Below are 113,008 nucleotides of genomic sequence, written 5' to 3'. Positions count from 1 at the left end.
ATAGGACACGAACGCCGGACCGCCAGTCTGTTCCAACGATGCGTTGATGCCTTCCTCATTGAGCGGATCGAATTTCTGCCCGGTCATTTCCTCGAAGGCTGCAACGGCCTTGTCGACATTGCCGCCCTTATGCCCGTCAATGACGCCAGGCGATACGCCGATTCGATCAAGCAAAACCTGTATGGCTGCAATCTTGGCTTTCGCGCCCTGCCCCTTGGGCAATTCTACGGTCGGCGCTGGATTTGGATGAACAGGTATCTGCTCCTGTTGCGGAGCATCGGTGAAACCGTCCGTTGGCGCCCCGGGCTCGATGAAGTTCGGATCGGACGGCATCAAGTCGGATTCGCCGTTGGCAGGCGGCAAAGGTTGACGATCGACACTGCCATAGTCGCGTTCGGAAGGCAGCGCCGACTGCTGCTCATAGGAGTCGCTCGGGCCGCCATAGGGATCTTGCGGAATCACGCCGGTGTCATAGGGATCCTGTGGCGCATCGGGAAAATAATCGCTCGACTGATCGTTTTGCGGCTCTTCCACCGAAACGATGCGCCCACGGCGGTCCACGGTGACTTTTCGGCCATACTCGTCGAAATAAGCCCGATAGGCTTCACGGCGCGGGCGGCGCTCGCGCGGTTCGAAGAGTTGCGCAACGTCATAAGACGCCTGATCGCTCACGGCCGGCGTGGCAATTTCAGCTGCTTGTCCGCTCACGGGGACTAGGGCACCTGCGGAAGCAACGAGCAACATTCCAAACAATGAATAATGATAAGACGCCATGCGGATCGCTTCCGGTTTTCGCTACTAACGCAACATTAAGCATAATTGACCGATTTTCCTGTCTTTATGGTTAATGCGCACACGCTTTTATCGTTGCATCTATCGGATGAACGAGACGTGAAAATGGCCGCCCTGTGGCGGCCATTTTCTTATTTTTCAGATTGGTTGGGGACCTTATGCCGCTTCGTCCTTCTCCCGATCGGGTGCGGACTTCACTGACTTGAAGTTCAGCCTGTCCGAGCCGGCCGTGATCTTGACGGTCGAGCCGTCCAGAATTTCGCCAAGCAGAATCTTCTCCGCCAGCGGGTCCTGAACCTGCTTCTGGATCACCCGCTTCAGCGGGCGCGCGCCATAGGCCGGATCATAGCCCTTTTCGGCAAGCCAGTTCGTCGCATCTTCGTCGATCTTGAGGACGATCTTGCGATCGGCCAAAAGCTTCTGCAGGTGCTCGAGCTGAATTGCCACGATCTTGCCCATCTCCTTGCGCTGCAGACGATGGAACAGAATGATCTCATCAACGCGGTTGAGGAATTCCGGCCTGAAAGACGCCCTGACGACGTTCATCACCTCATCGCGAACTTCCTCGACATCGTGACCTTCGGGCAAGCCGACAAGATATTCCGCGCCGAGATTCGACGTCATGATGATCAGAGTGTTGCGGAAATCGACCGTACGCCCCTGACCGTCGGTCAAGCGCCCGTCATCGAGTACCTGCAACAGCACGTTGAACACATCAGGATGGGCCTTTTCGATTTCGTCGAAGAGAACCACCTGATAGGGTCGACGCCGGACTGCCTCGGTCAAAGCACCGCCTTCTTCATAACCGACATAGCCGGGAGGCGCTCCGATAAGACGTGAAACCGAGTGCTTCTCCATATATTCCGACATGTCGAGGCGAACCATTGCCGTCTCGTCGGCGAACAGGAACGATGCGAGCGTTTTGGTCAGCTCGGTTTTACCGACACCCGTCGGGCCGAGGAAAATGAACGAGCCAATTGGCCTGTTCGGATCCTGCAAACCCGCACGCGCCCGGCGAATGGCCTTCGAGACGGCCTGTACCGCTTCGCCCTGACCGACGACACGCTTGGCGAGTTCGTCTTCCATGCGCAGCAGCTTTTCGCGCTCGCCCTCCAGCATCCGGTCAACCGGAATACCGGTCCATCGCGAAACGACCTGGGCGATATGATCCGGCGTGACGATTTCCTCTACCATCGAGGCCGAACCGTCATGCTGCTCGGCCTGTGCGAGCTCCTTCTCCAGTTGAGGGATCGTGCCATAGGCGAGCTCGCCTGCCTTCTGGAATTCACCGTTACGCTGAGCCGATGCAAGGGCATTGCGCGCATCGTCGAGCTGGCGTTTGAGGTCCGCTGCATGACCGAGTTTTTGCTTTTCCGCCTGCCAGGTATTGGTTATCGCCGTTGACTGCTCCTCGAGATCTGCGAGCTCCTTTTCCAGCCGATCGAGACGGTCGCGGGACGCGTCGTCTTTCTCGACCTTCAGGGCCTCGCGCTCGATCTTCAGCTGCATGATGCGACGGTCGATTTCATCCAGTTCTTCCGGCTTGGAATCAACCTGCATGCGAAGCCGCGCAGCCCCTTCGTCAATAAGATCGATTGCTTTGTCCGGCAGGAAGCGGTCAGTGATGTAGCGATTTGACAGGGTAGCCGCGGCGACAAGCGCCGAATCGGAAATACGAACCTTGTGGTGCTGTTCGTACTTTTCCTTCAGGCCGCGCAGGATCGAAATCGTATCCTCGACTGTCGGCTCGTCGACAAATACCGGCTGGAACCGGCGGGCAAGAGCCGCGTCCTTTTCAACGTGCTTGCGATATTCATCCAGCGTCGTCGCGCCAACGCAGTGCAACTCGCCGCGTGCAAGCGCAGGCTTCAACAGGTTCGAAGCATCCATGGCGCCTTCGCTCTTGCCGGCGCCGACAAGGGTGTGCATCTCGTCGATGAACAGGATGATGTCGCCATTGGCCGACGTGACCTCGGAAAGCACGCCTTTCAGCCGCTCCTCGAACTCGCCGCGATATTTGGCACCAGCAATGAGTGCACCCATATCGAGCGCCATCAATTGCTTGTCCTTCAGTGATTCCGGCACATCACCATTGACAATGCGCAGTGCAAGGCCTTCGGCAATCGCCGTCTTGCCCACGCCCGGCTCACCGATCAGCACCGGATTGTTCTTGGTACGCCGCGAAAGGACCTGGATAGTCCGGCGAATTTCGTCATCGCGGCCAATGACCGGGTCGAGCTTGCCCGACCGCGCATCAGCGGTCAGGTCGCGCGCATATTTCTTCAGGGCGTCATAGGTGTTCTCGGCAGAAGCTGAGTCAGCCGTCCGGCCCTTGCGGATATCATTGATAACAGCGTTCAGACCCGCGGGGGTAACCCCGGCGCGACTGAGGATTTCGGAAGTCTTTGCCGACTTTTCGATCGCCATTGCCGTCAAAAGACGTTCGACCGTGACAAAGCTGTCGCCGGCCTTCTTTGCGACTTCCTCGGCGGTCGTGAAAACCTTGGCCAAGGGCTGGGCAAGGTAAAGCTGGCCATTGCCGCCGGTCACTTTTGGCAGCGCATCCAGCGCGGCCTGCAATCCAAGGCGTACGTCTTCTACGCGCCCGCCTGCCCGTTCGATCAGGGATGCGGCAAGACCTTCCTCGTCATCGACCAGAACTTTCAGCAAGTGCTCCGGTGCAAATTGCTGATGATTGGAGGAGAGGGCAAAGGTCTGCGCCGACTGGATGAAACCGCGAACGCGCTCGGTGTATTTTTCAATGTTCATATGTGTCTCCTTTTCCCGAACGACCCTTAAGCGGCATCGTGCGGTGCGTTGGTGACGGGCCCCCTGCATGAGGCAGGCCCATTCATTATGGGCCGAATATGGGAATGTACTCTCAAGCACGCAAGATGGAAATTTCTGCTTTTATTATGCCTCATTGTGCTCTTCGTCTGGCCATCGATGAAGACCGGCGGTCACCGGAAGCGAGCCATTGGCAAGATCAGTATTGCGCGGTTCACCAAGCGCATGACGGAGCTGGTGGCGGATTTTCGAACGCCTACGTGAATTCGATCAAAAACCGCACCATCGGCAGCCTTCGCTCTAGCTTTCCCGCTTCATCTTCTCGCGGCGTGCCTGGGTCGGCTCCTTAAGGGCGAATGATCCGGTGCTGACAGATCCAGAACGCAGATAGGTGCTCATCGTGACCCCGGTCGTCGATGCTTTCGTATCGACAAGTTTCAACCCGGCAGGTATGGCGCCTTCGCCAAACATGCGTTTGCCGCGACCCAGTACGAGCGGAAAGACAAATAGATTGAATTGATCGATCAGGTCGTTTGCAAGCAGCGTCTGGATCAGTTGGCTGCTGCCCTGAATGAGCAGATCAGATCCATCCTGCTGCTTCAGCCGGGCGATTGCAGCCGCCACGTCACCGCCAATCGCCACCGAGTTTTTCCATGTGAGCGGCTCGGTCGACGAGGTTGCCACGTATTTGGTTACGGCATTGAACTTATCCGCGATAAAGTCACCCTCAATATAGGGCCAGTGCGCGGCAAAGATTTCGTAAGTCTTGCGGCCAAGCAGCAGATCAAAGGGCGCTGCCATGATCTCGCCCATGACCTTGCCCATTGGCTCGTCCCAATAATTGAACGTCCACCCGCCATGGGTAAAGCCGCCGGTTGGATCTTCGTCCGGCCCGCCCGGAGCCTGCATAACGCCGTCCAGACTCAAGAATGTTGTAGCAACGACTTTTCGCATTTTGCTTCTCCTTTTCGTTCCCCAGCCGGCAACTATTGGCCGAGGACTGTCGAAGGACGGTTGAGCGGACGTCAACCCGACACCTCAATCCAATTTTTCACAAGCTGCGGAGATGAGATAGCAACGCACGTGCGTAGTCATACGAAGAAGCGGGAGGGCGAGGAAGATCGTGTCGACCCTCGGCGCAGTGCACGAACCGGTGCGGGCTTCTATTCAAAGCATTACGCCACCCGCGGGTTCCCGCGGATGGCGCGAATTTCAGTTCGGTCCGATCAAACGTCGGATTCTACCGCCGCCCGGCGCTTCTTCACCTCAGCGACAATGCTAGCCGGTGAAAGATCGTTGGCGGTGTCCGGAGCAGCTGCAGCAGCAACGTTTTCTTCCGTAACCCGCGGTTCACGCGGACGAGCAGGACGACGGCCGCGCGGTGCGCGACGTGCCGGCTTTGCCTCGGCAGCTTCTTCGGATGCTTCAGGAGCGCTTTCGACAGATTGAACCTGCGGCTGGCGCTGGCTTACCGTGTCGTCGTCATAGGCGACTTCTGCGGGTGTACCCTCAATGATAGGCTGTGGGCCGCTGCCATTGATTGGCTGATGCATCACACGTTCTGGGCGCTCATGTCGCTCGGAACGTTCCTGCCTCTCCTGGCGCTCTGGACGTTCCTGACGCTCTTGGCGCTGGGGACGTTCTTGACGTTGGGAGAACTCCTGCTGGCGTTCCGGCAGCTCTTGACGATCGGAATCATTGCCGTTGCCGTTATTGCCCTCATCGTCAAAGCCGATATCATCATCCTGATCATCGCGATCATCACGATCGTCGCGCTGATACTGGACAGGCGCCTGAGCCTGCGCAGCGAGAATGATTCGATTATAGTGCTCTGCGTGCTGGAGATAGTTTTCAGCTATCACACGATCGCCTGCGCTCTGTGCATCCCGTGCAAGAGTAGTGTATTTTTCAGCGATGTGCTGAGCGTTCCCCCGGATTTTAACGTCGGGGCCGTTGCTCTCATAGTTGCGGGAAAGTGGGTTGGGACCTTTGCTGCGGTTATTGTTGTTACCGCGTCCGCGCATGCGCCTATTCTGCTGTACTGGCCTCATACTTATCTCTTTTCAGAAAATCAGGGGCGCTAATTTGCTCACCATTTGAGTCAAAAAGCTTCGCTTCTCAAGTGCCGACCTGAAGCGCGCCCCGCGCTTCAATCGCATCCAAAGTTCATAAAACTTTTGTGCTGCCGCAAAAACCATTTCTCCAAAGCTATTTCCGAAGAGAAATCAAACACCCAGAAATTTCCGTATCAATCGCTTGATAGGCAGAACCAGATTTGTTCGGTTTAGAGCGGTAAGCGGAAACTAGCTGTCTTCGCAGCAAATTCCAAGCCTTTTTTCAATCTTTTTACACTGGCGAGAACAATAATGCTCTTTCGTGCCCGCCAATATCCTTCTGGACGCCCATTAGCGCGAAATATTCTCCGGCGAAAATCGCCTCGACATCACGGCGTTGCCCAAAACCGATTTCCAGCGCAACGGCACCGCCTTGCCTGAGATATTGCCGGGAGTGTTCGGCAATGATTCGGTAGGGGGTGAGACCATCTTGCCCGCCGTCCAGCGCCCTGACCGGATCATGCAATACGACCTCACGTTGCAAGCCGGCTATCTCGAGCGACGGTATATAGGGCGGATTGGAAATTATCAGATCAAATGAACCGGTTACTTCGGAAAACCAGTCCGAACAAAGGGTCGCAAAACGATCCGATACACCGGCAAGATGGGCATTGGCGCGCGCCGTATCAAGGGCACCTTTCGAAATATCAACGCCCACCGCCCGCAATTGCCTGAACTGATCGAGCAGCGCCAGGGCGATGGCTCCCGTTCCCGTTCCAAGGTCGATTAGGTCGGCTACGCCGTGCTCTGCGATGCGTTGGCGCAGGAACGGGATCGCCAGTTCCACCAGTGCTTCGGTGTCCGGCCGAGGCTCCAGCGTGTCGGCGGACAGGGTGAGCTCGACTCCGAAAAAAGCGCGCTTGCCGATGATGCGATGCACCGATTCGCCATTGATTCGCCGGGTAAGGACTGTGCCTAGCTGCGCGAGAACCGCCTCGTCGATCGGGTGATTCGGGTTTCGGATCATTTCAAGCCGATCGCAGCCGGTGACCCACTCAACCAGAAGACGCGCATCGAGATCAGCGGTTTCGATGCCGGCGGTCGTGAGGCGAGCCCGGGCTTCTCGATGTACATCGCCGAGACGCGAACGGTCCCTGTTCATTGCCGTCAGAACCCTTCGTTCATCTGGGCAAGCAAGGCGGTCTGGTAGTCCGAAATCAGCGCGCCGATCAGCTCATCCAGGTCACCTTCCATGATGCGGTCGAGCTTGTAGAGCGTCAGGTTGATGCGATGATCGGTCACACGCCCCTGCGGGAAATTATAAGTGCGGATGCGCTCGGAACGATCGCCAGAACCGACCTGGCTGCGCCGCGCTTCGGATCGCTCGCTATCGGCCTTCTGCCGCTGCATGTCGAACAGGCGCGAACGCAGGACCTGCATGGCGCGGGCGCGGTTCTGGTGCTGCGATTTTTCGGCCTGCACAACGACGATGCCGGATGGAATATGCGTAATGCGAACGGCGGAGTCGGTCGTGTTAACGTGCTGCCCGCCCGAGCCCGACGCACGCATCGTATCGATGCGGATATCGTCGGGGCGGATATCGATGTCGATCTCCTCGGCTTCCGGCAAAACGGCAACCGTGGCAGCCGACGTGTGAATGCGGCCGCTTGCTTCCGTATCGGGAACGCGCTGCACCCGGTGCACGCCCGATTCGAACTTCAGCTTGGCGAAGACTCCCTTGCCTGAAACCATGGCGATGACTTCCTTGTAGCCGCCGGCTTCGCCGTCGCTCGCCGATATCAGCTCGACGCGCCAGCCGTTGGAAGCCGCATAGCGCTCATACATGCGGAACAGATCGCCGCCGAATAGTGCCGCTTCCGAACCGCCGGTACCGGCGCGGATTTCGAGGATCGCGTTGCGCTCGTCGGCCACATCCTTCGGCAGCAGCAGAACCTGGATATCCTTCTCCAGTTCCTCGATGCGCTCGTTGATTTCCGGCAGCTCCGCTTCCGCCAGTTCGCGCATGTCCTTGTCAGTCGATGCGTCGTTGAGCATGGATCTGAGATCGCTTGCTTCGTCGCGCGCACTGGTCAGGTCGCGGATTTTGGTGACGACCGGCTCAAGCTCGGAATATTCCGAGGCGAGCTTCACATAGGTGTCGGAATCGGGATTGCTCGCCATCTGCGTCTCCATCATGGAGAAACGCTTCAGCAGCTGATCCATACGATCCTGCGGAATGGACATTGTCTAAGCCTCTAAAGTGGAACGCCTGCTCGCTCTGCAAACTTGGTGAGAACGTGACGCAACGAACCCGTTTCGCCGTGATTATCGATCGCGTCATTCAGTTGCGCAGTGATCTCACTCACGTCAAGCGTGCCGAGCATGGCCTTGATTGGCCCAATCGAGGCCGGCGACATCGAGATCGACCGGAACCCAAGCCCGATCAGCGCCATGGCCGAAATGGGCTTGCCGGCCATTTCACCACAAAGCGTCACATCCGTGTGGTTGCGCTCACCTGCCTCGGCGATCTGGCGCAATACCCGCAGGAACGGCACCGAGAGATTGTCGAACCGGTTGGTGATGATGGAATTGCCGCGATCGACGGCCATGACGAACTGGAACAGATCGTTCGAGCCGACGGAAACAAAATCCACGTGCGCCATCAGTTCATCGAGCTGCCAGAGCAGCGACGGCACTTCGACCATGGCCCCGATCTTGACGCGCGTCGGCAGATCATAGGCGAAGCGGGACAGGTGCTGGACCTCGCGGTTGATCAGCTCGCTCGCCTTGCGCACTTCCGCCACTTCCGTGACCATCGGCAGCATCAGCCGGAGTTCGCGCCCGCCCGCAGCCTTGAGCAAAGCACGAACCTGTGTGCGCAGCAATCCCGGCCGGTCGAGCGTCAGGCGGATAGCCCGCCAGCCCATGGCCGGGTTTTCCTCGTTCACATTGCTGCGGAAATAAGGGAGCACCTTGTCTCCGCCAATATCGAGCGTGCGGAATGTGACAGGCCGGTCACCGGCTGCCTCAAGCACCGAGCGATACAACCGCTCCTGCTGTTCGGCACGCGGGAAGGTCGACGCCACCATGAACTGCAATTCGGTGCGGAACAGGCCAATGCCGGCCGCTCCCGCTTCCGCCAGTTGCGGCAGGTCGACCAGCAGGCCGGCATTCATCAACAGCGAAATATGTACGCCATCCTTGGTCAGCGAAGGCTGGTCGCGCAATTCCCTGTACAAAGCCTGGCGCTTGGCACGGAACTTGACCTTCTCCGAGTATGCCGCTTCGACGTCAGCCTGCGGGCGAAGGTGGACGCGGCCATCATCGCCATCGATGATCACGGCATCGTTGTTTTCCGCCATGGACACGACGCCTTTGACCTGACCGGCAACGGGAATGCCCATCGCGCGGGCGACGATCACCACATGGCTGGTCGCAGCGCCATCTTCGAGCACCAGGCCACGCAGGCGTTCGCGCGGATAGTCCAGCAACTCCGCCGCGCCCATGGAGCGGGCAATGATGATGGCATCCTTGGCCAGAGACCCGGCCATGGTCTTCACGTCGCGCCCCATCAACTGGCGCAGCAAACGGTTCGCCAGATCGTCGAAATCGCTCAGGCGTTCCCGCATATAGGGGTCGGTCAGGTGCATCATGCGAGCGCGTGTGTCGCTCTGCACTTTCTCGACAGCCGCTTCCGCTGTCAGGCCGTTGCGGATCGCCTCTTCGAGACGCCGCACCCAACCTGTGTCGTGCGCGAACATCCGGTAGGCTTCCAGCACCTCGCGGTGTTCGCCCTCGAATGCCACATCGCGGCGCGACAGCATGTCGTCGATCGAAATGCGCAAGGAACCGAGCGAATTTTCGAGCCGGTCGATTTCCGTATCGATGTTCTCGTTGAAAAGGTTGGTGACGACGATGCGCGGCTCGTGCAGAACCACATGGCCCAGGCCGACGCCATCATTGAACGCGCTGCCACTGAAGCTCATCGGCTTGCCGAGGTCGAGCTCCACGCCCGGACGGGCGAGCCGCGGGATCTCGCCAGCGGCAACCATTTCCGCCAGAACCATCGCCGTTGTCTCGAGCGCCTCGACTTCGTCCTCACGATAAACGCGCTTGGTCTTGTTCTGCACGACGAGAACGCCGAGCGTGCGCCCTGCCCGCAGGATCGGCACGCCGAGGAAGGAATTATAGATCTCTTCGCCCGTTTCCGGCAGATAGGCGAAGGCCGGATGGGTCTGCGCATCGGTGAGATTGAGCGGCCGCGCGCTGGCAGCAATGGTACCGACAAGGCCCTGCCCCAGACGCAATTGCGCCAAATGGACGGCGGACGGGTTCAAACCCTCGGTAGCATAGAGTTCGAGCACACCGTCGGAGCGCAGCACATAAAACGAGCACACTTCCGCGACCATGTTCTGCGCGATTTCGCGAACAATGCGGTCAAGCCTCTCCTGTGGCTCAAGAGCCTCCGCCATCAGTTCGCGGAGGCGCTTCAGCATGACACGGGGGCCGCTTATCTGCTCGCGCGTGGGCACTTGGAGCCTTTCTCCATAACAATATTGGCAAGGCCGGAATGGCCTCACCAAATCAGTCGATCCATCATGTCAGCCAGCGAAGATGCCGACAAACAGAATCTCGATTTCTAATGCTTATCCAGACCGTAGACGGAATGCAAAGTGCGCACGGCAAGTTCCGCATAGGGACCATCAATTAGAATGGAAATCTTGATTTCCGAAGTGGTGATGGCGCGGATGTTGATGCCCTTGTCGGCGAGCGCACGGAAAGCCGTCGCAGCAACGCCCGCATGACTGCGCATGCCGATACCGATGACCGAGACTTTGACCATGCCGGCTTCCGACTGGATGATGTCGCAGCCGATCTCGGCCTTGACCTTTTCCAGGACGACCAGCGCCTTGTCGAGATCGCCCGACGGTACGGTGAACGTCATGTCGGTCTTGGTGCCATCTTCCGAGACATTCTGGACGATCATATCGACGTTGATATGCGACTCGGCGAGCGGGCCAAAAATAGCGGCGGATATGCCGGGGCGATCAGCAACGCGACGCAGCGAAATCTGCGCTTCGTCCTTGGCGTAGGCAATTCCTGTGACAACCTGCTGTTCCACGATTTCTTCCTCGTCGCAAATAAGTGTTCCGGGCGGATTGATCAGATCACCCATGCCCGGCGCATCGGGGTCTTCGAAACTGGATCTGACAAATGTGCGCACTTTGTGCACCATGGCAAGCTCGACGGACCGCACTTGCAACACTTTGGCGCCAAGCGAGGCCATTTCAAGCATTTCTTCAAACGAGATGCGCGACAGACGCCGTGCCTTCGGCTCCACCCGAGGATCGGTCGTGTAGACACCGTCCACATCCGTATAGATATCGCATCGATCGGCCTTCACCGCAGCCGCGATGGCGACCGCGCTGGTATCGGAGCCGCCGCGACCAAGCGTCGAGATGCGGTTGTCCGGCCCGATGCCCTGGAATCCGGAAATGACAGCCACCTGCCCCTCTTGAAACCGTTCGATCAGGAAGGAGCCATCGATCTCAAGGATTCGTGCTGCGCCATGCGCATTGTCGGTCTTGATCGGTATCTGCCAGCCCTGCCACGAGCGCGCGTGCACGCCCATCGCCTGCAAGGCGATCGCAAGCAGACCGGCAGTCACCTGCTCGCCGGAGGCGACGATGGCATCGTATTCGCGCGCATCATGCATCGGCGATGTCTGGCGGGTCCAGGCCACGAGCTCATTGGTCTTCCCGGCCATGGCGGAAACGACGACGGCAACCTCGTGGCCTGCGTCGACTTCACGTTTGACGTGACGGGCCACATTACGGATGCGGTCGATATCGGCCACCGAAGTGCCACCGAATTTCATCACAATGCGTGCCATGGGAAGGTACCGTTCTGGAATGCCTGAAATTGGATTGGCAACGAACCGCTCAAAAGAAGCAGCCCGTTGCCAAATGAATGCGGCCTCCCATAACGAAATAATGACGTAACTGCAAGAACGCGGGACGATTCGCGCCTTGACATTTTTTGCCGGAAGAGGCCTCTCGGAAACAATAGTGAGGATAGGCGATGGCGACAACAGAGCGCAGTACAATCGATGCCGCAGAAGTCGAGCGCTTTTCGCGCATGGCGGCCGAGTGGTGGAACCCGCAAGGCAAGTTCCGTCCCCTGCACAAGTTCAATCCGACGCGGCTTGCCTATATCAAGGAAAAGGTCTGCGCCCATTACGGCATCGATCCGAACAAACCGACGCCGTTTTCGGGCTTGCGGATTCTGGATATCGGCTGCGGTGGTGGTCTTCTTTGCGAGCCCATGGCACGTCTCGGCGCAACGGTCGTAGGCGCCGATGCCGGCGAAACCAACATCGAAGTGGCCAGGATCCACGCGGCGCAAAGCGGCCTCTCGATCGATTACCGGGCCACGACCGCGGAAGCCCTCGCGGAAGCCGGAGAGCAGTTCGACATTGTCCTCAACATGGAAGTCGTCGAGCACGTCGCCGATGTTGATCTCTATATGTCGGCCTGTTCGCAGATGGTGAAGCCCGGCGGCATGACCTTTGTCGCCACCATCAACCGGACATTGAAGGCACTCGGTCTTGCCATTTTCGGCGCCGAATATGTCCTGCGCTGGTTGCCGCGCGGCACACACCAATACGAAAAGCTCGTCCGTCCTGAAGAGCTCGAAACCGCCTTGGTGCGTGCCGGCCTTGAGATCGTCGAAAAGGTCGGCGTGACCTACAATCCCTTTGCCGACAGCTGGAATCGCTCGAACGACACCGATGTCAACTATATGGTTCTTGCAATAAGGCCCTAAGCGGCCTTGGCTGCCATGCGCTGGGCTTTCGTGGTCATCAGAACGCCGATCGTGATGATGACCGCCCCTACCCAGGTCGCGAGCTGGTACACTTCCCCGAGGAACAGCGTTCCGGCAAGCAGGGCGACCGCTGCTCCCACATATCCGATCTGGCTGAGATAAACCGGTCCACCGACCGCCTGAAGCCGAAAATAAAGCGCAAACATGCAGGCAGAGGCCAGGACCTGGAAGAACACCAGCCATGGCACATCGCCGAGTGGTGCTACCGGGAACGCGCCAGTCATGTAGAAAATCACCGGGATAAGCAGCAGCGCCGTCGTCAAATGACTACCCGCCGCAAGCTCGGTCGGATCGGCGCCATCCGGCCAGTCGATGGTGCGATAGACATTACCCAGTGCAAGCAGCACGGGGATGAGCAGGCCGATACCCACCCAGAGAGGATCGGCAGGCTGGCCGACCTGGCCACGCGTAAAACCAACGAGAACGGCCCCCGCAAACCCCACAAATATGCCAAGCAGGCCGAGAAGATTGGGCCTGCGCATCTTGAACAGAATCGACAGCAGCAGCGTGAACACCGGCGACAGCGTGTACATGATCCCGGTATAGCCGGATCCAAGATGCGGAATTGCCGACAGGGTCATGAAGTTGGGTATCGCGTAAGAGATAAGCGCGGTGATGACGTAGTAGCGCAGCATACGCGAACTGACACGTGGGCGTTTTCCCATAACGAGGAATGCCGTCAGAAGCACGGTTCCCGCACCGGTCGAGATGACGAATGCCCAGAGCGACGGTGTTATACCCGCCGCGAATGCCAGTTTGCCGAACGGCAGCGTCAATCCGAGAAACGTGCCCGTCAAGACAAGCAACACCGCGGCGGAATTCAGAAATGACATGGGGGAATCATCCGATGGGGTTCAGTTCGAGCTGAGCACCATAGAGATCGGATTTAACCGGGCAAGATCAATTGTGGTCTTCCGGAAAGACGGGAAGCGGCATGACATCGACACCATCCTCGAGCAGGGATTTGACCTCCTCACCGGTAGCTTCGCCATAAATGCCGCGTTTTTCGACCTCGCCGAAATGAATCTTGCGGGCTTCCTCGGCAAAGTCACTGCCGACATAATCGGCATTCTCGCGGACTTTCTGTGCCATTTCCTTGAGCTCCGTGACCATTTTGCTCATGGCGACGGCGATCTTTTCCTTTTGCCGGCCGGTCGTGACAGAGGGTGCCATCAACGCCTTCTCGACCTTGTGCGAATTGCAAACCGGACACGTTACGAGGTGCTTTTCGGCCTGCGTATCAAAATCATCATTGCTTCGAAACCAGCCTTCAAAGTCATGGTCATGGTCGCAATGAAGGGAAAAACGGATCATGACGCTACCGAATGTCTTTCGCTCTGGCCGTCATTCTCAACGACCAGTCCAAACGGGCGCGCATTCTTGAGATTCGGGACCTTCGAGCGGGCGGCGGCGCTCAATGCCGGATCGATATCCGCAACAATGACCGCGGGCTCCGCATGATCGGCTTCCGCAAGAATTTCGCCCCAGGGTGCGACGATCATCGAATGACCATAGGTTTCGCGGCCGTCCTCATGGACACCACCCTGCGCGGCCGAGACCATGAACGCACCGTTTTCGATTGCGCGAGCGCGCTGCAGCACATGCCAATGCGCCTCACCGGTCTGGCGGGTAAAGGCGGCGGGCGCGGTAATCACCGACGCACCGGCCAAAGCCTGTGCGCGGAACAATTGCGGGAAGCGCACATCGTAGCAGATCGCAAAACCAAGGCGTGCGAAGGGTAGATCGATCACCACAGTGTCGGCACCCGGCGCGTAGACGGCCGATTCCCGCCAGCTCTCGCCATTGTCCAGATCGACGTCGAACATATGGATCTTGTCATAGCGGGTAAGGATATTGCCATCCGGGCCGAACAGAAAAGCCCGGTTGGCGATCTTGCCGTCGTCGCGGGCGATAGCCGTTGAGCCGATATGAAGATGAATTCCATGCTTGGCTGCGAGTTCTGAAGCGGTGCGAACGATGACATCGTCGTTCTCAGCCTTCAAGACACTCGCGAGCGCCTTGCGATCCCGTTGCAGAGCGCCGGTCATTTCGGGCGTCTGGACATAAACCGCGCCTTTTGCCACCGCCTCCGCAACGTAGCGGGCGAGATCGGCGGCGTTGCGCTGCGGGTCCACGCCCGAGCGCATCTGGATGGCGGCTGCACGAAATGAACTCATATCATCATCCTTGTGCCAGTTCGCCCGTCTTCAACAGGATGTCGAGACGGCCCTGATTTTCCAGCGCATAAAGGTCGTCGCAGCCTCCAACATGGGTTTTGCCGACGAATATCTGCGGAAAGGTTGAGCGGCCATTGGCGCGCGCCAGCATTTCCTGCCGCGCTGTAGGCTCGATCGTCGCATTATACTCAACGAAGGTCACGCCTTTTTCCGAAAGAAGACCCTTGGCGGCTGTACAATAGCCGCAACCGTTACGCGTATAGATTGTTACATCAACCATCCAAATACTCCATATTCTCTCCCTATATAGGCATCAAAACTTCAGGCGAAAAGACCCGTTCTTTCTGCCGAAACCGGGTCAAACAGACAATTCTTTCGACATGACCCGGCCAAAAGTCAGAACATCGACATTCGCTGCGCCGCTTCTGAGCAAGGCGCGTGAAGCCGCTTTTACGGTTGCTCCCGTTGTATAGACATCATCTATCAGCAGGACATCGCGCCCGCGCACCTTGATTTCCTGTGCATCAGGCACTCTGAATGCGCCGCGAACGTTGGCGACGCGCTCATTTGCACCGAGCCCCACCTGCTGCCGGGTTTGCCTGACGCGCCTCAGTGCGTCCGGATCAAACGGTTTGCCGCTCATCTCGCCAGATGACGGGCAAGTTCTGCCGATTGATTGAACCGGCGGAACCAGAACCGCCGCGCATGCAGAGGCACGGGCACCATGATATCGCAATCGCTGAGCAATTCACTGCCTGCCCGCATCATCCAGCCCGCCATCCAGGGACCAAGATCGGTGCGGTCATTATATTTGAGGCGGTGTACCATATCGCGGATAACACCCTCGTGCACCGCGACGGACCTCGCGCGGCGAAACGGTGGCGGATCGGCAATGGCCTCGGCGGAAAGAATTTCGGCGCCGAGGTCATGGCTGAAAGGGATGCCGAGCACGGGGCAATAGGGCTTTTCGATAAAGCGGACCCTCGACCAGCAGGCGCCGCACAGGTTCCGGGTTCAGCGACGTGCCTGTCGCATCCTGCACAAACCGGCGGAAACAACAGCCCGAAAAGCTGATTTGTCACGGCGCGTGTGAAAAGACGTGCAGTTGTTCCAACAGTTTTCATTGCAATTCCACCCGGGGCGACGCATCTACCCAATCAACTATACAGTTATCAGAGAAGTTCGGAATGGATCGGCATCAGGTCTTCGATCGAAATCTATTGCTTCAAAGACGCCTGCGCGCCCTAAAGCAACACGGAAACTCTGCGGATTTCCTGCTTTCCCGCGCTGCCGACGATCTCGAGGAGCGCCTTTCGGCGGTTGAGCGCAATTTCGACGTTGCCGTCGATCTGGCAAGCCATACGGGGCTCGTCGCACAGGCATTGCAACGATCGGGCAAAGCCGCAACAATCGTGCGTGTCGAGCAGGATGCACAGTTTCTTGGCGGTGGATTTCCGGCGGTCGTCGCCGATGAGGAGGTGCTTCCGCTCAAATCTGCGAGCATTGACCTGATCGTCTCGCTGCTCTCCCTGCACCTGACCAACGATACCCCGGGCACGCTTTTGCAAATCCGCCGTGTGCTGAAACCAGACGGCTTGTTCCTCGGCGCCATGGTTGGCGAAAACACGCTGACGGAACTGCGCGAATGCCTGATCGCGGCAGAAAGCGAAATCCTGGGCGGTGCCTCGCCGCGCGTGGCACCCTTTGCCGATGTCCGGGATGCCGGCGGCCTGTTGCAGCGGGCCGGGTTCACCCTGCCTGTCACTGACATCGAAACCTATACGGTGCGCTATGATTCTGCCTTCGCCCTGATGCGCGACCTGCGCGCCATGGGCATGCAAAATATTCTGCTCGGCCGGTCGCGGCGGCCCCTGACGCGGCATTTCTTCCTGCGTGTCGCTGAAATCTATGCGGAACGCTTCAGCGATCCCGATGGCCGGATCAGGGCGACATTCTCTTTCATCTGGATGTCCGGGTGGGCGGCGCATGAATCGCAGCAGAAGCCGCTGAAGCCGGGCTCGGCAAAAGCCTCGCTCGCCGATTTCCTCAAGGACGTGGACTCGCTCGAAAAGAAGTGAAGAGATCGAAAGATCTTTCAGCAGTCGCCGGTTTTCGACCCGTCACTGTTGAGGATGCAGACCGCATTGGGTGACCGCTGCAGCACGCTGCGGCGAACCGTGTAGGTCGAAGCCGTTGGCTCGGCCTTTTTGATCGATCCCGTCGATATCTCGTCGATCGAGCGCCCAGTCGAATAGTCTACGACGGCCTGGGTACCGCGATCGGCGAGCGGTGCTATGATCAACGCCAGCGCAATGGCTGCGGAACCGAACAACAGCGTGATCCGCAACAGACCCATCCCTGCGCCTGCGAGAGTTCTCGACAGCAACAGATCGTCATCGCGATAATCGTTCTTGCGCCCCATGCCCCACCTGAAAATGCGTCTTCGGAATTATCTAAAAGTCGCTCAATCAAGTGAAGGAGTCATTAATGATTGGCAAAGAATGCAGTTTCAGGTTGTGAACCAGGGAAAATTCACAGGAGATCTATCAGGAAGGGAATGAGCGGGATGTCGGCAGGCGGCATGGGATAATCGCGCATTTCCTTCGGTTTCACCCACTTCAGCACCTGCCCTTCCACCCCAAGCGGGATGCCTTCATAGCGCCGGCAGATGAAGAGCGGCATCAGCAGATGGAACGTCTCGTATGTATGACTGGCAAATGTCAGCGGCGCGAGGCAGTCCGGTTTGACCGTAATGCCGAGTTCCTCGTGCAATTCGCGGATCAGGCTTTCTTCCGGCGTTTCGCCCGGATCGACCTTGCCGCCCGGGAATTCCCACAGGCCGGCAAGCGACTTGCCTTCCGGACGTTGCGTCAGCAGCACCCTGCCGTCGGCATCAACCAGCGCGCAGGCCGTGACCAGTAGAATCGGATGCGACACGTTTTTACTCATTTCTCCGGCGCCTGCCTGTAGGCGTACCGGTAGGCTTCGTGGAAGCCCATTTGCTCATACAGCGCAATGGCACCCGTATTGGCTACTTCCACCTGCAGCCAGGCCTTTTTGGCACCGTGTTGCATGGCCCACTTCAACGCTGATTGAATGATCGTGCGACCGAGCCCGACGCGGCGCCGGTTTGCTGCCGTTCCGATGTTGAACAATCCGGCCAATGCACCATCATGCACGCAGATCGCCGTCGAAACCGGCACAGCACCCTCTTCGATGACAAACAGGCCCTTCGATGGCCGAATGGCATTGATGACCTCGAACAGGCCCGGTTTCAGAGCGGAATTCTCACCCTGAACCTGCAATGAAGCGTCGATGAACCGGCCGATATCCTTCAGCGGGATCTGGTCGATCGCATCGGAGAGATCGACATTTGCCAGATCGACGGTCATGACCATTGATTCATCGAAGCGTGCCCAACCCAGATCGTCGAGATACTGGTCAAGTTCCTTGGGTGCGAGCGGCGACAGGCGGAAAACGGGGGGCCTGCCATAGGCGCGAAACCGCTGCGCAGCCCGTGTCACTCGCTGCTGCATATTGTCGATGTCGCCGGGATCGAGCGGATTGACGGAGTTCAGGCGCTTGGACGGATGGCTCGCCGTCATGCGGATGGCCCAGCTTCCGTCATAATGGACGGAGGAAGCAGGCCAGGCCCGGAATCCAACCGCCTCAATCTGCCTGATCTGCGCCAATTGCATGCATTATCCTCAGAAAGTGTCTCAGCTACGGTAATCGCCGTTGATCGCCACATATTCCTTGGTCAGGTCGCAGGTCCAGACAGTCGCCTTGCCTTTGCCCAGACCGATATCGACACGGATACTGATATCCTGGTTCTTCATATAGGCGGATGTCGCTTCTTCCGAATAGTCGGGATCGCGCTCGCCTTCGCGGGCAACGCGAATATCGCCGAACCAGATCGCAAGGCGGTCCCGGTCTGCCGGTTCGCCGGCCTTGCCAACGGCCATGACGATACGGCCCCAATTGGCGTCCTCGCCAGCCGCAGCCGTCTTGACCAGCGGCGAATTGGCAATCGATAGCGCAATACGCTTGGCCGAGCGCGCCGAGGTCGCGCCGGTCACCGTGATTTCCAGCATCTTGCGCGCGCCCTCGCCGTCACGCACGACCTGCAGGGCCAGATTCTTCAACACACGGTCGAGCGCCTTGCTGAAACCCTTCAGCCGCTTGTCCTTGACCTTTGTTACGCGTTCCGCGCCGCGCTCGGCAGCAGAACCCGTGGCAAAGAGCAGCAAGGTGTCGGATGTCGATGTATCGCTGTCGACGGTCACGGAATTGAAGCTCTTGCCCACTGACTTCGATAGCAGCTCTTGCAGAACATCCGATTCGATCGGCGCGTCGGTCGCAACAAAGGACAGCATCGTCGCCATGTCCGGCGCGATCATGCCGGCGCCCTTGGCAATGCCGTTGATTGTCACCGGAACCCCGCCGAGCAGAACCGTTTCCGTTGCAACCTTCGGAAACGTATCGGTCGTCATGATGGCGCTGGCCGCATCCTGCCAGCGCTCGGCGGCGGCATTCTTCGTCATGTCACCGAGAAGATGGCTAAACTTTCCAGCATCAAGCGGCTCGCCAATCACCCCGGTCGAGGCGAGGAAGACTTCGCCAGGCTTGCACCCGACGGCCTTTGATGCAGCCGCGGCGGTCAGCTTGGTCGATTCCCGTCCTTTTTTTCCCGTAAATGCATTGGCATTGCCGGAATTGACGACCACGGCGCGCGCTTTGCCGCCAACCAGGCTGTCACGGCAAAAATCCACGGCTGCCGACGGGCATTTTGACCGGGTAAATACTCCCGCAACCGCAGCAGGCTTGTCAAAAACAATCATCAGAACATCGGTCCGGCCCTTGTACTTGATGCCGGCTTCAGCGGTAGCGATCCTTGCTCCGCGAATTTCCGGCATGGCGGGATAATGTTTCGGAGCCAGCGGAGAGACAGATGTAGACATTGATTACCTCGAAGAGCGGCTTTGACAAGGTTGGGACATGGACTGGAAGAAAGGGCCCAGCAAAGCCGGGCCCCTGATCTATTACTGCTGTCCTTCGGTCGCGGCCTTGATCGCCTTTTCCATTTCCGGATCGGTGTATACAATCTTCAGGTCCGCCCGTTCCTTCTTGACCACCTCCATGTAGCGCTCACGGATGAGGATGGATTTGACCTGGTCCTTGACCGTGTCGAATGCGGGCGGCTGCTGCACGCGCTTGTCTTCCAGCTTGATCACGTGGAAGCCGAACTGTGTCTGGACCGGCTCTTTGGTGTATTTGCCGATTTCAAGCGAATTGGCCGCCTTTTCGAATTCCGGCACCATCTGGCCGGGCCCGAAATAACCGAGATCGCCACCCTGCGCGGCCGAACCGTCAGTCGATTTTTCCTTGGCAACCTCCTCGAAGGAAGCGCCGCCATCAAGCTGCTTGATGATCGCTTCGGCTTCTTCCTTGGTCTTCACCAGAATGTGACGAGCGCGCACTTCATTCTGCGGCGGCATTGCTGCCATTTCCTTGTCGTATCGGGCACGCACGTCGGCATCGGTGATCTTGTCGACAACCTGCTGCCTGAAAAAGTCATTATGCAGGGCGCGATCCTTCAGGAATTCCATACGGGCCTTGAACTCGGGCGTCTGATCAAGCTTCTCAGCTTCGGCCTTGGCTGCCAGCGACTTGATGTCGATGATTGCAGCCAGAGCGGCCAAACGCCGCTGGTCGTCCGGCAGGCGCGCGAATTGGGGATCGAGATCTGCGGAAATCTGATCGACCTCCTTCGCGGTGATCTTGGTTCCATTGATTGTTGCGAGCACCTTGTTCGGATCGGTCTTGGCAGCATCTGCCTGGGTAGCATCGGCTTTGGGCGCTTCCGTCTTGCCGGCATCCTGGGCCATAGCCACGGAGGAAACACCGGTCAAAAATACAGCAGCAGTCATGAATGAAAGGGTTTTACGCAATTGGTTCATAGGTCAATTTCTCCTTGGGAGGACCGGTACGGGCTATGATTACGGCAGAATTTTGCCACGACGAAGCGATTAACAGCTTGCTGCTTCAACATTGACATCATTCGAGCCTCCTCTTATCTGTCCATCGGCTTTGCGTCCAGATAGCTTGGCAACAGATACGACTACTGCGCCGTGCGTCCTTTTGGACCCACAATGGCCGCAGCAGCACTTTTGAATGGTGCATGATCCCGCTTCCGGTTTTGGGGTTATGCGCTACATTTGGCTTGATGTCCCTACTCTATCAGGCATTTCAATGCCGGGTGTCGGGCGTCTCAAATGCCGGGTCCACCTGGCAGAACGAATTAGAGAGGACCAGGGATGGTCAGTTTCGGCGGCCTCGCCCGCAAGATTTTCGGCTCTTCAAATGAGCGCCGTGTCAGGAGCTTCAAACCCCGCGTTGAGGAGATCAATGCGCTTGAAGCGGAAATTTCGTCACTTACCGATGAGCAGCTGAAAGCGAAGACCGCGGAATTCCGCGCCAGCCTCGCTAATGGGACGAAGCTCGACGATCTGCTCGTTCCGGCTTTTGCTGTGGTGCGCGAAGCGGCCAAGCGTGTCCTCGGCATGCGTCCCTTCGACGTACAGCTGATCGGCGGCATGGTCCTGCACAATGGCGGCATTTCGGAAATGCGTACCGGTGAAGGCAAGACGCTTGTCGCGACCCTGCCCGTCTACCTCAATGCGCTCGAAGGCAAGGGCGTGCATGTCGTCACCGTGAACGACTACCTCGCCACCCGCGATGCGCACTGGATGGGCCAGATCTATAATTTCTTGGGCCTTACCTATGGCATCATCGTGCACGGTCTCGACGACGAAGAGCGCGCCGCCGCCTACAATTCCGACATCACCTATGCCACCAACAACGAGCTCGGCTTCGATTATCTGCGCGATAATATGAAGTATGAACGCGCGCAAATGGTGCAGCGGCCGCATAATTACGCGATCGTCGACGAAGTGGATTCGATTCTGGTCGACGAGGCCCGTACACCACTGATCATTTCCGGTCCGCTCGATGATCGCTCGGACTTCTACAACCTCATCGATACGTTCATCCTGCCCTTGAAGCCGGAAGATTACGAAATCGACGAAAAGCAGAAGACCGCGATCTTCACCGAGGAAGGCACCGAGAAGCTCGAGAACCTCCTGAAAGAGGCTGGGCATCTCAAGGGCGAAGGCCTTTACGATATCGAGAACGTTGCTGTCGTGCACCACGTCAACAACGCGCTGCGTGCTCACAAGCTCTTCCAGAAGGACAAGGACTACATCGTCCGCAATGACGAGATCGTCATCATCGATGAGTTCACGGGCCGCATGATGCCGGGCCGCCGCTTCTCCGAAGGCCTGCATCAGGCGCTTGAAGCCAAGGAACATGTGACGATCCAGCCGGAAAACCAGACGCTGGCCTCGATCACCTTCCAGAACTACTTCCGCATGTACAAGAAGCTGGCCGGCATGACCGGCACGGCTTCGACCGAAGCGGAAGAATTCGGCAATATTTACGGCCTCGAAGTCACGGAAATTCCGACCAACAATCCTGTCATGCGTACCGATGAGGATGACGAGGTCTACCGGACCGTCGAGGAAAAATACAAGGCCATTGTTCGCGATATCCGCGAGGCAACCGCCAAGGGTCAGCCTATTCTCGTCGGCACCACGTCGATCGAAAAGTCCGAACAGCTCGCCGAACGTCTGCGCAAGGAAGGCTTCAAGGACTTCCAGGTGCTTAACGCGCGCTACCACGAGCAGGAAGCCTACATCGTTGCCCAGGCCGGTGTTCCGGGCGCAATCACCATCGCCACGAACATGGCCGGCCGCGGTACCGATATTCAGCTCGGCGGCAATGTGGAAATGCGTATCGCGCGCGAACTCGACGACATGCCGCATGGTGAAGAGCGCAAGGCCAAGGAAGCCTCCATTCGCGAGGACATTGCCCGCTTGAAGGAGAAGGCGCTTGCCGCCGGCGGTCTCTACGTTCTTGCTACGGAACGCCATGAAAGCCGCCGCATCGATAACCAGCTGCGTGGCCGTTCGGGCCGTCAGGGTGACCCAGGCCGGTCGAAATTCTTCCTGTCGCTCCAGGACGACCTGATGCGCATTTTCGGATCCGAGCGCATGGACGGCATGCTGCAGAAGCTGGGTCTCAAGGAAGACGAGGCCATCGTCCATCCCTGGATCAACAAGGCGCTGGAGAAGGCACAGAAGAAGGTTGAGGCTCGAAACTTCGATATCCGCAAGAACCTTCTGAAGTATGACGACGTCATGAACGATCAGCGCAAGGTGATCTTCGAACAGCGCATCGAGCTGATGGACGGCACGGATCTCAGCGAAACCACCAAGGAAATGCGCGAAGATGTGGTCGACGACCTGATCTCGCGGCATACACCTCAAGGCGCTTATGCCGAGCAGTGGAATATCAAGCAGCTCGACGAGGATGTGCGTAACATTCTCAACCTCGATCTTCCGATCACCGAATGGGCGCTCGAAGACGGCATAACCCCGGATGATATCAGGGAACGCCTGATGGAGACCGTAGAGAAAGCGGCCGCTGATCGTGCCGAGCGCTTCGGTCCGGAGATCATGGCCTATGTCGAGAAGTCGGTCATTCTTCAGACCCTGGATGCGCTGTGGCGCGAACATCTGGTCAATCTGGACCATTTGCGTTCCGTCGTCGGTTTCCGTGGCTACGCTCAGCGCGATCCGCTGAACGAGTACAAGACCGAAGGTTTCGAGCTCTTCCAGACGATGCTGGTCAACCTGCGCCAGAACGTGACGACACAGCTGATGCGTGTCGAGATCGTACGTGAGGCCGCAAGTGCTCCGGAACCGGCCTTGCCGGTGATGGAAGGCCATCATATCGATGGCTTTACCGGCGAAGACGATTTCGGCGAAGGCAGCGTTCTTGCGGTGCAGGAGGATCTGCGCGTCGTTGACCCGGCAGACCGCGATCCCAACAATCCGCAGACCTGGGGCAAGATTGGCCGCAACGAAGCCTGCCCCTGCGGCTCCGGCAAGAAATACAAGCATTGCCACGGTGCCTTCGTCTGATAATAAAACAAAAAAGGCCGCGTCCCAGACGCGGCCTTTTGCATTGTTTCCAAAGCAGAACCCGTTGACTTTTCGAACCGTTTCTAAAGGTTTACGGATTATAGGGTCTGGTATTGGAAACGAGTGGAGCTGCCCTTGCGAATTTCTGCGGTAAGAACTGCAGACCGGTTTTTGCCGGAAAGACTGTCACGGCAGCTTAATCCATGGCTCCTGCGCCTGGATCAGATGCTTGACGGGTCAACGGAACATGCCGTCGCGCAGCGGGTCTCACTGATCGCATTTCTCGTGCGCATCATCAGCGCCGCGATTGCCCTTGTCTCCCAGGTCATCTTTGCACGCTGGATGGGGCAGTTCGAATACGGCATCTTTGTCCTCGTATGGGTAACGGTCGTTATTCTTGGCAATCTCTCCTGTCTCGGCTTCCAGACGACTGTCATCCGGTTTGTGCCGGAATATCTTGAACGTCAGCAACTCGATCACTTGCGCGGCATCCTGTTTACCAGCAAGGCCTTCGCACTGGGTCTGACGACCTGCATCGCCCTGATCGGTGCCGGCGGTGTCTACTTTTTCAGGGAAGCGATCGAATCCTATTACGTCGTACCTTTCCTGATCGGTTTCATCTGCCTGCCGATGATCGCGCTTGGCGACACGCTCGATGGAACGGCAAGGTCGCGCTCCTGGGTACTTGTCGCCCTGACGCCCACCTATATCATCCGTCCGGTCCTCACCCTTGTGGTGATGAGCATCGCCCATGCAGCCGGCTTTGCTCCAACCGCTACGGCAGCGGTAACCTCGGCGATCATTGCCACCTACACGACAACGCTATTTCAACTGCTTGTGGTCAACCACCGATTCCAGGCGGTCGTGGTACCGGGCACGAAAACAATTCGCTTCGGCGAGTGGTTTGCAGTCTCGCTGCCGATCTTTCTGGTCGAGGGGTTTTTCTTCCTGCTCACCAATGCCGATGTCCTGATGGTCGGGCGCTACATGGAGCCTGACAAGGTCGCGACCTATTTCGCCACGGTCAAACTGCTTGCACTCGTGCATTTCGTCTATTTCTCGGTGAAAGCCGGGGCGGCCCAGCGTTATTCCGAACTGATGCACACCCATGACCACGCCCAACTGAGCCAATTTGCCCGCGATACGGCGCGCTGGACTTTCTGGCCATCGCTGATGATGGCAATCGTCCTCCTGCTGCTGGGCAAACCCTTGCTCTACCTCTTCGGCGCCCAGTTCACCGATGGCTATCCATTGCTGTTCGTTCTGGTGGTCGGCGTCGTTGCCCGCGCCTCTGTTGGCCCGGCGGAGAGCCTCCTCAACATGGCCGGAAAGCAAAAAATCTGCGCTATGGTCTATGCCGTCACACTGATTGTTAATATCTGCCTCAGCATTGTACTGATACCAGTCTATGGCCTCGCTGGCGCCGCGTGCGCCACGGCATTCTCGATGGTGTTTGAGGCGGTGACACTGGCGCTGACTGTATACAATCGTCTGAACATCACCATGTTTGTGTTTGCCGGCAGGACGAATGCAAGACCTGTCAAGGAAGAAATCTGATGGCAGCCATACCGCTTCTCGAAGAACTGGCCGGAGGCCCTTCCGCGCAGATCATTGCGCAGCTTTCGGGATTCGACCCTTCACCCGATGCGGCCAAGCAGATCGAGGAGTCGCTTGGCAATCGCGGCGTCCCGCGCAAGCTGTCGGTCTACTCCGCGTCCGCCGGCTTCGAACTGCTGCAGGAACTCGAATATCTGACCTACCGGACGATCGAGCCGAATATCTTCTTCAATCCACGCTTCCTAGCGCCGGCCATGCCGCGCCTCGACGACCGGCAAGTCCGCTTCATGGTCATGCGTGACGAGAATGACGTGAAAAGCCGTCTGCGCTTCCTCATGCCCTATACGATCGAGCGGCCAGGCTTCACCGTATCTGCTTCCATTATCCGTGCCTGGGCGACGCCGTTCGGGCCACAGGGAACGCCGCTCATCGACAGGGACGATCCTGTGGGCGTGCTCAACGATCTCTTCGACATGCTGGCGCGCAAGCATCTCAAACTTCCGGAAATACTGGTCCTGCCGGACATGCGGCTGAACCGCTCGGTGGCGCAGCTGATCCGCTCTGTCGCCATTGACCGCAATCTTCCGCTGGTGACAGTCAACCAGGTTGAACGGCCCTTTCTCGATACCACGAAGGAAGGCGAAGAATATTTGCGCGAGGCGATCGGCACGCGCCACGCCAAGGAATATCGCCGGCTTTGGCGCCGCCTTTCCGACAAAGGCAAGCTGACCTACACCGTTAGCCGCAGCGAAGAGGATATCCGCCTGCGGCTCGAGGATTTCCTTGCCCTCGAAGCCAGCGGCTGGAAGGGCCAGCGTGGCTCGGCGATGGCTGTCGACCGCTTCCGCGCTGCCTTTGCCCGCGAGGCGGTCAACAACCTTGCCGCCCGTGATCTGGCACGCATCCACACGCTCGAACTCGACGGCAAGGTGATCGCCGTGCTGGTCGTCTTCGTTGAAGCCGGCGAGGCATGGACCTGGAAGACTGCTTACGACGAGAGCCTTGCCGCCTACTCGCCCGGCGTTCTTCTGATGATCGAGATGCTCAAGAACCATCGTGATGATCCGAACATCGAGCGCACCGACTCCTGCGCCGTGCCGGACCACCCGGTCGCCTCGCGTCTCTTTCAGGAGCGCGAGTCCATCGGAACATTGGTGATCGGTTTGACGCCGACCGCGGACCGCGCCACGCGGCAAGCCGCATCGCAGCTGCATCTCTATCGCCGGACACAGAATTTCGCCCGTCTCGTCCGCGAACGCCTGCGCGATCTGACACGGCGAAAGTAGGAGTATCTCCAGCAGGTTTTTCTGAAAATTTCGCCGAAGCGTCGCGGTGTGATAGGCTATCCTGCGTCTATCGTCATTGACGACCCGGCGTCATCGCTGAACCGGAGGGCGAATACATGATGCGTATCGCGCTGCTTATGGCAACGGTTTTGATGATTTTCACTGGCTGTGCTTCTTCAGGCAACGTCAGTCCGCTGGTGTTCTGCGACACCCCCGGCTCCTTCAAATCCACAGTCACCACCCACTGCACCCCGCGGCTCGGTCACAAATACTGACGACCTCAGCCGTTGCGAATCCTGTCTGAAAGGGTTGAACACATGACACGTATTGCGATGCTTTTGGCAGCCCTGTTGACGATTTTGCCCGGCTGCACTTCATCTGGCAACGTTAGCCCGCTGGTATTCTGTGATCGGCCAAGCGACTTTGGCGCCAAGGTGTTCACCAACTGCACGCCACGCGTCAACGACTACTGAACTTCCGCGAACAACGAGAAATATGGGGTTTTGCCCTGCTAGTGGTGCCCCTACCGGAGCCGCATTATCGGACTAACATATTGTTTTTCCTTAATATTATTAGCATAAGACCTGACAGATACCAACAAAAGCACCAACATTCGGAGCGCCACCCACGCCGAATAATTTAGGCTGTGAAGTAGGGCGGTAACGAGCGATTTTCGCTTAACCAATTGAAAACACAAAGAATTATTTTCCTTTTGTCTAGTATGCGAGATAAAAGCTTTCGACCCCCTTCCCGTAAGTCTTTGAATTTTAACGAGATACTACATTTCGTATCTCGTTTGGTTAAAAAGCACAAAATGTAGATTTTTCGACAGTGGGTGAGGTAAATTGATTGTCATTGGAGGGGCGAAAAACCTCCTACCCGACAACTCAAAGGACACTCAAACATGGCAAATATTGACACCCTCCCCCGCTTGCTCCGCGTCCGCGACGTGCTCGCGTTTTCTGGTCTGACAGAGCCAACGCTTTGGCGGCTTGTAAAGAGCGGCAAATTCCCAGCTCCGGTGAAGATTGGACCTCGCTCTTCAGCTTGGCCGGAAGAGAAGCTTATGCATTGGCGCGCAAACCTCCCGGCTACGGCAGGCCCGGACGCATAATAACACTCCCCTCAACTCAACGCATTCTTAGGAGCAAAAAAGCAATGCAAACCGCACTGATCATTCTGGGTCTCGCGCCGCTCGCCCTCGCCGTTGCCAACTTCGTCCTCGGCCAAACTGACTAAAGGAAAATAAGCATTATGAGCATTTTGGACCTCTTTAAAAATACGGCTGACAGGATGCAGGGCGGTGCCGCCAATCTCGGCAGCTCGAACCTTCCCCAGCGCGTCGGCGCGCTGTTCGAACAGCCGCAGACTGATCCAAACGCAATCGACCCAGCCAACCCCCAGTAGACGGCGCGGTCGCAAGTATTCTCGCCGTAGTATATCAAGCATTAGCAGAAGAAATCTTTGAACAGGAGTGAAGTAATGGTTAAGTATATCGACGTGACACCCGCACAAAAGCGTAAGGCGGCTTGGGCGGCAGAAAACATCGCCGCCGGGAAGGTGTTCAAAGCCGAACACATCGACTACCTGCACGACTACCCCACGGGGCTTGTGCGGCAGCAAGGCTTGCCGGAAGGGTGGGACCCGGAGTGCATTACAAGCGATCAGCTCATGAAATATGCGCTGGCTTCTCTTCAAGCCCGCATGGAACGGGACCTGAACTATGCGGCGCACGTCTTACTCGACCTGTACCACAACCGCAAGGATTTGGGGGTCGTCGAATGGCAGGAGGCCGCCACCGCCGAAGATTACCTCAACCCCAAGCCGGAGGGGTGGTGGTACGGCAACGATCTGCCGGACCATATTCGCTTTGGCCGTCGCGACGACGACTAAAAAAGAAAATGCCCCCCAAATGAACCGGGGGCAATCAATCTCAACTCACCAATGATCAACGTTCAGGAGCAGTAAGGCGAAGTCCAATGATTGATAGGAATAATATCACAAATAGGACCGAAATCAAGCTTGACGCCCCTGTCAGCAATGTTGCTGACAAGCTGACAATCTTGACAGAACGTGACGGCAAGCGGCAGCGCAAAATCTACCGTTTTGTCGATGGGGCTTGGGAAAAAGACGATGCCAAATTTGGCTTTCGCTGGTCTTTTGAACAGCATGAAATCAACTCGCTTGATGACCTCGAACGCGTGGTCAAAGTTGCGTCGCAAAGCAGCACGAAAACCGTTATTCGGGGCGAACCGTCCGCTGTTGCCCGTATTGCTCAGAACGAACAGGGTTTCGTCCTGCGCCGGAAAGAAATGTGCTTCGACCCCGCGCCCCGGCGTTGGGCGATGATCGATATCGATGACTTCTCTATGCCCGGATATAACGTTGCCCGCGAGCCGGAAAAAGCCATTGCGGCGCTTGTCAGGGAACACTTCCCAGCTGAATTCCAAGACACGAAAATCGCTTGGCAGCTCTCAAGCTCGGCTGGTTTGAAAGACCCCGATATGGTCAAGGTTCATCTTTGGGTTTGGTTGTCACGCCCCATGCACGATGACGAAATGAAGGCTTGGTGCCGGATGCGGGGCTTCCCCGCTGACATGAAGGTCTTTGACAGCATTCAGCTCCACTACATCGCTGATCCCCAGCTCATCGGTGCTCCCGATCCAGTAGCCCAGCGGTGGGGCAGGCTGGAAGGTAGCAACGATGAGGTCAAAGTTCCGCATATCGACGTTGAACAGATCAAAGCGGATTTGCATGCTCGCGGTGAAAACCTCGGCGACGTGGTGCCGGGAAAGGATGTCGCGGAAATCTTGTCAAAGGCTGGCGACGGTGAAAACGGCTACGGGTATCACGCCCCTATCCGTGACGCGATTATGCTCGCAATCCGCACAACGCATCCGGCGAAATATGAACAGATGCGGGGCAACCTCAAAACCCAAATCCGTGAAGCAGTGCTGGTCGCTCCCCGTGGCGGACACCACACCCTCGACTACGTGAAACAGGCGATATCCGATCGGTCGCTCGATAGCAGCATCGACGGCGCAATCCGCCGCGAAAACGCACAGATTATGGAAGTCAGCCCGCTCCCCATTCTTATGCCCTTCGAAAATGCACAGGCGGTCTTTGCGGCGGCTTTTGCCGACTTTGAAAGGTTTCTGTAATGACGCTGCCAATCCCAATGGCTGAACTCGTACCGCAGCCAAAATTCAAAATGCGGCACATTCCCGCACCCGAACAGCGCGCTTTGCTTGTGCCCCCGGGCAGCGGCAAGACGGAGGCGGCGCTTGTGTTTATCGGGCGTTATCTCGAAAACAATCCCGAAAACCGCGTGTACTTTTTCGTGCCCGATCACGCCCTCTCCGGCGAACTTCTCGCCCGCGCAAGGCGGCTCATCCCGGAAGCAAATCCTCGCGTCTATCGCGGACAGCGGGACACGAATTTCGGCGATCCGCTCTGTCATCCTGACATGCACGGACAGGTAGACCTTGTGCATGAACTCGGCGCGAGTGTCGTGGACATGGTCTGCAAGAAATGCCCGTTCCGGGAAGATTGCGGTTGGCTCGCACAGACCGCTGACAAGGGGCCAGGACTTGTCATCCTCCCGCACTCATACCTGACACTCCCCCAAGGCGGAAGCTGCGATCTTGCGTTTATCGATGAGGAATTCGTGACAGGGCTTGAAGATTTCGCCCGTGTCAGGGTGGAAAGGTTCAAGCCGGATTATAACATCGAGTTCCCGACCATTTGGGAGCGGGAATGGTTTCCCGGCGCTTTCAGGCTCGGCGAGGATCGACAGGCTTTGAACGAGGCCCAGGAAAAGCTTTGGAAAGCCACGGAATGCGGCACATTCGTTCCTACGCTGCCATCGTTGCGCCGTGCCGGTCTGACGCCGGAGCTTTGCAAGCGGGCAATGGGGATCGAATATGACCGCTATCGCGGCGTGACAATCCAGCTCGAACGGGAAATCGAGCAGGGCGGAACGCCGGATGAAATCAAAGCCCGCTTGGCGGGAGTAAGGGCAACGTTCGGCGACGCCAAGAAGAAGGCGAAAATCTGGAAATCGCTCGGCGCACAACTCCGGATCAAGGAAGGCGCGCGGGAGAAGCTGAACGGCTTTGCACTCTATCCGGTATCAAACCAAAACGGCGGCGAGGATTGGGTTTTCTCGGCGGGGCTCAGGAAGCGCTTGCGTGTCGAGGATAAGCCGGTTTACGCGCTCGACGCGACCGGCGACATGAAAATGCTCGGCCTCGCCTTGCCGCACCTCAGCCAATTGAAGGTGCTCCACTTTGAGACGCCGAATATGCGGATTGTTCAGGCGGTGGACCGCAAGAACGGCAAGACGGCGCTGGTTGACGAGCCCGGAAAGGACAACTCCCGGCGGAAGGCGCGGCGCGAGAAGCTTGTGCAGATCGCGGCGACTTTGACGCAAGTCGGGAGTGTCGGGTTTGTTTCGTACAAAGGAGTGACAGACAGCCCCGAGTTTGCGCAGGGAGTTTTGCCCGAAGGCATCGCGGACCCGCTTTATTTCGGCAAGCTCCGTGGACAGAACAAGCTTGAAAACGTTGACATGCTGGTAGTCGTGGGGCGGAATTTGCCGGACGCGAGGGATGTAACGCGGATTGCCGGGGCTTTGTTTTACGATCAACCGGAAGCCGTCACGGCAGCGAGCATGGGCAAGGGCTGGGGGACCCGGCTTATGCGGGGTGCCGATGGGCAACTGAAATATGAAGACGCGACGGACGTAGAAATCCACTTGGACCCTGTTTCGGAGCGTGTACGTTTTCAGATCACGGAAGGCGAGCTTGTGCAGGCGATCGGGCGCGCGCGCGGTGTCCGGCGTGATGCTGTAAAGCCTGTCACGATTTTGGTTCTGACATCGACGCCAATCCCCAATGTGCCGGTGGGCGAGGCTATCGCTTTTGACGATATCGTGCCGACCAAGCTGGATTTGAATTTCGCGCGAACCGGTTGGGACTTGGACAACGCATATCACACGTTCAGGGCTTTCCCCGGATTATTCAATGCCCTAGGGGCCGCGCGCGATGCATATCGGCGGGGAGGAAAGCGTGTTTCCTCTATTAGTAGTATCTATAGGGGAAACACGCCAACCTTCGAAGTCGAATACAGGCTCGAAGGTGCGGGACAGAGGCTCGCGACAGGCCGGTATGACCCACGGCGCGTTCGCGACCCCCACGCCGAATTGGAGCGGGCGCTCGGACCACTGTCGTATTTCAAAATCAAAAACTCACCCGACACAAATAGCCACCAGCCTTCGTCAGCCGAAACCGGCCCGCGCGCCGACAACACAGGAGAGACCAAATGACAAAAGCAACTGGTCGCCCGCGTGGGCGTCCTCGCACGAAACTATACTGGCGCTATGAACTTGAAACAGCGTCTCTTGCGCAAGACATGCTGACAAAGCCTGACATGCTGACACCTGACAAACTGATCGAACACGCCCACGACGCCGGGATTATCAACGCCGGACAAAAGCAAATCTGGGACCGGGTGCTCAAAAATTGCGCCCGCGCCGGACACCCACCCGAAGAAATCGCCGCCTCCTTTGTTCGCAAGTACCACGTTATGTCCGAAATGTCATAACGCTTGCTAAACATGACCAAACTAGTAGACTTTAAGAGGAACAGCATGGAACATACCGAACAGCCAAAACGCGACGAACGGGGGCGCTTGCTCCCCGGCCAACGCTCAATCAACCCGAAAGGACGCCCTCCGGCGCTCCCGAAAGAGGTTAAAAAGGTGCTCGACAACCTCGCCGAAGAGGCGGTGCAAGTCGTGCATGAAACCTTGCGGTGTGACGACCCGAAGCTCCGCTTCGCTGCCGCGCAAGAAATCTTGAACCGTGCTTTCGGCAAGCCAGTGACAATGGCACTGGTTGACTTGAAAACAGACGGTCCCGGCTCACACGCCGCCGCGCTGGTCGCTCTTGCCCAAATGGCTGCGCCCGTGCTCGAAGCCACGCCAAAACTGATTGACGTAACGTGGATCGAGGAAACGTCCTAAAACACACTTGAAAACGGCCATAGGCGGTCACGCAGCGCGTTTCTCGAAAATTCCGATAGCACACCGCCCAAAAATACAAAACGCGCCTCCACGGCGCGTTTTTCTTTGCCTCTAAAAACTTCATTCAAGCAATGTCTGTAAGCACCCGATAAACGCTCGCCCTGCCGATTTTCAACACGCGCGCTATCTCTGTCGCGCCTTTACCGCTGTCCCGCAAAGCCCCGACCTGATCAACGTCAATCGAAGTCTTGCGCCCCTGATAGACGCCTTTGACCTTTGCTTTCTGGATGCCCTCCATTTGGCGCTCGCGGCGCAAATTGGTCTCGAACTCCGCGAACACGCCGAGCATATCGAGGAAGGCTTTCCCTGCTGCGGTCGAGGTATCAATCGGCTGCTCGGTTGCCAGCACGACCAAAGGTATGTTCTGCTCACAAGGGGCGTTTGTTACAGTAACGTACTTGTGTTTTCGCTGACTGATCAATCTTGTTCGGTAGCACCGCGCTCTGTGACACATTATTGCGTTGCTTTGCTGATATTCTTAGAAGCCAGACTGACCCTCGATGGATTCCTTCAATGGAAGTCCGTTGCACGATTTATGAATACGACCGCTAGGTCGAACGTGACGTTAATTGCCGATTTTTTGTTTTAGGCGGTTACGAGCCGTATCCGCCCTGCCACCGACAAGGAGCCAGCGACGACTGCGCCGATGACGCCAAAAGCAATCTGGGTCGCAAACAGGAGGACGACATGAACAGGATGGCGACTGCACTATGCTTGGGTCTTCTTTTAGGCCCAACACTAACGCAAGGGGCGATAGCTCAAAGCTCACAGCCAGCAATCACCGAGGAGGAGGCACACGCGATTGCAGTGGACGCCTATATTTATTTCTATCCGCTCTTGTCGATGGACATTTCCCGAACGACATTCACCAATGTCGAACCGGGCAAGGTGTTTGGCAAAGGCCCGATGAACATGTTCACCAACGTTCCCGCCTACCCGCCAGCGGATTTCAAGGGTGTTGTCCGCTCCAACTTTGATACCCTGTATTCCATTGCATGGCTCGACATGACGAAGGAGCCTGTCGTCATCACTGCCCCGGATACCGATGGACGTTATTATCTTCTGCCGATGCTGGACATGTGGACTGATGCGTTTGCATCGCCGGGTTGGCGAACGACGGGTACGCAAGCGGGCAATTTTCTGGTGACGCCGCCGGGCTGGAGGCCGGATTTGCGGGACAAGTTTATCGACGAGTTCAAGCTTCCGGAAGGCACTCAGCGCATTGATGCGCCAACGCCACATGTCTGGGTAATCGGCCGCACCAAGACCGACGGCCCGCCGGACTACGATGCGGTTCATAAAATTCAAGACGGGTATAAGGTCACGTTGCTCTCGGAGTGGGGGAAGACCCCTAAGCCTGTCGAGGTTAAAATCGACCCGAACATCGATATGAAGACCCCGCCAAAGACCCAAGTTGACACCATGGCAGCCGATAAATACTTCACCTACGCGGCCGAATTGCTCAAGGTTGAGCCTCCGCACATTACCGACGAACCCATCCTCGCACAGATGAAGAAGATCGGAATTGAGCCAGGCAAAAGCTTTGACATGAGCAAGCTCGATCCGGCCGTTCAGAAGGCGCTGGAGAGTGCACCGCAAGATGCCCAGAGGCTGATGATATGGAAGCTGCCGACGCTGGCTCGGGTGGCGAACGGCTGGGCGATGAACACCGATACTGTGGGTGTATACGGCACCTATTATTTGAAGCGAGCTATTCTTGCTCAGCAGGGACTTGGAGCGAATGTGCCCGAGGACGCCATTTACCCGATGAATCTCGCCGATGAATCCGGGAAGCCGCTTGATGGCGCAAACAAATACACCTTAACTTTTGAAAAAAACGCCATGCCTCCGGTGAGCGCTTTCTGGTCAATTACCCTTTACGATACAGAGGGATTTCAGGTTGGAAACAGCCTGAACCGCTTTGCGGTCAGCAGCTGGATGCCGTTCGAATACAATGCAGATGGCTCCCTTGATCTTTATATCCAGAATGAGAGCCCGGGGAAGGACAAGGAAGCCAACTGGCTTCCTGCGCCCAAGACGCCATTTAATTTGTTGATGCGCATGTACGCTCCGAAATCCGAGGTGCTCATTGGCAAATGGAACCCGCCGCCGGTCACGAAGGCGGTGCAGGTTCCAAGTTTGGTGGCTCAGTGAGTTTTCAAGCAGAAATGCTGGCGTGGATTAGGTTCAAGTTCCGCGCCAGCGACCGCTTTAGAGCGGAACGTCGGAAAACTGTGATTTGCTAGTGCACAAGCATCTTCGTGGCGTGATGCGGAAATGGGGTGACCCTGATGAGGTTCGCCCGTCATTCAATCCCCTCGCTGCCTATGACCCTGTATACGCTGGCGCGCCCTATACCGAGCCTCTTCGCAATATCGGTGGCCCCGAGCCCCTCCCCAAGAAGAGCTTTGACCGTCATAGGATCGATGGACGGCTTTCGGCCCTTGTAAACTCCTGCCTCTTTGGCCTTTGCGATCCCCTCCATTTGTCGTTCTTTTCGGAGATTCGTTTCGAATTCCGCAAACACGCCGAGCATGTCGAGGAAGGCCTTTCCGGCCGCCGTGCTCGTGTCGATGGGTTGCTCAGTTGCTTTGACAGCTACGCCCTTGGCCTTCAACGCGCGTACGATGTCTTGGAGGTCGCCGATGCTCCTCGCCAGACGATCAACACGCGTGACGATCAGAGTATCTCCGGGACGAAGGAAAGCGAGGAGAGTATCCAGCTCTTGCCTACCCTCTCGCGTTGTTCCTGAGCGCTTCTCTTCGCGTATGATCTCGCAGCCAGCATTACGAAGAGCTTCGCGCTGAATAGTCAAATCCTGTTCGGTGGTACTGACGCGGGCATATCCATAGGTAGGCATAGAAGTGGGTCTCCTGTCTCATTTGGCTCTAGACCCTTAGTGATTAGTGTCTTGCAATATTGTAGTCAACCCTATTGAGACATAAAAACCGTCTCATCGCACCGCCTCGCTGGAGTATACCCAAACGAGACCACACGAAGGCGCGAAGCTGCAAAAGCAAACGCGCTTGGGGACAGCCTTCGCGTTAGATGGCGCAATCGATTAGTCACCATTATATTGCGAACATAGTAGGAGGGACGTGCATGGAATTTGATCTGATGACGGAAGAGGATTACCACAATCTTCCCGAAGAACCGGAACTGAAGTTTGTCATTATCGAAGCAACGTGCAGACGCAACATGAACAGCGTTATCTCACACGAAACGCCCGCCTCCTTCGATGCATTAATACGCTCCCAATACATGACCTTGGTAGCGACAGCAGCGACCGAACTCGGCATCCAAGGTGTAGAGTATCCTTCTCATTTGAGTGACCCATCGGAAGGCCTAAATCGGTTCATGCTCGACGCCAGCGCAGCATCAACGCGTATACGGTTGAGGCGCACGCCCAATCAGGCCGGTTCTGTACGCCTCTCCGCGCGCACGAGGGGGCGCATAGAGTTACAAATGCGAAAGTTGAGGGATGTTATAGAGAACGCTGACATGCCCGACGCGCGACGACGCTCCTTAATCGACAAGCTGAATGCGCTCGCGGCTGAGATTAATGAACCTCGTGTAAGCTTCGCGAAGACGATGGCAATTATCGCGTTCATAAGCGTTGGCATTACAACGGGGGCGAGCTTCTTAGCCGACGCCCCGGAGGCGATTACCACCATCGCTAGCCTTATCGGGCAGGACAAGGAAGCAGAAGACGCGGAGAACGCGCGGCTAGGAGCACCACCCGTTCCCAAAGCTTTGCCTGCCCCCGCACCACCGAGCACCAAAAAGGACGGCGCGTTCTCCCGACCATTACAGGACGACGACGAGATACCCTTTTGAATAGGCCCCATCCTACGGAAGGTAACCTGCTGAATATCGACGTGCTCCCTCGAGCTATGCCAACAACCCATCGTACAAGCGGCGGTCTATGAAGACAGTCTCACGCAGTTCCCTCATTATCATACGTTCCACCACAGAGGCCGATCTTTTGTTGGACGAAGTTCGTGCTTCGGCGGCGCGTGCGCACAACTGGATTGCTTCCTTCTCAGGCGAACCGCTCGAATTGTTCAAACAGATGAAATTCGGTCCGGTGGGGTTCCATCCGCTTGACGATCGTCCATTGAATATAGTTGAGCAGATCAATCAAACTTGGACATTCGCGACTGCATTGCTGGCTGCAAAACAATTACTCGCACTTCATCCAGAAGCAGGCGGTTACGCGCTAGCACCCGGCGCGCACGCGTCGCAAGACCTCGATATAATGAGTATCGAACCCGACTTGGTGGGGGCAGAGATATTCGCAGCCGTCAGCGTCAACAGCAATCGAAAACTACAGAAAGATCTAGCGAAGTTAGCGCTACGCGGCGAGTTGAACCGGTACGTTTTCTTCATGGTTCCAAAGTTCGAACGAACCGAGCGGCTTGAGCAGTTTGAACAACACGGTGTCAAAGTTTGGTCAGTCACCCTTTGATATATTGTGGCGATTGTATTTACCCCCCCGGTAGGGGGTTATGACGGGTGCTAGTTCTAGATTAGCTCCTTATCTCGCTACATAAAAAAATTGCAAAACTGTGGATTTGAATGCTTGAATCAAATCAGAGACACCAACAATGCGAACCGATAAGGCATATTAGTGATCACAGCGAGTATCGACTACCGCCAATACTATGATCTAGAGCGTTATCTTCTCGAAGTCGTTGGACCTAATTTTCGCAATAGCGGAGCCATCGAGCCAATTGGTTTCTTCTCGATCCTTGTATGGAAAGCTAACCGAAAGAAAACGCACCAGCGCGATCGTCTTATAAAAAAATCTGGAACATTTGAGCGGGCTGTTGCTGCGATAGCCGAGGGTTTATTCCGGGCGCCCGATGAAAGGGAGCAATTGCGCTTTCTGATGCAGGATTGGGATTTTCGCTTGCCGACGGCAACAGCCATATTGACCATTCTCTACCCCGAACAATTCACAGTCTATGATTTTCGGGTTGGTGAGGAAGTCGGTATCAAGCTCGCCAACAGAACGAATTTTGATTCAATCTGGGACGGCTACAACCAATTCCGCAAACGGGTGCGGGGGCAGGCCCCAGAAGGCTTTTCCTTGCGCGATTGCGATCGCTACTTGTGGGGCCACTCTTGGTACAAGGCCAATTTGAAATTCATGTCAGCAACCACAGATATCCGTTGAGGGGCGTTACCCCGAGCGGGCCCGCAAATGGCCCTTGTAGGCCTATCCCGACTCAAGGTTTCTATGCATGATCACACAATTAGTGCCGTGCAATTAGCAACCCTTGGAGCATATCTTTGCGTTTTTCAGCCGAAGGTCCCAACATACCAAATGAACTTTTGATTCAACAAGAACAAGGGGAAGTAGTGTTCTTTTGCGGCGCAGGAATTTCCATCCCCGCTGGTTTGCCGAGCTTCTTCGATTTAACAAAGAAGACTATACAAAAACTCGGGGCCCATCCCTCCGCAAAAATAATGACACAAATGCGCGCTGCTCTTGCTGCGGATGATCCCGAATTGGCGCCGCCTTTGGACCAAGTGTTTGGGATGATCCAAAGAGAATACACATCGGAAAAGGTTGAGAAAGAAGTAACGCAACTATTGCGGTCAAAGCGAACAATCGATGCTTCAAAGCATAAGACGGTGTTGCGACTATCGAAAGACGTTGATGGCAATCCATTTGTAATTACCACCAACTTCGACCTGTTGTTCGAGCAGGCCCAAAAAGGTTTGACGCGTTGGGTCCCGCCAATGTTGCCTGATATTATGGTTGATCAGCCCCCTACTGGTATTGTTTATCTTCACGGGCGTCTAAGATCGGCAGCGGATAGGCAACGGAAATCAAGCGCACTTATTCTTGGTTCCAGCGACTTCGGTCGCGCGTATTTGGCAGATGGCTGGGCAACCAATTTCATCCGAAAGCTTTTGGAGCAACGCGTCGTTGTGTTGTTGGGCTATTCGGCGGGTGACCCTCCAATTCGCTACTTACTGGAGGGCCTCAACGCAAGCACGTCCGCAAAGTTGCGAACAATCTATGCTTTTGATCGGGGTGATGAGCGAACCGTCCGGGCGAAGTGGCGCGATCTTGGGGTACAAGGTATACCATTTGACAGCTTTGACGACCTCTGGGGCACCTTGGAATTGTGGGCTACACGATCAGATGACCCCGGCTTATGGACGACTGACCTTCTGAAACTCGCTCAAAAAAGCCCTCGCGATCTCATGGCCTTTCAACGAGGCCAAATCGCGTCTTTGGTTTCTAATCGGAAAGGGGCAAAAGCATTTGCTACTACCGATCCGGCCCCGTCAGCCGAGTGGCTTTGCGTCTTCGATAAGTTTGCACGGTATGGTGAGCCATCAGAAGAAGGATGGGACGATAAAAAGGAACAAGTTGATCCATTGGTCGAATATGGTCTGGACCACGACCCGCCACGCCCGGACCCCTCCAACAATCGAGCGCAAATAGAAGGTATAGACCTGCTTGGTTCTTTGCCGGAGGATAGTGGAGGCTCAGCGTATACGAGATTGTCGGGCTTTAACCTCCCACAGAGCACGCCTTTCCCGCGAAGGCTCCAATTTCTTTCGCACTGGTTTGAACGAGTAGCGCACGAGCCCGCAGCCATATGGTGGGCGACAAGGCAACGACAACTGCACCCCGAATTAATGACGGGCGTCAATCGACGTCTTGAGGGGCACGGCGTGAATTTTGAAGCTGGGCCGTTGAGATCTTGGAGCCTCCTAGCCGAAATCCAGAAATCCATTGGTATAGATGTTCATGATAATGCTTGGTTTGGTTTTACGAGGCGTTTGGTCCGTGAAGGGTGGACGCCTACCATACTCCGTTTGTTCGAGGGGGTAGTTTGGCCAAGGCTCAACTTGAGCCGTTATGCGCGGCGAACCGCTACACCCCCCAATGCCGAATTCGTAACTGATGTGACCGATCTTGTTCGATTGGAAGTGCAATACACATCTCGACACGGCGCCGATATCGAAACGCCAGACGAAATACTTCCAGACGTTTTCAGAATTGTACGCGCATCTCTTGAACATGCGTCCGGGCTACTAGCCGAGACGGGCGACCGATCGCGGTTCTTTCATTTGCCCGCGATTAATCCCGATGAACGGCCGGGCCGTCCCTTCGTGCGCAACGAGGGCATCGAAGGCACGTTCTCTTGGGCTGTTAGTCTGTTTGACAGATTGTGTGCTGTGCATCCCGACCACGCAAAAAAAGAAGCCAAACAGTGGCCAGAACAAGAAAAGTATATATTCGACAAACTCAGAATATTCTCCTGGACTAAGCGCGAGCTTTTTTCGGGGGCCGAGGTCTCCGACGGCGTACTTTCGCTGAGGAACGAATCCTTTTGGAATATTCACCTACAGAGAGAGCTTCTCCATCTCCTTCGTGATCGCTGGCGGGACTTTTCCGCCAGCGAAGCATTTGAGATAGAACAGCTCGTCCGGAGAGGCCGCGAGCCATCCGAACACGAAAGCACTGAAGACTTTCAATCGAGAAACACATCTCTAATCGCCGAACGGTTGGGTTGGCTTGAACAAAACGGTTGCCGACTTTCCGAGGACGCGGTGGCTGTTCTAGAAGCAAAACGCGCTTCACCGAATTGGAACCCAGCTTGGGAGACAAATGCTGACAGAGACTTTGACGGCCGCGGCGGAAGTATTGAGCGTCGTGAGGACGCCAATGAGCTACTGGACCTTAGTTTGGCCGATATTATTCCAACTGCCGAGAGGCGATCAGGTAGGTTCCTTGAGGATTTTGTAGAGTACGCACCATTTGCCGGCTTGGTAAGCGAAAGACCCGCCCGTGCAATTGCTGCTCTTAGTTTCGAGAAGCGTCACGGGAGATTTCCAACAGCGTTTTGGAGGGACTTACTGCACGGTTGGCCCGAGAATACGTCGCTCCGTTTATTGGAACTATGCAGTCGCCGGGTTTCTAAGTTGCCGACTTCCATCCAGTTTGATTTAAGGTATGACATCGCCTCATGGGTCAAAACGCATCTGGCTAAGCGGGTGGCTCCCATGTCGCCTCTATTCCTTGATGTTTGGGACCGCCTATTTTCTGAACTCGACGCCAGCGGCGCCAAAGCGACGGAAAGCGGTCTGGGCGAGATAACCGTAGGAGGGCACGTCGTAGAGAAATCGCGAAAGACAATCGATCATGCCATCAACGCACCGGTGGGAGTACTGGTCGAAGCGCTGCTTGATAATCTGGCACAAGTCGAATTAAAAAGCGGGTCGAAATTCCCGGAGACATTAACGTTGCGTCTTGAACGAACGCTTAAGGCGGTCGGAGAGGGTGCCGATCATGCCGCCACCTTATTGGGTTCGCGTCTAGCGTGGCTTTACGAAATAGACCCGAAATGGGTAAAGCGCACTGTACTTCCAATATTCAAGATTAGTTCACCAAGTGCAGAAGCAGCTTGGAATGGTATTCTCTTCGGTGGCCGAGTTCCACAGAATACCGAACTCTTTAACTCATTAAAAGGTGATTTTCTAAGTTTGTTTGAAAGCCGGACCGATTGGCTTGTCGAAGAACGTCTGGGGCGAGACGCTGCAAAGTTCTTAATGATTGCCACTTACTGGAATAAGTATAGCAAGCGATACGTTGCCAACGCCCAATGCCGCAGAGCTCTCCAAGAACTTGATGATGCTGGAAGACAGGCGGCATTGTGGACCCTGAAAGAGATAATAGAGCAAGATTCGTGGAAATCCTACGGGAGACGATTCTTTAGTGAAGTCTGGCCTCAGGAAGCTCAGTTCCAAACAAGTGCCACGACAGAAACGATGCTTCGAATTGCGGAAGACGATCCCGACAAGTTCCCCGAGATAGTCGAGGCGATGGACGATTTTCTTAGGCCGGTCGAATATCCGGACCTGTTTCTCTATAAACAGGCCCGACAAACTGCCGAGAGTGAGCGAGAAACGCTGGCAAAACGGTGGCCAATGCAGGTACTCCAAGTTCTTGATCGCATAATCGAGATTGAGCCCCGAAACGTGCCACATGATCTGAGCAGTGTCTTAGACGACATCGCGGAAAGTGCCCCCCGCGCACGGTATACGCGTGCGTGGAAACGGCTGCACGAACTGCTTTCGAGATAACCTAACCTCCGATGCCCAGAAATGAACAAGGCTCGTTCGCCATAGCTCCAATTCATTAATTGTACAGTGACTCCGCCACTGCTGTATTGCCCGCGCCAATTCTGGCAGGGGGCCAAACATGATCAAAATACTTGGGGCTTTGCTCCCATGCGTCTTTCTCGGCGCGTGCGCAGCAAGCAATACAATTCGCACGTCCGCCGACACGGCAATCGTGCAGACTTCCGCTGCGCCGGTCTGCGGTGGTATTGGGGCGGCGAAGGTGGCGCAAAAACAGGCGGCCATTGAAACGTTGAAGGCCGGATATGATCGATACATGATCGCCGGGGCGTCTGCCGCGAATAATGTGCACGTATCCCAAATGCCGGGATACTATCAGACTTACGGCACTGCCACCGCGTACGGCAACATGGCAACATATCAAGGAACCACTTCTTACGTCCCCGGCGCGACTATCGTCTCCGGCACTCACGACCAAGGGTTCGCAATTAAGATGCTGAAAAACACCGATCCCGGGGCTAGCCAAGCAATTTCAGCTCGTGAAACGTTGGGGCCAAAGTGGCCGGAGCTTGTGAAGGCCGGAGCGGTTCATACCTGCGCATGACGCGCGTCGCGGAAAATCCCAATAGTGGCCCCCCCGACAGGGGTGTTCGGGGTGACCTAGCTCTAGATTGGAGGGTATTTCGCTACCCTCCAAAAAACATGAAAATTAACAAATAGAAATTGTGTTTCAAAAACAATTACTTGCGTCGAATACACATTTGACTTCGTGGTCGTTTTGCCGTCAACTTCATTCAGTCTTTCTGAAGGAGGTAGTATGCGAGAAACCACACTCAAAGTTCTGGCCGAGACATCGCTTGCGACCAAACTGGCATACAACGCTCATGAAACTGCGATGTTGACGGGGCTATCTGTCTCGTATGTCCGCGAACTGAAGGCGAAGGGGGAAATCAAGTCCATCAAAATCGGAAAACGCCGATTGGTGAACCGGGACGCACTGCGGGAGTTTTTGGGGATGAGGCAGGAGCCTCGCGGCGAGAGCTAGTATGCTCCAGCCACAAATCAATTGTGCAGCAAACGTAAATATGTCGATGGGCTGGCGCGCGCCGAAACTGCTTGAGTTTCCTTTACAATCTCGCATTGCTGGTCGAGAGCATTCATAGGGGCTGAACATGCTAAACTACATCTTGGACCTACACGCCAAGGCGCTTGAACTCGTTCCGGCTTTGAAGTTCGACGCACAACAGGAAATCCAACGGACGCTCGTGAGCTTGTACGCTACAATTCTCGAACAATCCGAGAGCGCAGCAATTCTGTTGAAGGCCCAAAAAACAGCCGGAACGGGGGCGATCTTACGTTCTCTTCTAGAGGCGCGGGTTGACTTGGCGGCGCTCCTTAATAACGAACAACACCTCCAAGGTATGAAAGCCTCGTTTTACAAGGAGTGGATCAAACTCCTGACTGAAGGTGTCAAAGGGGAAAACGAGTATCTTGGGGGCTTTGCGGACAACGACAGGGCTAAGGAGAAGCTCGCAGAATACAAACAGGCCAAGGAAGAGCTTAGGCTCGCAGGGTTCAAACCGTTGAAAGTTGAGGATCGTTTCGAAAAGGCCGGAATGGGTAAGGAGTACCGATCCATCTACAATTTGCTGAGTAACGACAGCCACAACGGTATTCAAGCCTTGAACGACCGACACGTCGAAGCGCTAAATGGAACTCTTGAGGTGGTAATTTACAACCCCGATGACCCCACAGTTACTTTGGATAGCATTGCCGGAATTCTGCTAACGAGTAGCCTCGATACCCACCAATATTTCAAGTCTGGTAAACACGACGATTTTGCTGAACTCGACGCCCGTCTCGCCGTTTTACGGAAGGAACGAGACGGCTAACAATCGTTTTGATCAACCATGGGCGAGCACACACCCCTACGAGACGCCGGTCAAAGCATACTCGCGTCACTCATCCCTTGGAGATGGCGGAGTAAGTCCACGATCGCCATCCAGACGGTCGCGCCAGTTGCGATTATCGTGATTGCTGTTCAGGTTATTCAGACTGCTAACCGTACTTGCGCGTTTGCCTTCCCCGTACAATTGACCCGTCTCGCGGTGAACGCCAATTTTCAGTGTCGTCAATCATGAGGGGCTTAACGCCCTTCGGCCAATCTCGTGGCGCCTTTCATCGCGCCCTCATAACGTTATTCCAATCGATGCTATACCCAACCGCCTCCATCTCCTTGGCGATTTGGATTTTCCATGCGCCAGCTCCATCGTAGTCCGTCCAAACAACGCCATCGTAGTCACTAGGAGTTTCGACTGGGCGTGTTACAAGTGCTGCAACCTTCGCAGGACCTAATGCACCAAGGAAGAACCCCAGTTCGAATATAACGTTCTGCCTCGCGCGAGACTTACTGGGGTCGCCCGGGACAATCTCATCATCTGGAGTTATTAACACAATTGCGAAGCCGACCTGAGACGCCTCTTCTCGAAATTTCTCTATAATCGTTCTGCCTTTATTGGCCTGTTCATGTAGGATGACCGGGATCAGTCCGATGCTATTTAGAAATCGTGCAACGGCCTCCTTCGGTCCCTCTTTGTGACCGTGAACGATAAAAACGCGTTTGGACAATATCTGTGGCGCGGTGGAAGTTTGTGCGAGCGAAGAAGATGTTGCTTCATCTTCTTCCGCGTCTTCGATACGCCCGGTCAATAGGTCGATTGCAGCATTTAAAAGATCGAGGGCGTCTTGTCGTTCCTCGGTTAGCGCGCTGACTATCTCCGCATGAGGCGTAGAGTGCATCATGTTTATCGGCCAGTTAAAATGCGCCGCGTTAACAAAGCGATTGTATTCCTCAGTCTCCGCGCCAAAGGTTTCGCTCAAGGCGTTTTTAATTAAATTCTCTAAAGGACGAACTGAGGAATAAGGGTCCTTTGTGCTAACCGTTGCCGGGTCGAAATCCTCCACTGCATCGCGAGCCTTCTTCACCCGAAGTACTCCTCTCCTCATTTCCAGCAGAGACAGCTTCGCTTTGGCGGATGGCGTTGGGGTGGATCGGCGTGCCAAGGTTATGTTCCTTCAGTTGAAAACTTTCAGAAAACTGCACGCGGGGATCACCTGTGTCGAGAGGCAAATCAGGTGTTATTGCGGGAAATATTGTTGTATCCCCATTAACAACCTCATCTACCTAGCCACTACGACGGTTTTTTTAGTTCGCATAGCGTCGATTTCCTTCGCCCACCAATCCGCCATTTTCACGCGCTCATCCCAATATTGAGCGCGATGATACGCCCGACGCACAAGGTCAGCGCCGACATGCGCAAGCTCCGCCTCGATCGCGTCAGCGCTCCAAAGCCCGCTTTCGTTCAGGATCGAAGACGCCGACGCCCGGAAGCCGTGCGAAGTCATTTCGTCTTGGGTGAACCCCATCAAACGCAAAGCGCTGTTTAATGTGTTTTCGCTGATAGGCCGCAACCGCGATTTGACAGAGGGGAAGACAAGCCCCGCGCCGCCTGTCAGGGATTGCTGAACTTTCAAAATCTCGATCGCTTGCGCTGACAGGGGTTTGACATGCTCGCGGCGCATCTTCGTTCGCGCTGCCGGTATGATCCAGACACCCTTGTCCAGATCGAACTCGCTCCAATCCGCAAGCCGCAACTCACCCGGACGCGGGTAAAGGTGCGCCATCAACATGAGCGCGTGCCGCACCTCTGCCGTACCTTCGTATCCCCAGACAGCCCGCAACAAACCGCCGAAAGCTTTCCTCTGGGTGATAGCGGCGCGATGGTTGACAACCGGATTGATCAACGCGCCTCTCAGTCCAAACGTGGGATCGTTTTCAGCCCTCGCCGTCGCGATTGCGAAGCGGAACACGGCCCCAACGCAGGAACGCGTTCTCCGGGCAGTCTCATAGTTGCCCTTTGCCTCGACAGCCCGCAAAGGAACAAGGATTTCGGCAGCGCTGATTTTTGCAATCGGTCTAGACCCAAAATCGGTCCTTACCTGATCGAGCAACCAACGGTTTTTTGTTAAGGTCGCCTCCGCCTTACCTTCCTTTTTGAGCTTCGCGAGATATTCGTCAGCAATCACGTTGAACGTGTTCGCGGCCTCCGCCCGCTTGTGGATTTTGTCGAGTTTGGCTTGCACGGAGGGATCGACTTCCGCCGCCAAAAGCTTTTTCGCGTCGTCGCGCTTTTTGCGGGCGTCCGCGAGCGATACGGCGGGATATACCCCGAATGAAAGTAGCTTTTGCGCGCCCTCGTATCGGTATGACATCCGCCAAAGCTTCGATCCGGTGGGTGTCACGTGTAGATGCAAACCGCCGCCGTCACTGTATTTTTTCGGCTTGTCCTGCTTCTTTATGTTTTTGATTTGGGTATCTGTCAGCGGCATTGTTGGTATCGCCTTCCGTCGATTTCTGAGGGTATCGCGCCTGTACCCGCAGTTGTACCAACAAAAAATCGAGATGTCATGACACCAAATGGGAGCTCTCGGAGCGCCAATACCCAGTAAAATTGGGATTTTAAGCCTGATTTGGGTGGTGGTGAGAGGTCTTGAAATGGGTCGCTGGTGCCCCCTGCCGGAATCGAACCAGCACTCCTTTCGGAACCTGATTTTGAGTCAGGCGCGTCTACCAATTCCGCCAAGGGGGCCGCCAAAAAGCGTAAGGTCACGGGCGAACCCAAGACCGTGAAAAGCCAAATACATGCAGAGGCTGCCTTCGGTCAACAGCAATAAGTTGTTTTCTCAACGATAACGCACTCGTGTGTTGATGTGCCTGTGCAACATCACTAGAGGCGAGCCAAGGCAACGAGCGAAAGTGCGGGGCCGGGTTGCAAAATTTGAGTGAAACGATTCCATTTGGGTGAAGTTTGCTCTAAGGAACATCAGCTTTTCCAAACAACTCCCCCAACAGGAACCGACCAATGCTGCGCAGACTCTACGATTGGACGATGTCACTTGCCGCGCGCAAATCGGCGGAAGTCTGGCTTGCCGTCATCGCCTTCGTTGAAAGTTCAGTGTTCCTCGTTCCGGCCGATGTGCTTTACCTGCCTATGGCGCTGGCACGGCCTGATCGCGCCTATCGCTATGCGCTTGTGGCAACCCTTGCGTCGGTCCTCGGTGGCATAGCCGGCTGGCTTCTCGGCTACTATGCCTATGAGACTTTGGCGAAACCCATTCTCGAAATGTACGGCAAGCTCGACGCTTTCGAACAACTGCGCGGCTCGACGAGCGCCGATGCGATCCTGCTCCTGCTGGTAACATCGGGGCTTGCCCACCTGCCGCCCATCAAGGTCGTGACCATTCTTTCCGGTGCTGCCGCGATCAATATCTGGCTGTTCATCGCCTCGGCGATCATCGCACGCGGCGCACGCTTCTTCTTCCTTGCCTGGCTGCTGCGCCGTTATGGCGAACCGATCCGCCACTTCATCGAGAAGCGGCTCGGCCTGATTGCAAGCGCGGCCGCGGCTGTCCTAATTTTGCTCTATGCCTTGTTCCATTATTATGTGTGAACCAGATCATGAATGAGGACGTCAAACACATCATGGCTACCACCAGCAACTCCACTCACTTCAAGACCGCCGCCTTCCTCTTGCTGGCCATGATCGTCACAGTCGGATCCGCACTCGGTTTTCAATACATCGGCGGCTATCTTCCCTGCAAATTGTGCCTGGAACAACGCTATCCCTATTACGCCGGAATCCCACTGATGGTGGTTGCTGTGGCTTCGGCTGGCTTGAAGTGGCCTGCCGGGCTTACACGTCTGCTGCTTGCACTCGGCGGAATTCTGATGCTCGTCGGACTGGGACTGGCGATTTTCCATGCGGGCGTCGAGTGGAAGTTCTGGGCCGGCCCGACGGATTGCACGGCGGTATCCATGTCGATCACCACCGACGCGGGTAATCTGCTGAAGGACATGAATGCCGTTCATCCGCCCGCATGCGATACCGCGGCGCTGCGTGTGCTCGGCCTCTCCTTTGCCGGCTGGAACGCAATCGCGAGCCTAATTCTGATGGTCGTCGCTTTCCGGGGCGCCAGAAAAGCCTAGATACTTTCTTAAACCTCAAGCGCAGTTGTTGAGACCTTCTGAGAATTCAGCCAGGTGAGTCAGCTGGTGCGGTTTTCGAGAACCGGAGCGCAGCGTACGTATAGTACGTGAGTCCCGGAAGCGCAGAAAATCACATCAGATGGCCACCGGGGTGGATTGGCCGAAGTCTCTAAGGTTCCAGCTCGACATCCCAGTACAGATAATCCATCCAGCTTTCGTGCAGATGGTTTGGCGGGAACAGGCGGCCATTATTGTGCAGATCGTGCACCGTGGGCTGATAGGGTTTTTGCCGCGGCCACATCTTGGCCCGGTTGGGCATCAACCCGCCTTTGCGAAGATTACAGGGCGAACAGGCCGCCACGACATTCTCCCAGATCGTTTCGCCGCCGGCACAGCGCGGAACAACGTGGTCGAATGTCAGGTCTTCCTCGGAGCCGCAATACTGGCATTCGAACCGGTCCCGCAGAAAGACGTTGAATCGGGTAAAAGCCGGGTTTCGCGAGGGTTTTATATAGGTTTTGAGCGACACCACGCTGGGCAGCCGCATGGCGAAGGAGGGCGAAGAAACCTCGTGCTCATATTCCGCGACGATGTTCACACGGTCGAGAAAGACCGCCTTGATCGCGTCCTGCCAGGACCAGAGCGACAAGGGGTAATAACTGAGCGGACGATAGTCCGCATTGAGCACCAGAGCCGGTAACCCGTCCGGCGAGACGGCTATTGTCAAGGAATCAACTCCCAATCCAACCATCAGGCCCCATTATTGTAAGCTGGACGTGACAGGAATGTGAAGCGAATTGCTGTGATTGCTGAGGAAAAACCCCGTTATTTCAACTTCATGCGATTGGTGTGCCATCGCGGCCACGGGTTGCGGCGTAGTAAGCCCAGAAAAGTCGGGCTGCAACACCCCGCCAGGGCGACCAGCGCTCGGCAAAAAGCCGTAGCGCTTTTGAGTCGGGTCGCACTGATTCGCGATAAGCATGGGCATAGGCGTGCTGGAGCGCGACATCGCCCGATGGGAAGACATCCGCATGTCCGGCCGAGAACAAGAGATAGACTTCCGCCGTCCACGGGCCGATGCCCTTCACGCTTGTCATCGCCTCCATTGCCTCATCGATCGGCCGGTCGCAAAGATCGAAGAGGTCCAGCTTTTTGGTGATGATTGCTTCACTGATGCGGGCAAGCGTCGCCTGCTTGGCGCGCGACAAACCGGCAAGACGCCACGCCTCCTCACCACCCGCGAGATAGTTTTCGGGCGTCAATGGATCAATTAGACTGACCAGCCGGTTCCAGATGGACGCAGCGCTCGCCTTGGAGACCTGCTGCGAGACGATCACCGAAGCAAGACTTTCAAAACCCGGCTCGGAACGGCGTAACGGCAACGGCCCTGCCCGCTCGGCGATGACCCCAAGCTCCGGATGGGTTTGCAGCAAGGCTTCCAAGCCTTCGGCGATATCATCGAGCGTATCTATCCTGCGCATTTCAATCGTTCGCTTTGCTTCGTTTCGCAAACACCGTATCAATCAGTAAGACACTGACGCAAGAACGCCACTCATCACTCATGACAGTTCCTGTTTTTCGTTTTGCTCCAAGTCCCAATGGCCATCTGCACCTCGGCCATGCCTATTCGGCTTTGCTGAACCAGCAAATGGCACGCACAACGGGCGGTCGATTGCTCCTGCGCATGGAAGACATCGACCGTGAGCGCTGCACGCCCGATCTCGAACAAACGATGCTCGAGGATTTGCACTGGATCGGTTTTGAGTGGGAGACGCCCGTTCGCCGTCAATCGGAACATTTCGCGGTCTACCAGGAGGCGCTGAGCAAGCTGATCAGCATGGATCTTGTTTATCCGGCCTTTCTCAGCCGCGGCGACATCAAGCGCGAGATTGAAAGGATTGCTGGCGACAAGAACAACTGGCCGCGTGATCCCGACGGCGCACTGCTCTATCCGCAGGCCGACAAAGAACTATCAAAACGTGAGCGCGAAAAGCTGATCAGCGAGGGGCGACCATTCTCGTGGCGACTGAACATGGACCGTGCCATCGCGCAGATCGGCGAGCCGCTTTCCTGGAGCGAAACGGCACCTGAGAAACACACCGTCGAAGCGCGGCCGCAGGATTGGGGCGACGTCATCATCGCGCGCAAGGACATGCCGACGAGCTACCATCTCTCCGTCGTCATAGACGATGCCTTGCAGGGCATCACCCATGTCGTGCGCGGCAGGGACCTCTTTCATGCCACCAGCGTTCACCGCCTCTTGCAGCGGCTTTTTGGCATCGAGCCGCCTGTCTACCATCATCACGCGCTGGTGCTCGATCTCGATGGCGAGAAACTCTCGAAGAGCCGCAAGGACACAGCCCTGCGCGAATTGCGCTCTCAAGGCGAAACGCGCCAAGAAATCTATCGCTTGGTGGGGTTATAGCCAGCTTATCGCCGATGGATCACGCGGTTATCTCCCCCCTTGTGGGGGAGAACGCGATTTCAGCATCTTAGCGTGAGCTAAGTGCTAGAAATCGCAAGAGAGGGGAATTTTGGAAACATCAGCCTATCCCCTCACTTGGATTTTCTAAGGGCTAACTGCCCCACAAGGGCAGAGATAATCGGCATCACCAGCACTCGCCAATCATTGGCCCACAAACAACAACTGGTAGTCCAGCATTTGTTGATATAGACAGCAGCGTACTCCTACCGATCCGGTTCCCAACTCATGCCCGTCCGCTTTTTCCCTGCCTTGTTCGTCGTTCTCTGGGCCACCGGCTTCATCGGCGCGCGTTACGCCATGCCTTACATGGAGCCGTTCCTGTTTCTGACGGCGCGGTTTGTCATTGCCGGGGCAATCCTTGGCATCTGGGTGGTCCTTGCCGGCAACCGCTGGCCCAACAAGCGCGGCGCCATGCATGCGATCATTGCCGGTTGCCTCATACACGGCGTCTATCTCGGAGCTGTCTTCTGGGCCATCCACAATGGACTGCCGGCGGGCATGTCGGCTCTCGTTGTCGGGTTGCAGCCATTGATCACGGCGTTGATTGCCGGCCTGGCTCTTCGCGAGACAATCCAGCCGCGTCACTGGGCCGGACTGGCCGTAGGCTTCAGCGGCGTCGCCATGGTCCTCTGGCCCAAACTGTCGATTTCCGCTGACGGCATCACTCCAGCGACCGTGACCGCATCGATCGTATCGGTACTTGCCATCAGCGCCGGTACGGTATGGCAGAAGCGCTTTGTCGGTGCGATTGACCTGAAGGCCGGAACGGCGCTGCAATATCTCGGTGCCGCGGTACTTACCGGCATATTCTCGCTGCTGTTCGAGACGCACATCATCATCTGGTCCGGATCGCTGGTCTTCGCCATGTTCTGGCTGGTGTTCGTCCTTTCCATTGGTGCAGTGCTGCTCCTGATGATTCTCATCAACCAGGGCGCTGTGTCGAAGGTCGCATCGCTGTTTTATCTGGTGCCGGGTGTCACCGCCCTGATGGCCTACGCACTCTTCGGTGAAACGCTGACACTGTTCCAGCTGTTCGGGATGTTCATCGCGACACTTGGCGTCGCCCTGTCGACCGGTCAGAGGCGTTCGGCTGCCTTGCCTTCCCAATAGCGGATGATTGCGGCATTGATCTCGGCGCCGATGATGAAGATCGCGGCAATGATGTAGAGGAAAACGATGGCCGCCATGATCGAGGCCAGACCCGCATAGGTCGACACATAAGTTGCGAAGGTTTCAAGATAGTTGGCAAAGATTGTGGCGCCAGCAGTCCAGGCGATGAGCGTCAGCAGGATACCCGGAAGGATATCGACCAGTCGCCGGCGCCCCGCCGGCAGCCACAGATGCACCACCAGAAGGCCGACGACGAGCACTCCTGTTGCAATGACATAGCGCCAGAAGCCGATCGTTCCGGACACGAGCGCAATCTCCGGTATCCATTTTTCGGCAATGCGGACGGCCAGCGGCGCCAGAACCAACAGAAAGCTGATCGCCATGATACCGATGGTCGCAACGACGACATAACCCAGGCTTTGCAGGCGGCAATAGATGATCGAGCGCGTATCGATGACCCGGTAAGCCCGGTTGAGCGCAACGCGCAGTGCTTCAATGCCGTTGGAGGCGAAATAGGCGGCCGCGATCACACTGATGGTCAACAGACCGCTGCGCTGAACATTGAGAACGTTGCGCACTTCGTGGGCGATCGGCGTTGCGATCACTTCCGGCCAGGTGTCGAAGATCACGTGGACGGCTGTATCGGTAAAGGCGCTCGCACCAAGAAAACTGGCAAGCGCCGTTGCGAAAATCAGGAACGGGAACAGTGCCATCATGCCGGACAGCGCGACATGGCTGGCCAGGGCCCAACCATCATCGTTGAGAAAATGCCCTACCGCATCAACAGCCACGCGCCGGAGAAAAGCATATACTTTACGCATCAATGATGACTTGCCCCTTTGACTGACGAGATTGCAAGGCGTCAGCGAATATGTGAAGTCTTTTTTACTCGATCATTTTAGTTGAAACATCCGGTAAACATGGCCCGTTCCAGAACGATTTTGATCACAGGATGTTCCAGCGGGATAGGTGCCTATTGCGCACGGGCACTGAAGGCCGATGGCTGGACCGTGTTCGCCACAGCGCGGCAAGCTGCGGATATCGAAGCGCTGAAAGCAGATGGTCTGTCGGCGCACTATCTCGACTATCGCGAACCGGAATCGATTTCAGCCCTGGTCGAGGCTGTGCTGAACGAAACCGGCGGCACCCTCGATGCGCTCTACAACAATGGCGCCTATTCCCTGCCGGGTGCAGTGGAGGACCTGCCGATCGCCGGATTGCGGGAACAATTCGACGCCAATTTCTTCGGCTGGCATGAACTGACGCAGCACATCGTTCCGGTGATGCGCAAGCAGGGTCACGGCCGGATCGTCCATTGCTCGTCGATCCTTGGCCTCGTACCGATGAAATGGCGCGGCGCCTACGTCGCATCCAAATTCGCGCTGGAAGGCCTGATGCTGGTTCAGCGCATGGAGCTGGAAGGCTCGGGCATTCATATGTCGCTCATCGAGCCGGGCCCCATCGCGACGCGGTTCACCTATAACGCGCTCGAGCAATTCAAAAAGCACATCGACATCGAAACCTCCGTCCACCGTGATGACTACCGCAGGCTGATCGCACGGCTGTCGGGCGGCGGCACGAAGTCGAAGTTCAAGCTCGGTCCAGACGCAGTCTATGCAGTGCTCAAGGACGCATTGGAAAATCCTCGTCCGCGACCCCATTATCTGGTAACCCGGCCGGCAAAAATTACCGACTTCGCCCGCAGATTTCTGTCAAAACGTGCGCTATACCGCATGCTTGCGAGCCAATCATGATAAGATCAGTCAGCAACGGCGGCCTGATCTGAAAGGAAGTACCCATGGATATCATCTTCAAGTTTCTGGCAGTCGTCGCCATTGCCGCGGTCACGATTGTCCTTCTCATTGGCCTGCGCAACATGATGAAGGGCGGCGATGCCAACTTCTCCAACAAGATGATGCAATTGCGCATCTTCCTGCAGCTTATCGCCATCATACTTATCGTCGGTGCCATCTACTTCCATCGCTCGGCAGGTTAGTCACGAGGACAGGTCCCCATGGTCAAGCTCAACAAGATCTACACCCGCACAGGCGATGACGGCACCACCGGCCTCGGCAGCGGCGAACGGCGTCTGAAGCACGATCTGCGGGTGGAAGCCTACGGCACCGTGGACGAAGCGAATTCCTGCATCGGCCTTGCCAGGCTGCACACGGAAAAAGACTTTCCCGAACTCGACGCCATGCTCATGCGCATCCAGAACGATCTCTTTGATCTCGGGGCGGATCTCGCAACCCCGGACACCGGCCAGACGCTGCCTTACGAGCCGCTGCGGATCATCGACACCCAGGTTTCGCGGATTGAGGCCGACATTGACCAGTTGAACGCAAACCTTGCGCCCTTGCGCTCCTTCGTCCTCCCAGGCGGCTCGCCCGCCTCCGCGGCGCTGCACCTTGCCCGCACCGTCGCCCGCCGCGCCGAACGGCATATGGTGGAACTCGCACAAAAGCCTGACGAGAGCGTTACCCCCGCCGCTCTGAAATACATCAACCGTGTCTCGGATTTTCTCTTTGTCGCCGCCCGCGTGGTCAATGACAATGGCGCCAGGGACGTGTTATGGGTGCCCGGTCACAATCGCTGAGACGGGAACCCGGCGCCGATGTTCATTCCATTGCATGACGCCAACAGCCTCAAATACATCAAGCTGCAATATGTCACCCTGTCGCTGATCGTCATCAATGTGCTGGTCTTCGTCGTGATGAGTGTCTCGGGCGATTACGCGCAAGCTGCCGCCGTCGGCCTCGGCTATATACCTGCGGTCATCCACGATCTGGCGATTCTGCCTGACAATTATTATTTCGTGCCGCCGGATTTTACCTATGTCACTTACGCGTTTCTCCACGCCGATATTTTTCATCTGGGCGGCAATATGCTGTTCCTTTGGGTTTTCGGCGACAATGTCGAAGACGCGCTTGGACACGTCAAGTTTCTGATTTTCTATCTTCTCTGTGCCGCGGCCGGTGCATTTCTGCACGGCGTGATCCTGCCCAACTCCGAAGCACCGCTCATCGGTGCGTCCGGTGCCATTGCCGGCATCGTCTCCGCCTATCTGCTGCTGCACCCGCGGGTCCGGGTCTGGGTTCTGGCCTTTGGCCGCATTCCCTTGCGGATTCCGGCGCTCTACCCGCTTGCCCTTTGGGTGGCACTGCAGTTTCTCATGCTTGCATGGGGTGGTGAGGAACAGGTTTCGTGGCCCGCCCATGTCGGCGGGATCATCGCAGGTGCCTTGCTTATCGTCATTCTCAAGCGCCGCAGCGTCCCTCTGTTTGACCGGGCCATTGTCTCGCCGCGTGCCGTGGTGGTCGAGAAATCCCCCGAACCGGCGGTCCCTGAAACCGAGCCCATCAAATGGGGACGATAAGTGCGCATCATTCAATCGGTTGAAGTTTTGTAAGGCGCACGTCGGCGATTGACCTTTACGTCACTCATAATTACGGTCCCGCGCAACTCAGGCACCAGAGTGTCGTTTTTTTCACCTCAATGTCGGCATCCGGCAAGCGGGTGTGTTACCGAGGCGGTTAAATCTGCCTTTCGTTTTTATAAGAGGGAGTCCCCATGAAAGTCCTCGTACCGGTAAAGCGGGTAGTCGATTACAACGTGAAGATCAGGGTAAAGGGCGACGGCTCCGGCGTTGAACTTGCCAATGTGAAGATGTCGATGAACCCGTTCGACGAAATCGCGGTCGAGGAAGCGCTCCGTCTGAAGGAAGCCGGCAAGGTTGAGGAAGTGGTCGTCGTATCGATCGGACCGGCGCAGTCGCAGGAAACCATCCGCACCGCGCTTGCCATGGGTGCCGACCGCGGCATTCTCGTCAAGGTCGACGATATCGTCGAGCCGCTGGCCGTTGCCAAGATTCTCAAGGGCGTCGTCGACGCCGAACAGCCGCAGCTGGTCATTCTCGGCAAGCAGGCGATCGATGACGATGCCAACCAGACCGGCCAGATGCTGTCGGCTCTGCTCGGCTGGAGCCAGGGCACCTTCGCTTCGAAGGTCGAACTCGGGACAAGCTCCGCCAAGGTCACGCGCGAAGTCGATGGCGGTCTGCAGACCATCGAGATCAAGCTGCCGGCGATCGTCACCACCGACCTTCGGTTGAACCAGCCGCGCTATGCCTCGCTGCCGAACATCATGAAGGCCAAGAAGAAGCCGCTGGATGAAAAGTCCGCTGCCGATTACGGCGTCGACACCAAGCCGCGCCTCAAGGTGCTGAAGACCGAAGAGCCAAGCGGCCGCAAGGCGGGCGTCAAGGTCAAGGACGTGGCTGAACTCGTCAGCAAGCTGAAGAACGAAGCCGGCGTTCTCTAGGATCAGGAAAGGAACACACAATGGCTATTCTTCTTTTTGCCGAACACGATAACGAGACCCTTTCCGACCAGACCGCCAAGGCGTTGACGGCAGCACTTGCCATCGGTTCCGACGTGCATGTTCTGGTGGCGGGCAAGGGCGCCAAGGGCGTCGCCGATCAGGCCGCCAAGCTTGCAGGTGTCAAGAAAGTCCTGCTTGCCGATTCGCCTGACCTCGAAAACCGTCTCGCCGAGGCCACCGCAGCGCTCATCGTATCGCTAGCCGGCAATTATGACACGATCATTGCTGCTGCCACCACCAACGGCAAGAACATCCTGCCGCGCGTCGCCGCCTTGCTCGATGTCATGCAGGTTTCGGACATAATCGAAGTGATTTCGCCCGATACGTTCAAGCGTCCGATCTATGCCGGCAACGCCCTGCAGACCGTGCAGGCGACTGACGCCAAGAAGGTCATCACGGTTCGTACCGCAACCTTTGCTGCGGCCGGCCAAGGCGGTTCGGCTTCGGTGGAGAATGTCTCCGCCGCGACCGACCCTGGTCTGTCGAAGTTCGTCGAAGCCAAGCTTTCCGGCGGCGATCGTCCGGAATTGACTTCTGCGAAGATCATCATCTCCGGGGGCCGTGCCCTCGGCTCGAGCGAAAAGTTCAAGGAAGTGATCCTTCCGGTTGCCGACAAGCTCGGCGCTGCCGTTGGTGCGTCGCGTGCTGCGGTCGATGCTGGTTACGCCCCCAACGACTGGCAGGTTGGCCAGACCGGCAAGGTGGTCGCACCCGATCTCTACATCGCCGTCGGTATCTCCGGTGCCATTCAGCATCTCGCCGGCATGAAGGATTCCAAGGTCATCGTCGCCATCAACAAGGACGAGGAAGCGCCTATCTTCCAGGTGGCCGATTATGGCCTCGTCGGTGACCTGTTCGTCATCCTGCCGGAGCTTGAAAAGGCACTTTGAAGTTAGTTCAAATTTCGAAATGAAATTATCTGGCCGGGGTAGACGAACGCTACCCCGGCCATTTAGTTTGTGTGATATAAATAAAGCAGAACGGATGGAAACATGGCTGGTACGATCAAGACTGTAGGCATTATTGGTGCAGGGCAAATGGGCTCGGGTATTGCCCACGTTTGCGCCGTGGCCGGATATAATGTTTTGATCCACGACCAATCCGCCGAACAGCTGGAAAAGGCGATCGCTACCGTCAACGGCAATATGGCCCGCCAGGTTTCCCATGGCAAACTCGAGGAAGCGGAGCGCGTCAAGGCCATGGCGCACATTCGCCCCGCCATGCGAATGGAAGACCTTTCCGGTGTCGATCTGGCCATCGAGGCCGCGACGGAAGACGAGACCGTCAAGCGCAAGATTTTTGCGCAGCTTTGCCCCAATCTCAATCCGGAAGCGATCCTCGCCACCAACACGTCGTCCATCTCGATCACCCGGCTTGCGGCGACCACCGACCGGCCCGAGCGTTTCATCGGCATCCACTTCATGAATCCGGTTCCGGTGATGAAGCTGGTCGAACTCATTCGCGGCATTGCCACCGAAAATGTGACCTTCGAGAGCGCACGGCAATTTGTCGCCAGCCTCGACAAGACGATCACTGTTGCCGAAGATTTTCCGGCCTTCATCGTCAACCGCATTCTTCTGCCTATGATCAACGAAGCGATCTACGTACTTTATGAGGGTGTGGGTTCAGTCGAAGCCATCGACACGGCGATGAAGCTTGGCGCCAATCACCCGATGGGGCCGCTGCAGCTTGCCGATTTTATCGGTCTCGACACCTGCCTGTCGATCATGCAGGTGCTCTATGACGGGCTGGCGGATTCGAAGTACCGTCCCTGCCCGCTGCTCGTCAAATATGTCGAAGCCGGCTGGCTGGGACGTAAGGCTGGCCGTGGTTTCTACGATTATCGCGGTGAACACCCCGTTCCGACACGCTGACGGGACGGGCACCTTATAGCATGCACCGTTTCAAAATTTTATTTCTAATCAAACCCTTGCATTGGTCTCCGCCTCACCCCAACTGAGGCAGAATTGCAGCACCGGGCCCCTCTGGCGATTGTTACCGGCTCTCTCGTGATGTCGGAGCTGTAATCTGGAACCGATGCCGGCGGATCATTTTCAACATGGAGCTTCTGTTTATTGATGCCATGGGCAAGCCCCTATGGATGTGGCTTGGCTTTTTTGCCCTCGTTCTTGTTCTCCTCGTCCTCGACCTGGGCGTCCTCAATCGTAAAAATCATGACATAGGCATGCGCCAGAGCCTCCTGCTCTCGGCGTTCTACATCAGCCTTGGCGTCGCCTTTGGCGGCTTCATCTGGTGGGAACTCGGCTCAGCGGCCGGGATGCAATACCTGACCGGCTTCGTTGTCGAAAAGAGCCTGGCCATGGACAATATCTTCGTCATTGCCATGATCTTCGGCTATTTCGCCATTCCAAAACAATTCCAGCACCGGGTGCTCGTTTACGGCATCCTTGGCGTGGTCATCCTTCGGGGCATCATGATCGCGGCAGGCGCTGCTATCGTCGAAGAATACGAATGGGTACTTTACCTTTTCGCAGCATTCCTGATTTTCACTGGCATTCGAATGCTGATGGCTGGAGAGGGTGAATTCGACGTCTCGGCCAATCCCGTCTTCAAATTCATGAGCAAACGGTTCCGCGTAACGAAAGAACTGCATGGTGAGAAATTCATCGTCAGGCGAACAGACCCGCTGACGATGAAGCGGCAGACCTGGATCACCCCGCTTCTGCTCGCCCTCGTCATGGTCGAACTGGCCGACGTGATCTTTGCCGTCGACTCGATCCCCGCAATCTTTGCCATCACCACTGACCCCTACCTTGTCTTCACATCGAATATCTTCGCCATTCTTGGTCTGCGTGCCCTGTATTTCGCGCTCGCAAGCCTCATCCATCGCTTCGTCTATCTCAAATATGCACTTTCTCTGGTGCTGGTTTTCATTGGCGGAAAGATTTTCGTCGCTGACGCTTTGGGACTGGCAAAGATACCGCCAATATGGTCACTGTCGATCACACTGGGCATCCTGCTTGCCGGGATTCTGAGTTCACTCTGGAAAACACGGCATGAACAAGAAGACCCCATATTATTGATCGATGCCCAACCGGCCTCTAGCGCCGAAACCACTGGAAAGGCATAATTCCATCAAACGGGAGGACAAAATGAACGCCGACGGAACACCGTCTGATTGGGATCCTACCGGATCTCAACACGCGCGGCGCCTGTCGAGCGTTCTTGTCCAGCTCGGTGAAACATCGGCGGACAGGATTTCATTCAACGACATCCTGTCCGCCTTGTCCGAGCGAAGCTTCGGAGCGCTGATGGTCCTCTTCTCAGCACTCAATCTGTTGCCCCTGCCTCCGGGTACATCGACGATTTTTGGGATACCGCTGGTCTTGCTATCGATCCAGCTGTTGATGGGCTTCGAGAACCCGTGGTTTCCCGCATTCATCCGGCAGAAGTCGATCCGCATCGAGAGCTACCGCTCTTTCATCGCCAGACTTGAACCGCTTCTCATGCGTTTCGAAAAGCTGGCGCGTCCGCGCTACTGGCTCGTGCCGCAAATGATTGTCGAGCGCGTCGTCAGTATCGTCGCGTTGCTGATGTCCCTGATTGTCATTCTGCCGATCCCGCTGATCAACCAGATGCCTGCGCTGAGCATCATCCTGCTATCCATCGGTCTCGGCGAACAGGACGGCGTCTGGCTGGGCACCGGACTTCTGGTTGCCGCTCTTGCCGCGGGCATCGCCATTGGCCTCGGCGCGTCGGTTGGTCTCGCGGCCTTGCATATTTTCGGTTGAGTACGATGAACCCCAAGAAAATCACCATCTACGTCGACGCCGACGCCTGCCCGGTGAAGGCTGAAATCTACCGCGTTGCCGAACGGTACGGGGTAAAAGTCTTCGTCGTTTCCAATTCCATGATGGCAATCCCCCGCGATCCGATGATCGAAAGGGTGATCGTCAGCGACGGGTTCGATGCCGCCGATGACTGGATCGCCGAGCGTGTCTCTCGCGGCGATGTCGTGGTGACAGCCGATATTCCGCTCGCCAGCCGCTGCGTCAAAGCCGGAGCCGACGCCATTTCGCCAACAGGAAGAGCCTTCACGGAAGCCTCCATCGGCAATACGCTCGCAACACGCAACCTTATGGACGAATTGCGTTCCGCAGGACAAATTACCGGCGGCCCGCGGCCATTTTCGCCAAAAGATCGCTCCGCCTTTCTTTCCGCGCTCGACCTCGCTATTGTGCGGTTGAAACGTGCGGGCTTCACCACCTGACCAACTTGTTGGCATATATTTTGTGCGTGGTTCCAACCACGCACAACGAATTTGCAAGGCTCCCGTGCAAATGCCCCTACGTGCCCGCCATTGACGAAATGAGCGATAACCTCTACGAGAGCGCAACAAAGCTATTTGCGTGCCGCTCGTGCTCCCATTGACGCCGAGCCCAAAACACCAGCCCAAACACGTACTTGAAAGTTCATTAATGACTATTTTCGATTCTATCGCCCCGGCGCTGTCCGGTGCATTGGCAGCCCGTGGCTACGAGACCCTGACGCCTGTGCAAACCGCCGTCCTGGCTCCAGAAGCGGATGGCGCAGACCTTCTGGTCTCGGCGCAGACCGGCTCCGGCAAGACTGTCGCCTTCGGCATTGCCATCGCGCCGACATTGCTTGACGGTGCCGAACGCTTCACCTCCATTGGCGCGCCCTACGCGCTGGTGATCGCCCCGACCCGCGAACTTGCCCTGCAGGTGCGGCGCGAGCTCGAATGGCTCTACGAGCCGACCGGCGCGCGCATTGCCTCCTGCGTCGGTGGCATGGACATGACCAAGGAGCGCCGTGCGCTCAGCCAGGGCGCACATATCGTCGTCGGCACCCCGGGCCGTTTGCGCGATCACATCACCCGCGGTTCGCTCGACATGAAAGAATTGCGTGCCGTCGTGCTCGACGAAGCCGATGAAATGCTCGATCTCGGCTTCCGCGAGGACCTCGAATTCATCCTCGGCGAAGCGCCGAAGGACCGGCGCACGCTGATGTTCTCGGCAACGGTGCCGAAACCCATCGCCATGCTTGCCAAGCAGTTCCAGAAGGATGCGCTGCGTATCACCGCGACAAGCGATCGCGAGCAGCACAGCGACATCGAATACCACATCATGCCGGTGGCGCCGCGTGAGCGCGAAAACGCCATCATCAATTCACTGCTTTTCTACGATGCGCAGAACACAATCATCTTCGGCTCCACCCGTGAAGCGGTGAAGCATCTGACCAGCCGGCTTTCCAATCGCGGCTTCTCCGTTGTCTCGCTGTCCGGTGAATTGAGCCAGGCTGAACGCACCAATGCCCTGCAGGCGATGCGTGATGGCCGTGCCCGCGTTTGCGTGGCGACCGACGTTGCTGCGCGCGGCATCGATCTGCCCAATCTCGATCTCGTCATTCACGCCGATCTTCCGAACAATTCCGAGACGCTCCTGCACCGCAGCGGCCGTACAGGACGCGCTGGCCGCAAGGGCATCTGCGTTCTGATCGTGCCGCCATCACGCCGCCGCACCGCAGAGCGCCTACTGCAGGGTGCAAAGCTTGCAACGACAATGGTGCCGCCCCCGGATGCGGACGCTATCAATAAGCGCAACCATGATCGCATTCTCAATGATCCTTCGCTGACGGAAGTCATGACCGAGGAAGAGGGCGATTATGTACGCGAGTTGCTGGGCATGCATTCAGCCGAGCAGATCGCCGCTGCCTATCTGCGCCAGCAGATGGCTGCGCGCCCTGCCCCCGAAGAGCTTTCCAACACGCCGTCGCATGTGCTGGAGCCGATGCGCGATTCTGGCCGCAAGGGCAGCTTCGACGACAGGCCCGGACGCGGCGAACGTGCACCTCGCTCCGAACGTTTCGAACAGTTCGAGAGCGGTGCCTGGTTCTCCTTGAGCGTCGGCCGCAAGCAACGCGCCGAACCGCGCTGGCTCCTGCCGCTGATCTGCAAGGCGGGCGATATCACCAAGACCGATGTCGGCTCGATCAAGATCCTCGAAACCGAAACCCGTTTTGAGATCACCGCCAGCAAGGCCGACGCCTTCATGGCGCGTATCAAACAATACGGCTCCGGCGAAAAGGGCGTGAACATCACGCGCAGCGAAGGCGCCGGTCCTTCGTCGCCGCGTCGCAGCGAGGGTGGCGATTTCAAGCCGAAGAAGAACTTCGGCGAGAAGCGCGAATATGATGACCGCAAGCCGCGCTCGTATGATGACAAGCCGAAATCCGATTGGGCGGCCAAGCCGGCCAAGGCGAAGCCGGAAGGCTGGACCACAGAAAAGCCTGAAAAGCCGAAGAAAACACCAAAAGAACGCAAACCAGGTGAACTGCATGGCTTTGACAAATACAAAGCCAAGAAGGCGAAAAAGGCCGCTGCGGGAGGAGCTGAGTAATTCGGCGCGTTCGGCAAAATCTAAAAAAGCCTCGCCCTCGGGTGAGGCTTTTTTTATTGATCACTGCACCGATATCGCCGCGTCGATAAAACGGGCGGCATCATCGCTCGACCAGTCCGCGGGCCCGTTCATGGCTGCGATCTGGCAGCCTTCCTTATCGACAAGCACGGTCACCGGCAGGCCGAATGCCAGATTCTTGCGCTTCAGATCGTTGAATACGCCCATCGATGCATCGCGGTAGAGTTGCAGAGACTTGACGCCGATTTCGCTCAGGAATGCCTTGGGCTTCTCATCGTCGCCCGTATCGATGTTGATCGTCACGACCTGGAAATCATCGCCGCCCTTTTTCGTCTCCAGCGCATCAAGCGCCGGCATTTCCTCGCGGCACGGCAGGCACCATGTCGCCCACAGATTGACCAGCAGCGTCTTGCCCTTGAAGTCGGCCAGTCTTGCGGGCTTTCCGTCTGGCGCTGTGAAGGAAAGCGATGACATGGACTGCGGCGTGTCCGCGCCGCGCATGGCTGCAACCGCACCTGTCGCGGCCGCATCGAGCTTCTTGGCGGCGTCGGTTTTCATTGCGCACTGATCGGAAGGGTTTGTGCTGGCGACAATATTGCCAGAAGGCCGCTCCATCACGTATACCGCAACCGCACCGGCAACGATGCCAGCAAGACCCGCAAGAAGAATGATCTTCCTGCTCGCGTTTCGTGGCGTTTTCTGTGTTTCGTTGCGGATCGTCATTTCTACTCTTTCGCTTCTCACCCAAGGCGCTATCCATGTCCGACAAGAAGAACAGCAATGAAATGTGGGGAGGCCGCTTTGCCTCCGGTCCCGCCGCCATCATGGAAGAAATCAACGCTTCCATCGGCTTTGACCAGAAACTCTACGCCCAGGACATTCAGGGTTCACTTGCCCATGCTGCCATGCTTGCCAAGACCGGCATAATTGCGGCGGAGGATCACGACAAGATCGCAAGTGGTCTGAACACGATATTGTCAGACATCGAGAACGGAAAGTTCACGTTCTCACGTAAACTTGAAGACATTCACATGAATGTCGAATCCCGCCTTGCCGAATTGATCGGCGCCTCCGCTGGCCGGTTGCACACGGCCCGTTCGCGCAATGACCAGGTTGCCGTCGATTTCCGCCTCTGGGTGAAAGCTGAATTCGAAAAGACCGCCGTGGCGCTCAAGCAGCTGATCGCAGCCTTCCTCAAGCGCGCCGAAGAACACGCGGCGACATTGATGCCCGGCTTTACCCATCTCCAGACGGCGCAGCCGGTGACTTTCGGCCACCATTGCATGGCCTACGTGGAGATGTTCGGCCGCGATTTGAGCCGCGTCAAGGACGCGATCGAGCGCATGGATGAGTCGCCCCTTGGCGCTGCTGCGCTTGCCGGAACCGGGTTCCCCATCGACCGGCACATGACAGCCAAGGCGCTTGGCTTCCGCGAACCGACCCGCAATTCGCTCGACAGCGTTTCCGATCGTGACTATGCGCTCGAATTCCTCTCGGCCGCGGCCATCACCGCTACGCATCTGTCGCGGCTGGCGGAAGAAATCGTCATCTGGTCGACGCCGCAATTCGGCTTCGTGCGCCTGTCCGATTCCTTCTCGACAGGCTCTTCCATCATGCCGCAGAAGAAAAATCCCGATGCCGCCGAGCTCGTCCGCGCCAAGACCGGGCGCATAACCGGGTCGCTCGTCGGTCTGCTGACCGTAATGAAGGGCCTGCCGCTCACCTATTCCAAGGATATGCAGGAAGACAAGGAAGCGGTCTTCGACGCGGCCGAAACACTGGAACTTGCCATTGCCGCTATGACCGGCATGGTCGGTGACATGACCATCAACACCGCCGCCATGAAGAAAGCCGCCGGCTCAGGCTATTCCACGGCCACCGATCTTGCCGACTGGCTCGTGCGTGAACTCGGCCTGCCCTTCCGCGAGGCACATCACGTGACCGGACGCGCCGTCGCGCTGGCCGAGCAGAAGAAAGTCGATCTCGGCAAACTGTCGCTCGCCGACCTGCAGGAGATCCATCCCGGTATCACCGATGCGGTGTTCGGTTATCTGACCGTCGACAAGTCCGTGCGCAGCCGCAAATCCTTTGGCGGCACGGCCCCGGAACAGGTTCGCCGGCAGATCAAGTTCTGGCAAAAGCGCATCGGGAAATTGTAAGGCTTCACTGATCTCCCCCATGTGGGGGAGAAAGCGATTTCAGCACCTTAGCCCTAGATATGTGCTAGAAATCGCAAGAGAGGGGATTTGCCAAATTGAACTACCCCCTCTCTTGGATTTTCTAAGGATTTGGCAAAGCCGCTAAATCCAAGAAAATCCTATCTCTCCCGCAAGGGGAGAGATAATCGGCATCGGATGTCGGAGCGAGACCCTTCCCAATAAACCCGTCATGCTCTAGACAAAGACAAACGCCCATTCGGACGACAGGATCAAACTTATGACGAGCCGTTCTTTTCTGACGACAATTCTGGTGTCGGTTGCGATTGTGAGTGCTGTTTCGGCCTGTGGCCGGAAGGGCCCGCTCGAACCCCCACCGGCCTCCGTCACCTCGATGCCTGGCGAACCAAAAACGGCAACACCGCCAGCTCCGGACAAGCGTTTCATACTCGACCCATTGATCTAGGCTGATTTTACGTGAACCATTTCGATTACAAGGACGGCGTCCTTCACGCCGAGGGCGTCAGCATTCCCGATATCGCCAAGGCGGTCGGAACACCCTTCTATTGCTATTCGACAGCGACCATCGAGCGCCATTTCAAGGTTTTTTCGGCCGCTTTTGCTGAGATGGACGCGCTCGTCTGCTATGCGCTTAAGGCCAATTCCAACCAGGCTGTCCTGAAAACGCTGGCGCGCCTTGGTTCGGGCGCCGACGTGGTCTCCGAGGGTGAGCTGCGCCGAGCGCTGGCCGCAGGCATTCCCGCAAGCAAGATCGTCTTTTCCGGCGTTGGCAAGAAGCCGGGTGAAATGGACTATGCGCTGGCAGCTGGCATCCATTGCTTCAATGTCGAGTCCGAGCCCGAGCTTGAGCTGCTGTCGCGCCAGGCCGTGGCTGCAGGCAAGGTTGCGCCGGTGTCGCTGCGCATCAATCCTGATGTTGACGCCAAGACCCACAAGAAAATCTCGACCGGCAAATCCGAGAACAAGTTCGGCATTCCACTGGCGAAGGCCAGCACGGTCTATGCGCATGCCGCCAAGCTGCCCGGCATCAGGATCGTCGGCGTCGATATGCATATCGGCAGCCAGATCACCGATCTTGAACCCTTCGACAATGCCTTCCGCCTTCTCGCAGAATTTGTGGCGCAATTGAAAGCGGACGGCCACGACATCAAGCATGTGGATCTTGGCGGCGGCCTCGGCATCCCCTACCACTTCGACAACAATCCGCCGCCATTGCCTGACGCCTATGCGCAGATTGTCGCCAAGCATATCAAACCGCTCGGCCTGAAGACCATCTTCGAGCCGGGCCGCCTCATCATCGGCAATGCCGGAATTCTCGTCACCGAAGTCATTTATCTCAAGGAAGGCGATGCCCGGAACTTCATCATCGTCGATGCGGCGATGAACGATCTCATCCGGCCAACGCTCTATGACGCCTTTCACACCATTCGTCCGGTCAACGAGCCCGCGGCTACTCATCCGCGTATTCGCGGCGATGTTGTTGGTCCCGTTTGCGAAACCGGCGACTATCTTGGGCTGGATCGCGATCTGCCGCGCCCTGCTCCCGGCGATCTCATCGCCATTGGAACAGCCGGCGCCTACGGTGCGGTCCAGGCCGGCACCTACAATACGCGCCTGCTCGTACCCGAGGTTCTGGTCAATGGCGACCGGTTCCATGTGGTGCGCCCGCGCACGACCTATGAAGAGCTGATTGGCCTCGATTCCATACCTGAGTGGTTGTAGGGTAGCGCTGGACTTATCTCCCCCCGTTGTGGGGGAGAAAGCGATTTCAGCATCTTAGCTTTTGCTAAGTGCTAGAAATCGCAAGAGAGGGGATATCCGGAACATTGGCCTCCCAAATCCCCTCACTTGGATTTTCCAAGGATTTAGCAAGGGCTAAACCCAAGAAAATCCTTTCTCTCCCACAAGGGGAGAGATAATCGGCATCTGCTGCCGGAGCAGAATGTTTGCGTCTTTACACAAAACTATGATCGCAAATTCCCCCTTAGGCCTCGCCTTTGCCACGATGAATGGTATTCTTCCGTGAGGCCAACACCGTCGATGTTGACGAGATGGAGTGAAAATGACCGATCAACACCCCGACAACCGGGACGCTGAAAGGGTCAGGTTCGATATTTTCAAGAGTATCGATCGCCTCCGCTTGTCTGCCTGGCTGACTGTCGCACTCGAACGCCTGTGGCCGCTTGTCCTGCCTTTGCTGCTTGTGGCAGCAGCCTTTCTTTCGCTGTCCTGGTTTGGCGTATTCCGAATGCTTCCGGACTGGCCGCGGCTTGTCCTTCTCGCCCTCTTCGTTCTGTCGCTGCCCGCCTGCCTCTATCTTCTGACGCGATTCCGCCTGCCCGATCACGCGGAAATCAGCCGGCGGCTGGAAAACGTCAACGACCTTGATCATCAGCCAATCAGCGTCCAGTCGGAACAACTCGTCAGCAACACGAACGATCCTTTTGCACAGGCCTTGTGGGACGAACACCGCAAGCGCATGGCAGAACGTATCAGGGATTTGAAGAGCGGACTGCCGCAAACCCGTGTCCCCGAGCATGATCCCTGGGCATTGCGGGCCGTTCTCGGCCTTCTTCTGTTCATCGCCTTTGCCTTTTCCGGTGGACCGCTCGGCGGTCGCGTCAGCGATGCTTTCCGCAGTCACGGCAAATCCGACGCTGTCCCCCCGCGCATCGATGCCTGGGTGACACCACCACGTTATACTGGACGCGCACCGGTCTTCTTGACCTCGGCTGCCAATACCGAAGACAAGCAATTTACCATTCCGCAAGACAGTACGCTCGTCATCCGCATTATTGGCGGTAGCGGATCGGAAAAGGTCGCACAAACTGCCGCTGATGGCGACGCAGTGGACATCGCTGCAAAGGACCAGGCCAAGGCTGAGGACACGGCAGCGGTCCGGAGCAAGCCGCGCAATTTTGAAGTGCCCCTCCACGCCGACAGTACCGTAACGCTTTCCAGCTATGGCACGACACTTTCTGCATGGTCTTTCGCGGTGATTCCCGACCAGCCGCCGTCCATCCGCTTTACCAAGGATCCTACCAGCGCAATCAACGGCACGATGGAGGTGTTCTACGAATTGAAGGATGACTATGGCGCGGCAAGTGCCCTTGCCAGCATCGAGCAGGCTGTGGCCGGCGACAAGGATGCGCGGCCGCTCTACACGGCTCCGGATTTGCCTCTGGCCCTGCCACGGCGCGGCGAGCAGCCGAAGGAGACAAAGACCACAAAAGATCTCACAGAGCATCCTTGGGCAGGTTCGGAAATCCGCATGACCCTGATTGCCCTTGACGACGCAAAACAGGAGGCAAGAAGCGAGACCAAGATCCTCGTTATGCCGGAGCGTCCCTTCGCCAACCCGCTGGCGCGGGCTGTGGTGGAGCAACGCCGCGTTCTGGCACTGAACGCCAATGCAAAGCCGGAAGTGTTGAACACGCTCGATGCCCTCACGATCTGGCCGGAGGAGACGATCAAGAACGCCTCCCACTACCTTGCCTTGCGCAGCATCCGTTCCCGCCTCAACCTCGCACGCAGCGACGATCAGTTGCGCGAGGTGGTCGCCTATATGTGGCAGGTCGCGCGCGGTATCGAGGATGGCGCCCTGTCCGACGCCGAGCGCCGCCTGCGCCAGGCCCAGGAAGCGCTGAAACAGGCTCTCGAACGGGGGGCGAGCCCGGAAGAAATCGAAAAACTGATGGCCGAGTTGCGCCAGGCCATGAACGAATATTTGCGTGAATTTGCCGAGAGGGCACAGAAGAACCCGAACATGGCCCAGACGCCGGACCCCAATGCGCGGGAACTGCGTCAGGAGGATATCAACCGCATGCTCGACCAGATCGAGGACCTGGCCAAGCAAGGTTCGAAGGATCAGGCGCAGCAGCTGCTGTCCGAACTCGAAAACATGATGAACAACCTGCAGATGGGTCAGCAACAGCAGCAGAGCCAGCAAGGCCGCCAGATGAGGCAGCAGATGGACAAGCTGGGCGAACTGATGCGGCGCCAGCAGGATATGATGAACCAGACCCACAGGCTGGAACAGCAGCGCCAGAAAGGCATGCAGCAGGATTACGGTCAGAACCAGCAAGGCCAGGAAGGCAATCAGGGGCAGATGTCCGAAGAGGATATCGCCAAGGCATTGCGCGGACTGCAGGAGGACCAGAACAAGCTTCAGTCAGACCTTGAGCAGATGATGAAGGATTTGCGCGGTCTTGGCGTTAATCCTGGCAAAGACTTCGGCGAAGCAGGCAAATCCATGGGCGAAGCCGGGGAATCGCTGGGCGAAGCCGATGGCGGCCAGGCGGTCGACCAGCAGAGCAATGCCCTCGATGCCCTGCGCCGCGGCGGGCAGGACATGATGAAGCAGATGCAACAGGCCATGGAACAGGACGGCCAGACCGGAGGACGCCGCGGAGGTCAGCAGAATGGCCGCCAGGACCCGCTCGGCCGCCCGCAAAGGAGTGGCGACCAGGACTTCTTCAGCAGGGATATGGTGCCCAAGGATCTCGATATCCAACGGGCGCGCGAAATCCTCGACGAAATCCGCCGCCGCCTTGGCAATGCGCTGAGCCCGCAGGTGGAGAAAGACTATCTCGAACGCCTGCTGAAGTTCGATTGAGACGAGTTGCTCCTACCCTCCCCACAAGGGGGAGGGTAAAGACGGCCAGCCTTGTACGTTCTCTAGTCCGTGACCACCCCGACATAGGGCAATTGCCGGAAGGAATGGCCGACATCCATGCCATACCCGACCACAAAATAGTCGGGGCACTCGAAGCCTTTGAAATCGGCTTCGATATCGGTTTTGCGCTTCACGCTTTTGTCGAGCAGCACCGCAATGGAAACACTGCGGGCACCGCGCTCCAGCATAAGTTCGCGGGTGAATTTCAACGTCTTTCCCGATTCCAGAATATCGTCGATCAGGAGAACATCGCGGCCGTGAACGTCGCTGTCGATATCGCGCAACAGGCGTACCTCGCCGCTTTCCGTTCCCTTGCCATAGCTTGAGACGGTGATGAATTCGACATCGGGCTCGGCCCCCGCATCATGCATGGCGCGGATCAGGTCTGCTGCGAAAATGAACGACCCTTTGAGGATCGATATCACGAGCAGGTTCTCGAAATTGCGAGCGACAATTGCCTCGGCAAGTTCGAGATTTCGATCGGCGATTGTTTGCGCGCTGAAGAGAACCTCGATGTTTTTTCCGCCGACCTTTGGCATGCCTGTCTTCCTGATTGTTCAACAAGGGATATGAGAGGCTGCTATAGCCCGATCCGCATTGCAAAAGCAAAAGCTGATGCGGGATCAGCGTGGCGTCAGGAGCGTGTGACCACCGCTGATCCAGAACACCGAAACGGCGACGAGCGCAATAAGGAGCCAGTAGCCGAAGCCCGGCATCCTGCCTTGCGCATTATCACGGGACTGGAGGATTGCGATCCCGTCATCGTCGGGCGATGGCCGCGGTGCAGGAGCAGCAACACTATCGGCGGGCAAAATCGTCTCGAAGCATGCCTCTTCTGCCATGCCTTTGTCAAAGGGCTGGGCTGTGAAGAAATTCGTGACATTTTTGGCTGCAGTTTGCACGATCACACGACTTTCCGATCATCCTGCCATGTTGCAGTCATGTTTCTCCGAATCATGGGACAAAATTACCGCACAAAAATTAATGTTTCGGCTGGTGCTCAGCTGCGATTGATGGGTGGTCAAATCTGTCCGCGCAAAATAAAACAACGTGGACATGAGATTGGAAAATTACGCTTGATTCGTTTTGAGAATGTCGGTTTGCGGTACGGGATGGGCCCGGAGGTTCTGCGTGATGTCAGCCTCCATATTTCACCGCGGTCGTTCCAGTTCCTGACCGGCCCTTCGGGCGCCGGCAAGACGTCGCTGCTGCGTCTCCTGTTCATGACGCTGAAGCCGACGCGCGGGCTGATCACTGTCTTCGGCAAGGATATCGCGACGATTTCCTCCAAGGAGATGCCGCTTTTGCGCCGGCGTATCGGTGTCGTTTTCCAGGATTTCCGCCTGCTCGATCATATGACCACCTATCAGAACGTCGCGCTTCCGCTGCGCGTTCGGGGCAAGGAAGAGGCGACCTATCGCGCCGAGGTGGAAGAACTCCTGCACTGGGTTGGCCTCGGCGAGCGCATGCATGTGCTGCCGCCTGTCCTGTCCGGCGGTGAGAAGCAGCGCGCCGCCATCGCCCGCGCCCTGATCGACCAGCCCGAAATCCTTCTGGCGGACGAGCCAACGGGTAACGTCGATCCGCCACTGGCGCGGCGTCTCCTGCGGCTTTTCGGCGAATTGAACCGCTCCGGCACGGCCGTGGTCATTGCAACACACGATCTGACTTTGATGGACCAGATCAATGCGCGGCGCATGATTCTCGATCAGGGAAGGCTCGATATCTATGACTAGAGCGGCTTTCAGTCATATTGAATCGTTCTGCCGGAGGGAATTCGTGGACGAGGTCAAGGGGTTTGGCGAGGCCGATGTTTATCCATCGGACGAAGCTAAAGCCCGAAGGATTTGGCCCGAATTCACCCGGCCCACTGGTCAAACCGCATTTCTGCGAAATGCGGATAATTTAACCAGCGGATTTAACAGCTTGTTGGTTTGCCAAAGCAAACCAACGGCTGGGTTTCCGGCTGACGGCCAACCACTTTGTCAGGCAGCTTCGTCCGATGAACCACATCGGCCTCGCCACCTTCCGCGTGGATTGTCTCGCCATCCGGGAAACAGAACGGGTTCGATATGACTGAAAGCCGCTCTAACGCCGCCCGCCTCAAGGATCGTGCCCTGGTCCTGATCGACAAAGCCATACAGCGGGTGCGTGGCAAGAGCGGCCAAGCGCCCATCGTTCCGGCCGGCAACGTCGTCGGCCATGCGCTGATGATCGTCATCGCCATCATGACCTTCCTCGCGTGCCTTACCATAGGCGCGGTCAGCCTTGTCCAATCGACGGCCGCCACGTGGCAGAGCCAGATTTCGACCGAGGCGACGATCCAGATCCGCCCCGTCGAGGGGCAGGACATGGAAGCTCTGCTGACCCAGGCCAGCACAATCGCTCAGGGCTTTTCCGGGGTGAAATCCACCCGCATCATCGACCGCGCCGCGACGGCCCGCCTCCTTGAGCCCTGGCTCGGCACTGGCCTCGATATCGACGAGCTCCCCGTGCCGCGCCTGGTGATCGTCACGCTCGACGAGGCAACGCCGCCGGACTTTGCCGCCATTCGCAGCGCATTGGTCAAGGACGTTCCCGGTGCGAGTTTCGACGACCACCGCAACTGGGTGGACAGGCTGGTTTCAATGGCCCGCTCGACAGTGCTCATCGGCATGGCCGTCCTTGGTCTCGTCGTCGCAGCAACCGTCCTCACGGTCATTTTCGCCACGCGCGGTGCCATGGCTGGTAATGAGCACATTATCGAAGTCCTGCACTTCATCGGCGCAGAACAGAAATTCGTCGCCCGTCAGTTTGAGCGGCACTTCTTCTGGACAGCCTTGAAAGGCGCGCTCTGCGGCGGCGCGCTCGCGATGACTATTTTCCTGGGTGTTGCCTGGTGGTCCTCCCGCAATCTGGCAACGCCAGAAGCCGATCAGGCAACAGCGCTCTTCGGCAATTTCTCCATCGGCTCAGGCGGCTATTCCGGCGTGGTTCTGATCATATTGGCGGTCAGTGTTCTGACCATGATTACAACAAGAATGACAGTCATAGCGCATCTGAGGCAGGTCGACGGCCGGACAGGCAAAAGTCACGAAAATTAAACTCGTTTTATTTATTTTGACCCTATGGATTTTACATGGCTCCGGCGCGGCGGCTGTTTAACCCTCTCAAGAAAAACGATCTTCAAGCAAGGCAATTTGCGACGCAAAATGAACGGGTTGAACGACAGTAACAGCAAGCCAGATGCGGGCGACGAGGGCCGCGGCGGTCGATTGATTTCGTTCATCCGCAGGCGGATCGTGGTGCCGCTATTTATCCTGTGCATCATTTTTATCGGCCTGTTTATCGGTGGTTTCATCGTTTTTAGCGATCGTGTCAGCACGTTGCAGGCGCCGGATCTAAGCGAACCCGCAGATGGCATCGTCGTTCTGACCGGCGGTTATTCGCGTATCGAAGGCGCTCTTGATCTGCTCAAGAACAAGCGCGGCGAACGGCTGTTCATCAGCGGTGTCCATTCCTCGACCAACCGCAATGAATTGCAGCGCGTCACCGGCGGTGATGCCACGCTGTTCGAATGCTGCGTCGACATCGACCGGTCGGCACTGGATACGATCGGCAATGCCGCCGAGAGCGTCAAGTGGGCCAATGCGAACCATTACAAGCGGATTATCGTCGTCACGAACAATTACCATATCCCCCGGACGATGTTTGAACTCAAGCGCGCCTCACAGGACATTGAGTTTATCCCCTACCCCATCATCAACACCAATCTGAAAGACGGCAACTGGATTACCCGCGGGCTGGTGGTCCGGGTCCTCTTCGTCGAATACGTCAAATATCTCGGCGCTGTGATCCGGTACCAGCTACCGGCCAGTCTGTCCGACGCCACCGCCTCTTTGTTGCATCGGATCAAGGGATAGGCTTTCACCAGTTCACTGCGCCGCCCATTTAGTATAACGAAGGCCGCAGGCCATTCGATGTCACCAGAGTCCCCTCATGACGATCATCCGATCATTACTGTTCAACACCGCGTTCTACCTCAATCTGATCATCCAGATGATCATCTTCACGCCATATTATTTTCTGAGCCCGCGCAAGCAGGCGTGGAGCGTTCCGAAGAACTGGGCGAAATCCAATCTGTGGCTGCAGAAGGTAATTGCCGGTACTGACCATCACATCGACGGTCTCGAGAATATTCCGGACGGCCCCTATATCTGCGCAGCCAAGCATCAATCCTTCTGGGATACCTATGCCTTCCTGCCCCACATCGCCGATCCGGTTTATATCCTCAAGCGTGAATTGACCTGGATCCCGCTGTTCGGCTGGTACATCAAGAAAATGAAGATGGTGCCGATCGATCGCGGCAAGCGCTCGGCCGCCATGAAAACGGCGGTCAAGGGCGCACGTAAGGCCGTCGCCGAGAACAGGCAGCTGATGATTTATCCCGAAGGCACGCGCACGGCTCCTGGAGCCGCGCCCCACTACAAATATGGCGTCGCGCACATCTATGGCGAACTGGGCATCCCGGTGGTTCCGATTGCACACAATGCCGGGCTCTATTGGCCGCGGCGCAAATTCATGCGCTATCCCGGCGTCATTCACTCCCGGATCCTGCCACCGATACCACCCGGTCTCGACAACGACGCTTTTTTGAAAAAGCTGGAGGAGGTGACCGAGGCCGCGTGCGACGACCTGCTGATCCAAGCTGCGAAATCGGACAATCCACCCCCCATGCCCCCGACCGCTATCAACCGGTTGAAGGAATTGGGGGTAGACGTTCTGAGCGCGGGGGTGCAGCGCTAATCTCCCCCCTTGAGGGAGAAAGTGATTTCAGCATCTTAGCTTTTGCTAGGTGCTAGAAATCACCAGAGAGGGGATTTTGATGAACAGGGGATCCCGTCACTTGGATTTTCTAAGGATTTAGCTGCGCTAAACCCAAGAAAATCCTTTCTCTCCCACAAGGGGAGAGATAACCGTCCTCGTCCTAGCCGCCGTCCACTGCTGTCACAACCGCTTCCATCCAGTGGTCGCGGATATTCATCTTGAGCATGTGCTCCAGCGTATTGTGCACATAGTCCTCGTTGCGGCCCGATTGACCGACCGAACCCCTCACGGCTGTTGCGGCTTCGCTCACCGACAGTGCACCGGCATATTGGACATGGCTGCGGTCGACAATGTAGGTCAGCGCCTCGACTTTACGGCCGTCGTCCAGCCGCACGCCAAGCCGCCTCTCGAGATAGACATGCGTGACCAGTTCGCGCGCGCGCAGATAGGCAACAACCTCATCCTCGAGATCGCCGGGCACGCGAAATGCCATCCCGAGGCAGGACCCGCCCCGATCGAGGCCGAGCACCAGTCCCGGCCGTTCCGGCGTTCCACGGTGCACGTAGGAGCGTACGCAAAGTGCCCGACGATAGCCATGCAAGCGGGCATGTCTGGTCTCCACATGTGCAAAGCCTGGCTTCCACATCAGAGACCCATAGCCAAAGACCCAAAAATCGCCCATATCCGTCCTGATAGCAGTTAGAGAACTGTGAGAGCCCGTTTGAAAAGTCGCTGCGGCAAGGCATGTGGCGTGGTTTTCGAGAACCGGAGCGCAGCGTACTTAGAGTACGTGAGCACCGGAAGCACAGAAAACCACGTCAGATGACAGCCGCCGTGGAGTTTGCAACCGGGCTCTGAAGCGTCTTCCCCTGATCGATAGCGAGAGCCGGACCATGCCGTCAAGCACCACTGAGAACAGCAACAAGCGCGGAAGACTTCTGAAATATGCCGGGGGCGGTATTGTTCTGCTAGGCGTGCTCTATACCGGCGGCTGGTACTATCTGGCCAATCAGCTGGAAACGCGCGTCGCAACAAACATCGCGGCGTTCAAGGAAAAGGGTATCGACGCCACATGCGAAAACGCCACGGCGAGCGGCTATCCTTTGCGGGTTGGCCTCGATTGCACCAAGGTGGGCTGGGCCGATCCGGCCAAGAGCTTTTCCGTTACCGCTGGCAACTTCCGTTCGGCGGCGCAGGTCTACGACCCGTTGCAGATAGTCAGCAGGATCGACGGACCGGCGGCAATCGATGTGCCCGGCATCATGCCGCTCGACGCCAGGTGGGACAATCTCACATCAAGCATTCGGCTCGACAAACCACTTCCAAAGCAGATAGCGATCGAAGGCAGCAACGTCGTCGTCAATCAGCGCAATGCTGCGCCCGGCGATGCGCCAGTGGCCGTCGTGCAGGAAGGCGAGCTGCATTTCGCTACCCAGGAACCGCAAATGGACGTCGTCCTGTCTTTCAACAAGCTGAAAATCACCGACAACATCATCTATGATCGGCCACTGCCCGAACTGACTGGCGTCGCCGACATTCAACTCGCCAACGGCTTCGCACTTCTCGGCAAACCCGAACGCGATTTGACGGTTTTGCGCGGCCAGTCCGGTACCTTACGCAAAATCGATGTGGCGTTCGACGATGGCAGCGGGATCAGAATCTCCGGGCCCTTCTCGATCGCCGACGACGGGCGCATCAGCGGCGATTTCAGAGTGACAATGCGCAATCCGGAAGGTGTCGCGAAGGCGCTCCAGGGCATCTTCCCCGAGGCCGGCAACACGATTTCCTCGGTGCTTCAGGCCATGGCCTTTGTGCCGAAGGATGAGAGTGGAGCACCTACACTGCCCATCACCGTCAAGAACGGAAAGATGTCGGTGGGTTTCATCAACATCGGCCGACTGCCTTCCCTCTGATCGGACAATACGGCAATAGAGCCTTTCACTGAAAGGCTCTATTATTCCTCAAACAGGAACCGTTCATAGTTCATGGAACTGTTGAGGACGCGCAAAATAATAACTGCTTCCAGACCGCCAACATAAAATATCGCGTAGCTGCCATGAACCGCCCGCCTTATCTTTGTCTCCTCATGGCGTGATAGCAACGGGCTGGATTCGGGGAAATCCCCAATGGACACGCAATGAGCCTGCAGTTCGTTCACAAAGGTCAATGCTCTCCGGGGGTTGTCGCCAGCAATGTAATCGCCGATCGCGAACAAGTCTTGGCGTGCTTCCTCTGTGAAAATAACCTTCAAAGGCCTCGTTCTTTTGCCATGTTGGCGTAACGCGCTTTCAATTCGTTTAAGACATCCTCAGCCGGCCTGACACGGCCCGCCTCGACATCCGCCAAACCGCGAGCCAAGGCAGCATCGAGCAATGCCAGATGCTTTTCCTTTTCATCGACAAGGCGGATACCTTCCCGCAAAACCTCGCTCTTCGAGTTGTACCGACCGGTTTCGACCAGCCGGTTAACCACGGATTCGAGATTGCCAAGTTCGACACTGTGAGCCATTCGCTACACCTCCATAACTATTATGCGGACATTCGATAACAGTTATCAAGTGAATTATAGGTGCTCACTTGGTCGGATGGCTGGCTTGCTGGCGGCCGAAGTCCGGAGCGTCCACTTCCTGACCGGCATCGATGATGCCCCGCCGCACGGCACGTGTGCGCGTGAACAGGTCGAACAGCGCGTCTCCATCTCCCCAGCGAACCGAGCGCTGGAGTGATGCCAGATCCTCTGAAAACCGTGCCAGCATTTCAAGGATCGCTTCCTTGTTATGCAGGCAGACATCGCGCCACATAGTCGGGTCCGAAGCGGCCAGGCGGGTGAAATCGCGAAAACCTGATGCCGAATATTTGATAACTTCGGAATTCGTCACTTCTTCGAGATCGCTCGCCGTCCCGACGATGTTGTAGGCAATGAGATGCGGAAGGTGCGAGACGATGGCGAGAACCCGGTCATGATGGACCGGGTCCATCGTATCGAGCCGCGACCCGCAGGCTTCCCAGAATTTCGTCAGCCGGTCGATGGCAACGGGATCGGTCCCTTCCAGGGGTGTCAGGATGCACCAGCGATTGGCGAAGAGTTCGGCAAAGCCGGCGTCGGGGCCGGAATACTCCGTTCCGGCGAGCGGGTGGCCCGGAATGAAATGCACATGCGCCGGAAGTTCCGGTTGCATCTGTGCAATGACCGAGCCCTTGGTCGAGCCGACATCGGTAACAATGGCTCCCGGTTTCAACGAACCGGCAATCTGCCGGGCAATCGCGCCTGATGAGCCAACGGGGACCGAGATGATGACGAGATCGGCGTTCTTCACTGCCTCGGCACTATCGAGGGCGTAGCTGTCGCCGAGGCCCAGTTCCTCGGCCCGTGCCAGGGTGCTTTCACTGCGGGTGGAGATGACGATATGACCGGCGAGGCCTTCGCGCTTGATGACGCGTGCCAGCGACGAACCGATAAGGCCGATGCCGATCAGTGCGATGGTGTCGAAATGAACTTTGGACATTGTTTTACTTCAGGAATTCGGAGAGTGCGGCGACTACGCCGCGATTGGCTTCTTCGGATCCGATGGTAAGGCGCAACGCGTTCGGAAATCCGTATCCCGTAACGCGGCGCAAAATATAGCCCTTGCTCGTGAGGTAGGCGTCGGCCTTCTCAGCCGACTTCGCCGCATTATCGGGGAAATGCACGAGTACGAAATTTCCGACCGACGGCGTGACGCGCAGGCCAAGAGCCGTCAGCTGCTCTGTCAGCCAGGGCAGCCATTTTTCATTGAAAGCCACGGCTTGATCGACATGCGCACGATCGCGGATTGCTGCAGCACCGGCAACGATTGCTGCCGAGTTCAGATTGAACGGACCGCGAATGCGGTTCACCGCATCGATGACGTGAGCCGGCGCGAACATCCAGCCGATACGAAGAGCGGCGAGGCCATGAATCTTGGAAAAGGTGCGGGTCATCACGACGTTTTCACATGACGAGACCAGTTCGACACCGGCCTCATAATCATTGCGGCGCACATATTCCGCATAGGCGGCGTCGAGCACCAGCAATACGTTCTTCGGCAGGCCAGCATGCAGGCGGCGCACTTCTTCGAAAGGCAGGTATGTACCGGTCGGATTGTTCGGGTTGGCCAGAAACACGATCTTCGTATGTGGGGTCACCGCGCTCAGGATGGCGTCGACCTCGGCACGCTCATTGTTTTCCTTGGCTACGACCGGTGTCGCTCCCGCAGCCATGATGTAGATCTTGTACACCATGAAGCCGTGCTCGGTGTAAATGGCTTTATCACCCGGCGAAAGATAGGTCTGGCACAGGAGACCGAGCAACTCGTCAGAGCCATTACCACAAAGAATATTGTCGGCGTTCAAACCATGGACATCGGCAATGGCTTTTTTCAACGCCGTTGCCTGGCCGTCCGGGTAAATCTCCAGCCGCTCCGCCGCCGCACGATAGGCATCGATTGCTTGCTTGCTGGCGCCAAGCGGCGTTTCATTGGACGACAGCTTGTAGACTTTTGCAACACCGGGAGCATGTTCCTTGCCGGGGACATATGCTGCAATGTCCAGCAAACCGGCTTTCGGGGTGGGGCGCATGTCTTTAACTGTCGTGGTCATGATTGATCCGTAACATCGTTCGATCGATGGTCTTTGCTGGCAAAAGCAACCGTGCGGACATAGCTGCCAAAGAGCCTCATGTCGAGAACAAGTTGCTCCGCGAGGGTTTGAGAACCTTTGAAATGCAAAGAAACCATTGACTTTGCACGTACTGCAACCATACCTACCCGGCACCTCGCTCTAAACTGCGTAATCATGACCAAAACCAGCCGATCAGCGCCCAAGAACGATCAGAAAAGCCTGGAAGCTACAAATCCCCACAGTCCGGTGGTGGAGTTTGGGGCTGACAAGCCGCTGCACCTCGATAGCGGCGTTTCACTGTCGCCCTTTCGCATCGCCTACCAGTCCTATGGCGAGCTCAACGCAGACAAATCCAATGCGATCCTGATCTGTCATGCGCTGACCGGTGACCAGCATGTTGCCAATCTGCATCCCGTCACCGGCAAGCCGGGCTGGTGGGAAACGCTTGTCGGCCCCGGCAAACCTGTCGACACGGATCGCTATTTTGTTCTCTGTTCCAATGTCCTTGGCGGGTGCCTTGGTTCAACCGGCCCCGCCTCGATCAACCCGGAAACAGGCAAGGCCTATGCGCTTGATCTGCCGGTCATCACCATCGCCGACATGGTGCGGGCTCAAGCCATGCTCGTGGACCATTTTGGCATCGAGCAGCTCTTTGCCGTTATCGGCGGCTCGATGGGCGGCATGCAGGTCCTCGAATGGGCGTCGAGCCATTCCGATAAGGTGTTTGCGGCTGTTGCCATTGCAACCGGTGCGCGTCACTCCTCGCAGAATATCGCTTTCCACGAAGTAGGGCGTCAGGCCGTCATGGCTGACCCCGAGTGGAAGGAAGGCCGCTATCTCGAAGCAGGAACCGTTCCGCGCAAGGGCCTCTCCGTCGCCCGCATGGCGGCGCATATCACCTATCTTTCCGAGACCGCCTTGCACCGCAAGTTCGGGCGCAATTTGCAGGACCGGCAGAATGTGACCTTCGGCTTCGATGCGGATTTCCAGATCGAGAGCTATTTGCGCTACCAGGGCATGAGCTTCGTCGAGCGTTTCGATCCCAACTCCTATCTCTACATGACCCGCGCCATGGATTACTTCGATCTTGCGGCGGAGCATGAAGGCCGCCTGGCCGATGCCTTCGCCGGATCAAAGACTCGCTTCTGCATTGTTTCCTTCACCAGTGACTGGCTGTTCCCCACCAGCGAAAGCCGCACCGTCGCCCATGCGCTGAATGCGGCGGGAGCCTCCGTTTCCTTTGTCGAGATCGAATCCGATCGCGGCCATGATGCTTTCCTGCTGGATGAGCCGGAGATGTTCTCCGCCATCAACGGGTTCATCCGTTCAGCGGCCCGGGCGAAGGGGCTTATTGCCTCATGAGCGTCAACGTCCATCCCCGCGTCGACTTTGATGTCATCGCCTCACTGGTCGAGCCCGGCTCACGTGTGCTTGACGTCGGCTGTGGCGACGGTGAATTGCTGGAGCTGCTGCAAACCACCAAGGGCGTCGATGGCCGCGGTGTCGAGCTGTCGCAAAAGGGCGTCAACGAATCCGTCGCGCGTGGCCTGTCTGTCATTCAGGGCGACGCTGACAGTGACCTGAAATATTACCCCGATGCCGGCTTCGACTACGTGATCCTGTCGCAGACTTTGCAGGCCACCCGCAACCCTAAGAATGTTCTGACCGAACTCCTGCGCATCGGCGAAAAGGCCATCGTCTCCTTCCCGAATTTCGGCCATTGGCGCGTGCGGGCTTCGCTCGCCATCAATGGACGTATGCCGGTGACAAAGGACCTGCCCTATAGTTGGTATGACACGCCCAACATCCACTTCTGCACCATCAACGATTTTGTCGACATGACCAAGGAGGTCGGTGCGCATGTGGAATCGGCTGTCGCGCTCAACGCTTTTGGCGGACGGCTTGGCTTCAACATGCCCTGGGGATTCTGGAACCTCTTCGGCCAGCAAGCGGTGTTCCTTCTCAAACGCTGATTCGGCATTCCTGACAGAAATCGCCTAAAACCATTCGATTCTCGTACAAGAATTCACGATTCTGGTGCAAGAATCTAAACCCAAGCGGGTAATTTGGTTGTGTCAACGCGAACTGGCGCTGGCCGTGCCTTGCGGCGAGAGGACAGGCACGAACACGCGCCGCGAGGTACGCTTGGCCACCGGCAGCCCCTGATAGATGCGTTTTTGCGCCTCGACAATTAGCACGCCCGAGAACATTGGCCAGAAGCGCCGGCCCATCCGCTCGAACAGGGCCGCGGGGCGCATCATCCAGCGCCGCGACGATGGCGGGAAGAACAGCGCCTCGGCCCAGGGACCGGGGGTGAAATTCGCCTCGCGTAAAATGCGGGTCAGCTGACCCCGGCTATAGGGCCGCCCGCTGCCGAACGGAGTGTGCTCGAAGCGCGCCCAAAGCCCACGCCGATTGGGAACGACGACAACCAGCCGCCCGTTGGGCGCCAGCACCCGCCACATTTCTTTCAGCGTTTCGCGTGGATCCTCGGCATGTTCCAGCGCGTGCACCATCAACACTCTGTCGACAGCCGAATCCGGCAAGGGCAAATCTTCTTCGAAAATCAACGCGGTAGAGGACGGCTCAGCAGGCGGCCAGCTGACGGCACCCTGCCCGGCGGGCATGAAAGCGAAGGTGCGCTCGGTATCGCCACGAAAGCGGTCAAGATAGGGAACGGCATAGCCGAGACCCACGAGACGCTCTCCCGGCAGCTTTGGCCAGATGGGTGCCAGCGCCATGGTAATCGAGCGCTCGGCCAGATGGCCGAGCGTGGAAGCATAGAAAGCGCGAAGATCGATGATGTCGAGATGCATGGCCGCAACCTAACATGACAAACAGGAACATCAAGAAATGGCTGGAACATGGGTTGCGCCTGTCCGAATGCGGACTATCCTGCATGGAGCAAGCATGAAGAGAATGACCATGTCCCATCTGCAAATCGAACAATTTACTGCCAGAACCGACAATTTTGGCGTCCTGATCCACGATCCGGAGGCTAATCTGACCGCCTCCATCGATGCACCTGAAGAAAAGCCTATTCTCGATGCGCTGCGCCGCCGCGGCTGGACGCTGACGCATATCTTCACGACTCACCATCATGCCGATCATGTCGAGGCCAATCTCGCCCTGAAGAAACGGTTCGGCGTGGAGATTATCGGACCTCATGACGAAAGAGCCCAGATACCGGGCATCGATCGCGCCGTCAGCCACGGCGAGCGGTTCCAGTTCGGCAATTTCAGCGTGGATGTGATCTCGACACCGGGCCATACGGCTGGTGAGATATCGTTCCATATTCCGGCTGCCAAGGTTGCTTTCACCGGAGATACGTTGTTCTCGCTCGGATGCGGCCGCCTTTTCGAAGGGACTCCGGCGACCATGTTCAAGTCGCTGCAGCGGTTGATCGCATTGCCGGTCGAGACGGAGATCTATTGCGGTCATGAGTATAGCGAGAGCAATGCCCGCTTCGCTTTGACGATCGACCCGGAAAACTCAGCGCTCAAGGAACGCGCCCGGGAAATCATGGCGCTGCGCGAAGCCGGCCAGCCGACATTGCCAACGACGGTCCTTCGGGAAATGGCGACCAATCCGTTTCTCCGGTGGCATGATCCCGCGATCCGCAGAAATCTTAAGATGGAAGAGGCGAGCGACGAAGCGGTCTTTACCGAGATCCGTAAGCGCAAGGACAATTTCTGATGGTACTGACAGCAGACGAAATTCGCCGGCATCTTGGCCTCGAGCCGCATCCCGAAGGCAGTTCTTACGTGCAAACATTTCGTGACAATGAGAATGGCTGGCCCGCCGGTGGACGCGGCCATTCGACAGCCATCTATTTCCTTCTGGAAAAGGGCGAAGTCTCGGCCTGGCACCGGGTCAAGGATGCGGCTGAGGTCTGGCACTGGTATGGCGGCGCGTCCCTGCTTCTGACCATTGCGTTCGAGGGCTCTCCGCATGAGACGCACAGGCTAGGACTCGACCTGGCGGCTGGCGAGCGCCCGCAAGCCATTGTTCCAGCTGGTCAATGGCAGACCGCTACGAGCCTTGGCGACTGGACACTTGTTGGTTGCACTGTCGCACCCGGCTTCGATTTTGCCCAATTCGAGCTGGCCGAGCCGGGCTGGGAGCCGTAGGGTCAAGGCCTAAGCCGACCGGCGTTTGAGCAGCATTTCCTTGGCCGCCAGAACTGCGCCAAGCGTGATCAGCAGGCAGGCAAGCAGGACGCGTGTTGTCGGTTCGGTCACGCCAGCGATAATCAGCACAAGCGTCGACAGTAGTGGTGCTGCATAGCTCGATGCGCCGAGCACCTGAATATTGCCGCGCTTGACGCCATAGTCCCAGACGTAGAACGCAGCGCCGACCGGAAAGAGCCCCAGCCCCAGTACGGCGAGCCACTGGATGATCCCTTCTGGCCAGACGGTCTGCTCCAGCAGCAAATGCGAAATCAGCGAAAGTACCGATGTCGCCACACAGAAACCGGTTACCGCGTCAGTTGGTACGTTTGCAAAGCGTCGCGACAACAGCGAATATGCAGCCCAGGTCAGCGCACATAGCCCCGCCATCGCATAGCCGAAGCTGTACTGGGCATCAAAGCCAACGCCACCGCCCTTGGTAATGATCAGCACCGTTCCCGACAGTCCCAGCAGCGTGCCGACAATATGGAACCAGCGAAGCCGTTCACCCGGCATCAGCGCCGACCCAACCACGATGAACAGCGGCCAAAGATAAGCGATCAGACTGGCATCCACTGCCGGAGCGTTACGCAGCGCCGTGAAATAGAGGAAGTGATAGCCGAATAGCCCGACAACGCCGAGCAGCCACACCTTTGCCGGTTGGCGCAGATGCTGCGCGGCCCCGGGGCGCCAGATCCAGGAGATCAGTCCCAGACTTGCACCGATAGCGAAAGTCATGGCTGTCAGCTGAAACGGCGGCACCTTGCCCGAAACATCGGTGAAAAGCGCGAGCATTGCCCACATGATGATCGCAAGGAATCCAACAAACGTAGCCAAGCAGCGCTCCCAAATTCGAAAGCGGCGCCCAGCCGCGTTTATTGTGTCTTTTCGAAACGGGTTGCGTAAACAGCTACCGTACCGATCTGCGTGCCAATCTTGGCCTGCACCGGCGAATAAATAGCGGACTTGCCGAACGATGCAAAGGTGAGACTGATCCTGCTCGAATTTTTCAGATATTCGATGGCCTTTCGCCCTGACTGATAGCCGGCGATCGGGACAAATTTCGCGGTGCAAGTGATAGCGTCCCCTTTGAAACCTTGGGTGGCAAAGGGCTTTGCACCGCCGGAAGGAGAGAGTTTGAGATCGACGCGCGTCTGACCGTCATAGAGATGCAGCGTCTGCTTGCAGACCTTATCGAGACTGCTCGCCGAGACCATCACCCCGGAAATCGGATCGGCCACAGATTGAAGATCGGCAGGCGACAGCTCGACCCAGTTCTTCTTCTTGTTGATGGGTGGAACATTGGTCGTATTCGTCACATTCCCATTGGTAAAGGCGATGGAGGTGCTCTTGTCGCGCTTACCGTGCCTGTATTTGACCACATAGGAATTCGGCACCGGGCCGTTCTTGGCTAACTGCCCGGTCACATCGAGCTCGCCATTGGTGTCGTCAAACAGACTGGCCAGTCCCGAACTGGAAAGCTTGCCGGTTACCTTATAGGCGCCGCCGTCCGATACAACAGTCGAAAAATTCGCCTTGGCGATCGACAGGCCAAACAGCGAAACGCGATAATCTGTCTGATAGGATTGGGCCGCCCGGGCCGGTGCAGCCGCCATCAGTACAATCGCGGCCAAGGGAACTGTTACAATTACCCGGCTGGAAAAATGCCGCTTGGCTTTCATTCTCTGTCATTCCCGTCCAAAGCAGTCCCTGCAGCATTCGTTCGACCGTATAAAGCAGGCAAAGTTGTGATAAACATATAAAAGCAAGCACAGTTACGCAAAAGCTGTGCCAAACAGGGCAGAAGCGCACTTGACGCGCGCGGCTCATATCACTATAGAAACGCGACTTCCCAATAGGCCGCCTGTCCGATAAGCGCGCCGCTGCACGGCGACGTGCGATGGTAACAAGAAACATTCGGGCTATAGGTAATGAAATTTGAAGGTGAGACCCAATGTCCCGCACATGTGAATTGACCGCTAAATCGGTACAGTACGGTAACAATGTGAGCCACGCGAACAACAGAACGCGCCGCCGCTTTTTGCCAAATCTTTGCCATGTAACACTGATCTCCGAAGCTCTCGGTCAGAGCTTCCGTCTGCGCGTTTCGGCCCATGCCCTGCGCAGCGTCGAGCATCGCGGTGGCCTGGATGCGTTCCTGGTCAAGGCCGACGAGAAGGAGCTGTCGCAGCGCGCTCGTCTCCTGAAGCGTCAGATTGCCAAGAAGCTTCTTGAAGCTCCGGTCGCTGCTTAATTAGCTAGCACCCGCTTCATTTGTGATTGAGGCCAGCTTCGGCTGGCCTTATTGCTGTCGCCATCACCGCTGCTGGTTCCATTACCCAGGATAAAAAAATGCCGCTCAAAAGCGCTTATTCCCCGTCGGACTTCATTCTTCCAGTCCTCGCCATGTGCGGGGTCGTTGCTGCGTCCAATATCCTGGTTCAGTATCCTTTCGATCATTTCGGATTGGACGATATACTCACCTACGGTGCCTTCACCTATCCGATTGCCTTTCTCGTCAATGATCTGGCCAATCGGCGCTTTGGCCCAGCCTTTGCGCGCAAGGTCGTCTATGTGGGGTTCGCTATCGCGGTTATCCTGTCGATCTGGCTGGCGACGCCGCGCATCGCGATTGCATCCGGCACCGCCTTCCTGACTGCCCAGCTTCTCGACATCACTGTTTTCAATAAATTGCGGCAGCTGACGTGGTGGAAGGCGCCCTTCGCCTCCGCCATCTTTGGCTCGCTTCTCGATACGCTGCTTTTTTTCTCGATTGCCTTTGCCGCGAACTTCGCCTGGATCGATGCGGCGACTGGTCAGACAGACTCATCCCTCGCCATGCTCGTACCATTCTTCGGCACGGAGATTCCGTTGTGGATGTCGCTCGGCTTTGGCGACCTCATGGTCAAGATGGTGATGGCGATCGTGATGCTGGTGCCTTATGGCGCTATCCTCGCCATCTTCGCCCCCGCCATCTACTCCGCCAACCGGAATTCCAGATAAAGATTACGCTGGACGATCGAATGGTTGTCATCTGACACCAGCGAGAGGCGGGTACTCCCGTCCTCGGCCTGCCACACATCGAGCCCTTCCATATTGTCGATCTGATCGCGCATATCCGCTTGCAGGATGAAGGGCCCGTCCACCGTAGCGCCGGGCCCGATATCCTCCGCGGCAATACGGCGAATGCGCAATGTTACCCCGCTGGAGATACTGAAGCGCCGCTCCAGCAACAGCAGGTCGCCGTTGGGAAGAAAGTCACCGTCGCTAATATCGAAATCGTCGAGCCGCTTGACATAGAAAATCCCCTCTCGCGGTCCCTCGAGCACGGCGGCAAACATGTCGCCCGCCCCGTTGATGCTCTTCTCGGTCACTGCCACCCGCGCGCCCTGCAAAGGGCTGGAAACTGGCGCGTAGGCTATGGTTTCAATGCCGCGATTGTTGCGCAGTTCGTTCTTCGGTATCGGCAGAGGAATGTCCTTCGGCTTCGACGCGAAGTTCTCGAGGTCCAGGGCAAACTCTGCGATGCGATGGATGCGTTCGAACGACACCGTAGCGGTCTGGCCGGAAACGCTCATGCCCTCCGCGTCGGAGTTCCACTTACCCTCGACCGGCAATCCCTCTTCGCTCTGGATCGGCGCTAGGCGAAAATCATTGATTGAAGCAGGCCTGCCCCGCTCATCGCGCAACATCTTGCCTGCATACCAAAGACCGGTATCGGTGATACCTAGAAATTCTTTTCCCGAATCCAGATAGCGAAATGCGGATAGACCACTGAATTCGCGATTGGCAGAGGTCATTTCCAGACCACCGACAAACTCCAGCGCGCCGAAGCGGGTATCGGACGATCCGATACGAAAATTTGAAATGACCTGGGATGTTATGACGGCGGGAGAAACCGCACTGTCCTCGGCCAGGGCGGTCGCAACAAAGAGAAATGGAACTGTACAAAATAGCGGTGCGCGCCGAAAAAACAGCGCGATCCGATTCATATTATCGCCGCGCTGACTTTTTTGCAGTCTGCCGCTCCTGCTCTTCAAACAAGGAGGCCAGTTGCTCGGTCATGGCACCTGCGAGTTCCTCGGCATCGACGATAGTAACGGCGCGGCGGTAGTAACGCGTCACATCGTGTCCGATACCAATGGCGATCAGTTCAACCGGCGAACGCGTCTCGATCTCTTCGATCACCGCACGCAAATGCCGTTCGAGATAGTTGCCGGGATTGACCGACAAGGTGGAGTCATCGACCGGCGCACCATCGGAAATCATCATCAGGATACGACGCTGCTCGGGACGGCTCAGGAGGCGTTGATGCGCCCAGATCAGCGCTTCACCGTCGATGTTCTCCTTCAGGAGACCTTCACGCATCATCAGGCCGAGATTGCGCCGTGAGCGCCGCCACGGGGCGTCCGCGCGCTTGTAGACAATATGGCGCAAATCATTGAGACGCCCGGGATTGGCGGGCTTGCCACGCTCCAGCCATGCCTCGCGCGCTTGGCCGCCCTTCCAGGCTTTAGTGGTGAAGCCGAGGATTTCCACCTTCACGCCGCAACGCTCCAGCGTGCGCGCCAGAATGTCGGCGCATGTAGCGGCAACGGTAATCGGCCGGCCACGCATCGATCCGGAATTGTCGATCAGCAACGTCACGACTGTATCGCGGAAATCCGTATCGCGTTCCTGCTTGTAGGAAAGCGGCTGTGTCGGGTCGATCACGATGCGCACGAGGCGGGCTGAATCGAGATAGCCTTCTTCCAGATCGAAATCCCACGAGCGGTTCTGTTGTGCCATCAGGCGGCGCTGCAGCCTGTTTGCCAGCCGGCCGACAACACCGGAAAGATTGGCAAGCTGCTTGTCGAGAAATGCCCGCAGGCGTTCCAGCTCCGCCTCATCGCAGAGCTCTTCCGCATCCGTCGTCTCGTCGAACTCCTGGGTGAAAATCTTGTATCCGCTTTCACTGCCAAGATTGGAGAACGGCGGGTTGGGACGGCGCGCCTCGCCGGGTATTTCCGCATCAGCATCCGAATCCTCATCCATATCGTCGGACGATGCATCTGCGGCCTCCGTCTCGCCGGCCTGGCTATCATCGCTGGATGTGTCGGAATCATCGCTCTCGGACGAATCGCTGCCCTGATCCTCCTCAGAGCCACCTTCGTTGTTCTCTTCAGGCTCGGGCGCGTCTTCGTTGTCCTGGCTATCGTCCTGCTCGCTTTCCTGAGCAAGCTCTTCAGCCATTTCCATGGAAGCCAGCATTTCGCGTACGACACGGGCGAAGGCATTCTGATCGTTGATCTTGGAAGTCAAATGATCAAGATCGGTCGCAGCCTTTTCCTCGATCCAGTCGCGCCAGAGATCGAGCACATTGCCGGCCGATTCGGGCGCCTTGCGTCCTGTCAGCTTTTCACGAACCAGCAGCGCGACTGCTTCTTCGAGCGGGGCCTCCGCCTTGTCGGTGATCGCCGGGAAATTGGCGCGGGCATATTTGTCCGCCAGCATCGACGTCAGGTTCTCGGCAACGCCATCCATGCGCAATGCGCCGATCGCTTCGACGCGTGCCTGTTCGACGGCATCGAAGATCGCCCTGGCCTGTTTGCCTTCCGGCGCAAGCGTGGCATGAATACGGTCGTTGTGGCACGCCTTGCGCAACGCCATCGAATCGCCAATGCCGCGGGTAATCGCAATATCATTGGCAGACGGACGCTTGGGCAAATCAAGAAGCCGGGCACGATGCCCGGTCAGCGCAGGCTTGTCGTTACCGAAGCTGACTTCCATCTCATGGTCGCCAGCGATCGCACGCATGCACGCCGTAACGGCACGCTTGAAAGGCTCGGAATCAACCGGACCCTTCGGATTTGCGCGTGAATTGTCTCCCGGACCTGCCATTTTTCCGTGATGCTCAGCTTATGACGACGTTGGCCGTGGATTCCGGCAGTTCCTTGCCAAAGGCGCGCTGATAGAATTCGGCAACGATCGGGCGTTCCAGTTCATCGCATTTATTGAGGAAAGTCAGGCGGAAAGCGAAACCGACATCCTTGAAGATATCGGCATTTTCAGCCCAGGTGATGACCGTACGCGGACTCATGACCGTCGACAGATCGCCATTGATGAAGGCGGAGCGGGTCATGTCGGCGACACGGACCATCTTGGAGATGATCTCCCTGCCTTCCTTGTTCTGGTAGTGCTTGGCCTTTGCCGCAACGATAGCTGCCTCATTGTCATGCGGCAGATAATTGAGTGTCGTCACGATGGACCAGCGGTCCATCTGCGCCTGATTGATCTGCTGCGTGCCATGATAAAGGCCTGTCGTATCGCCGAGACCAACCGTGTTAGCCGTGGCGAACAGGCGGAAGGCTGGATGCGGACGAATAACCCGGCTCTGGTCGAGCAAGGTCAGCCGGCCGGATGATTCGAGCACACGCTGGATCACGAACATCACGTCGGGACGGCCTGCGTCATATTCGTCGAAAACCAGAGCGACATTGTGCTGATAGGCCCAGGGCAGGATACCATCGCGGAATTCCGTGATCTGCATGCCTTCCTTGACGACGATCGCGTCCTTGCCGACGAGATCGATACGGCTGACATGGCTGTCGAGGTTGACGCGCACGCAGGGCCAGTTGAGGCGGGCGGCGACTTGTTCGATGTGGGTCGACTTACCGGTACCGTGATAGCCGGAAACCATGACGCGGCGGTTGTAGGCGAAGCCGGCCAGAATGGCGAGCGTCGTCTGTTTGTCGAACAGATAGTCCGTATCGATTTCCGGCACATAGGCGTCGCCTGCCTTATAGGCAGGAACCATCATATCGGTTTCAAAACCGAACAGCTTTGCGGCAGAAACCGTTGTATCCGGCAAATTCGCAATATCGCGATCAACCTTATTCATCATGCCTCCAGCGCGACTGCACGGGCAGACGCATAAAGATAGTTTGAAACCTCGCTATGAGGTCCCGAATTCGGCTCAATCGCGGGTTAGCAGAAACCAGCCGCCTTGAGCAATTGATAGGCTTGGATTACGTCACGGAAACGATCCTCGGAAGCCCTATCACCGCCATTAGCATCAGGGTGATGGATCTTCACAAGTTCTTTATAGCGCGACTTTATGTCTTCGCCAGTGGCTTTTGCGCCAAGCCCGAGCGTATCCAGTGCTTTCGACTCCAATGGCTTGAGCTTGCGGACATGCACCCGCGCCTCATTGAATACGCTGTTGGGGTCGCGGAATCTGTTCTGATAGGCGGCGCGACCAGAACGCAACTTCGAAAAGTCAGGGGATGTCTTGGCGCTGGCGCTGGCTTGGGCGCGCGTACTGGCGCTTGCGCCGGCTCCACTGCCAGGCAGCCCGGCAACGGTCCAGGTCGGACGATCACCCGTCAGCGCTTCCTTCTGGTAGCGCGCCACTTCTGCGTCGGACAATCCGGAGAAATAATTATAGCCCTTATTGTATTCACGCACATGGTCGATGCAGAAATGGAAGAACTCGCCTTCCTTCTCACGGCCCACCGGCGCACGATGCGGGCCAGGCTTGTCACACCCATCCCACTGGCACACGGGAGTGCGCGATTTTTCCTCATCCGCCTTCTTTGGCCGGATACGGATGCTATCAAAATATTTCGAATTTGAGGTCATCGAGTCAGATTATCTTAGCTAAGCATGAATTGACATTTACCCATGGATCGACCTAACGCCTGAAATGGCGGTAAATTTGTGATCATGTACGGATTTGCCAAGTGAAACTACCATATGGGCGCAGGAGAACGAAATGTCCACTCAGTCAGCGATCGAAAACAAACTGACGCAGGCTTTTCATCCCGTTTCTTTGGCAGTCATCAATGAAAGCCACCTCCACGCTGGTCACCATCATTCCGACAGCGATCATCATGGCACATTTGATGGGTCAGGCGAAACGCATTTTCGCGTGCGGATTGTCGCGGAGGCTTTCGCCGGCATGTCGCGGGTCGCGCGTCATCGTGCGATCAACGACGTGCTGCAGGACGAACTGAAGGGTAGTGTACACGCGCTGGCGCTCGAACCAGCTGCCCCCGGCGAAGCAACGCGCCGTTAAGCGCCTCAAGGGGTCCTGATCTAGGTCAGCTTTGCTTTGTCATCGCCTTCAAGCGGGCGGATACGGAGCCGCGTGATACGGTTTTTTTCACGCCGTAGGATCGTGAAGCGCTTGCCGTGGAAGGTGAACGCCTGCTTCTCTTTCGGAATGCTCTGTGTTTCGTGAATGACGAGACCGGCAATGGTCGTTGCTTCCGCATCAGGCAGGTTCCAGTCGAGGGCGCGATTGAGATCGCGGATCGGTACGGAACCATCGACCAGAACGGAGCCATCCGGCTGTGGACGGCATCCTTGTACATCAATGTCATGTTCGTCGGCGATGTCGCCGACGATTTCTTCCAGAATGTCCTCCAGTGTAATCAGGCCCTGCACATCGCCGTACTCATCGACCACAATGGCGATATGCGCCTTGCGCCGCAGGAAAGCATTGAGCTGATCCTGAAGCGTTGTTGTGTCCGGCACGAACCACGGCTTCGTCGCAACTTTCATGATGTTGATCTTGGAGAAATCCCGGTTCGCATCACGAATCGCCCTCACAAGATCCTTGGCATGGACGACGCCGATAATATTGTCATTCGCATCCTTCCAGACGGGAATCCGGGTGTGGCGGCTCGCCAGAATCTGGTTGATGATGGTTTCGATCGGATCGTCCGCATTGACCGAATCCATATCGGTCCGATGAATCATGACGTCATAGACCTCGAGTTCACGCAGATCGAGCAGTCCGCCGATTTGATCGCGGTCGCGTTTAACAACCGACCCTTCCTTGTGCAGCAGATCAACTGCCCCGCGCAGCTCTTCCTGCGCCGAGAGCATCGAGGCCCCTGCCGCAAGATTAATACCAAACAATCCCAGTATCTTGCGGACGATCCAGTTGACGAGATCGGAAAGCGGGCCGAACAGGATGACGACAATCTGGGCAAACCGGACAAGCGCGAGCGAATTGCGATCGGGACTGGAAATGGCCCAGGATTTGGGTAGGACTTCTGCAAAAATAACGAGAAGGACGGTCATGATCGCGGTCGCGTAGGCAACACCGGCCTGACCGAACAGGGTGAGCAGCATGCTTGTCGTGAGCGATGATGCCAGAATGTTAATGAGATTGTTGCCTATCAACATGACACCGATCAGCCGATCGCGCTTTTCGATTAGCGCTTCCACCACGGCCGCCCGGTCGTCGCCGCGCTTCGCCAGGCGGTGCATTCGAGCGCGCGATACAGCAGTCAGAGCGGTTTCAGACCCCGAGAACAGGGCAGACATCAGGATCAAGAGGAATATAATTCCGCAAAAGATCCAGATTTCCAGGTTCATTTTGGATGTTTCTCCTGCAAGAAGCTCAATACGGCGGATGGCGGTACATCTTTTGCAATGAAGGACTGACCGATACCGCGCGTGAGAATGAAGGTTAGCGCCCCGCGCGCTACCTTCTTGTCCTGAGCAATATAGTCCATCAATTTTTCTGCGGGTGGTAAATCGCCGGGTATGCCAGCGATTGACACCGGAAGCCCCACGCCACGCAGATGTGCCTCGACGCGGCGTGCATCATCAGGGCTCGCCAGATTCATCTTGGCGGAAAACTGGTGAGCGAGCACCATACCAATAGAAACGCCTTCGCCGTGCACCAGCCGTGCGGAATCATAGTTCGTGGCGGTTTCCAAGGCGTGACCAAATGTGTGTCCAAGATTAAGCAGGGCGCGATCTCCGGTCTCGCGCTCGTCCCGCGCCACTACATCCGCCTTGGACCGGCATGATATCGCGATTGCCTCGGTTCGCTCCGGACCGCCATCGAAAATCCCTCGCCAGTTTTTTTCAAGCCAGGTGAAGAAATCCGGTCTGTCTATCAGGCCATATTTGGCGACCTCCGCGTAACCGGCACGAAATTCGCGCGGCGAAAGCGTATCGAGTACATCCGTATCGGCCAAAACCAGCTGCGGCTGATAAAATACACCGACGAGATTCTTGCCATGCGCCGTGTTGATGCCGGTCTTCCCGCCGACCGAGGAATCGACCTGCGCCAGCAGTGATGTCGGCATCTGGATGAACCCCATGCCACGGCGAGCGATCCCGGCCGCAAAACCCGCGAGATCACCGATGACACCACCACCGAACGCCACCACGATATCGCCGCGCTCCAGACGTGCGGCAAGGATTGCATTGGTGACGGTTTCGAGTGTTGCAAAGCCCTTGGATTTCTCGCCTGGCGCTACAAGAATGGCGGTAGAGTCGATGCCGGCAGCGCTCAGGCTCCGCATCAAGCGATCGAGGTGCAGACCAGCCACCGTTTCGTCGGTGACGATAGCCACCCGGACAGATTTGGCGCGCTTGGCGATCTCGCGTCCTGCCTGGTCTATGAGACCTGCTCCAATGAGAATGTCATAGGACCGATCGCCGAGCTTGACGGGAACCGTGGTGATTGCGTTCAGGGCAGTCAAGTCGGTCATTTACCGGATTCCTTATTGGTCACGGCAATTCCGTCCAGGTGCTGGGCAATCGCCTGCATCGCTTCGAATGCGATGACTTCTTTCTTTTCTTCGCGGGAATTTACCGTCAAGTCGGCAAGGGCATAGACAGGATAACGCTCGGACATCAGCCGTTCCATCACGCCCCGCGGATCGTCGTTCTTCAGGAGTGGCCTGTTTTGTTTACGAACGACACGTCCCATCAATACATCGAGTTCCGCCTTCAGCCAGAGCGAAATACCGTCTGAAGCAATGGCTCTGCGCGTTTGATCATTCATGTAGGCGCCGCCGCCAGTCGCCAACACGATCGGTCCGTCTTCCAGCATGCGGGCAATGACACGCCGCTCAAGATCGCGGAATTCGGCCTCGCCATAGGATTCAAAGAGTTCCGGAATAGTCATGGTCGAGACTTTTTCAATCTCATGGTCAGCATCGAAGAACGGCAATTCAACCAGAGTCGCCAGCTTCTTGCCGACCGTGGATTTGCCTGCACCCATCAATCCGACAAGCACGATTGACCTATGTCCAAGACGTTCTCGAATGGATTTCGCCAACTCTGATATATGGGTTGCCCCGAGGATGTCGTCAGTAGTGCTCATAATTGCGTTTCGACAGGAAAACCGCGCTGTCGTCAAGCAAACTATAGCTTTAGACGCGGTCTCGCCAGCTTCATCAAATCATAAGGGTTTTGATTGCAGGATTATGGAACCGAACTGAAGCCGACAAAGACGATTCGAACAGAAAATGCCAACGCTTACACGATTGATCATCACCCTCGCAGTTCTCGCAGGGCTTGTTTATGCGGGCATGGTGGCCCTGGTGACATTCGTGCATCCCACGCAGACGGAAATGACCATTCGCATCCCCGCCGAAAAGCTCAATCCCAAACCTGATACGCCGAAGTAAGCCGATGCGCGCCGCAGCAGCCATAGAAACCTTTCTTGAAATGATGAGTGCCGAGCGGGGCGCAGCGCAGAACACGCTCGATTCCTATCGCCGGGATCTCGAAGACGCCGCAGCCTTCAGCGCCGCCACCGGGCTGCAACTCACACTGGCACAACCCGCTACCATTCGTGCCTACCTCGACGATATCGCCGAACGAGGCTTTGCTGCGACATCGCAGGCGCGGCGGCTCTCGGCATTACGCCAATTCTTCCGCTTTCTTTATACGGAGAATATTCGCGCCGACGACCCCACCAGCACGTTGGATACACCCAAAAAAGACCGCTCCCTGCCTAAAATTCTGAGTGAAGCGGACGTGGAAAAGTTGCTTTCCCGCGCCGAAGAGGAAACGCAGGACGCAAAAGCCTCCAACATGGTTCATTTCCATTCCCTGCGTCTGCATGCGCTTCTCGAAATTCTTTATGCTACGGGTCTGCGCGTCTCCGAACTCGTCGGCCTTCCCGTCACTGTCGCCAGATCGGACAATCGATTCCTGATGGTGCGTGGCAAAGGCTCCAAAGATCGCATGGTCCCGCTCTCCGGAAAGGCGCGCGATGCCATGGCGAAATATCTGGCGTTGCGCGATACGCTGCCCAATCTGTCCGGCAGTCCGTGGCTGTTCCCGGCCATATCCGAAAGCGGCTTTCTGGCACGGCAGGTATTTGCGCGGGAATTGAAAGGGCTCGCTGCCCGGACCGGTTTGAAGACATCGGCGATTTCCCCGCATGTGCTGCGCCATGCCTTCGCCAGCCATCTGCTGCAAAACGGCGCGGACCTGCGCGCCGTACAACAATTGCTCGGTCATTCGGACATTTCAACAACGCAAATCTATACCCATGTCATGGAGGAGCGGCTGCATCGCCTTGTCACGGAGCACCATCCTCTGGCAGACTAAGGTTCGGACCCTAAAGCTTCTGGTTCAAGCGTAAGCCATTGAACCGTTGGAACGTCCATGTGGCAGCTGTTGAAGAGATTGTTTTCCGGACCTGAGCCACCGCCTGTCCAACTCGACAGCGAAGTGATGCGCTTTGACGAAGCCGGATTCACGCGTTCCAGCCATTTGATACGATCGATGGGCTGGCGGCAAAGCTGGCGCTGGGATGAAATCACTGCCTTCGGCTTCGTCTTCTCGCCCGCCATGTTTCCCGACCCGTGGTTCGGAGACACCATGGAGAGCCAATGGTTTTTTACGGTGAAAGGCGAAACCGGGCCGGAGCATATCTATTTCGACTCAGTCTGGCTCGATATCGATCATCTGCCAACCGCGCTGCTCCAACAGATGCCGGGGCTCGATCTCGATGAACTGAAACGCGGCCTCAATGTGGCTGCGGTCGGTTTCCATAACTACGAAGGAGAAGGACGGTGGATCGGCTGGCAGCGTCCCAAGCCGAAAAGGCGACGGAAAGTGGCCAAGGTACGCGCGCCTGCAAAAACAATAAAACGCGAGAGCAGAGCCAAGTAGCCACCACACCTTCGCCGGAATTCCCCCTATAAGTTGCGCCGCCAACACGCGTTCTCGGGCTTGCTTCCTTGACATGCGCTTCGGCAACAGCCAGTTAGGTCGTGAAAAATCCACCGTTTTGCAGGCAGACACCTCGTCCATGTACAACTACCTAGATTTTGAAAAACCGGTTGCCGATCTCGATGGCAAGATCCTCGAACTGAAAAAGCTCGCGGAAGAGGGCGACGCGCTCGATACCAATGACGAGATCGTACGGCTGGAGAAGAGGTCTGCCGAGGCACTGCGGGATCTCTACCGCAAGTTGACGCCGTGGCAGAAGGCGCAAATCGCCCGCCATCCGGACCGCCCGCATTGCGTCGATTACATCTCCAAGCTCTTTACTGATTTCACGCCACTGGCCGGTGATCGTAATTATGCCGATGACGATGCGGTCCAGGCGGGTCTCGCCCGGTTCAATGGCCAGGCCGTTGCCGTTATCGGACAGGAAAAGGGCAACGATACCAAGAGCCGCCTGAAACACAATTTTGGCATGGCCATGCCCGAGGGTTACCGCAAGGCCGTGCGCGTCATGGAGCTTGCCGACCGGTTCAATCTGCCGGTGCTCACGCTCGTCGATACAGCGGGAGCCTTCCCGGGAATCGCCGCAGAAGAACGCGGACAGGCGGAAGCCATCGCGCGTTCGACGGCTGCCTGTCTCAATCTGAAAGTGCCGATCGTCTCCGTCATTATCGGTGAAGGTGGCTCGGGCGGTGCTATCGCCATTGCCACAGCGAACTGCGTCTACATGCTTGAACATTCGATCTATTCGGTGATTTCACCGGAAGGCGCAGCCTCGATCCTCTGGCACGATTCCACCCGGGCCAAGGACGCTGCCACATCGATGCGAATTACGGCGCAGGACCTATACGAGCTGAAGATTATCGACGGCATCATTCCCGAACCGGTCGGCGGCGCTCACCGCGGCAAGGAAGCGGCGATCGAGGCAACCGGCAACATCATCAATGTTGCGCTCAAATCCATGGGCAACATGGATCGAGACATGTTGAGACAAGACCGGCGTGAAAAATATCTGGCCATCGGCCGCAATCTCTAAGACCCAGTTCAGTGAAGAGGCCCGGTATAATCCGGGCCTCTTCATTTCAAGTGGAAGGACCTTCGCTGCAGCGCCCTATTCCAACAGCTAAGCCGCCAAAGAATTCACAGGGTGATCATCCCGTGCAAAATAGTTGCGGTTTTTTGCCAAAGCTGCTTGCAATTCAGTTCTCAACCGATTACGAACCGCGCTGCGCAGACTAACGCGCATTTGTGGCACGCGCCCGTAGCTCAGCTGGATAGAGCACCAGACTACGAATCTGGGGGTCAGAGGTTCGAATCCTTTCGGGCGCGCCATTTACGTTCAAGCACTTAGCTCCCCCTCTCCTCGCCACCAACGCCTTGCATTTTGCCCTTCGGGTAACACAGGGGGTAACGGCGGCTGAAACTCACTATCGCTTCCATATCCTTGAGATACGTTCTTCCCCAATCTCATCCTCGATTCGAATCATCATTTTTTCGGAGAGAAGCGCGACCATGAGGCCTTGGGGAAGAATGATAAACCTCAGCGAATCGATCTGACTTAGGCCTATTGCATCTGCAGCTTCTTTTTGGCCAGCCGCGACGTTTGATAATCTCATAGACTTTGTTACGGATTTAGCTCGTTGTTGGGTTCCGAAAGATTTGGGCACGGACGGCCTAAGATATGATATCTTAGATGTGGAGCCAATCGGAGGTGTATTTTGACACTGACCGTTGCACGAGGGCCATCGCTGACTGAGCAAGCTGCAGCGTACATTCGCGGGCGTATCGTTCGCGGGACGCTGCAGTGCGGCGAGTCGTTATCCGAATTGGCACTCGCTCAGGAATTAGGCATCAGTAAAACACCCGTGCGTGAGGCCATTCTTGAATTAAAGCGTCAAGGTCTTGTCGATGTTCAGCCCCAGCGTGGCACTTTCGTCTTCGAAATGAACGCTGACCAGGTTGTTCAACTTGCCGAGGTACGGTCAATTCTTGAGCTCGCCGCCCTGGGTCTGGCCATAGACCGCAATCGAGATGCTTTGCGTCGCGTCTGGTTTGAGATCGTCTCAGCAATGGACGTGGCACTGGCGACAGGAAATACCGAAGACTATCGGGTTCTCGACGGTGCATTCCACCAGGCGATTTTTGATGTCGCTGATAATCAATATCTATCCGAGACTTTCACCGTTGTCGCATTTCGTATTCAAGCTCTTCGCAATCGCCTGTCGCTCGACCCTGACCTGAACATCACTTCGTTTGATGAACACCAGCGTCTTTTACAACACATTGGGGAAGGTGAAGTGGAAAAGGCAGTCAAGCTGCTCGCTTGGCATATCGAATGGACACGAGACCGCTACATCAAGTTCCTGAAAGTTCTTACCACGGCAGAAACCACGGTGCGCAATTATGAACGACGGCAAAGGTTGGGAGACCATAAAGGTTCACTCGCGCGTGGCTGACGGCCACGATCGGCTCGGAGGAGCGGGATCATGGAAGCGGGTCGGGAATTGCTTGTTCATGATGGTAAACATTCGCGTCGTCTTTCAGGCTGGCGCCAAGACCGCAAAGATCGTGCCTTCTACGAAGCCAACGTGCGCAGAACCTTAAAACTACAAAAGCATGACAATTAGACAAGGAGGAGGAACTGAAATGAATATGCTGTTTGAAAGCATGCTGGTTGCTGCTGCCAGTCTGGCCATCTCAGCCGCCGCATACGCGGCGGGACCAGAAATTGTAAAGGGTCCAAGTAAGGACGCGGAATGTTTCAAGCCTCTAGCCGCGGAGACAAAGTTTTTCCAATGGCCGAAGAAAGAAGGGCCCTACCGGATAGCCCTTGCCAATGGCTTCATCGGCAACACATGGCGCATACAGATGATTCAAACCGCCAAGGCCTATGCTGCCCTGCCGGAAGTGAAGGCTAAGCTCAAGGAATTCAAGGTAGTTTCGACGGGTGACGATGTCGCCGCACAGATTGCTGCGGTCGATAACTTTATCAACTCCGGTTACGATGCGATCGTCGTCAATGCCCAAAACCCGACCGCGTTCAAACCGGTAATCAAGCGTGCAAATGCAGCTGGCGTTGTTCTGGTGGCTTTCGATAACACGCTCGACACGGATGAAGCTATTAATGTGAATGTAGATCAGAAGGGGCTTGGCGAACTCTGGGGCAACTGGCTGGTCAAGAATGTTCCAGACAACAAGGGCAAGTTGCTTGAGGTGCGCGGTGTTACCGGAACCTCGGTCGACCGCGATCGCCATGAAGGCATTCAGGAGGTCCTGAAGAAATCGGGAGGCAATTGGGAAACCGTGGAAGTGGTCGGCCGCTGGGACGATGGCACCGCACAGAAGGTCGTGGCTGATGCGATCGCTGTACACAAGAAATTCGATGGCGTGTCTGTGCAAGGTGGATCAACCGGAACGATCCGAGCCATGATCGACGCCAAGCATCCCTTTGTGCCCGTCGGTGGTGAAACTGAAAATGGCTTCCGCAAACTCTGCGCAGAATATTCCAAGGATGGCCTGAAATGCACCTCTGCCGGCACCGGGCCGGCACAGGTTGCCGTAGCCATCAAGACGGCAATTGCTGCGCTCGAAGGAGAGGTAGTCCCGCAATCGATCACACTGCCTTTGTCCATTGTCGAAGATCCGAACTTCAAGGACGGCGAAAGCTATTATTCGAAGGAGACCGACAACTTCTTCGTGGGCAATTCCTTCCCCACTTGCGGCATCAATTTCAGCGCGCAGGAAATCATGGGCCAAACCAAAGCGGATCAATAGATCGATCTTGAACCGGGGCGCAGATGCGTCCCGGTTCTCTTTGGGAGGGTTATTCGTGTCGGATGCTGCGCCAATTCTGGAAATGAAACATGTCTCGAAACGTTACGGCGGGATCGCTGCGCTGAACGACGTCGATTTCGTTGCCTATCCAGGCGAGATCCATGCGATCCTCGGCGAAAATGGTGCGGGCAAATCGACGCTTATCAAGATTGCGGCCGGTGTGACCGACCCGAGTGACGGCGAGGTCTTCGTCGAAGGTCAGAGAGTAAATTTTCGCAACCCGACTGAGGCGATGGCCGCAGGCGTGGTCTGTGTCTTCCAGGAATTGTCGCTCCTGCCTGACATGACCGTCGCGGATAATCTTTCGATCATCTCGCCACCGTTGCGTGGAGGGTTGATCAACGGGCGTGCGCAGCGTGTGAGGGCACGTGAGCTGCTGGCGTCGATCGGCTGTGAGGACGTGCACCCGCTCGAACTCGTGCGCGACCTGCCGCTGTCTCGGCGTCAAATGGTGGAGATCGCCAAAGCGCTGGCGAAAAAGCCCAAGCTGCTCATTCTCGACGAGGCGACGTCGGCACTGACCAGTGCCGATGTAGAACGTGTCTACGCCATCATTCGCAAGCTGCGATCCGAAGGCGTGGGTATCCTCTACGTTTCGCATCGAATGCATGAAATCGAGGCTCTCGCCGACTGCGCCACGGTCTTTCGCAATGGAACGCGGATCGAGACTTTCAAAAAGGGGGAACGTTCAGTAAGCGCCATCGTCCAGATGATGATTGGCCGCGAACTGACCCATCACTATCCTGACAAGCCAGAACCGAAGCTGACCGAGGCGGTGGCCCTTTCGGCAAAAAATCTTTCCTGGGGTACGCAATTGCGCGACATTTCTCTTGACGTGCGCAAGGGCGAAATAGTCGGACTAGGAGGGCTGGACGGTCAGGGGCAGCGCTCCTTGCTGCTGGCACTTTTCGGGGTGCTCAAGGGCGTTTCCGGCACAGTCGAAGTGATGGGCAAGTCACATCGTCTTTCAGGACCCCGTGCGGCGATGCGCGCTTGCCTGCCACTGGCGCTCATTCCTGAGGATCGTAAAACCGAGGGCCTGCTGCTGCCGATGAACATTCGCGATAACATCAGCCTTGCTTCCCTGTCCCACTTCCAGAAACGGCTGCGGTTCGACGGCGCTAAAGAACACTCTGCAGTCGAAAAGATCATCGACAGTCTGAAGATCAAGATCTCTGATCTCGCCGCAGCAGTCTCGACCCTGTCGGGGGGCAACCAGCAAAAGGTCGTTCTAGCCAAATGGCTGATGACCAATCCCGGGATCATTCTTCTTAATGACCCCACACGCGGCATTGATGTAGGTACCAAACAGGAAGTGTATCAGCTCCTTCGGGACCTCGCCGACAGAGGGGTGGCGGTACTGTTCTATTCCACTGACTATGCGGAACTGATCGGCTGCTGTGATCGCGTCCTCGTCATGTACAATGGTAGTATCGCGCGAGAACTCAAGGGGCAGCACCTGAACGAGCGCAACATCATCGAAACGGCGCTGAACGTGGACGACAAGGGACAGGCGGCATGAACGATCTTCGCCATCGTATCCATCACAATGGCGGACTACTCGCCGCTATCAGTCTCTTCATCGTGATGTTCATCATCTATGTCAGTAATCACCCGGTCGGGCTGACTGCGGCGGTGGCCACAACTGCGTCCAACAAGGCGGTTCTGCTCGCGCTGGTCGCCATGGCGCAGACCCTGCCGGTGCTGACACGCGGTCTCGATCTTTCAGTGGGAATGGTCTTCATCCTCGCCAATTGTCTGGCGTCGGTCATCGTGATTGGCACGATCGGTGAAGGTTTCCTCGGTATCGCTATTGTACTGGGTGCGGGCGCACTGGCCGGGTTCATCAACGGAGCAATTATCGTCTGGGGGCGGCTTCAGCCGATTATCACAACGCTGGCGACCGGCGCTGTATATTACGGTATTGCGCTCTATGTCCGCCCCGGTCCAGGCGGCGATGTGCAATCTGTTATTGCCGACTTTGCCACCGGTCAGCTGTTCGGCGTCGTACCCACGGCCTTGGTCGTTCTCCTTGCGATCATGCTGATCGTCTGGCTGCCTTACCGGAATTCGGTGCTTGGCCGCGCGGCCTATGCCGTGGGGTCGAATGAGCAGGCTGCCTATATGTCCGGCGTCCCCGTACGGCGGGCGAAACTGCTGGCCTATACGCTTGCAGGTTTCCTCGCTGCCGTTGGCGGTCTGATGCTCACCTTCAACACCTACTCGGGTGAGGCATCCGCGCCGATCGCCGGAAACTATACGCTCAATTCCATCGCAGCGGTGGTGATTGGCGGGACGTCATTGTTCGGTGGATGGGGATCGGCGATCGGATCGATCTTCGGCGCCTTTGTGCTGCGTACCATCGAGGACCTGCTTTTCGTCTTCGACCTCGACCCACTCTGGCAGCCCCTGTTCCAGGGTGTCGTTCTACTTGCCGCCGTCAGCCTCGGTGCCCTGCGCGTTCTGCGAATCCGCAACCGTCTGGAGCTTTTCGCATGAGTGAGTCGAAACTCCCGGTCACCGCCATTCCCACACTTCGGTTTTCACTCGACCGTTCGCTGATCATCGCGTTCTCCTGCATCATCCTCATGCTCCTTGGCGGGACGCTCTATTCCCGCGAATTCCTCTCTCCCGAATATCTGCTGCAACAACTGCAGATTAGCGCCTTTCTAGGTATTATCGCCTCGGGCGCAATGATGGTCATCCTGATCGGCCATATCGATCTGTCAATCCCCTGGACGGTGACACTCGGTGCCATGATGGCGACGGCCGTTGCAGGCTGGTACGGCGAAACCGGCAATCTTCTCGCGATCCCGGTTGGGGTATTTTGCGGTGCGGTGGTTGGATTGCTGAACGGGCTTGGTGTTGCCTACCTGAGGCTGCCTTCGATGATCTTCACACTCGGCATGAACGCCGTCGTTCAGGGACTGATGGTTCTGCACACCGGGGGCTTCGCGCCGCAGGACCACGCCACGGACGCGATGCACTTCCTGGCTGTCGGAAGGCCGATCTTCGGCATTCCGACAGCCCTGCTCATATGGGTCATTGTAGGCGCGTTCACGATCTTTCTTTTGACGCGTACGGCATTCGGCCGTCGCGTCTACACAGTGGGCAATCGCGAGGCGGCGGCCTACCTCTCCGGCGTTAATACCAACGCAGTCATTATATGGTGCTTTGTCTTGTCAGGCGCCGCGGCTGCCTTTGCGGGTGTGCTGCTTGCGGGCTACTCCACCAAGGCTTATCAGGCGATGGGCGATCCCTACCTGCTGCCAGCCATCGCCGCGGTTGTCCTCGGCGGTACCAATATTCTTGGCGGGCGCGGCAACTATCTGGGAACGATTGCCGGCGTCGTCCTCATCACCCTGCTGCAATCGATCCTCGCCGTCATGCAGATGCCGGAAGCCGGACGGCAGATTATATACGGTATCGTTATCCTCGTGATGTTGCTTGCGTATGGAAGAGGTGAAATCGATCGGAAATAAAGCGCGCGTATGTTGGCAATCGGCGCAATCGGCCGCTGCATGCAGCGCCACCGGCATCAGGAGTTCATCCGCTTCCTGAACGCCGTCGAGCGCGAGACGCGCGCGCGATTAAGCAGGAACGTACGTCAACCTAATCACGTCCTCGCCAACGTGATCGGTGGAAACAAGGCGGAGTGGTGGCCGCGGGCCGGCGAAGAATGGCTTGCCGCGACCCAGCACGACGGGGCAGATGTAGAGTCGATACTCATCAATAAGACCAAGGTCGGTTAGGCTTCGCGCCAAGTCTGGTCCGGAAACTGCAATCTCCCCAACGAGTCGAGCCCTCAGGCCACGTATCACCGCCTCGAGGTCATCCTCGACAAGTGTGGCGTTGGGGCCGACTGACTTCAACGAGCGCGACACGACCCACTTCGGTTGGCGCCGCCACGCCGCCGCGAACTCGCGTTGCTCCGCACTCCACTCAGGACGGTCTTCGTCCCAATAACGCATGATCTCGTACATGCGGCGACCGTACACGCTGCCGGTCAGGTCGCACATTTGCTGTATCCAGTGACGAAAGAGTGCGGGGCCTGGCGCAAACTCCATATGGTCGACGTAGCCGTCCAGGGACTGGTTCATTCCAAAGACGAGCTTGGCCATGCTGCAAAATCTCCACCGCAGGGTCTTCAGAATAGCTTAAGGCGACATTGCGCAAAAGTGCGTTTGGGCGCAAACTGCGCGCCGCTTTGTCGGAATGACGAATAACCAAAGGACCGCTAACCACCCTCCTGCGACGTTGGAATTTCTGCGTCCGGGCAGGGTTCGGAACGCCCTCCACGAACGGGACGGAGGCTTCTGCGCGGCACCAAGCGTCAGATTCTATCCACTTGGATGTTTACAGGGTTTTGATCTGAAGCAATTCATCGTTTCTACAAAGCAAGTTCCCGTCGCAATGTCTCGAGCCGTTCCATGGCAATCACCCCATCATGAATTGTCGGGGCAGCGGTCGAAGCACCGCCGAGCGCCGGCACCACGTCGGCCAAGAGCGAATGATAGCCTTTCGGATCCTCATTTGCCGCTGCCGTGAAATTCGGCTTCCATGTCAGCGTATCGACGTCATCAGCGAGCGTCGCATTCGGATCATCAACCTTGAAAGGCGGATTGCGGTTCCAGCGCACCTCGATCACGTCATCCACTTCCAGCCGCTGATGATCGCTCATGAGTGCGATGCGCGCGACCGGCGTGCCGCGCGACTGGATCGTACCCATGGCGATATTACCGATGGCGCCGCACTCGAACTCGAAGCCTACGTGGAAGAGCACCCTGCCCGGCGTCTTCTCGACCTTCCGGGCCGAGATGGTCCGCACTGGCGAAACAAAGAACGACACCAGATCCATGTAATGCACACAGTGATGCAGGAAGAAACCGCTATAGTCGACATTGCCGGTAAAATAGCCCGGTGCCGTCATGTAATACCCCGTAAGCCCCAATACCGGTCCGAAGCGCCCCGACTTTATGATGTTGTGGGCGATCTTGTTGCCGACGGAATAACGCTTCATAAATCCGACAAGCAATGGCTTGCCCGATCGTTCGGATGCGGCGCGAAGCTCGCGTGCGCCTTCAGCGGTCCCTGAGGGCGGCTTTTCCATAAAAACAGACAGACCGCGATCGAGGGCTCGCTTGCCGAAATGAAGATGCTGGTCAGGACCGACCGCCATGCCGATCGCGTCGATGCCAGGGGTGCGGATCAGCTCCTCGGCGTCACTTGTCAGGCGGGACACGCCGAACTGGCGGCCCGCATCGGAGAGACGTTTGCCGTCGATGTCGCAGAGCGCGATGATCTCGGCGTCTTGGCGCACGAGTTGGGGAAGTAACATCTGGGTCGCGTGAATGCCGCAACCGATCCAGCCGATTTTCAATGTCATCGCCGATATTCCGTCAGTGTGAGATGGGATTTGATAAAGGCCGCGCTCGCTGCCAGGCGCTCGCTTTCATCCTCATGCGGCGGGCGCCACTGCGCAAGGGGAACGCCGAAACGATCGTCATTGCGCCGGAAAGGCTCGAGCGATACCGGTCCCTTGTAGCCGACCTCGTGCAAGGCACGGCCGACCGCAACCCAGTCGGTCGAGCCTGTGCCCGGAAAACCGCGATGGTTTTCATTCGCCTGGAAATGCACGAGATGTGCGCCGCCTAGCCGGATAGCCTCGGCGATCGACGCTTCTTCCATATGCATGTGGAAGGTATCCAGCATCAGTTTGATCGCTGGATGATCGACTGCGTCAAGGAGTTCGATGGCCTGCTGCGTCGTGCACAACACATCGCTTTCGAAACGATTGAGCGGCTCGACCGCCAGCAGGATACCTGCTTGTGCGGCGTGATCGCCGGCTTCTATCAGACCTTTGACACAGCGCTCCTTGCGCGCCAGCCGTTCGTCCTCTGACACGGGCAACGGAGCGCGCCCGGCGAACACCAGCGGATTACCGGTCAACGGCCCGCCGACGACCGTAGCACCGAGCGCCGCCGCGCAATCTGCCGTATAGCGCAAATAATCGATACCGGCGCGATGGGCGTTCCGGTCATCCGAACCGTTGTCCAATCTCGATGCTGCACTTCGCGTCGAGATGCGGCTTGAAATCGCCAAGCTGCATCGCCGCATGCAGGCAACGACCGTCTACGTCACGCACGATCAAGTGGAAGCTATGACCTTGGCCGATCGGATCGTCGTGATGAATGCCGGTCACGTCGAACAGATCGGGCACCCACTCGACCTTTACCGCAAACCGGCAAGCCTGTTCGTTGCACGTTTCATCGGCAGCCCGACGATGAATACCTTCCCGGTGAGTGTCGTTGAATCCACTGGCAACAATGTCGTTGTGCAATTGCCGGCAGGCAGAGCGGCACTCGATATCGGAGGTGGGTCAACCGAGGCCGCAAGGACGATTACCTTCGGCATCCGCCCGGAAGATTTGACTGTCTGCGATGCCGGCGAGGCATGGTTCAGCGGCGAATTGGTGGTGGTCGAACGGCTTGGCAGCCAGACCTTCGGCTACCTCGACGCTGGCACAGAAAAACTGATCACCATCGAATTCCCAAGAGCAGCAGAAGTTCAGGTCGGCGAGCGGATTTCGGTCAAAGGCGACCCTTCCAACGTCCATCTTTTCGATAGTGAAAAAGGACAGCGGGTCAACTGAACAATGAATCCTGGGCACCAAACGGTGCCAGGGACAAAATCAGTAATAGTCTGCCAGTCCCAATGCCTCGCGGGGAGATGGGACGGATTGGCACGGTGAGCCAACCTAGCCCTGAAACAGCAGCTTTGAACACACCGAGCCCTCTGTTGTCCTTCTCTTCGGCAGCTCCCACAAAGAAGGACGCCCGTCCGCGGTACTTTCTGCGAAATTTCATGATTTTCGCAATACTGGAAGGATCATGCCCGCTGTCATTATGACGATGGCAATAAATTGGATAGGTGTTGGAATTTCGCCGAGTACGATCATGCCGGTCAAGGCTGTGGCTATCGGCACGCAGGGCATGAACAGTGATGCTTTTTGTGGTCCCAACTGCCTGACGGCGTAGGTATAGAGGAACATCGCCGCCGCGCCGGCAAGAAAGCCCTGAATCACGATCTGCGCGCCGATTTCCGCTCCTGATGCTGTATTGAGACCACTCGGCGCGAGGATATGTAAAAGCGGAAGCGGCACGCAGGACAACAGCACTATGGCCGCCGTGGCGATGACGGGATCAACACTCCATCGCCGCACGAGAACAGCGTAGCCGGAAAACATGATGCCCGATCCGGTGAACAGCAGATCGCCAAATAGCGTGTTGCCCACCTCGCTTCCTGAGTGAAAGACGAAGAGGAGTAGCCCCACGATGATCACGGCAATCCCGATGATCCGCATGCGTGAGATCGCATCTTCAAAGACGATGCGAGACAGCACGAAAGAGAAGAAGACGATCGAGGCCGGGCAGAGGGCGGCTGCATGGGCGGCGGGTGCGTAAGTCAGACCCCAATTAATGATCATTGGATAGGGCAATCCCACAAGGACGGCCAAGGCTGAAGCACGCTGCCAACCAAGGGTTTCCAGCTTTCCGAAGCCAATTCTCCAAATGATCGGAAGGAAGATCACGCCGGCACCCGCGAAACGCAGACTGGCGATATCGGCTGCTGTCAGATGTTCCTGCAGGCTAAACCGGGCAGCGACGAATTGTATGGCTGTGATGATGATCATCATCACTCCGGCGATGAGGGCGCGCTTTGTATTCTGATTCTCTTGTCCGTTCCCCACGTGCATTTGCCCTCCATCGCAGCGATCCGGGCTGATGAAGGCGGATTATGCCTTTCAACTCCGTGCCGTGTGAGAATCACAAGCTATTGCGGTATAGGCTGTGACGAAATATGCTATTTCTGCCGATAAAGAGCGAAATACGCGCATACATGCCTTCGATAGCGTGGATAATGAAATGGACCCTCTTGATGGAATTGACCGCAGCCTCCTTCGGTTGCTTCAGGAGGATGGTCGTCGGACCACTCTTGATCTCGCGAACCGAGTCGGCCTGTCACCGACCGGTACCAGTCAGCGGGTGAAACGTCTTTTCCGCGAAGGCTTCATCACGGCGATCAGAGCCATTCTCGATCCGCAAAAGATCGACCGGGGAACTCTCGTCTTCATTCAGGTGCGACTCGATCAGACGGCCCCTCATGTCTTCGACCGGTTTGCTGAAGCGGTGGCGAAAGCGCCGGAGGTTCTCGAATGCCATATGGTCGTCGGCGGCTTCGACTATCTGGTGAAGGCGAGGATAGCGGACATGTCCGTGTTTCAGGAATTCCTGCAACGGGTGATCCTTCCGCTACCCGGTGTGAGGGAGACCCACACCTATGCTTCTGTCGCTGATGTGAAACCGGACACGCTGCTGCCGGTGTGACACATAGCAACGGATTTACGCACCATTGACGTTGGGCTGCGTTCGAATCAGGGGCAAATCAACTTTGTATTCGCTGCTTTCCGTAATCGACAAGCTGGAATTCGAGTTAGACGTCTCGCTCTTCGAACGCCGCAAGGGCCTCATCACCCCAACGCCCACGGTGCAGCTGCTGCGTGACGAGATCGAACGTGCCTATGTCCCACTAGAAGCGCTGAAGAGTTTTTCGGCACGGCTCGCACGCGGCGATGCCGGAAAGACAGCCACCTCGCGATGCCGTCGTGCTGAAAGTGGCGGAAAGGCGATTGTGTAGAACAACGTCTCCACTTGCCTGCCGGACGCTCGGCATATATATTGGCCGAATGCTTGACCATTCGTCCCGACCGTCTTCGCCGCCACATATCCCAATGGATGCGCTAAGCGAGGTCCTACAAGACTTTCGCTTGAGTGGTGTCAACTATGGCCGCTGCGAACTCCGACATCCATGGAGCATCGCCTTTCCGCAACAACCGCTGCTTCGTTTTCACTTTGTCAGCCAGGGTCCATGCTGGATCCATACCGAAGCGCAAGGCTGGCAGGAGTTGCGCGATGGGGATCTGGTGCTGCTGCCGCAAGGCATCGCCCATCGGCTGGCCAGCGCGCCGGATGTTGTGGGCGACTCGCTCAAGGGTTGCCAGGTGACCAAGTTGGGGAGCAACGTCTGCGAAGTGGTGCGGGAAGGAACGGGTGCGACCAGCACCCTTTTCTGCGGCTCCATGGCCTTGGGCGCCTGTGCGCTTAACCCCTTGATCACCTTGATGCCGCCAATCATCAAGGGCTGCGACGTGGCTGGCAATGACCCGATCGTTAGTCCCTTGCTCGCGGCTATGACGGCGGAGGCCGCACAACCGCAGATGGGCAGCGCCACCATCTTATCGCGTATGGCGGACCTGCTCGCAGCGCGGCTCATCCGCTGCTGGGTCAATTGCACCGGAGCACCGACCACCGGTTGGCTCGCCGCCATCCGCGACCCCCATATCGGCCGCGCACTGGCAGCCATGCACCGAGACCCTGGCCATAACTGGACCCTCGAAAGCCTCGCCGGCCTGGCAGGCCAATCGCGCTCGATTTTCGCCGAGCGCTTCAGCGCTGTTTTAGGGGAAGGCGCGGCACGCTATCTCGCCCGGCTGCGTATGCAGCTTGCTCGCGAGTTGTTGGGGCAAAGCGGCATGTCGGTCGCCGAGGTCGCTACCCGTTTGGGCTACGAATCCGAGGCATCCTTCGCTCGCGCGTTCAAGCGCATCACCAGTGTCTCGCCGGGCGTTGTGCGTCGCACAATTTCCGGACGAACGGACATGGATTTCGGATTTTAAGATACATATCATCCGAAAAGACTCGTCTATGAAGATCTCTAAACCTTGGAGATACTTCAATGACGGACACAACATTACAGCTTGATGGCGCGGCGATAGACCTTGATGCCGCTGCGCCAGCCGCGTGGAGCCCGGCCACCTGGTTCGCGGTTCTTTCGATGGCGGCCGCCAGCTTTGCGCTGGTGTCAGCCGAGTTCCTGCCGGCAGGCCTGTTGACGCCAATGGCGCGCGATCTCGGCATCAGCGAGGGAACGGCCGGACAGGTCGTCACTGCCACCGCTTCCGTCGGCGCCGTGACGGCCTTGTTGAGCAATGTTCTCATCGGCAGATTGAACCGCAAGACGGTGCTGGTTGGTCTCAGTGCCTTGGCGATCGGCTCCAATATTCTTGCGGCGTTAGCGACCGATTTCTGGCTATTATTGTTAGGCCGGGCCGGGTTGGGCATCGCCCTCAGCGCTTTCTGGGCGCTTTCAGTTGCCGTCATCGCGAGGCTGGTTGGCGCCAATGCGACAGGTCGGGGCATGGCTATCGTCACCCTCGGCGTCTCGCTCGCCACCATTGCTGCACCGTCGATGGGCGCCTTGATCAGCGACTGGCTGGGCTGGCGCAGCGCCATGGCCATGACAGCGGGGCTGGCCGCGCTTGCCATGCTGCTGCAGTTGCTCAGCCTGCCGACCCTGCCTGCAAGCACAAGCAACAGTCTTGCCGATGTCTTTCGGCTGACACGGCGGCGTGGCATTCAACTCGGCATGCTTGCTATCCTTTTGCTGATGACGGGGCATTTTGCCGGCTCGGTCTATGTGCGCCCCTTCCTCGAACAGGTGACGCTCCTTGCAACTGGGCTGATTGCCCTGGCGCTGCTCGGGTTTGGCATCGCCGCTGTGATCGGTAATATTGCCGGTGGCCGCATGGCCGACGCCAATATCCGCATGGCCCTCGCGGCCACCGCCGTGTTAATGGCGTTTGCGGCGGTCGCTTTGGTACTTTGGGGCGCGCATATCGGCGTTGCCTTCGGCTTCGCTACGCTGTGGGGCTTCGCCTTCGGCATGGCGCCGGTGGTGCTGCCGACCAATCTGTCCCGTGCGGCGCCTGACGCGCTGGAAGCAGCGGGCAGCCTGATGGTCACCTCTTTCCAGGTCGCCATCACTATTGGAGCGGTTGTCGGCGGCTATGTCGTCGACAACTATGGCGCTACGGGGCCCTTGACCCTTACCGCCGTCCTTGCCGCATCGACAGTCGCCCTGGCGCTGCTGCAGCCCCGCAGCTAGTCTTTGCTGCTGCTGCGCGGTAGGTGGAGCAACCGGACGTCACCGCCAAGTTGCGGGGGTGAAGATGCGGCGGGATCCCGGCGCATCTTCAAGGCGGCAGATGCGGTCATGTCGAGGGCGTGGTCGGCGCTTCCTCCATCTGACGGATAACGTCGCCGAAGCGACGCAAGGCCCGGCTGACCGCAACATGTTCACTCTCGCTATGCGACTTTCGAAGATTATCGGCCGGGGCATCTCCTGTTCAGTACCAGCCGTCAGCCATGGAGGCCTTGCGTCTTGCCACGAAGTCGCAAAGCGCTTCGTCAACGGCGACGTCGAGCGGTGGCGCTTCAAATTCTTCCAGCGTCTTCTTCCATTGGCGATTTGCGCGAGTCGCAATGTCCGTTGACCCGCCTTCCTCGCTCCACTTCTCGAAGGGTTCGTTGTCCGACAGTGTCGAATCCCAAAAGGCGGTCTGATAGTTTCGCATCGTGTGGGCCGAGCCGAGGAAGTGACTGCCGGGGCCGACCTCCTCGAATGCGTCGAACGCCAGCGTGTTATCATCGACTGCGACGCCAGCGAAATAGGAATGAAGGGCGCCGCAAAGGTCGGTGTCCATCACGAACTTCTCGTAGGACATGGAGAGCAGCCCATCGAGGAAACCTGCCGAATGGAGGATAAAGTTCGCTCCGCAGTGGATGGCCGACAGCATGGACATCAATCCTTCTTGCATGGCCTGACCATCGGGCAGCTTGGAATTTGAGAAGTTGCCGGCACAGCGCAGTGGAAGTTTCAGCCGCCGTGCGAGCTGGCCGACGACCATGGAGCCGATGGCAGGTTCGGGGGTTCCGAATGTCGGCGATCCGGATCGTAGCGACATGGAAGACAGGAAGTTTCCGAAGATGACTGGGGCGCCCTTCCTTTCGAGTTGCGTCAAGGCGCAACCGGCGAGCGTCTCGGCATAGGACTGTGCGATGGCTCCCGCATTGGTGACGGGACCCATTGCACCACCCAGAATGAAGGGCACGATGACTGCAGCTTGGTTGGCGCGGGCGTAGGCGCGTAGAGACGTCGTCATGGTGCCGTCCCAGACGAGCGGAGAGTTCACGTTGACGTTGCCCAGGATGACGCAGTTCTGGTCGACGAACTCGGCACCGAAAAGGATGCGTGCCATTTCGACCGAGTCCTCCGCGCGCTCCTCCGCCGTCACCGACCCCATGAATGCGCGATCTGAATACTTGATATGGCTGTAAACCATGTCGAGGTGACGTTTGTTGACTGGAACGTCAACAGGTTCGCAGATCGTACCACCAGAATGGTGCAGCCAAGGGCTAGTCTGGGCGAGCTTGATGAAGTTGCGGAAGTCCTCGATCGTACCGTAGCGACGGCCTTTATCGAGGTCCATGACGAAGGGCGAGCCGTAGGCGGGCGAAAAGACGACATTGTCGCCCCCGATCTGGACGCTGTTTGCAGGATTGCGGGCGTACTGGGTAAATACGCTCGGCGCCGAGGAGACGATTTCGCGAAGCATTCCTGGCTCGAAGCGAACAAGGACGCCGTCCACCTTGGCTCCAGCCCGCTTCCAGTGATCGACCGCAAAGGGATCGTCGCGAAACTCTATCCCGACCTCGGCTAGGATGCGGTCTGCCGTGCGCTCGATCTTCTGGAGGTTTTCTTCAGACAGAATGTCGTATGTCGGGATGTTTCGAACGATATAGGGAACACCGTGAGGTTTTGCCGCGCCATCGCGTCGCGCGCTTCGCCCGCGTCTGCCGGCCTTGTCTTCGGTCATCGCAGCCTCCATAATTCTGTGCATAGGCTAGAACGACTTGAAGGCTTTGTAACGCTGGAAAATTGTCATTCAAGCCGTTCTGGGCGGAGGGCGCGCGGCGCTGGGCTCGCGGCACTCTGTCGAAGATCGGCCCGTCGGGAACGCTGGATCGCCATGGGCGGACATGTACTGCCCACCAGCATTCCATATTATCACCGCGATCAAGGAAACTGAACGGCCCGCCACGGCGGATGTGCGATTGGCAGCCGAGGAGGCTAGGCGCGGCCACGTGCAGAAAGCTCCTTAGAATTTTGTCCGATCGGCTGAAGGCATCTGGTTGCCGACGAGCCACGTGGGGCCGAAATGGGCGCGATCTCAGCGACTACCGTCACGGCGTCAGCAAGATGCTTCCTGCCGCGCGCCCTGACTCCATTTCGATATGTGCCTGAGCCGCTTCGACTAGAGGATATTCGGCGGCTATGCTCGTAACGATCCCGAGCTCCATGGCGGCAATGGCCCTCGCCGCCGCCTCGCGGTACCTCTCGATGTCGGCGCAGAACGCCATAATGCTAGGATGGGAAAGCGCCTTGCCCGGCCGCAGTTCCTCGACAGATAGGGGCGGAACCGGACCGGCCGCCTGCCCGATCGTAACCGCTGTTCCGAAGGCACGAACTGATCTGATGCTCTTGACAAGCATGTCGCCGCCGATCCCGTCGTAGGCGACGTCAACTCCTCTGCCATCCGTCAGCCGCTTCACCTCTTCAACAAGATCGGAATCGCGCCCGACA

115 protein-coding genes, 2 tRNA genes and 2 pseudogenes (2 of these 119 only partly in view) are annotated in these 113,008 nt (G+C 57.1%); 68 read left to right on the top strand and 51 right to left on the bottom strand.

What is annotated here, in order from left to right; all coding sequences use genetic code 11:
• From BLM14_RS02550 to BLM14_RS02515, 8 genes are all read right to left on the bottom strand, one after another.
• Window positions 1-744 carry the 5' portion of a L,D-transpeptidase gene (locus tag BLM14_RS02550; protein ID WP_418314216.1) on the bottom strand. It extends 639 nt beyond the left edge of the window, so only the first 744 of its 1,383 coding nucleotides appear in the window; its start codon is at window positions 742-744; its stop codon lies beyond the left edge, outside the window.
• Window positions 745-948: 204 nt separating this feature from the next.
• Window positions 949-3,561 (bottom strand): ATP-dependent chaperone ClpB, encoded by a 2,613-nt coding sequence (gene clpB / locus BLM14_RS02545; protein WP_099997959.1) that lies wholly within the window; start codon window positions 3,559-3,561, stop codon window positions 949-951.
• A gap of 318 nt (window positions 3,562-3,879) precedes the next feature.
• Complete coding sequence (locus tag BLM14_RS02540) at window positions 3,880-4,533, bottom strand: dihydrofolate reductase family protein (RefSeq protein ID WP_099997958.1); 654 nt, start codon at window positions 4,531-4,533, stop codon at window positions 3,880-3,882.
• A gap of 272 nt (window positions 4,534-4,805) precedes the next feature.
• Window positions 4,806-5,630, bottom strand: a complete 825-nt coding sequence (locus tag BLM14_RS32610; RefSeq protein WP_099997957.1) for a DUF4167 domain-containing protein — start codon at window positions 5,628-5,630, stop codon at window positions 4,806-4,808.
• Between the two features lie 295 nt (window positions 5,631-5,925).
• Window positions 5,926-6,795: a peptide chain release factor N(5)-glutamine methyltransferase gene (gene prmC, locus BLM14_RS02530; RefSeq protein WP_099997956.1), complete on the bottom strand. Its 870-nt coding sequence runs from the start codon at window positions 6,793-6,795 to the stop codon at window positions 5,926-5,928.
• A 5-nt stretch (window positions 6,796-6,800) separates the two neighbouring features.
• Window positions 6,801-7,877 carry a peptide chain release factor 1 gene (prfA, locus tag BLM14_RS02525; protein ID WP_099997955.1) on the bottom strand — a complete coding sequence of 359 codons (1,077 nt, stop codon included), beginning with the start codon at window positions 7,875-7,877 and terminating at the stop codon, window positions 6,801-6,803.
• 11 nt (window positions 7,878-7,888) lie between these two features.
• Window positions 7,889-10,129, bottom strand: coding sequence for a phosphoenolpyruvate--protein phosphotransferase (ptsP, locus tag BLM14_RS02520; RefSeq protein ID WP_100000992.1), 2,241 nt, complete (start codon window positions 10,127-10,129; stop codon window positions 7,889-7,891).
• A 143-nt stretch (window positions 10,130-10,272) separates the two neighbouring features.
• On the bottom strand, window positions 10,273-11,526 hold the full coding sequence (locus BLM14_RS02515) for an aspartate kinase (RefSeq protein ID WP_099997954.1): 1,254 nt from the start codon (window positions 11,524-11,526) through the stop codon (window positions 10,273-10,275).
• Between the two features lie 188 nt (window positions 11,527-11,714).
• Between BLM14_RS02515 and ubiG the strand changes: the two genes are divergently transcribed.
• Window positions 11,715-12,458, top strand: a complete 744-nt coding sequence (ubiG, locus tag BLM14_RS02510) for a bifunctional 2-polyprenyl-6-hydroxyphenol methylase/3-demethylubiquinol 3-O-methyltransferase UbiG (protein WP_099997953.1) — start codon at window positions 11,715-11,717, stop codon at window positions 12,456-12,458.
• Here the strand turns inward: ubiG and BLM14_RS02505 are convergent.
• The 5 genes and pseudogenes from BLM14_RS02505 to BLM14_RS02485 form a co-directional block, all read right to left on the bottom strand.
• A complete protein-coding gene (locus tag BLM14_RS02505; RefSeq protein ID WP_099997952.1) occupies window positions 12,455-13,351 on the bottom strand; it encodes a DMT family transporter in 897 nt (298 codons plus the stop codon). The two genes, ubiG and BLM14_RS02505, sit on opposite strands and share 4 nt — an antisense overlap.
• Before the next feature lie 67 nt (window positions 13,352-13,418).
• A complete protein-coding gene (locus BLM14_RS02500; protein WP_099997951.1) occupies window positions 13,419-13,832 on the bottom strand; it encodes a DUF1178 family protein in 414 nt (137 codons plus the stop codon).
• Window positions 13,829-14,695 (bottom strand): carbon-nitrogen hydrolase family protein, encoded by an 867-nt coding sequence (locus BLM14_RS02495; RefSeq protein WP_099997950.1) that lies wholly within the window; start codon window positions 14,693-14,695, stop codon window positions 13,829-13,831. The genes BLM14_RS02500 and BLM14_RS02495 overlap by 4 nt, the downstream gene beginning before the upstream one ends.
• Before the next feature lie 4 nt (window positions 14,696-14,699).
• Window positions 14,700-14,975: a glutaredoxin 3 gene (gene grxC, locus BLM14_RS02490; protein ID WP_099997949.1), complete on the bottom strand. Its 276-nt coding sequence runs from the start codon at window positions 14,973-14,975 to the stop codon at window positions 14,700-14,702.
• Between the two features lie 78 nt (window positions 14,976-15,053).
• A pseudogene (locus BLM14_RS02485) lies at window positions 15,054-15,819 on the bottom strand (ComF family protein).
• A gap of 63 nt (window positions 15,820-15,882) precedes the next feature.
• Here BLM14_RS02485 and BLM14_RS02480 point away from each other — a divergent pair.
• Entirely contained in the window at window positions 15,883-16,773 is an 891-nt protein-coding gene (locus BLM14_RS02480; protein ID WP_099997948.1) for a methyltransferase domain-containing protein, read from the top strand.
• A gap of 17 nt (window positions 16,774-16,790) precedes the next feature.
• Here BLM14_RS02480 and BLM14_RS02475 read toward each other — a convergent pair whose 3' ends face one another.
• The 5 genes from BLM14_RS02475 to BLM14_RS02455 form a co-directional block, all read right to left on the bottom strand.
• Window positions 16,791-17,117 carry a hypothetical protein gene (locus BLM14_RS02475; protein WP_099997947.1) on the bottom strand — a complete coding sequence of 109 codons (327 nt, stop codon included), beginning with the start codon at window positions 17,115-17,117 and terminating at the stop codon, window positions 16,791-16,793.
• A 110-nt stretch (window positions 17,118-17,227) separates the two neighbouring features.
• The gene (locus BLM14_RS02470) at window positions 17,228-17,644 is read right to left on the bottom strand and encodes a (deoxy)nucleoside triphosphate pyrophosphohydrolase (protein WP_099997946.1); all 417 of its coding nucleotides are present in this window, start codon (window positions 17,642-17,644) and stop codon (window positions 17,228-17,230) included.
• A complete protein-coding gene (locus BLM14_RS02465) occupies window positions 17,641-18,393 on the bottom strand; it encodes a GNAT family N-acetyltransferase (RefSeq protein ID WP_099997945.1) in 753 nt (250 codons plus the stop codon). The genes BLM14_RS02470 and BLM14_RS02465 overlap by 4 nt, the downstream gene beginning before the upstream one ends.
• A gap of 21 nt (window positions 18,394-18,414) precedes the next feature.
• The gene (gene argJ, locus BLM14_RS02460) at window positions 18,415-19,656 is read right to left on the bottom strand and encodes a bifunctional glutamate N-acetyltransferase/amino-acid acetyltransferase ArgJ (protein ID WP_099997944.1); all 1,242 of its coding nucleotides are present in this window, start codon (window positions 19,654-19,656) and stop codon (window positions 18,415-18,417) included.
• Window positions 19,657-19,737: 81 nt separating this feature from the next.
• Window positions 19,738-20,655: a peptidylprolyl isomerase gene (locus tag BLM14_RS02455; protein ID WP_099997943.1), complete on the bottom strand. Its 918-nt coding sequence runs from the start codon at window positions 20,653-20,655 to the stop codon at window positions 19,738-19,740.
• A 357-nt stretch (window positions 20,656-21,012) separates the two neighbouring features.
• Between BLM14_RS02455 and secA the strand changes: the two genes are divergently transcribed.
• From secA to BLM14_RS32605, 6 genes are all read left to right on the top strand, one after another.
• Window positions 21,013-23,739 carry a preprotein translocase subunit SecA gene (secA, locus tag BLM14_RS02450; RefSeq protein ID WP_099997942.1) on the top strand — a complete coding sequence of 909 codons (2,727 nt, stop codon included), beginning with the start codon at window positions 21,013-21,015 and terminating at the stop codon, window positions 23,737-23,739.
• 135 nt (window positions 23,740-23,874) lie between these two features.
• The gene (locus tag BLM14_RS02445; protein WP_100000991.1) at window positions 23,875-25,296 is read left to right on the top strand and encodes a lipopolysaccharide biosynthesis protein; all 1,422 of its coding nucleotides are present in this window, start codon (window positions 23,875-23,877) and stop codon (window positions 25,294-25,296) included.
• Complete coding sequence (gene bspF, locus BLM14_RS02440) at window positions 25,296-26,582, top strand: type IV secretion system effector crotonyl transferase BspF (RefSeq protein WP_099997941.1); 1,287 nt, start codon at window positions 25,296-25,298, stop codon at window positions 26,580-26,582. Before BLM14_RS02445 ends, bspF begins: the two co-directional genes overlap by 1 nt.
• Before the next feature lie 116 nt (window positions 26,583-26,698).
• Entirely contained in the window at window positions 26,699-26,857 is a 159-nt protein-coding gene (locus tag BLM14_RS30840) for a hypothetical protein (protein ID WP_157929471.1), read from the top strand.
• A 42-nt stretch (window positions 26,858-26,899) separates the two neighbouring features.
• Window positions 26,900-27,055 (top strand): hypothetical protein, encoded by a 156-nt coding sequence (locus BLM14_RS30835; RefSeq protein ID WP_157929470.1) that lies wholly within the window; start codon window positions 26,900-26,902, stop codon window positions 27,053-27,055.
• A gap of 431 nt (window positions 27,056-27,486) precedes the next feature.
• On the top strand, window positions 27,487-27,696 hold the full coding sequence (locus tag BLM14_RS32605) for a helix-turn-helix transcriptional regulator (protein WP_099997940.1): 210 nt from the start codon (window positions 27,487-27,489) through the stop codon (window positions 27,694-27,696).
• Between the two features lie 11 nt (window positions 27,697-27,707).
• Here the strand turns inward: BLM14_RS32605 and BLM14_RS30830 are convergent, their stop codons facing one another.
• Window positions 27,708-28,004 carry a hypothetical protein gene (locus BLM14_RS30830; RefSeq protein ID WP_133123890.1) on the bottom strand — a complete coding sequence of 99 codons (297 nt, stop codon included), beginning with the start codon at window positions 28,002-28,004 and terminating at the stop codon, window positions 27,708-27,710.
• A gap of 60 nt (window positions 28,005-28,064) precedes the next feature.
• Here BLM14_RS30830 and BLM14_RS02430 point away from each other — a divergent pair, with 60 nt between their 5' ends.
• The 5 genes from BLM14_RS02430 to BLM14_RS02410 all read left to right on the top strand — a co-directional run bounded on the left by BLM14_RS02430 (window position 28,065) and on the right by BLM14_RS02410 (window position 32,606).
• Complete coding sequence (locus tag BLM14_RS02430) at window positions 28,065-28,475, top strand: hypothetical protein (RefSeq protein WP_099997939.1); 411 nt, start codon at window positions 28,065-28,067, stop codon at window positions 28,473-28,475.
• A gap of 86 nt (window positions 28,476-28,561) precedes the next feature.
• Window positions 28,562-29,743, top strand: coding sequence for a hypothetical protein (locus tag BLM14_RS02425; protein ID WP_099997938.1), 1,182 nt, complete (start codon window positions 28,562-28,564; stop codon window positions 29,741-29,743).
• Window positions 29,743-31,908: a DEAD/DEAH box helicase family protein gene (locus BLM14_RS02420; RefSeq protein ID WP_099997937.1), complete on the top strand. Its 2,166-nt coding sequence runs from the start codon at window positions 29,743-29,745 to the stop codon at window positions 31,906-31,908. Before BLM14_RS02425 ends, BLM14_RS02420 begins: the two co-directional genes overlap by 1 nt.
• Window positions 31,905-32,186 (top strand): hypothetical protein, encoded by a 282-nt coding sequence (locus tag BLM14_RS02415; protein WP_099997936.1) that lies wholly within the window; start codon window positions 31,905-31,907, stop codon window positions 32,184-32,186. The genes BLM14_RS02420 and BLM14_RS02415 overlap by 4 nt, the downstream gene beginning before the upstream one ends.
• Before the next feature lie 45 nt (window positions 32,187-32,231).
• A complete protein-coding gene (locus tag BLM14_RS02410; RefSeq protein WP_099997935.1) occupies window positions 32,232-32,606 on the top strand; it encodes a hypothetical protein in 375 nt (124 codons plus the stop codon).
• A gap of 124 nt (window positions 32,607-32,730) precedes the next feature.
• On the opposite strand, the pseudogene BLM14_RS02405 reads toward BLM14_RS02410, so the two are convergent.
• Window positions 32,731-33,009: pseudogene (locus BLM14_RS02405) on the bottom strand (recombinase family protein); the annotation flags it as partial.
• A gap of 353 nt (window positions 33,010-33,362) precedes the next feature.
• Here BLM14_RS02405 and BLM14_RS02400 point away from each other — a divergent pair.
• A complete protein-coding gene (locus BLM14_RS02400) occupies window positions 33,363-34,820 on the top strand; it encodes a DUF1254 domain-containing protein (RefSeq protein ID WP_237143508.1) in 1,458 nt (485 codons plus the stop codon).
• Between the two features lie 151 nt (window positions 34,821-34,971).
• On the opposite strand, the gene BLM14_RS02395 is transcribed toward BLM14_RS02400, so the two are convergent.
• Window positions 34,972-35,526, bottom strand: a complete 555-nt coding sequence (locus BLM14_RS02395; protein ID WP_099997933.1) for a recombinase family protein — start codon at window positions 35,524-35,526, stop codon at window positions 34,972-34,974.
• Window positions 35,527-35,768: 242 nt separating this feature from the next.
• On the opposite strand from BLM14_RS02395, the gene BLM14_RS02390 reads away from it, so the two are divergent.
• The 7 genes from BLM14_RS02390 (at window position 35,769) to BLM14_RS02360 (ending at window position 43,666) form a co-directional block, all read left to right on the top strand.
• A complete protein-coding gene (locus tag BLM14_RS02390; protein ID WP_099997932.1) occupies window positions 35,769-36,503 on the top strand; it encodes a hypothetical protein in 735 nt (244 codons plus the stop codon).
• Between the two features lie 88 nt (window positions 36,504-36,591).
• Window positions 36,592-37,134 (top strand): hypothetical protein, encoded by a 543-nt coding sequence (locus BLM14_RS02385; protein WP_099997931.1) that lies wholly within the window; start codon window positions 36,592-36,594, stop codon window positions 37,132-37,134.
• A 162-nt stretch (window positions 37,135-37,296) separates the two neighbouring features.
• Window positions 37,297-37,845, top strand: a complete 549-nt coding sequence (locus BLM14_RS02380) for a hypothetical protein (protein WP_099997930.1) — start codon at window positions 37,297-37,299, stop codon at window positions 37,843-37,845.
• 116 nt (window positions 37,846-37,961) lie between these two features.
• Window positions 37,962-41,777, top strand: a complete 3,816-nt coding sequence (locus BLM14_RS02375; RefSeq protein ID WP_099997929.1) for an SIR2 family protein — start codon at window positions 37,962-37,964, stop codon at window positions 41,775-41,777.
• 118 nt (window positions 41,778-41,895) lie between these two features.
• Complete coding sequence (locus tag BLM14_RS02370) at window positions 41,896-42,378, top strand: hypothetical protein (protein ID WP_099997928.1); 483 nt, start codon at window positions 41,896-41,898, stop codon at window positions 42,376-42,378.
• 213 nt (window positions 42,379-42,591) lie between these two features.
• On the top strand, window positions 42,592-42,819 hold the full coding sequence (locus BLM14_RS32600; RefSeq protein WP_099997927.1) for a helix-turn-helix domain-containing protein: 228 nt from the start codon (window positions 42,592-42,594) through the stop codon (window positions 42,817-42,819).
• A 127-nt stretch (window positions 42,820-42,946) separates the two neighbouring features.
• Entirely contained in the window at window positions 42,947-43,666 is a 720-nt protein-coding gene (locus BLM14_RS02360; protein ID WP_099997926.1) for a DUF5677 domain-containing protein, read from the top strand.
• 286 nt (window positions 43,667-43,952) lie between these two features.
• Here BLM14_RS02360 and BLM14_RS02350 read toward each other — a convergent pair whose 3' ends face one another.
• The 3 genes from BLM14_RS02350 to BLM14_RS02340 all read right to left on the bottom strand — a co-directional run bounded on the left by BLM14_RS02350 (window position 43,953) and on the right by BLM14_RS02340 (window position 46,423).
• Window positions 43,953-44,759: a TIR domain-containing protein gene (locus BLM14_RS02350; protein WP_237143442.1), complete on the bottom strand. Its 807-nt coding sequence runs from the start codon at window positions 44,757-44,759 to the stop codon at window positions 43,953-43,955.
• Window positions 44,760-44,954: 195 nt separating this feature from the next.
• A complete protein-coding gene (locus BLM14_RS02345) occupies window positions 44,955-46,163 on the bottom strand; it encodes a tyrosine-type recombinase/integrase (RefSeq protein WP_099997924.1) in 1,209 nt (402 codons plus the stop codon).
• A gap of 175 nt (window positions 46,164-46,338) precedes the next feature.
• Window positions 46,339-46,423 (bottom strand) — tRNA-Leu (locus BLM14_RS02340).
• 273 nt (window positions 46,424-46,696) lie between these two features.
• Here BLM14_RS02340 and BLM14_RS02335 point away from each other — a divergent pair.
• Together BLM14_RS02335 and BLM14_RS02330 are read left to right on the top strand one after the other, a co-directional pair.
• Window positions 46,697-47,284 (top strand): YqaA family protein, encoded by a 588-nt coding sequence (locus BLM14_RS02335; protein ID WP_099997923.1) that lies wholly within the window; start codon window positions 46,697-46,699, stop codon window positions 47,282-47,284.
• A gap of 32 nt (window positions 47,285-47,316) precedes the next feature.
• Window positions 47,317-47,820: a disulfide bond formation protein B gene (locus tag BLM14_RS02330; RefSeq protein WP_100000989.1), complete on the top strand. Its 504-nt coding sequence runs from the start codon at window positions 47,317-47,319 to the stop codon at window positions 47,818-47,820.
• 169 nt (window positions 47,821-47,989) lie between these two features.
• Here the strand turns inward: BLM14_RS02330 and BLM14_RS02325 are convergent, their stop codons facing one another.
• The gene (locus tag BLM14_RS02325; protein ID WP_099997922.1) at window positions 47,990-48,547 is read right to left on the bottom strand and encodes an HNH endonuclease; all 558 of its coding nucleotides are present in this window, start codon (window positions 48,545-48,547) and stop codon (window positions 47,990-47,992) included.
• A 109-nt stretch (window positions 48,548-48,656) separates the two neighbouring features.
• A complete protein-coding gene (locus BLM14_RS02320; RefSeq protein WP_099997921.1) occupies window positions 48,657-49,301 on the bottom strand; it encodes a DNA-3-methyladenine glycosylase family protein in 645 nt (214 codons plus the stop codon).
• 80 nt (window positions 49,302-49,381) lie between these two features.
• Between BLM14_RS02320 and gluQRS the strand changes: the two genes are divergently transcribed.
• Window positions 49,382-50,245, top strand: coding sequence for a tRNA glutamyl-Q(34) synthetase GluQRS (gluQRS, locus tag BLM14_RS02315; protein ID WP_099997920.1), 864 nt, complete (start codon window positions 49,382-49,384; stop codon window positions 50,243-50,245).
• Window positions 50,246-50,530: 285 nt separating this feature from the next.
• Window positions 50,531-51,415: a DMT family transporter gene (locus tag BLM14_RS02310; protein ID WP_099997919.1), complete on the top strand. Its 885-nt coding sequence runs from the start codon at window positions 50,531-50,533 to the stop codon at window positions 51,413-51,415.
• Here BLM14_RS02310 and BLM14_RS02305 read toward each other — a convergent pair.
• Window positions 51,382-52,236: a YihY/virulence factor BrkB family protein gene (locus BLM14_RS02305; RefSeq protein WP_099997918.1), complete on the bottom strand. Its 855-nt coding sequence runs from the start codon at window positions 52,234-52,236 to the stop codon at window positions 51,382-51,384. The two genes, BLM14_RS02310 and BLM14_RS02305, sit on opposite strands and share 34 nt — an antisense overlap.
• 99 nt (window positions 52,237-52,335) lie before the next feature.
• On the opposite strand from BLM14_RS02305, the gene BLM14_RS02300 reads away from it, so the two are divergent.
• The 11 genes from BLM14_RS02300 to BLM14_RS02250 all read left to right on the top strand — a co-directional run bounded on the left by BLM14_RS02300 (window position 52,336) and on the right by BLM14_RS02250 (window position 62,175).
• The gene (locus BLM14_RS02300) at window positions 52,336-53,169 is read left to right on the top strand and encodes an SDR family oxidoreductase (RefSeq protein ID WP_099997917.1); all 834 of its coding nucleotides are present in this window, start codon (window positions 52,336-52,338) and stop codon (window positions 53,167-53,169) included.
• Between the two features lie 44 nt (window positions 53,170-53,213).
• Window positions 53,214-53,411, top strand: a complete 198-nt coding sequence (locus BLM14_RS02295; protein WP_099997916.1) for a twin transmembrane helix small protein — start codon at window positions 53,214-53,216, stop codon at window positions 53,409-53,411.
• An 18-nt stretch (window positions 53,412-53,429) separates the two neighbouring features.
• The gene (locus BLM14_RS02290) at window positions 53,430-54,011 is read left to right on the top strand and encodes a cob(I)yrinic acid a,c-diamide adenosyltransferase (protein WP_099997915.1); all 582 of its coding nucleotides are present in this window, start codon (window positions 53,430-53,432) and stop codon (window positions 54,009-54,011) included.
• Window positions 54,012-54,029: 18 nt separating this feature from the next.
• Window positions 54,030-54,791: a rhomboid family intramembrane serine protease gene (locus BLM14_RS02285; protein ID WP_099997914.1), complete on the top strand. Its 762-nt coding sequence runs from the start codon at window positions 54,030-54,032 to the stop codon at window positions 54,789-54,791.
• A 194-nt stretch (window positions 54,792-54,985) separates the two neighbouring features.
• Window positions 54,986-55,735: an electron transfer flavoprotein subunit beta/FixA family protein gene (locus tag BLM14_RS02280; RefSeq protein WP_099997913.1), complete on the top strand. Its 750-nt coding sequence runs from the start codon at window positions 54,986-54,988 to the stop codon at window positions 55,733-55,735.
• A 20-nt stretch (window positions 55,736-55,755) separates the two neighbouring features.
• A complete protein-coding gene (locus BLM14_RS02275) occupies window positions 55,756-56,685 on the top strand; it encodes an electron transfer flavoprotein subunit alpha/FixB family protein (protein ID WP_099997912.1) in 930 nt (309 codons plus the stop codon).
• A gap of 102 nt (window positions 56,686-56,787) precedes the next feature.
• Complete coding sequence (locus BLM14_RS02270; protein WP_099997911.1) at window positions 56,788-57,669, top strand: 3-hydroxybutyryl-CoA dehydrogenase; 882 nt, start codon at window positions 56,788-56,790, stop codon at window positions 57,667-57,669.
• 185 nt (window positions 57,670-57,854) lie between these two features.
• Window positions 57,855-58,886 (top strand): TerC family protein, encoded by a 1,032-nt coding sequence (locus BLM14_RS02265; RefSeq protein WP_099997910.1) that lies wholly within the window; start codon window positions 57,855-57,857, stop codon window positions 58,884-58,886.
• 22 nt (window positions 58,887-58,908) lie between these two features.
• Window positions 58,909-59,547 carry an exopolysaccharide biosynthesis protein gene (locus tag BLM14_RS02260; protein ID WP_157929469.1) on the top strand — a complete coding sequence of 213 codons (639 nt, stop codon included), beginning with the start codon at window positions 58,909-58,911 and terminating at the stop codon, window positions 59,545-59,547.
• Between the two features lie 5 nt (window positions 59,548-59,552).
• A complete protein-coding gene (locus BLM14_RS02255) occupies window positions 59,553-60,026 on the top strand; it encodes a YaiI/YqxD family protein (RefSeq protein ID WP_099997908.1) in 474 nt (157 codons plus the stop codon).
• A gap of 208 nt (window positions 60,027-60,234) precedes the next feature.
• On the top strand, window positions 60,235-62,175 hold the full coding sequence (locus BLM14_RS02250) for a DEAD/DEAH box helicase (RefSeq protein ID WP_099997907.1): 1,941 nt from the start codon (window positions 60,235-60,237) through the stop codon (window positions 62,173-62,175).
• A gap of 60 nt (window positions 62,176-62,235) precedes the next feature.
• Here BLM14_RS02250 and tlpA read toward each other — a convergent pair whose 3' ends face one another.
• Complete coding sequence (gene tlpA, locus BLM14_RS02245) at window positions 62,236-62,916, bottom strand: thiol:disulfide interchange protein TlpA (RefSeq protein ID WP_099997906.1); 681 nt, start codon at window positions 62,914-62,916, stop codon at window positions 62,236-62,238.
• Between the two features lie 35 nt (window positions 62,917-62,951).
• On the opposite strand from tlpA, the gene argH reads away from it, so the two are divergent.
• From argH to BLM14_RS02225, 4 genes are all read left to right on the top strand, one after another.
• On the top strand, window positions 62,952-64,352 hold the full coding sequence (gene argH, locus BLM14_RS02240; RefSeq protein WP_099997905.1) for an argininosuccinate lyase: 1,401 nt from the start codon (window positions 62,952-62,954) through the stop codon (window positions 64,350-64,352).
• Window positions 64,353-64,629: 277 nt separating this feature from the next.
• A complete protein-coding gene (gene lptM, locus BLM14_RS02235; protein WP_237143441.1) occupies window positions 64,630-64,815 on the top strand; it encodes an LPS translocon maturation chaperone LptM in 186 nt (61 codons plus the stop codon).
• 11 nt (window positions 64,816-64,826) lie between these two features.
• A complete protein-coding gene (gene lysA / locus BLM14_RS02230; protein WP_099997904.1) occupies window positions 64,827-66,092 on the top strand; it encodes a diaminopimelate decarboxylase in 1,266 nt (421 codons plus the stop codon).
• A gap of 340 nt (window positions 66,093-66,432) precedes the next feature.
• A complete protein-coding gene (locus tag BLM14_RS02225) occupies window positions 66,433-68,985 on the top strand; it encodes a TIGR02302 family protein (RefSeq protein ID WP_099997903.1) in 2,553 nt (850 codons plus the stop codon).
• A gap of 62 nt (window positions 68,986-69,047) precedes the next feature.
• Here the strand turns inward: BLM14_RS02225 and hpt are convergent, their stop codons facing one another.
• Both hpt and BLM14_RS02215 read right to left on the bottom strand, forming a co-directional pair.
• Entirely contained in the window at window positions 69,048-69,584 is a 537-nt protein-coding gene (hpt, locus tag BLM14_RS02220; protein ID WP_099997902.1) for a hypoxanthine phosphoribosyltransferase, read from the bottom strand.
• Window positions 69,585-69,668: 84 nt separating this feature from the next.
• Window positions 69,669-69,953 carry a hypothetical protein gene (locus BLM14_RS02215; protein ID WP_099997901.1) on the bottom strand — a complete coding sequence of 95 codons (285 nt, stop codon included), beginning with the start codon at window positions 69,951-69,953 and terminating at the stop codon, window positions 69,669-69,671.
• A 168-nt stretch (window positions 69,954-70,121) separates the two neighbouring features.
• On the opposite strand from BLM14_RS02215, the gene ftsE reads away from it, so the two are divergent.
• The 4 genes from ftsE to BLM14_RS02195 all read left to right on the top strand — a co-directional run bounded on the left by ftsE (window position 70,122) and on the right by BLM14_RS02195 (window position 73,830).
• On the top strand, window positions 70,122-70,781 hold the full coding sequence (gene ftsE / locus BLM14_RS02210) for a cell division ATP-binding protein FtsE (protein WP_036813702.1): 660 nt from the start codon (window positions 70,122-70,124) through the stop codon (window positions 70,779-70,781).
• 336 nt (window positions 70,782-71,117) lie between these two features.
• A complete protein-coding gene (locus BLM14_RS02205) occupies window positions 71,118-72,128 on the top strand; it encodes a cell division protein FtsX (protein WP_099997900.1) in 1,011 nt (336 codons plus the stop codon).
• Between the two features lie 108 nt (window positions 72,129-72,236).
• Complete coding sequence (locus BLM14_RS02200) at window positions 72,237-72,947, top strand: YdcF family protein (protein ID WP_237143440.1); 711 nt, start codon at window positions 72,237-72,239, stop codon at window positions 72,945-72,947.
• A 76-nt stretch (window positions 72,948-73,023) separates the two neighbouring features.
• A complete protein-coding gene (locus BLM14_RS02195; RefSeq protein ID WP_099997899.1) occupies window positions 73,024-73,830 on the top strand; it encodes a lysophospholipid acyltransferase family protein in 807 nt (268 codons plus the stop codon).
• Window positions 73,831-74,011: 181 nt separating this feature from the next.
• Here BLM14_RS02195 and BLM14_RS02190 read toward each other — a convergent pair whose 3' ends face one another.
• Window positions 74,012-74,533 carry a gamma-glutamylcyclotransferase gene (locus BLM14_RS02190; protein WP_099997898.1) on the bottom strand — a complete coding sequence of 174 codons (522 nt, stop codon included), beginning with the start codon at window positions 74,531-74,533 and terminating at the stop codon, window positions 74,012-74,014.
• Window positions 74,534-74,744: 211 nt separating this feature from the next.
• On the opposite strand from BLM14_RS02190, the gene BLM14_RS02185 reads away from it, so the two are divergent.
• On the top strand, window positions 74,745-75,764 hold the full coding sequence (locus BLM14_RS02185) for a DUF2125 domain-containing protein (RefSeq protein ID WP_099997897.1): 1,020 nt from the start codon (window positions 74,745-74,747) through the stop codon (window positions 75,762-75,764).
• Window positions 75,765-75,805: 41 nt separating this feature from the next.
• Here BLM14_RS02185 and BLM14_RS02180 read toward each other — a convergent pair whose 3' ends face one another.
• The 4 genes from BLM14_RS02180 to hisC form a co-directional block, all read right to left on the bottom strand.
• A complete protein-coding gene (locus tag BLM14_RS02180; RefSeq protein ID WP_099997896.1) occupies window positions 75,806-76,102 on the bottom strand; it encodes a type II toxin-antitoxin system RelE/ParE family toxin in 297 nt (98 codons plus the stop codon).
• A complete protein-coding gene (locus BLM14_RS02175; RefSeq protein ID WP_099997895.1) occupies window positions 76,099-76,359 on the bottom strand; it encodes a type II toxin-antitoxin system ParD family antitoxin in 261 nt (86 codons plus the stop codon). The genes BLM14_RS02180 and BLM14_RS02175 overlap by 4 nt, the downstream gene beginning before the upstream one ends.
• A 64-nt stretch (window positions 76,360-76,423) precedes the next feature.
• Window positions 76,424-77,356 (bottom strand): prephenate/arogenate dehydrogenase family protein, encoded by a 933-nt coding sequence (locus tag BLM14_RS02170; protein WP_099997894.1) that lies wholly within the window; start codon window positions 77,354-77,356, stop codon window positions 76,424-76,426.
• A 4-nt stretch (window positions 77,357-77,360) separates the two neighbouring features.
• Window positions 77,361-78,467 (bottom strand): histidinol-phosphate transaminase, encoded by a 1,107-nt coding sequence (gene hisC / locus BLM14_RS02165; protein ID WP_099997893.1) that lies wholly within the window; start codon window positions 78,465-78,467, stop codon window positions 77,361-77,363.
• 195 nt (window positions 78,468-78,662) lie between these two features.
• Between hisC and metX the strand changes: the two genes are divergently transcribed.
• On the top strand, window positions 78,663-79,850 hold the full coding sequence (gene metX, locus BLM14_RS02160; protein ID WP_099997892.1) for a homoserine O-acetyltransferase MetX: 1,188 nt from the start codon (window positions 78,663-78,665) through the stop codon (window positions 79,848-79,850).
• On the top strand, window positions 79,847-80,461 hold the full coding sequence (gene metW, locus BLM14_RS02155) for a methionine biosynthesis protein MetW (protein ID WP_099997891.1): 615 nt from the start codon (window positions 79,847-79,849) through the stop codon (window positions 80,459-80,461). The genes metX and metW overlap by 4 nt, the downstream gene beginning before the upstream one ends.
• A 102-nt stretch (window positions 80,462-80,563) precedes the next feature.
• Here metW and BLM14_RS02150 read toward each other — a convergent pair whose 3' ends face one another.
• On the bottom strand, window positions 80,564-81,304 hold the full coding sequence (locus BLM14_RS02150) for a class I SAM-dependent methyltransferase (RefSeq protein ID WP_099997890.1): 741 nt from the start codon (window positions 81,302-81,304) through the stop codon (window positions 80,564-80,566).
• A gap of 94 nt (window positions 81,305-81,398) precedes the next feature.
• Between BLM14_RS02150 and gloB the strand changes: the two genes are divergently transcribed.
• Both gloB and BLM14_RS02140 read left to right on the top strand, forming a co-directional pair.
• The gene (gene gloB, locus BLM14_RS02145) at window positions 81,399-82,184 is read left to right on the top strand and encodes a hydroxyacylglutathione hydrolase (RefSeq protein ID WP_418314198.1); all 786 of its coding nucleotides are present in this window, start codon (window positions 81,399-81,401) and stop codon (window positions 82,182-82,184) included.
• Window positions 82,184-82,618 carry a cupin domain-containing protein gene (locus BLM14_RS02140; protein WP_099997889.1) on the top strand — a complete coding sequence of 145 codons (435 nt, stop codon included), beginning with the start codon at window positions 82,184-82,186 and terminating at the stop codon, window positions 82,616-82,618. The genes gloB and BLM14_RS02140 overlap by 1 nt, the downstream gene beginning before the upstream one ends.
• A gap of 9 nt (window positions 82,619-82,627) precedes the next feature.
• Here the strand turns inward: BLM14_RS02140 and yddG are convergent, their stop codons facing one another.
• Together yddG and BLM14_RS02130 are read right to left on the bottom strand one after the other, a co-directional pair.
• Window positions 82,628-83,461 carry an aromatic amino acid exporter YddG gene (gene yddG / locus BLM14_RS02135; protein WP_237143507.1) on the bottom strand — a complete coding sequence of 278 codons (834 nt, stop codon included), beginning with the start codon at window positions 83,459-83,461 and terminating at the stop codon, window positions 82,628-82,630.
• Between the two features lie 71 nt (window positions 83,462-83,532).
• Complete coding sequence (locus BLM14_RS02130) at window positions 83,533-84,339, bottom strand: DUF3108 domain-containing protein (protein ID WP_099997887.1); 807 nt, start codon at window positions 84,337-84,339, stop codon at window positions 83,533-83,535.
• Between the two features lie 272 nt (window positions 84,340-84,611).
• Between BLM14_RS02130 and rpmB the strand changes: the two genes are divergently transcribed.
• Both rpmB and BLM14_RS02120 read left to right on the top strand, forming a co-directional pair.
• Window positions 84,612-84,911, top strand: a complete 300-nt coding sequence (gene rpmB, locus BLM14_RS02125; protein ID WP_099997886.1) for a 50S ribosomal protein L28 — start codon at window positions 84,612-84,614, stop codon at window positions 84,909-84,911.
• A 98-nt stretch (window positions 84,912-85,009) separates the two neighbouring features.
• Window positions 85,010-85,660 carry a queuosine precursor transporter gene (locus BLM14_RS02120; protein ID WP_099997885.1) on the top strand — a complete coding sequence of 217 codons (651 nt, stop codon included), beginning with the start codon at window positions 85,010-85,012 and terminating at the stop codon, window positions 85,658-85,660.
• On the opposite strand, the gene BLM14_RS02115 is transcribed toward BLM14_RS02120, so the two are convergent.
• From BLM14_RS02115 to BLM14_RS02100, 4 genes are all read right to left on the bottom strand, one after another.
• The gene (locus tag BLM14_RS02115; RefSeq protein WP_099997884.1) at window positions 85,633-86,649 is read right to left on the bottom strand and encodes an esterase-like activity of phytase family protein; all 1,017 of its coding nucleotides are present in this window, start codon (window positions 86,647-86,649) and stop codon (window positions 85,633-85,635) included. The two genes, BLM14_RS02120 and BLM14_RS02115, sit on opposite strands and share 28 nt — an antisense overlap.
• A gap of 1 nt (window position 86,650) precedes the next feature.
• Entirely contained in the window at window positions 86,651-88,537 is a 1,887-nt protein-coding gene (cobT, locus tag BLM14_RS02110; RefSeq protein ID WP_099997883.1) for a cobaltochelatase subunit CobT, read from the bottom strand.
• Between the two features lie 13 nt (window positions 88,538-88,550).
• Window positions 88,551-89,537 carry a cobaltochelatase subunit CobS gene (cobS, locus tag BLM14_RS02105; protein WP_099997882.1) on the bottom strand — a complete coding sequence of 329 codons (987 nt, stop codon included), beginning with the start codon at window positions 89,535-89,537 and terminating at the stop codon, window positions 88,551-88,553.
• An 86-nt stretch (window positions 89,538-89,623) separates the two neighbouring features.
• On the bottom strand, window positions 89,624-90,277 hold the full coding sequence (locus BLM14_RS02100; RefSeq protein ID WP_099997880.1) for a J domain-containing protein: 654 nt from the start codon (window positions 90,275-90,277) through the stop codon (window positions 89,624-89,626).
• 133 nt (window positions 90,278-90,410) lie between these two features.
• Here BLM14_RS02100 and BLM14_RS02095 point away from each other — a divergent pair, with 133 nt between their 5' ends.
• Window positions 90,411-90,713, top strand: a complete 303-nt coding sequence (locus BLM14_RS02095; protein ID WP_099997879.1) for a BolA family protein — start codon at window positions 90,411-90,413, stop codon at window positions 90,711-90,713.
• Window positions 90,714-90,733: 20 nt separating this feature from the next.
• Here BLM14_RS02095 and BLM14_RS02090 read toward each other — a convergent pair whose 3' ends face one another.
• From BLM14_RS02090 to BLM14_RS02080, 3 genes are read right to left on the bottom strand one after another with little or no spacing between them, the layout of a single operon-like run.
• Window positions 90,734-92,023 carry an HlyC/CorC family transporter gene (locus tag BLM14_RS02090; RefSeq protein ID WP_099997878.1) on the bottom strand — a complete coding sequence of 430 codons (1,290 nt, stop codon included), beginning with the start codon at window positions 92,021-92,023 and terminating at the stop codon, window positions 90,734-90,736.
• Window positions 92,020-93,153 (bottom strand): 3-dehydroquinate synthase, encoded by a 1,134-nt coding sequence (aroB, locus tag BLM14_RS02085; RefSeq protein ID WP_099997877.1) that lies wholly within the window; start codon window positions 93,151-93,153, stop codon window positions 92,020-92,022. Before aroB ends, BLM14_RS02090 begins: the two co-directional genes overlap by 4 nt.
• Window positions 93,150-93,770 carry a shikimate kinase gene (locus tag BLM14_RS02080; protein ID WP_099997876.1) on the bottom strand — a complete coding sequence of 207 codons (621 nt, stop codon included), beginning with the start codon at window positions 93,768-93,770 and terminating at the stop codon, window positions 93,150-93,152. Before BLM14_RS02080 ends, aroB begins: the two co-directional genes overlap by 4 nt.
• A 145-nt stretch (window positions 93,771-93,915) precedes the next feature.
• Here BLM14_RS02080 and BLM14_RS02075 point away from each other — a divergent pair, with 145 nt between their 5' ends.
• From BLM14_RS02075 to BLM14_RS02025, 11 genes are all read left to right on the top strand, one after another.
• Window positions 93,916-94,077 (top strand): histidine kinase, encoded by a 162-nt coding sequence (locus BLM14_RS02075; RefSeq protein WP_099997875.1) that lies wholly within the window; start codon window positions 93,916-93,918, stop codon window positions 94,075-94,077.
• Window positions 94,078-94,081: 4 nt separating this feature from the next.
• The gene (gene xerD / locus BLM14_RS02070; RefSeq protein ID WP_099997874.1) at window positions 94,082-95,008 is read left to right on the top strand and encodes a site-specific tyrosine recombinase XerD; all 927 of its coding nucleotides are present in this window, start codon (window positions 94,082-94,084) and stop codon (window positions 95,006-95,008) included.
• Between the two features lie 57 nt (window positions 95,009-95,065).
• Complete coding sequence (locus BLM14_RS02065) at window positions 95,066-95,575, top strand: hypothetical protein (RefSeq protein ID WP_204251981.1); 510 nt, start codon at window positions 95,066-95,068, stop codon at window positions 95,573-95,575.
• Between the two features lie 139 nt (window positions 95,576-95,714).
• Window positions 95,715-96,668, top strand: coding sequence for an acetyl-CoA carboxylase carboxyltransferase subunit alpha (locus BLM14_RS02060; protein WP_099997873.1), 954 nt, complete (start codon window positions 95,715-95,717; stop codon window positions 96,666-96,668).
• Window positions 96,669-96,887: 219 nt separating this feature from the next.
• Window positions 96,888-96,964, top strand: a tRNA-Arg gene (locus tag BLM14_RS02055).
• Between the two features lie 386 nt (window positions 96,965-97,350).
• Window positions 97,351-98,088 (top strand): GntR family transcriptional regulator, encoded by a 738-nt coding sequence (locus BLM14_RS02045; protein ID WP_099997872.1) that lies wholly within the window; start codon window positions 97,351-97,353, stop codon window positions 98,086-98,088.
• A 30-nt stretch (window positions 98,089-98,118) separates the two neighbouring features.
• Window positions 98,119-98,259 (top strand): hypothetical protein, encoded by a 141-nt coding sequence (locus BLM14_RS30825; protein WP_157929468.1) that lies wholly within the window; start codon window positions 98,119-98,121, stop codon window positions 98,257-98,259.
• Between the two features lie 19 nt (window positions 98,260-98,278).
• A complete protein-coding gene (locus BLM14_RS02040) occupies window positions 98,279-99,406 on the top strand; it encodes a sugar ABC transporter substrate-binding protein (RefSeq protein ID WP_099997871.1) in 1,128 nt (375 codons plus the stop codon).
• An 82-nt stretch (window positions 99,407-99,488) separates the two neighbouring features.
• A complete protein-coding gene (locus BLM14_RS02035; RefSeq protein WP_100000985.1) occupies window positions 99,489-100,988 on the top strand; it encodes a sugar ABC transporter ATP-binding protein in 1,500 nt (499 codons plus the stop codon).
• Window positions 100,985-101,965: an ABC transporter permease gene (locus tag BLM14_RS02030; protein ID WP_099997870.1), complete on the top strand. Its 981-nt coding sequence runs from the start codon at window positions 100,985-100,987 to the stop codon at window positions 101,963-101,965. The genes BLM14_RS02035 and BLM14_RS02030 overlap by 4 nt, the downstream gene beginning before the upstream one ends.
• Window positions 101,962-102,948 (top strand): ABC transporter permease, encoded by a 987-nt coding sequence (locus BLM14_RS02025; RefSeq protein ID WP_099997869.1) that lies wholly within the window; start codon window positions 101,962-101,964, stop codon window positions 102,946-102,948. Before BLM14_RS02030 ends, BLM14_RS02025 begins: the two co-directional genes overlap by 4 nt.
• Window positions 102,949-103,056: 108 nt before the next feature.
• Here the strand turns inward: BLM14_RS02025 and BLM14_RS02020 are convergent, their stop codons facing one another.
• From BLM14_RS02020 to BLM14_RS02010, 3 genes are all read right to left on the bottom strand, one after another.
• Window positions 103,057-103,587, bottom strand: coding sequence for a dihydrofolate reductase family protein (locus BLM14_RS02020; RefSeq protein ID WP_099997868.1), 531 nt, complete (start codon window positions 103,585-103,587; stop codon window positions 103,057-103,059).
• A 269-nt stretch (window positions 103,588-103,856) separates the two neighbouring features.
• Window positions 103,857-104,852: a Gfo/Idh/MocA family protein gene (locus tag BLM14_RS02015; protein ID WP_099997867.1), complete on the bottom strand. Its 996-nt coding sequence runs from the start codon at window positions 104,850-104,852 to the stop codon at window positions 103,857-103,859.
• Complete coding sequence (locus tag BLM14_RS02010) at window positions 104,849-105,523, bottom strand: sugar phosphate isomerase/epimerase family protein (protein ID WP_269467451.1); 675 nt, start codon at window positions 105,521-105,523, stop codon at window positions 104,849-104,851. The genes BLM14_RS02015 and BLM14_RS02010 overlap by 4 nt, the downstream gene beginning before the upstream one ends.
• Here BLM14_RS02010 and BLM14_RS02005 point away from each other — a divergent pair.
• Complete coding sequence (locus tag BLM14_RS02005; RefSeq protein WP_100022274.1) at window positions 105,516-106,118, top strand: ABC transporter ATP-binding protein; 603 nt, start codon at window positions 105,516-105,518, stop codon at window positions 106,116-106,118. The two genes, BLM14_RS02010 and BLM14_RS02005, sit on opposite strands and share 8 nt — an antisense overlap.
• Before the next feature lie 210 nt (window positions 106,119-106,328).
• Here the strand turns inward: BLM14_RS02005 and BLM14_RS01995 are convergent, their stop codons facing one another.
• On the bottom strand, window positions 106,329-107,162 hold the full coding sequence (locus BLM14_RS01995) for a DMT family transporter (protein ID WP_237143438.1): 834 nt from the start codon (window positions 107,160-107,162) through the stop codon (window positions 106,329-106,331).
• A 229-nt stretch (window positions 107,163-107,391) separates the two neighbouring features.
• On the opposite strand from BLM14_RS01995, the gene BLM14_RS01990 reads away from it, so the two are divergent.
• The 4 genes from BLM14_RS01990 to BLM14_RS01975 all read left to right on the top strand — a co-directional run bounded on the left by BLM14_RS01990 (window position 107,392) and on the right by BLM14_RS01975 (window position 110,470).
• Window positions 107,392-107,853, top strand: a complete 462-nt coding sequence (locus BLM14_RS01990; RefSeq protein WP_099997863.1) for an Lrp/AsnC family transcriptional regulator — start codon at window positions 107,392-107,394, stop codon at window positions 107,851-107,853.
• Window positions 107,854-107,917: 64 nt separating this feature from the next.
• Entirely contained in the window at window positions 107,918-108,163 is a 246-nt protein-coding gene (locus BLM14_RS01985; RefSeq protein WP_099997862.1) for a hypothetical protein, read from the top strand.
• A 49-nt stretch (window positions 108,164-108,212) separates the two neighbouring features.
• Window positions 108,213-109,202 (top strand): AraC family transcriptional regulator, encoded by a 990-nt coding sequence (locus tag BLM14_RS01980; protein ID WP_162293130.1) that lies wholly within the window; start codon window positions 108,213-108,215, stop codon window positions 109,200-109,202.
• Window positions 109,203-109,261: 59 nt separating this feature from the next.
• Window positions 109,262-110,470, top strand: coding sequence for an MFS transporter (locus BLM14_RS01975; RefSeq protein ID WP_099997860.1), 1,209 nt, complete (start codon window positions 109,262-109,264; stop codon window positions 110,468-110,470).
• A 241-nt stretch (window positions 110,471-110,711) separates the two neighbouring features.
• Here BLM14_RS01975 and BLM14_RS01970 read toward each other — a convergent pair whose 3' ends face one another.
• Together BLM14_RS01970 and BLM14_RS01965 are read right to left on the bottom strand one after the other, a co-directional pair.
• Complete coding sequence (locus tag BLM14_RS01970; RefSeq protein ID WP_418314197.1) at window positions 110,712-112,241, bottom strand: trimethylamine methyltransferase family protein; 1,530 nt, start codon at window positions 112,239-112,241, stop codon at window positions 110,712-110,714.
• A 367-nt stretch (window positions 112,242-112,608) separates the two neighbouring features.
• Window positions 112,609-113,008 carry the 3' portion of a quinone oxidoreductase family protein gene (locus tag BLM14_RS01965; protein WP_099997858.1) on the bottom strand. Its footprint extends 572 nt past the window's final position, so the window shows 400 of its 972 coding nt (coding positions 573-972); its start codon lies beyond the right edge, outside the window — the gene reads right to left on this strand; the stop codon is at window positions 112,609-112,611.

This window comes from Phyllobacterium zundukense, assembly GCF_002764115.1.
GTDB lineage: Bacteria > Pseudomonadota > Alphaproteobacteria > Rhizobiales > Rhizobiaceae > Phyllobacterium > Phyllobacterium zundukense.
The sequence above is the reverse complement of the archived record's forward strand: the minus strand, read 5'-3'. Positions and strand labels throughout refer to the sequence as shown.

Coding starts and splice junctions, on each gene's coding strand:
- clpB (WP_099997959.1), bottom strand. CDS start 3,561: ATGAACATTGAAAAATACACCGAGCGCGTTCGCGGTTTCATCCAGTCG.
- BLM14_RS02540 (WP_099997958.1), bottom strand. CDS start 4,533: ATGCGAAAAGTCGTTGCTACAACATTCTTGAGTCTGGACGGCGTTATG.
- BLM14_RS32610 (WP_099997957.1), bottom strand. CDS start 5,630: ATGAGGCCAGTACAGCAGAATAGGCGCATGCGCGGACGCGGTAACAAC.
- prmC (WP_099997956.1), bottom strand. CDS start 6,795: ATGAACAGGGACCGTTCGCGTCTCGGCGATGTACATCGAGAAGCCCGG.
- prfA (WP_099997955.1), bottom strand. CDS start 7,877: ATGTCCATTCCGCAGGATCGTATGGATCAGCTGCTGAAGCGTTTCTCC.
- ptsP (WP_100000992.1), bottom strand. CDS start 10,129: ATGCTGAAGCGCCTCCGCGAACTGATGGCGGAGGCTCTTGAGCCACAG.
- BLM14_RS02515 (WP_099997954.1), bottom strand. CDS start 11,526: ATGGCACGCATTGTGATGAAATTCGGTGGCACTTCGGTGGCCGATATC.
- ubiG (WP_099997953.1), top strand. CDS start 11,715: ATGGCGACAACAGAGCGCAGTACAATCGATGCCGCAGAAGTCGAGCGC.
- BLM14_RS02505 (WP_099997952.1), bottom strand. CDS start 13,351: ATGTCATTTCTGAATTCCGCCGCGGTGTTGCTTGTCTTGACGGGCACG.
- BLM14_RS02500 (WP_099997951.1), bottom strand. CDS start 13,832: ATGATCCGTTTTTCCCTTCATTGCGACCATGACCATGACTTTGAAGGC.
- BLM14_RS02495 (WP_099997950.1), bottom strand. CDS start 14,695: ATGAGTTCATTTCGTGCAGCCGCCATCCAGATGCGCTCGGGCGTGGAC.
- grxC (WP_099997949.1), bottom strand. CDS start 14,975: ATGGTTGATGTAACAATCTATACGCGTAACGGTTGCGGCTATTGTACA.
- BLM14_RS02480 (WP_099997948.1), top strand. CDS start 15,883: ATGGATCGGCATCAGGTCTTCGATCGAAATCTATTGCTTCAAAGACGC.
- BLM14_RS02475 (WP_099997947.1), bottom strand. CDS start 17,117: ATGGGGCGCAAGAACGATTATCGCGATGACGATCTGTTGCTGTCGAGA.
- BLM14_RS02470 (WP_099997946.1), bottom strand. CDS start 17,644: ATGAGTAAAAACGTGTCGCATCCGATTCTACTGGTCACGGCCTGCGCG.
- BLM14_RS02465 (WP_099997945.1), bottom strand. CDS start 18,393: ATGCAATTGGCGCAGATCAGGCAGATTGAGGCGGTTGGATTCCGGGCC.
- argJ (WP_099997944.1), bottom strand. CDS start 19,656: ATGTCTACATCTGTCTCTCCGCTGGCTCCGAAACATTATCCCGCCATG.
- BLM14_RS02455 (WP_099997943.1), bottom strand. CDS start 20,655: ATGAACCAATTGCGTAAAACCCTTTCATTCATGACTGCTGCTGTATTT.
- secA (WP_099997942.1), top strand. CDS start 21,013: ATGGTCAGTTTCGGCGGCCTCGCCCGCAAGATTTTCGGCTCTTCAAAT.
- bspF (WP_099997941.1), top strand. CDS start 25,296: ATGGCAGCCATACCGCTTCTCGAAGAACTGGCCGGAGGCCCTTCCGCG.
- BLM14_RS30840 (WP_157929471.1), top strand. CDS start 26,699: ATGATGCGTATCGCGCTGCTTATGGCAACGGTTTTGATGATTTTCACT.
- BLM14_RS30835 (WP_157929470.1), top strand. CDS start 26,900: ATGACACGTATTGCGATGCTTTTGGCAGCCCTGTTGACGATTTTGCCC.
- BLM14_RS32605 (WP_099997940.1), top strand. CDS start 27,487: ATGGCAAATATTGACACCCTCCCCCGCTTGCTCCGCGTCCGCGACGTG.
- BLM14_RS02430 (WP_099997939.1), top strand. CDS start 28,065: ATGGTTAAGTATATCGACGTGACACCCGCACAAAAGCGTAAGGCGGCT.
- BLM14_RS02425 (WP_099997938.1), top strand. CDS start 28,562: ATGATTGATAGGAATAATATCACAAATAGGACCGAAATCAAGCTTGAC.
- BLM14_RS02420 (WP_099997937.1), top strand. CDS start 29,743: ATGACGCTGCCAATCCCAATGGCTGAACTCGTACCGCAGCCAAAATTC.
- BLM14_RS02415 (WP_099997936.1), top strand. CDS start 31,905: ATGACAAAAGCAACTGGTCGCCCGCGTGGGCGTCCTCGCACGAAACTA.
- BLM14_RS02410 (WP_099997935.1), top strand. CDS start 32,232: ATGGAACATACCGAACAGCCAAAACGCGACGAACGGGGGCGCTTGCTC.
- BLM14_RS02400 (WP_237143508.1), top strand. CDS start 33,363: ATGGCGACTGCACTATGCTTGGGTCTTCTTTTAGGCCCAACACTAACG.
- BLM14_RS02395 (WP_099997933.1), bottom strand. CDS start 35,526: ATGCCTACCTATGGATATGCCCGCGTCAGTACCACCGAACAGGATTTG.
- BLM14_RS02390 (WP_099997932.1), top strand. CDS start 35,769: ATGGAATTTGATCTGATGACGGAAGAGGATTACCACAATCTTCCCGAA.
- BLM14_RS02385 (WP_099997931.1), top strand. CDS start 36,592: ATGAAGACAGTCTCACGCAGTTCCCTCATTATCATACGTTCCACCACA.
- BLM14_RS02370 (WP_099997928.1), top strand. CDS start 41,896: ATGATCAAAATACTTGGGGCTTTGCTCCCATGCGTCTTTCTCGGCGCG.
- BLM14_RS32600 (WP_099997927.1), top strand. CDS start 42,592: ATGCGAGAAACCACACTCAAAGTTCTGGCCGAGACATCGCTTGCGACC.
- BLM14_RS02360 (WP_099997926.1), top strand. CDS start 42,947: ATGCTAAACTACATCTTGGACCTACACGCCAAGGCGCTTGAACTCGTT.
- BLM14_RS02345 (WP_099997924.1), bottom strand. CDS start 46,163: ATGCCGCTGACAGATACCCAAATCAAAAACATAAAGAAGCAGGACAAG.
- BLM14_RS02335 (WP_099997923.1), top strand. CDS start 46,697: ATGCTGCGCAGACTCTACGATTGGACGATGTCACTTGCCGCGCGCAAA.
- BLM14_RS02330 (WP_100000989.1), top strand. CDS start 47,317: ATGGCTACCACCAGCAACTCCACTCACTTCAAGACCGCCGCCTTCCTC.
- BLM14_RS02320 (WP_099997921.1), bottom strand. CDS start 49,301: ATGCGCAGGATAGATACGCTCGATGATATCGCCGAAGGCTTGGAAGCC.
- gluQRS (WP_099997920.1), top strand. CDS start 49,382: ATGACAGTTCCTGTTTTTCGTTTTGCTCCAAGTCCCAATGGCCATCTG.
- BLM14_RS02310 (WP_099997919.1), top strand. CDS start 50,531: ATGCCCGTCCGCTTTTTCCCTGCCTTGTTCGTCGTTCTCTGGGCCACC.
- BLM14_RS02305 (WP_099997918.1), bottom strand. CDS start 52,236: ATGCGTAAAGTATATGCTTTTCTCCGGCGCGTGGCTGTTGATGCGGTA.
- BLM14_RS02300 (WP_099997917.1), top strand. CDS start 52,336: ATGGCCCGTTCCAGAACGATTTTGATCACAGGATGTTCCAGCGGGATA.
- BLM14_RS02295 (WP_099997916.1), top strand. CDS start 53,214: ATGGATATCATCTTCAAGTTTCTGGCAGTCGTCGCCATTGCCGCGGTC.
- BLM14_RS02290 (WP_099997915.1), top strand. CDS start 53,430: ATGGTCAAGCTCAACAAGATCTACACCCGCACAGGCGATGACGGCACC.
- BLM14_RS02285 (WP_099997914.1), top strand. CDS start 54,030: ATGTTCATTCCATTGCATGACGCCAACAGCCTCAAATACATCAAGCTG.
- BLM14_RS02280 (WP_099997913.1), top strand. CDS start 54,986: ATGAAAGTCCTCGTACCGGTAAAGCGGGTAGTCGATTACAACGTGAAG.
- BLM14_RS02275 (WP_099997912.1), top strand. CDS start 55,756: ATGGCTATTCTTCTTTTTGCCGAACACGATAACGAGACCCTTTCCGAC.
- BLM14_RS02270 (WP_099997911.1), top strand. CDS start 56,788: ATGGCTGGTACGATCAAGACTGTAGGCATTATTGGTGCAGGGCAAATG.
- BLM14_RS02265 (WP_099997910.1), top strand. CDS start 57,855: ATGGAGCTTCTGTTTATTGATGCCATGGGCAAGCCCCTATGGATGTGG.
- BLM14_RS02260 (WP_157929469.1), top strand. CDS start 58,909: ATGAACGCCGACGGAACACCGTCTGATTGGGATCCTACCGGATCTCAA.
- BLM14_RS02255 (WP_099997908.1), top strand. CDS start 59,553: ATGAACCCCAAGAAAATCACCATCTACGTCGACGCCGACGCCTGCCCG.
- BLM14_RS02250 (WP_099997907.1), top strand. CDS start 60,235: ATGACTATTTTCGATTCTATCGCCCCGGCGCTGTCCGGTGCATTGGCA.
- tlpA (WP_099997906.1), bottom strand. CDS start 62,916: ATGACGATCCGCAACGAAACACAGAAAACGCCACGAAACGCGAGCAGG.
- argH (WP_099997905.1), top strand. CDS start 62,952: ATGTCCGACAAGAAGAACAGCAATGAAATGTGGGGAGGCCGCTTTGCC.
- lptM (WP_237143441.1), top strand. CDS start 64,630: ATGACGAGCCGTTCTTTTCTGACGACAATTCTGGTGTCGGTTGCGATT.
- BLM14_RS02225 (WP_099997903.1), top strand. CDS start 66,433: ATGACCGATCAACACCCCGACAACCGGGACGCTGAAAGGGTCAGGTTC.
- hpt (WP_099997902.1), bottom strand. CDS start 69,584: ATGCCAAAGGTCGGCGGAAAAAACATCGAGGTTCTCTTCAGCGCGCAA.
- BLM14_RS02205 (WP_099997900.1), top strand. CDS start 71,118: ATGACTGAAAGCCGCTCTAACGCCGCCCGCCTCAAGGATCGTGCCCTG.
- BLM14_RS02200 (WP_237143440.1), top strand. CDS start 72,237: ATGAACGGGTTGAACGACAGTAACAGCAAGCCAGATGCGGGCGACGAG.
- BLM14_RS02195 (WP_099997899.1), top strand. CDS start 73,024: ATGACGATCATCCGATCATTACTGTTCAACACCGCGTTCTACCTCAAT.
- BLM14_RS02190 (WP_099997898.1), bottom strand. CDS start 74,533: ATGGGCGATTTTTGGGTCTTTGGCTATGGGTCTCTGATGTGGAAGCCA.
- BLM14_RS02185 (WP_099997897.1), top strand. CDS start 74,745: ATGCCGTCAAGCACCACTGAGAACAGCAACAAGCGCGGAAGACTTCTG.
- BLM14_RS02175 (WP_099997895.1), bottom strand. CDS start 76,359: ATGGCTCACAGTGTCGAACTTGGCAATCTCGAATCCGTGGTTAACCGG.
- BLM14_RS02170 (WP_099997894.1), bottom strand. CDS start 77,356: ATGTCCAAAGTTCATTTCGACACCATCGCACTGATCGGCATCGGCCTT.
- hisC (WP_099997893.1), bottom strand. CDS start 78,467: ATGACCACGACAGTTAAAGACATGCGCCCCACCCCGAAAGCCGGTTTG.
- metX (WP_099997892.1), top strand. CDS start 78,663: ATGACCAAAACCAGCCGATCAGCGCCCAAGAACGATCAGAAAAGCCTG.
- metW (WP_099997891.1), top strand. CDS start 79,847: ATGAGCGTCAACGTCCATCCCCGCGTCGACTTTGATGTCATCGCCTCA.
- BLM14_RS02150 (WP_099997890.1), bottom strand. CDS start 81,304: ATGCATCTCGACATCATCGATCTTCGCGCTTTCTATGCTTCCACGCTC.
- gloB (WP_418314198.1), top strand. CDS start 81,399: ATGAAGAGAATGACCATGTCCCATCTGCAAATCGAACAATTTACTGCC.
- BLM14_RS02140 (WP_099997889.1), top strand. CDS start 82,184: ATGGTACTGACAGCAGACGAAATTCGCCGGCATCTTGGCCTCGAGCCG.
- yddG (WP_237143507.1), bottom strand. CDS start 83,461: ATGTGGGCAATGCTCGCGCTTTTCACCGATGTTTCGGGCAAGGTGCCG.
- BLM14_RS02130 (WP_099997887.1), bottom strand. CDS start 84,339: ATGAAAGCCAAGCGGCATTTTTCCAGCCGGGTAATTGTAACAGTTCCC.
- rpmB (WP_099997886.1), top strand. CDS start 84,612: ATGTCCCGCACATGTGAATTGACCGCTAAATCGGTACAGTACGGTAAC.
- BLM14_RS02120 (WP_099997885.1), top strand. CDS start 85,010: ATGCCGCTCAAAAGCGCTTATTCCCCGTCGGACTTCATTCTTCCAGTC.
- BLM14_RS02115 (WP_099997884.1), bottom strand. CDS start 86,649: ATGAATCGGATCGCGCTGTTTTTTCGGCGCGCACCGCTATTTTGTACA.
- cobT (WP_099997883.1), bottom strand. CDS start 88,537: ATGGCAGGTCCGGGAGACAATTCACGCGCAAATCCGAAGGGTCCGGTT.
- cobS (WP_099997882.1), bottom strand. CDS start 89,537: ATGAATAAGGTTGATCGCGATATTGCGAATTTGCCGGATACAACGGTT.
- BLM14_RS02100 (WP_099997880.1), bottom strand. CDS start 90,277: ATGACCTCAAATTCGAAATATTTTGATAGCATCCGTATCCGGCCAAAG.
- BLM14_RS02095 (WP_099997879.1), top strand. CDS start 90,411: ATGTCCACTCAGTCAGCGATCGAAAACAAACTGACGCAGGCTTTTCAT.
- BLM14_RS02090 (WP_099997878.1), bottom strand. CDS start 92,023: ATGAACCTGGAAATCTGGATCTTTTGCGGAATTATATTCCTCTTGATC.
- aroB (WP_099997877.1), bottom strand. CDS start 93,153: ATGACCGACTTGACTGCCCTGAACGCAATCACCACGGTTCCCGTCAAG.
- BLM14_RS02080 (WP_099997876.1), bottom strand. CDS start 93,770: ATGAGCACTACTGACGACATCCTCGGGGCAACCCATATATCAGAGTTG.
- BLM14_RS02075 (WP_099997875.1), top strand. CDS start 93,916: ATGCCAACGCTTACACGATTGATCATCACCCTCGCAGTTCTCGCAGGG.
- xerD (WP_099997874.1), top strand. CDS start 94,082: ATGCGCGCCGCAGCAGCCATAGAAACCTTTCTTGAAATGATGAGTGCC.
- BLM14_RS02065 (WP_204251981.1), top strand. CDS start 95,066: ATGTGGCAGCTGTTGAAGAGATTGTTTTCCGGACCTGAGCCACCGCCT.
- BLM14_RS02060 (WP_099997873.1), top strand. CDS start 95,715: ATGTACAACTACCTAGATTTTGAAAAACCGGTTGCCGATCTCGATGGC.
- BLM14_RS30825 (WP_157929468.1), top strand. CDS start 98,119: ATGGAAGCGGGTCGGGAATTGCTTGTTCATGATGGTAAACATTCGCGT.
- BLM14_RS02040 (WP_099997871.1), top strand. CDS start 98,279: ATGAATATGCTGTTTGAAAGCATGCTGGTTGCTGCTGCCAGTCTGGCC.
- BLM14_RS02035 (WP_100000985.1), top strand. CDS start 99,489: ATGAAACATGTCTCGAAACGTTACGGCGGGATCGCTGCGCTGAACGAC.
- BLM14_RS02030 (WP_099997870.1), top strand. CDS start 100,985: ATGAACGATCTTCGCCATCGTATCCATCACAATGGCGGACTACTCGCC.
- BLM14_RS02025 (WP_099997869.1), top strand. CDS start 101,962: ATGAGTGAGTCGAAACTCCCGGTCACCGCCATTCCCACACTTCGGTTT.
- BLM14_RS02020 (WP_099997868.1), bottom strand. CDS start 103,587: ATGGCCAAGCTCGTCTTTGGAATGAACCAGTCCCTGGACGGCTACGTC.
- BLM14_RS02015 (WP_099997867.1), bottom strand. CDS start 104,852: ATGACATTGAAAATCGGCTGGATCGGTTGCGGCATTCACGCGACCCAG.
- BLM14_RS01995 (WP_237143438.1), bottom strand. CDS start 107,162: ATGATGATCATCATCACAGCCATACAATTCGTCGCTGCCCGGTTTAGC.
- BLM14_RS01990 (WP_099997863.1), top strand. CDS start 107,392: ATGGACCCTCTTGATGGAATTGACCGCAGCCTCCTTCGGTTGCTTCAG.
- BLM14_RS01980 (WP_162293130.1), top strand. CDS start 108,213: ATGCTTGACCATTCGTCCCGACCGTCTTCGCCGCCACATATCCCAATG.
- BLM14_RS01975 (WP_099997860.1), top strand. CDS start 109,262: ATGACGGACACAACATTACAGCTTGATGGCGCGGCGATAGACCTTGAT.
- BLM14_RS01970 (WP_418314197.1), bottom strand. CDS start 112,241: ATGACCGAAGACAAGGCCGGCAGACGCGGGCGAAGCGCGCGACGCGAT.